The sequence below is a fragment of the Lachnotalea sp. AF33-28 genome, assembly GCF_003477885.1.
Classification (GTDB): domain Bacteria; phylum Bacillota; class Clostridia; order Lachnospirales; family Lachnospiraceae; genus AF33-28.
The window spans coordinates 57,672-173,014 of the sequence record NZ_QUEE01000003.1 but is presented as its reverse complement, the minus strand read 5'-3'; the positions used below and the strand labels follow the sequence as shown (position 1 = coordinate 173,014).

Below are 115,343 nucleotides of genomic sequence, written 5' to 3'. Positions count from 1 at the left end.
GGGGTGTACTATTATGGGAGACTGTTGTTTACCAGTGCGTGGTATATGTAAAAAAGAAAGAGTGGAGCCAAGAGCAGAGTATGAAAATGATATCAAAGAGATTTTCTTTCAGTAAAGCGGTTGTCGCATTATTCTTTATAGTATTTTTTGTGTATGGTTGTCTGGTTATGAAGGATTACGGGATTTCAGTGGATGAGATACCTGAAAGAAACAGCAGTCTTGTAGTATACAAATATCTTGTTCCAGCTGTAGCTGATATTAAAACTGACACGGTGGATTTCCCAAATGTTGCCCCGCTGCATGAGTGGAAAGACCGCTATTATGGTGTTGCAATGCAATTACCTATGGTTGCGGTAGAGCATTTGTTTGGTTTTCGGCTTCCCATGAGACAAGTATTGCTGATCAGACATATATATATTTATTTACTTTTTTTTATTGCATCGATTTTTTTCTACAAGATGACAAAACGCTTCACAGGCCGCATTGGGTTAGCACTAGCCGGCACATTGATCTTCATTTTATGCCCCAGGATACTTGCGGACTCCTTTCACAATATAAAAGATTCATTGTTTTTATCAGTTTTTACGGTAAATTTATACAGTGCAGTGTTGTTTTTGGATGAACAAAACTGGAAACGGACACTGGCGCTGGCAATTACAACCGCATTATGCGTGAATACGAGAATAGTTGGAGCGGTAATAATTTCGGTATGTCTTGTATTGGTTGTCATTAGAGGAATTCGATCCCGAAATGCAAAATGCAGTATTGTGATTTCGATGGCAGCAGGTTTAGGCAGTATCCTTTTTTATATATTTATATCACCGGTAACCTGGCATAACCCGGTAGTTGAAATTATTAATACTTATAAGACTTTCTCCGACTATACAGTTTGGGAGATAAGAGATCTGTACATGGGCATTAGTTATGATGCGAAAAGTCTGCCATGGCATTATTTGTTCGGCTGGATTCTGATTACGGTCCCTGGAGTCTATTTGTTTTTAGCTGCAACGGGTACAGTTTGCAGTATTATAAGAAAAAATTGGAAAGCGGAACGCTTTCTTGTAGTATTCAGTCTGTTGATTCCGCTACTGTACGTTATGGTAAGACGGCCGGTTTTGTATAACGGTTGGAGACATTTTTATTTTATTTATCCGTTGATTGCATTGCTTGCTGTATGGGGATTTGAATGTTTTTTGAAACTGGCTGAAAAGAGATGCATTCAGTGGCTTCCGATAGCACTTCTAGCTGTTGCATTTATATATATCGGTGTGAGAATTGGCATATATCATCCATATGAATATGCATACTTTAATTCTTTTGCTGAAAAATATGCTAATAATAAGTTCGAAAAAGATTATTGGGGGATTACAACTGCAGATCTGTTACAATATATTCTGGATAATGATCCAAGAAATGAAAATATTCGTACTCATATGAGAATAGATTGGGCGGAAAATGGACTGACAGAAGAAGATAAGCGGAGGTTTAAATTTGTTTCAATAGAAGAACCAGCAGATTATATAACCTGGCAGCCAACGGAATCAGTAGATGACCCAAAAGGACAGTATTATTTTTATAATAAAGAGCATGAGATTCGGGTAAATGGAATCGTATTGGGCGTTATATGTAATGGACGTTGGGATTGGTATTCCACATCGGTGTTGCAGGAAAATAATGAGGCACGCAGCCTGAAGTACAATATCAACGGTATTAATTGGACGCGCGATAGCAGCGACCGGACGGAATTGACCGGTATTCTGAATGAACCAATTACTACAGGAAAGATATCCCTGCAGACCATGGAAGACTCTCTGGCAGGAAATATTGATATTTTGGTTACTTTGGATGGACAAAACTGGATGGCGGCAAACGAACTGGGCGATGTGGATTGGGATGACCGGATACTGCATGTGACATTATTGCAGCCTGCTAAGATCTATGGCGTGAAAATATGTCATGAAGATACGGTGAAGCCGGTGCGGCTGATGCTGAATCTTTATCGTCGCTTTTACGAAGAGTATAATACAGCAGATTTTACTGTAAATTCACCCTTTGAGGTGGTGGCTGCGAGTCATCAGCATGAATTGCAGTCGGCAGAATATGCAGTAGATAATGACAGTTTTACTGGATGGTCTGGAGGGTATCAGGAAGAAGGGATGGTCTTTGCTTTTACGATGAAGGATGTACACCGTTTGAGCGGTATAGCGCTGACAGAAGAAACGGAGTGGTATAATTATCCTCAAAATTTGCGTATTTTTGTATCAAATGATGAATTAAACTGGAGTGAATTAGAATATACCCTGGGTGGTACATCTGTCTTTTCCTTTCCTCCAGTAGAGTGTAGATATGTGAGGATGGTGATTGGACCTCAATCATCACCAGTGGAGAATCACTGGACAATTCGTGAAATTTTGCTTTTTGAAGAAAAGTAATGTTATGAAAACTTGTGGTTGGCAACAATCTGTATTATAATGGGCCATATCTGGCAGAATGATCCGGCCAGGGAGATAATGGATGGTTTAGCCTATGACGAAAATAACATATAAAAAGAAAATTATTCTGCTGGCGTGCTGCGTTTTTGCGGTAGGCCTGTATATACTGGCCGCCAGAGCGTTTATGCCGTTTGTTTACGGTGTAAACGACGACCGTTTTGTAAGGGATATCGTTTCCGGAGCATATCTGGGCTATCCGGATGCGCATATGATATTTATAAAATATCCGTTCAGCTATCTTCTGAAGATTTTATATCAGATCTATAACGGCACGGACTGGTACGGTCTGACGATGGTTGCCTGTCACTCCCTGTGTCTGGCGCTTGTGATGTACCGCATCCTGTCCTGGATGGACACCGTAAAAAAGCGCGTGTGGACAGGCTTGCTCATTCTTGCGGTATTTACCGCCGTATGGTTGTCAAAAACAGTGATCTTTACGTACACAACAGCAGCGGCTGCGCTGGGGATTACAGGCCTTTTCTGGTATATGGTCTCTGAGGAAAAATTGAGTACTTATCTGCTTTCCGGTATTCTGATGCTTGTTACTTACGAGATACGGGAGCATGTATTTCTCATGATGATTCCGATTGCCGGCATGATCTTTCTATGGAAGCATTATCCGTTCCGGAAAAAACTGAAATGGAAGTCATTCCTGTTTCCGGCCGCTTTTTTTGCTGTCCTGGGTCTGAATTATGTGGGGAATGAGCTGTGTTACCGGGGGGATGTATGGGATGATTTCTTCGAATACACCGATTATCGCATCGATATCTATGATTATTATAAATATCCGCCGTATGAGGAAAACCGTGATTTTTATGAGAGCATCGGTGTCAGTGAGGAGACCAGGGAGGCGCTTGTCCGGTACGCGGTGGGATTGGATGACTCGCTCACGACGGATACTTTTCGGAAGATCGCAGAAAAGAGCAAAGAACTGAAAGAAAATGAATTTACGTTTACAGATAGGGTATGGGATGGTGTAAAAGAGGCGCGCCATCAGTTCTTTTACCATGTTTATGCTCCGCTCAGCTACATCGCGATGCTTTTGTGGGTGGTGCTGTTTCTGCTTCTGGTCTGCAAAAAGGACTGGACAAACCTGATATGGGGACTGCTGTTTATTGCTGTACAGATTTTGATGTGGCTGTATTTGGGATATCGCAGGTATTTTCCCTGGAGAATCGGGGAAACAATGCATTTGCTGCTATTCATGTCTGCGCTGGGATTTTACAGCCGTCTGCGGGGATCGTTGGGAGTATGGGTGAACGGTCATATAAAACGGGGCATAAAAAGGATAGCTGCTGCTGCGGCAGGCCTGATTATAGCGGGATCGGCGGTATACAGCGTATATGAACTGTATAAACTGGCAGTTGATACCGCCTGGTTTAATACCGACTACCAGAAAATGGTTGATTATGTAACGGATCACAGCGACAATTTTTATCTTATGGATGTGGATTCAATCTCTAATTTTACAGGAATACTGTATCATAACAAAGAGGTAGGATATATCAATTCCATGTCTATGGGAGACTGGATTGCCTTTTCGGATATTTATTACAGGAAACTGGAGAAGGCCGGTATAACGGATCTGAAAGATGCGATTGCATACCGGGATGATATCTATGTTATATGCAAAGATTATTTTGATTTGGATTATATACAGGCGATGTATAAGGAGGATAATGTCGTTGGAGAGATTGTGGATGTTATTCCCTGCCGGGGATACGAACTGCAGGTATATAAGTTTAGGGTGATAGAAGGGAATAAATGATGGAGAGGAAAACTACTGGATATTTTCATTGGATGAAAGTCATCGGTATCTGTGCACTGCTTGCTGTGGTATTGGAGGTATTTGTTTTTAATTTTCGTTTTTTTCAGTCCATGTTTTTTGAAGACGTTGAAGGAGTACAGGTAAACTATGTCGGTCTGACGGACCGGGGGAACGGTGTTTATAATGTAACAGCCGAAAGTGATGCGTATATAGAGCTCGCATTCCCATATCAGAATATTAAGAATATTCATATTGATATGAAACAGGAAGTGGTCAGCGAATTGTATGCAAATGGCGTTAAGATTACTTTATCCGCAACGGATGAAGGTAATGCTTATTATTATGATATGCCTTCACAGATCATAGTGCCGGATAATAAAGCCAGTCAGTATCTGACACTTCATACTGCGGGAAAAGCCGATAAAATCAAAATATTGATACAGGATGTTCCCGGCAAAAACATTGTGATTAATGACATTTCACTGAATGCGGAACGCCCGGTGCTTTTTTCCGTTTTTCGTGTGGGCACGGTATTTATGCTGTGCCTGTTGATCTATATTTTCCGTCCAAAATCGGGATTCTATGCCTGCGAATATAATCCTAAAAAGAAAATGCAGAGATTGATTATTATTGGCTTTGCGTTAGTGCAGATGGGTATGTTTGCTATACTGACATATAAAGTGAATTATTCGGTGGATCCTGCCGACACGCCTTATCCGGCATTGGCTGAAGTATTGGCAAAGGGCCAGGTATACCTGGATATTGAGCCTTCTGATGAGCTGAAAGCTCTGTCCAACCCCTATGACAACAGTTTGAGGCAGGCTGACGGAGGTGTCGCATTTCTGTGGGATTACGCCTACTATAACGGAAAATATTATGTCTATTTTGGTGTGATACCGGCACTGCTGTTTTACCTGCCATTTTATCTGCTGACCGGGCACAGTTTTCCGATACATCTGGATATCATGATCTGCAGTGCGGCTTTTGTGGCAGGAGTGCTGCTGCTCATGCATCAGTTGGTGAAAAAGTATTTTAGAAAGACCCCGTTCATTTTATATATGTTGTTCAGCGCTGTGATTATCAATGGTGCCGGCGTATTATACCTGGCCCTTCACCCGGATTTTTACAGTGTGCCAAAAATCATGTCCATAACGGTCACCGTGCTGGGACTCTATTTCTGGATGTCTGCAAAGAAAGATGATTCGGACGATCTGATTCCCTGGCGTTTGGCTCTCGGCTCTCTCTTTATCGCCTTTTGCGGCGGCAGCAGGCCGCAGATGCTGCTGGCAGGATTCTTCGCGTTTCCGCTGTTTTGGAATGCAATGATACGCAGACCGATGAAGGAGGGATTTAAGAAAAAGAATGCGGTCTGGATAGCCTGTTTTGCTGCGCCTTTAATATTGGTGGGGGCAGGTCTCATGTATTATAATTATGTGCGTTTCGGATCAGTATTTGATTTTGGGGCGAACTATAATTTAACCACAAATGATATGACGCGCAGAGGGTTTGTATGGGACCGTATCGGATTAGGGCTTTTCAGCTTCTTGTTTCAGCTTCCGGCGACCGTATCACAGTTTCCTTTTATATCTTCCTCCACATTTTTGACCAATTATATGGGTGTGACTATTCACGATACCCCTTACGGAGGTTTGATAGCTTGCAATATTGTTCTCGTGGCAGGATTCTTTCTGTTTAAATTTAAAGAGGCGCTTAAGGAGAAAAAAATATATCTCTTTATGCTGATGTCACTGGTTTTCGGTTTTGTAATCACTGTGGCTGATACACAGATGGCGGGAATACTGATCGGCTATGCGGGGGATTTTGCGATCTTTTTCTTCCTGCCTGCGGTCACGGTTCTCTTATCTCTGGCAGAGAGGACCCGGGAGAGTGAGTACCGGGACAGCTGGTACAGGATCATTGTGGTATTATGCGCATTAAGCCTGCTGTATAATTTCCTCATGATATTTGTCAATTCTAATATTGGAATCAATCACAACTGGTACTACAAAGTTGCCAATGCCATTCAATTCTGGAGATAAGGCGGAATAAAATGAGGTGGAGCATGGTAAAACAGGAAAAAAGCAAGGTGTGGATTTTGTTTGGGGCAGCGCTTATACTGTCCTGTTTTCCACTGTTCACGGCGGACATAAAAGATGCTCATGATATCAGCTTTCATATTAACAGAATCATCGGACTTTGTGAGGCTGTCAGGAACGGACAATTTCCGGCTCTGATTCAGCCTGATCTGAACAATGGATATGGGTATGCTGCCTTGGCGCTATATCCGGGGCTTTTCTTGTATATTCCTGCAGTAATGGTATTGCTGGGGATGCCGGCGGTGTTTGCTTATAAAATTTTTCTGGTCTTTATTAATGCGGGCACATTTCTGATCATGTACGGTTCCATGCGCACTTTGGCATGCGGGCGCAAAAACTCGGCGCTGTGTTCCTTTATATATACCCTTTCTGTCTATCGGCTGGGATGTATCTTTATCCGCGGTGCGCTGGGTGAGGTCCTGGGCATGTGTTTCTTTCCACTGATTGTAGCCGGAGGGTATGAACTGCTGTCCGGAAACAGAAAGCGCTGGCCGTTGCTGGTGATCGGAGTCACCGGCATCCTTCAGTCACATATCATATCCACATTTCTTGCTCTTTGTGTGGGCATAGTTATGATATGGATGTATCGGAGGAATGTTGTCAAAGAAAAAAGGTGGAAGGAACTGCTGCTGTTTTGCGCTTGTACCTTCATACTTAATCTGTGGTTTCTGGTGCCTTTTCTGGATTTTTACAGACAGCCTCTGAATCTGAATATACAGGGGAGCGGGAAAGGAATTTATTATCTGAATACGATTATTCCTGCGCAGCTGTTCAATTTATTAGGGGACAATTTCGGCATAGCATATACACCGGAACATGGAATACTAGGAGAAATGTCAATGACTCCCGGTATGAGCGTGTTTTTAGGTCTGGCGCTGCTGACCGCATTTATAGCTGCCAGGCCGAAATCAGAGAATAACCGTTTTATCGGGAGATGCTGGTGTACCGCATTGGCGCTGCTGCTGCTTTCCACATCGATACTGCCCTGGGAGAAACTGCAGAATATAGGTATTATCAATAAAGCTGCTGGCTGGATTCAATTTCCCATGCGCCTTCTGGGTCCGGCATCGGTTTTGATACTGACCGGGACCGCCCTGGTGTTGGAGAGTTGGGAGGTTTTGTCGGTAAAAGTCAGACGGGCCGTTTCATATGCGCTGATTATATCCGCTCTGATTCCGGCGATTATGATCGGCACTAAGGTTTTTCGGCAAAATACCTTTATGAATGCATTGGAAGCGGTTCCGCAGGTAAATGCGATGGGCCTGGGCAAGGAGTATCTGATGCAGGGGACGGATGATGCACTGCTGTATCAAGAGGGAATATCGGCAGACCGGTCTGTGGTTACGATAGAGAATTATCATAAAACAGGTACTCATATAACGTTTTCCTATGTGAATGAAGGGGAAAATCAGAGAGCAGAACTGCCGCTGCTATGGTATCCCGGTTATACTGTGAAAGATGAGAATGGGGAAGTGCTTAAGACTGCGGCAGGAGAAAATAACGTTCTGTGCGTGTTGCTTAAGGATTACTCCGAAGGGGCAGTCAGGGTATACTATGGAGGAAAAACCGCTTATCGTCTTGCGGCATTTGGTTCGGCTGCCGGAGCATTGGTAATGACAGTTTGGTGGATCGGGCGGAAAAAGAGAAAGGCATCGGATGAAACGGATTGAAAAAAGAATGTTGGCAATTTTTCTGTGTATTGCGCTGCTTCTTGCCAGTTATCCGGCGTTTACAGGATATCTGACCTTTGGCAGTGAGCTGCCGGGGTATCTGGCCCTGCTGCAAAAGCTGCATTTCAGTACCGGGATGCAGATATGGGTCATACATGGCATACAGCTGATTCTAAATATTTGCTGTGTCTGTTCAGCTTTCTGGTTTTTTGGCCTGCTGACAGGGGAACATGTATTGGCCGCATGGCTGACCTTTTTCTATATGATCTGCTGGTTTAGGCTGGGAGTGCTGATGGAGCGGTATTCATTGATAGAAGGCCTGGAGGTTTGTGTACTGCCTGCGGTCTGCGGCACAGTGCTGCAATGTATCAGAGCGAAGAGGACGTGGTTCAGCGGGGCTGCGGCACTGGTATGTTTAGGCTGGATCTTATTGTCGCGTATGCTGCGTTATGGGGTGACACCTGCGGATATACCGGTATTAGGAATAACTGGCTATTTGAAAACGGTCTTCAGCACACAGTGGTTATACAGTATTCTATTTTTTATGTTTTGCTGCCTGGGAGGCGCAGCGCTTCGGCAATGGGCCTTGAATTTGAGCCAGGAGAATAAAATCATAGTATCTGTTTTTATTCTGACGGCTGGCGCTTTTGTGGCAGTAGTTTTCGGGGCACGGATCACGGATGTGCCTGTATACCTGATGTGATTTCAGATATAGATGCTTTTGAAGCGGAAAGGAATTATGATTAAAAACAGAAAGGATGCATGCCGTCAGTTAATCAAGGGCTTGCTGTCTGGCATTTTTATCGCGGTTTTATTGGAAATAACCCTGTTTAATTTCCGGCATTACGAATCGCTGTTTTATGAGCCCGCAAGAGATGTTAAAGTAACGTATCAGGGTCTGACTCTGGTTGACGATAATATTTACCATGTGGATGAAGAAGGAGAGAGTTTCATTGAGCTGAATTTTCCTTATCAGAAGATAGACAGTATTCATCTGGATATGCAGCAGCAGGCGGACAGTGATTTATATACAAACGGAATCAGGGCAACGATCTATGTTTCGGATGAAGGAAACCAGGATTATTACCAGCTTCCGGATCAGATCCTTCTGCACGACAGTCTGCCGAGCCAGTATATAAACCTGCATCTGTATGGAGATAGTTTTCGAATTAAAGTTGTGATTAACGAAATGGCAGGAAAGAACGTAATTATTCATGACCTGTCTTTAAATCCGCAGCGTCCCATGAGCATTTCCTGGAGCAGGGTTGTGATAGTTGCAATGATACTGTGGCTTGGGTGGCTGCTTCGTCCGAATTCACAGTTTTACAAATACAGATATAATCCGCGTAAAATCTGGCAGCGGGCTGTGATTATAGCGGCCGCCTGCGTACAGATAGCATTTTTGTGGTTTATGATTTATCAGGCGGATTATTCGGACAATCCGGATCTTTCGCCATATCCTGCGCTAGCTGAGGTGCTGGCAAAGGGACAGCTATATCTGGATGACCAGCCGGATCCCAGGCTGGCCGCATTGGATAACCCCTATGATCCCGGACTTCGTGGGGCAGAGGGTGTGGAGTATTTGTGGGACTATGCTTATTATAATGGCAGATATTATGTGTACTTTGGTGTGATTCCGGCACTGATTTTTTATCTGCCCTACTACCTCATAACCGGCGGGCCGCTGCGGATGCATTTGGATTTTTATATCTGTGGAGCCGCCTTTGTGGTAGGAATTATGCTGTTAGTGCATCAGCTGATCAAAAAGTATTTCAGGAAAACGCCGTTTTTATTTTATCTGCTGTTCAGCAGTCTCATGATCATGGGATCAGGGGTGCTGTATTCTGTCGTTCATTCGGATTTTTACAATGTTCCCAGGATAACGGCGATCACTTCGGCTGTCCTTGGATTGTATTTCTGGCTTTCAGCTGAAAAAGAGGGGAACAGCGGACTTACATGCTCCCGCCTCGCGCTGGGATCTCTTTTCATAGCGCTTATAGCCGGATGCAGACCGCAGATGCTGTTGATCGGTTTTACAGCGGTGCCGCTGTTTTGGAAGTATTTTGTAAAGGTCACTCCACAGCAGAGAAGAGAGCACAGATATGCGGCGCAGATAGCAGCCTTTGCGCTGCCGTTGATTGCGGTAGGTGCTGCATTGATGGTTTATAATACCCTGCGGTTCGGATCGCCGGTGGATTTCGGCGCGAATTACAACCTCACTACGAATGATATGACACGAAGAGGGTTTGTTTTGGATCGGATTGGCTTGGGGATATTTTCATATTTATTTCAGACGCCGAACATGATTTCACAGTTCCCATTTTTTGCGGGTACGGCAATGGAAACTTCTTATATGGGGACTACTGTCAGCGATACGATGTATGGCGGGTTGTTCACCAGCAATATTATACTGCTTGCCGGGTGCTTTTTTTACAGATTCAGAAGCGCCTTAAAGGATAAGAAAATATATTTGCTGACAATACTGCTTTTAGGATCCGGTTTTGCTGTCATGGTGGCGGATACACAGATGGCTGGCATATTGTTTGGATATATAGGAGATTTTGCCGTGTTTTTCTTTTTGGCTGCAGTTATAGTCCTGCTGGCAATGGTTGAATGGATGGATGACAGAGCGGGTAAAGGTGAGATTTATGCACTGACCGCCTTTTTGTGTTTTCTAAGCTACGGCTACAATATATTTATTTTGTTTACAAACTCAATTATTGATTTAAAGCGGAGCCTATATCAGGCTTTGGCGAACGGTATTCAGTTCTGGCAGTGAATTAATTGAAAGACAATTGTAAACGCAGGGGGACTTGGCACTTCCTGCGTTTTGTGCTAATATGGTAAAAAGATCCGTTTAAAATCCAGAGAGGGATGAAAACAAATGAGTGAAACAATTTCCATAATTGTACCAAGTTATAATGAAGAAAAGAGCCTGCCCTTTTTTTATGATGAAATCTGCAAAATCAAGCCGGAGTTTGAGAAAAAAGACGTGAAATTTGAATTGATATTTGTGGATGATGGATCAAAAGATACCACATTACAGGTTATTAAAGGGCTGAAATCCAAAGATGACTGCGTGCATTACATCTCTTTTTCCAGAAATTTCGGAAAAGAAGCGGCGATCTATGCCGGACTTGAAAATTGTACCGGGGATTATGCGGTTTTGATGGATGCGGACCTTCAGGATCCGCCGGCTTATCTTATGGAGATGTATCTGGCGATCAAAGAAGAGGGTTATGACTCGGTAGCTACCAGACGTGTCAGCAGGAAGGGCGAGCCTGTGATCCGGTCCTTTTTTGCGCGCATGTTTTATCGGTTAATGAATAAGATTTCAAATACGGAAATTGTGGACGGCGCCCGGGATTACCGCCTGATGACCAGGCAGATGGTGGACGCGATTCTCTCCATGTCGGAGTACAACCGCTTTACGAAGGGAATCTTCGGGTGGGTTGGATTCCGCACCAAATGGTTAGAATATGAAAATGTGGAGAGAGTGGCCGGAGAAACAAAATGGTCTTTCTGGAAGCTGTTTAAATACTCTCTGGAAGGAATTATGGCATTTTCTACAGCGCCGCTGGCGCTGGCCTCCTATTTTGGAATTTTACTCTGTATTGTGGCTGTGATTGCGATTTTATTTATTGTGATCCGGGCGCTCTGCTTTGGAGACCCGACGGCAGGCTGGCCGTCACTGGCATGCATCATTATTTTTATCGGCGGTATTCAGCTGTTCTGTATAGGCGTGCTGGGACAGTATCTGGCCAAAACCTATCTGGAGACCAAGAGAAGGCCGATCTATATCAGCAGGGAAAAGGCATAATCGCAGGATGGGGATGGCTTCTGGAACTTCGGTTCCGGTTTCGAAGACTTCCCCATATGTTTTGATGCGGATATTTACTGACGGATATGCGGTCGGCAATGGACGAGAGGTAATCCATGAATGTAATTTATAAAATATTGAAAAACCACAGGGAAACAATAGTCTATGCTGCTTTCGGTTTCATTCTCTGTATCATTTTTTCTTTTCAGCTCTGGCTGGACCGCACCAGTGTTCTCAGTGCGGAAAGCACAGTGGATGAAAGCGGAACTGTTGAAGTGCTTCCCGGCTTATCTCTTGGAAGGGGAACCTACAGGGTTGATTTAGGAACGCTGGTTGCAGGGACTACGGACGATGCGGCGGTGGAGTTCTATTCCCTGGAGCACGGGGTGCTGATGCGGGATAAGATATCCAACGGCATCAGCGTCAACAGCTATACATTGGAACTGGAGAGACCGGTAAATATTATCTATGTAAGGACGGTCAGTGAGCCGGGCATCCCCGTGGAGATTCATTCCGTTACGGTGATGGCGGACAGGCCTCTCTATACGGATACGGTGGTTAACATCGTATTATTTGCCGCAGTATATATACTCTTTGGCTTTTACTATTTCCGGCGGCGCATGCCGGATGCAAAGCTGAAGATTCTGCTGATTCTGGCTTTCGGAGTGCTGCTTTCCAGTTATCCGCTTTTTACAGATTATCTGACACAGGGCCATGACATGAATTTTCAGCTGTATCGCATAGAAGGCATTAAGGACGGGCTGCTAAGCGGCCAGTTTCCTGTGCGCATACATCCCACCCATGCGAACGGATATGGCTATGCCACTCCGGTTCTGTATCCGGAACTGTTCCTGTATATACCTGCTGTTTTCCGGCTCATGGGGATGTCCGTTGTGGGATCCTTTCAGCTGTTCTTATTGCTGATCAATACAGCCACGGCCTTCATTATGTATTATGCCATGAAGGACATGACAAAATCCAGGTATACGGCGGCTCTTGCATCCTTTATATATACGGTATCCAGTTACCGCGTGGCATGTGTGATTCAGAGGTCCGCATTGGGTGAAATCCTGGCGCTCTGTTTCCTTCCGCTTGTGGTGGCGGGGATCTATAACCTGTTTCTGGGAGATAAGAAAAAGTGGTATCAGCTGGTGATCGGAGCCAGCGCGATACTGCAGTCCCATATGATAACCACCCTGCTGACCCTGATGTTTGCGGTGACGATGGGGGTGATCTATCTGCCAAAGCTTTTAAAAGAAAAAAGGTGGCTTGGGCTGGTTAAAACCGTGGCGCTCATTTTGCTTTTGAACCTGTGGTACATTGTGCCGTTTTTTGACTTTTACAGGCTTGACCTGAAGCTGAAACATACTTCGGACGGCTTAAGTATTTTTTTCAATAATGCGGTGATTCCGGCGCAGCTCTTTAATCTGTTTTCGGACCGCTACGGCTATTCTCACAATCTGGACGGGGGGATCGGCGGCGAGATGTCTATGACGCCGGGGCTTTTGGCTGCGCTGTGCATTCTGGTTTGCGGGATTGTGTATTTTATCTATAAGAAAGAAAAAGGAAGCTACGGTAAAAGGCTGTATATTTATGGGCTGCTGATGCTGCTGGGATCTACAAGCCTGATACCGTGGCAGAAACTGCAGGGAATAGGCCCGGTTAACAGCCTGGCCGCTATGATCCAGTTCCCATGGAGACTGCTGGGATTTTCCAGTCTACTGGTAATCGCAGCTTCTGCTCTGCTGCTTCAGAAGGCTGAGATAAAATGGAACATGCGTCAGAAGACTGCTCTGATGGCCGCAGTGCTCTTGACCGGAATGCTGGGAGCGGTTGCGTTCGGAACCGTGGCTACGGATCAGCCGGTTTTCCTAAGAAAGGCGCAGGCCGTGGATTTAACCAGCACGATCGGAATGAATCAGGAATATCTTCTGGAAGGCACGCAGTCTGAACTGTTAGTGGGCAATGCTTATACAGTGTCGGATGAGGCCGTGTCAGTAACCGGCTATTCAAAGAACGGAACGACGGACACCGTTTCCTATCAGGACAACAGCGCATCGAACGAAAGTTTCATTGAGATCCCTCTTCTCTGGTATCCGGGCTACAGCGCTGTGGACAGCAGCGGTGAAAGGCTGACATTGACAGCCGGAGATAACAATGTGATCCGGGTATATCTGCCCGGCCGGACAGAGGGGAGCTTTACGGTCAGATACACGGGAAAGACGATCTATCATGCGGCGGAGGCGCTCTCCTTTCTGACACTGGCGGGCTGCGCCATCTGTGGCGTGATCATGCTCCGGCAGAAACATATGGGTGAACGGTAAAGGAGAAAATGTGAAAAGAGTTATTGCATGGGCAAAAGACAACAAATTTCTGCTGCTGATATCAGCCCTGGCGATCGGTTATGTCTGCCTACCGCTAGCGACTCACATGATGCATAGCGGTGAAGATCTGGGTTATCATCTGCTGCGCATCGAGAATATCAGTGAAGGGTTGAAAGACGGGCAGTTTCCGGTGAAAATAGGGCCGATATTCCTGAATGGCTACGGATATGCATCATCACTGTGCTATCCGGAACTGTTCCTTTATATACCGGCTGTTTTACGTATACTCGGTGTGGGGATCGAGCCGAGCTATAAAGTATTTGCGTTTTTATGTATCGCCGGAAGTTATCTCACCATGTTGTATGCGGCATACCGTATCAGCGGGAAGGAGAAAACCGCGGCATCGGTGGCGGCCATTGTGTATACAATGTCCCAATACCATCTGGCGAATCTGTATACCAGGGGATCACTGGGGGAAACGCAGGCTTTTGTATTCTTTCCGCTCGTCATATACGGTCTTTATAATCTGATATTTGAAGAGTATGAGAGGCCCTGGGTATTGGGGATCGGATTTTGGGGGCTGATGTATTCTCACACGATTTCCCTGGTCAGCGCTTTATGTGTGGCATTTGTGCTCTGTCTGATCTATTTTAAGCGTGTGGTACTCAATGGCAGAAAATTTGTGAAGTTATGTTTGACTGCGGTGATTGTTCTGATGGCAACTGCGGCATATTGGTTGCCGTTTTTGGAACAGCTGCTAAGCCTCGAGATGCGTTTTGGACAGCCCTGGACGCTGGTCAGCGACAATGCAGCGCTGCTTCCGCAGATCTTCAGCATTAATTTCCTGGACTATACCTATAATTTTGACATCGCGATACTTCTGATGTGCCTGCTCGCTCTGGTGCTGCCAAAGTGTGAGGAGAATAAACGACAGCGCAGGACGATCAGATGGTTTCTCATTATGGGTTTTGCGACACTGTGGGTAACGTCTGACTATTTCCCCTGGAAACTGGTTCAGCCGCTGCTCAATAACATACAGTTTCCCTGGCGTTTTTATGCCATCGCTTCCCTGTTTCTTGCCGTTGCAATCGGGTTGATGGCAGTTCTCAAGTTTGGAGGCAGGTATCGGAGGGAGATCATGACCGGTGTCCTGGCTTGCATGGTATTAAGCGGGACTTTGTATTATGAGCATTATAAGATCGATTACTATGATATTAAGAATGACTTCTATACCTATGGGGAAAACACTTTTAATCTCGTGCAGGGGGAATGGCTTCCCAAGAGTGCGGAAGAGAAATACTTTCAGCCTATACGGGATCCAAAAACCGATCCGGAGGTGAAGGAGATAGTAATCCAGGACCGTCTTGTCCGCACGGATGATGGGAGGGAACTGGAATTTTCGGATATCCGCGGTCAGGGACTGCAGTTTGATTTTGAGGGTGCCTGCAGATGGTTGGATGTGCCCCTCGTCTGGTACAAAGGATATGCCGCGTGGCTGACGGATGAAAGCGGAAAACGGACTCCCTGCGCATTGGACGGAAACGGTTTTAACGGAACCGTTCGCCTGTACCCTGAAAGTACTGTGAACGGCGGAACGATGACTGTAAAGTATACCGGGACGGCGGTTCAGCATCTTGCGCTGCTACTTAATACAGTGACACTGGCCGTGCTGGCAGTATGGTGGATGTTCAGGCGCAGAAAGGAAAAAAGCAGCAATGTTTCGGGACAATAAAAAAATGTTTTGGCTGGCGGCAGCAGGGATCGCGCTGCTGTTTGCCGTAACCAGACTGTGGATGCTTGCGGATATTCCCAGAGGCCTGCATGTGGATGAGGCGGGCATGGCTTATGATGCCTACTGCCTTGCGAATTTCGGAACGGACCGGTATCTGAAGCATTTTCCGGTGTATTTAATCAATTATGGGGACGGCCAGAGCGCAATGTACGCGTATCTGGCAGCAATCTGCGTGAAGCTTATGGGATTTTCTGTATTTGCGGTACGGCTGCCAGGTGTGATAGTTAACGGAATCGCCGTGCTGTTCGGGAGTCTGCTGGTGAAGGAAGCTTATGGGCGCAGGGCAGCTCTGACAGCGGCCGGACTGCTTACTGTATGCCCTTATTTCATCATGGCCTCCAGATTCGGATTGGACTGCAACCTTTTTCTGGGATTTTTTACACTGTCGGTCTATTGGCTGTGGAAGGCTGTGAAAGTGCGGCGCTGCCGGCTGTTTGCTGCGGCGGGGTGCTTTTTTGGCCTGACGCTCTACACCTACAGCTTATCCTGGATCACGCTGCCGGTGTTTCTGCTGTTTGTTTTAATCTGCCTGATCCGCAGCCGGAGTATCATCTGGAAGCAGTTCTGGGCATTTTGCATTCCATTAGGGCTGTTGGCATCTCCGCTGTTATTATTTCTGGCAGTCAATATGCTGGGACGCGGCGAAATCAGCACGCCGTTTTTTACTATTCCCAAGCTCTTCGCTTACCGCGGCGCAGAAATATCCCTTGCCAATTTGAAAAACGGCCTTCAGATGCTGAAAAGCATCCTCTTTTTCGGCCCGCTGGAATACAACGCTTTTCCGGAGTTCGGCACACTTTATTATATTTCTGTTCCACTGGTGATTGCCGGCGCATGCCTGTGCGGCAGGAGCGCATTAAGGGCCGTCAGGGATAGAAAGATCACAATTGATACCTTTGTGTTTATCATGTTCTTCAGCGTGCTCTGCTGCGGACTGGTGACGGCCGATGCCAGGGTGGTAAATAAGTCAAATGCGGTATTCTTTTCACTGGTTTTCTTCATCGTTCTGTTTCTTCGCTGGCTGTACCGCCGTTACAGAAAGAGCATAGCAGCCGCCGGAATCTGTTATCTGGTGTTGTTTGTATGTTTTTCCGGGTATTATTATTTCCGATACCCTGCGGACCGCTATCCGCAGGAATATTTCAATGATACGGTGATGAAGGTTGTTGCACATGTATCCGAGGAATATCCGGATCGCACGGTTTATCTGGATACCGGCGGGGTGATGCAGGCGGATATCTATCTGCTGCTGCAGAACCGGACTTCTCCCTATGTATTTATGAGGGAAGCGGAGAGCGGACAGCCGAGGAACTATGACGGGTATTGCACCTTCTTCCCGGAGGAGACGAATAGGAGCGGTGTGTATATTATTAACACGAATGAGGAAATGGCGGATAAACTTGTGGATAACGGATTTACAGAAGAAGAATATTGTGGATACCGGCTCTATACTGTGGATGGTATCCGCTGACATTGATCTAAGGAAGGAGCATGCTGTGGAGACAGGTAAAGTTATGAGATGGATAAAACAGCACAGAGCATCCCTGGCGTTAGCCGTGATAACCATCCTGTTTGCGGTGACCCGGCTCTGGCAGTTCGGAGTGAACCCTGCCGGTATGCATGTGGATGAGGCTGGGATGGCTTATGACGCCTATAATCTGGCACGTTTTGGCACGGACAGATATCAGAATCCCTTTCCGGTGTATCTGATCAACTTTGATGCCGGACAGAGCGCTCTTTATGCGTATCTGGCAGCTTTATTTATTAAAATATTCGGCTTTAGCATGACGGCGGTGCGTCTGCCTGCACTTTTGTCAGGCGTGCTCGTCTATGTGTTTGGATATCTGATTGTGAAAGAAATGTGGAACAGGCGCACGGCTGTGCTGACAGCCCTTTTTATTACCATATGTCCGTATTTTATCATGGCTTCCCGCTGGGGGCTGGACTGCAATCTGCTGCTGGGATTTTTTACAATGTCCGTGTATTGGCTGATGCTGGCGGTAAAAAAGGAGAAGACAAGCCTGTTTATAGCTGCCGGAATCTCGCTTGGCCTCACGCTGTATACCTATGCTTTGACTTTTTTGATTCTGCCCCTATTTCTGCTTTTTACGCTGATTTACCTTTTCAGCATCCGCAGATTAAAGGTGAAAAATCTGTTTGCTTTGGGAGTACCTGTATTTTTTCTGGCTTTGCCGCTGATGCTGATGCTGGCGGTTAATAATGGGTTGCTGCCGGAGATAAAGACCGGATTTTTTACGATCCCCAAGCTGCTTTACTACAGGGGCGCGGAATTTTCACCGGCCAATATCCCGAAAAACCTGAAACTGTTCTGGACCCTGCTGACCCATGACCATCTGGACTATAATGCGGATCCTCAGTTTGGAACGCTGTATTATATCTCACTTCCGCTGGTAGCGACAGGTGCGGTACTGTATATGTTAAGGTCCTGGAAGGATCTGAAGAATCATAAGGAATACTCGCCGCGGCTGATTCCGCTTTTTATGTTTTTCAGCGCTCTGATCTGTGCGCTGGTTGTATTTGACGGCTATATCATCAATAAGTCCAATGCTGTTTATCTGATGCTTGCGGTATTCATTGCGCTGGGAATACAGCATATATCAAACTGGCACAGGGCGCTGGGGCCTGTAATGACGGTGCTGTATGGAGTGCTGTTTCTGTTTTTTGGAAAATACTATTATGTGAATCATGCCGAGGATCTGCGCACGTACTTTTACCGGGACCTGACCGAAGCTGTCCGATATGTGGATGATACTGTGGCGGATCAAGAGCAGAGAAGGATTTATGTGGATGCAGGAGAGGAACAGCAGCCATATATCTTTATTTGTCTGGAAGAGAAGATCACGCCGGAAGAGTTTACGGGTTCGCGGCAGGATTCAGTAAATCATTATCGGAATTATTATTTTGAATTGCCTTCAATTCCGGAGGAGGACGCGGTTTATATTATAGCTTCGGACAAAGTACAGATGGAATTGCTGGATGAAGCAGGATTTAGCTATACGCAATGCGGAAAATACCGTATTTATACTAAAAATTAAATTGAAATCCTGTAAAAGGACCGCTATAATAGATTTCAAAGCAAACTGGAGGAACCTATGAATAAAATTGCCATCTTGATACCCTGCTATAATGAAAGCCTGACGATCAAAAAGGTGATCGAAGATTACAGGGAAGCTCTGCCTGAAGCGGAGATATATGTCTATGATAATAACTCATCTGACCATACGGATGAAATTGCCCGGGAGGCCGGGGCGACCGTGCGCTATGAGCACCGTCAGGGAAAAGGAAACGTGATCCGCACCATGTTTCGGGAAATCGACGCGGACTGCTATCTGATGATCGACGGGGATGACACATATCCGGCTGAAAATGCCAGACAGATGTGTGATCTTGTGCTGGAAGGCGGGGTGGATATGGTGATTGGGGACAGGCTGTCCTCCACCTATTTCACAGAAAATAAGAGACCGTTCCACAATACCGGCAATCGTGTGGTGCGCGGTCTGATCAACCATTTGTTTAAGAGTGATGTCCGCGATATCATGACCGGGTACCGGGCATTCAGCCGCCTGTTTGTAAAGTCCTTCCCAGTGCTGTCAAAAGGGTTTGAAATTGAGACGGAGATGACGATACACGCGCTGGACAAGAACTTTTATCTGAAAGAGATCCCGGTAACCTACCGTGACCGTCCGGAAGGCAGTGTTTCCAAGCTGAATACGGTCAGTGACGGAGTTAAAGTGTTAAAGACCATCGCGACTCTCTTCCGCGACTATAAGCCTTATAGCTTTTTTACCGTCATCATGCTTCTGTGCGAGCTGATTGCCTTGATCTTTTTCCTGCCGGTATTGGCCGAATATATTAAGACCGGCCTGGTGCTCCGTTTTCCCACATTGATCGTGGCTTGCATCGTAGCTGTGATCGGCATCCTGATGTGGGTATGCGGAATTATCTTAAGTGTGCTTGTAAAAAAGCATAGGCAGTTGTTTGAATTGTACTTAAACAGCATAAAACGATAAAGATAAATGCAGGTTAGACGTTTAACTCTATCCTGCATTTTCTGGCTGCGGACAGCTGTGCCTGTCCAGCATAAACCAGATCATAATAGGAAGCGCGGCGGCTAAAGGATATGAGTAGCGCATCAGAGCGATTGGCGCCAGCAGCAGTGTCAGCCACAGGCCCGTCAGCGGCATCAGCGCGAGGAAACCTGGACGGTTCTTCACATGGACACAGTAGGCCGCCGCAAACAGCAGAAACCATGAAAAAAAGGCGGGTTGAAACAGCATGGAAACAATCGGATATCCTTGGTGGGGCGTATCATAAGCCAGTTTTCCGTAGAGCTCCTCCAGCCATGGAAGTTTGCTCTGGCGTTCAAATGGCAGATCCAGATAGACATCCTTAACGGACGTCTCCATGTAAGGATGCATATTGGGATAATTCATATTCGGATACCAGTTGCCCAGGCTGCAGGTCAGAAACGCATCCGCGTAGGTCCCAGGGTATTTGAGCCCCAGCCGTACCCATAACTTTACAAATCCTTTTGTATTTTCATAAAATGCTTCCTGATTAAATCCATCCTTTACAGGATCTGCGAGGTAGGCATTATATAGCGTCAGTTTTTCCTCATCAATATAGCCATAGAGAGCCTGCAGGTCTTCATCAGCCAGTTCCTCCTGATGAAGCGCAGTAACCCGAGCGAATTGCTGTATGGGTATGCTGAGCATTTCGGCAATACTGCCGGAGGATACGTGCAGACCGCGATGAAGGATGTTTATAAAAAGCAGATAAGCCAGCGCTGCAGCCGCGCAGATAAGCGTCAGACGCAGCCGGCGCTTTTTCTGTAACATGAGTATAAAAGGGATACACAGCAGAAACGCATACAAACCATTGTTGCGGAAACTGGCCATTAATATCACCGTAACAAGAAAACGTGCCTGAAGAAAAATTGAATGTACAAAAATATCAGGCTCTCTAAACATTTCATATAGAAAAATAATCAGCAACAGCAGAAAACCGGTGAACAGCACATCCTTTGTAGTGCTGACTGCAAACATGGAGTTTAACGGATGCAGCGCGAAATATAGTATGGATAATACCCAGACCCATACAGGGGCTCCCCAGCGGTTCAGTTTGCTGCATGTATACGCAAATATGGCAGACATGACGGCCATCTGTGACAGCGTGTAGATCGCAACTCCCAGATTGTATGAATGAAACTGTTTTCCGATTCCGATGCAAATGCCAAGATATAATGTATGGAGAACAGGATGATGTGAGGTGAATTCTCTAAAATGCAGCTGGCTCACCTGGTTGGGCACATCATAGGCGAATATGCCGGGATAAAAGGCCAGAAATACCGGAAGCCAGCACAGAAATATAAATGCCCAGATGACAAATACAGAGCTTCTCAGACCCGCAAGTATTTGCAGACGGCTGCCCGGACCGATATTTTTCACCTTGCCGGCAGCGGAGGACAGGAAGTTTAGCATAATCAGCAGCACCGCAGCAAACAGTATGCCTAGGGAACAGATCAGGAATGCTTTATGGAACATCCCTTTTGCCGAATAGTCAATACCTGAATGAACGTATATTTCTCTGCCGATAATAAGAAAGGATGAGAAAATCAATCCCATTATAGTACAAAAGCGTAGGTTGCACTTATTGGCTGCCAGAATGCCTTTGCTTATGATTAGATAAAAACAAAGCAGAAAAATGAGTGAAAATACACTGTTGCTGATGACCAGGCTGCCGTTTTCCAGATTAATCGCGAAGGATATGCTGTATATGGCCATACAGGCAAATATAAAGCTGTATAATTTAACGTGTTTTTTCAGGTGATTCATGGGAGACCTCCAGCGAGTAAAACTTTAGAAGACTTTCATTTGGATATAATTATAATACATTCCCGCAGGGATAACAACAATGAAACAGGATATTACAGCCAATGCAGACATCGTAAGAAAAATTTAACACGTCCATAACGGCCGCAAGGTTGTAAATTCCCGGAAGACAGGTTATAATGAACCCCATGGAACCATCAGCCTGTCCGGGCCAGACAGGTGGGAAAATACGTGCCCATACAGCACAGAGCGGAGGAATTATGCTTTTTAACTCGATATCATTTTTGATCTTTTTCCCGGTGGTAACACTGGTTTATTTTCTGATACCCCATAAGATACGCTATCTGTGGCTGTTGGGAGCCAGCTACTATTTCTATATGTGCTGGAACCCGCAGTATGCGCTGCTGATGGCGACCTCCACGCTGCTGACATATCTAAGCGGCCTGCTGATCGATCAGGCCAATAAGATGGAGGATCAGAGAAAAAGAAATTTCTGGCGGAAATTCTGGGTGGCGGTCAGCCTCATTCTGAATCTGTCCATACTGTTTTTCTTCAAGTATTTTGATTTTGCGGTGGATAATTTAAACCGGGTGCTGGGTGCTCTCAATATAACGCTGGTACAGCCCGAGTTCGATGTGATCCTGCCGGTGGGCATATCCTTCTATACCTTCCAGGCTCTAAGCTATACCATGGATGTATACAGGGGGGATATCTATGTCGAGAGGAATGTGGCGAAATACGCGCTGTTTGTGTCCTTCTTCCCGCAGCTGGTGGCAGGGCCCATTGAACGATCCAAAAACCTGCTCACCCAGATCGGTCAGAGACATACATTCAGCTTTACGAGGGCCAGAGACGGGCTTTTACTGATGCTTTGGGGATATTTCCAGAAACTTGTCATAGCCGACAGGGTGGCGATTCTGGTAAACTCTGTATATGGCACCTGGCAGCATCAGACAGGAGTTCCGCTGCTGGTGGCGACCCTCTTTTTTGCCATACAGATTTACTGTGATTTCGCGAGCTATTCCAATATCGCCATAGGCGCGGCACAGGTCATGGGCTTTAAGCTGATGGATAACTTTGATACGCCTTATTTTGCCACATCCGTGGCCGGCTTCTGGCGCCGCTGGCATATCTCGCTGACCACCTGGTTCAGGGATTACCTGTATATTCCTCTGGGTGGAAACCGGTGCGGCAAAGTGCGGCATTATCTCAACATAATGATTGTTTTTCTGGCCAGCGGCCTGTGGCACGGGGCCAGCTGGACATTCGTGCTGTGGGGCTTTTTTAACGGCGCATTTCAGGTGGTCGGTTCTCTCTTAAAACCTGTCCGCGACCGGCTGGTCCGTATTTTCCGTATCGACCGTTCCTCGTTCAGCCATAAACTTCTGAAGGCTGCGGTGACCTTCGGACTGATTAATTTCACATGGGTGTTTTTCCGGGCCGACAGCATATACGCGGCCATTGAGATATTTAAACGGTTCAAGAATTACTTTTATCCCTGGATGCTGGTGGACGGCTCTCTGTTTACTCTGGGGCTGAAGGAGCCGGAATTTTACCTGACGCTTATCTGTATCGGAGTGCTGTTTGTGGTGAGCCTTCTTAAGTACAAAGGCATGCACATCAGAGAGACACTGGCGAAGCAGGGACTGTGGTTTCGCTGGCTGATTTATATATTGGCGATACTGGCCATTTTGAATCTGGGCGTCTACGGACCTGGATTTGATGCCAGCCAGTTCATCTATTTTCAGTTTTAGGAGAGGTGCCCATGAAAAAAATAAGAAGATTAGCCGCTTTTGCCGGATTTTTGGCGGTGCTCATAGCGGTTTTGTCCGTAAACAGCGCCTTGCTGGAACAGAAATATTCCAAGGCTGTTATGGGCGGGTTTTATGAGTTGGAAGAGGACAGTGTGGATGTGATCTTTGCGGGTTCCAGCCATATGCTCAACGGAGTGCTCCCCATGAAGCTCTGGGAAAATTACGGGTTTACCTCCTACAACATCGGCCAGCACGGTCAGCGCCTGAACATGACGTATTATTACATCAAAGAGGCGATCAAAAAGCAGCATCCCAAAGTCGTTGTGGTGGATCTGTATTATGCATTTGAGTCGCAGATCAACGATGATGCAGCTAACCTGCACAAAAGTGTGGACAACCTGCAGTGGGGGGCCAGCAAAATCGGTGCGATTATGAATGCCGCTCCCAAATCGCTGCGGCTGGAACTTTTTTATAATATGTTCCTATATCACACTAGATGGAATGAACTGGAGAAGGAGGACTTTCTCTATCTGACAGAACGGCCCTATAATAATACCGGAGGGACGGAGCTTCGCTGGGGCAATGTGGAGTTTACCAGCCCCAATGTAATACCTGCGGATCAGACAAAGGAGCTGACGGAGGATACGGTAGAGGCGCTGGAGAAAATAGTGAATCTGGCGGCGAAGAATAACGTAGAACTGGTATTCACGGTATTTCCCTATATAGCTGCGGACGACTACCAGGCGTGCTATAATAAGGCCGGCCAGATCCTGCAGGCGGCCGGACAGCATTATATAAATCTGATGTACCATATGGACGAACTTGGTATCGATTTCAGCAAAGATTTTTATGACTCGGAGCATCTGAATCCTGCGGGTGCGGCAAAAGTGACCGATTATTTCGGGCGATATTTAAAAGATCATTTCCAACTGGAGGATAACCGCCAGAATACGGACTACGCTGGATGGAACACGATGCTGGAGCGTTACGAGCGCGAAGTAATCGCCGGCAAGACAGGAGCGGAAGGAGACCCTGTCACCTATTTAAGCTACCTATCCGATCCGGAATACGCGGTGGGCATTGTGATCAAGCCGGATCAGATGGCCATCGGCGAAGAGGTGATGGGAGCTCTGGGGGATCTTGGAATCGATACGGAGGAGCTGGTCCACCGTGACAATAATTATGTGTGCATGATTGACGGCGGTAAGATTCTGGTGGATGATTCCACAGAAGCGCCTCAAGCCGCTTACACACAGGAGCTGGGCGGAATCGCATGGGAAATCACCTGCGGCTCGGATATCGCCTCCGTCATGATCGATCTGCGGGAGTGGGCGCTGAACAAAGAGAGCATCAATATCGTGGTTTACGACAAGGTGCTGCAGAAAGTGGTGGACAGCGTCTGCATCACAAATGACGGGCAGCAACTCATAAGAAAGTAGTATTGGAATACAATAAACCATAAACTTCTTACAGGAGGATGAAAGGATCCTATGAAAACTTACATTCACAAGAGAGGCCCGGCTCTGCTGGCCATGCTTCTGACTGCTGCGCTGCTTTTAAGCGGCTGCAGCTTCAGGGCGAATCAGGAACAGACATCGGAACCGACTGAAACACAGAAAGAGCTTCAGACAAGCGAAGCAAATACCACACAGGAGCAGACGGCAGAGCCTGCAACGGAGGAAACCACGGAGGAGACAACCGAAGAGGCGACCACAGAAGAACCCACAGAGGAGACTACGGAGAAAGAAACATTTGCTCCGGTAGATATCAAAACCGTGGAGGAAACCGTCTGGGCGACCACATCTGTAAATGTGCGTGAGTTCTGGAGCGCGAAGGCGGATAAGGTCGGCGGACTGGCCAAAGGACAGAAGGTGACGAGGACCGGCATCTGCGACAACGGGTGGAGCCAGGTGAGCTATAAGGGCAAAGAGGCCTATGTAAACAGCAAATACCTCACCACGGAGGAACCGGTTCCGGAGACGACTACAATAGCGGAAACCAATGCGCCCAATCCGGGCGGGGATCCGGGAAACGGCGAGCAGGCGCCTCCGCCGGAACAGCCGACCTCTCCTCCGAGCCCGAGCAATGCGGGGAACGGCAAGAAATGGTGCAGTTTCGGGGACAGCATTACCGCCCAGGGCGGATGGCAGGATACGGTCACAAATTATTTCGGCTTCTCAGGTTTTGACAATGCCGGAAAAGCCGGCGCCTATCTGGCGGATGACGGAAGCGATAAGTGGCTGGGAGCAAGGATCCAGACCATACCGACGGACGCGAATGTGATTACCATATTTGCCGGTGTCAATGACCTGATCTTTGATCACGCCATTGGTGAGATTACGGATACCTCAACGGTAAAGGGGGGGCTTTCCCACATCATCGACGAAGTGAGAAAACGCGTTCCCGGAGCCCAGATTATCGTGGTGACACCGTACAATACCTATGATTCGGGCAATACGCTTGGCCTGACTCTCAATTCCTATGCCGATGCGATTAAAGAGGTGGCCTCGGCGCAGAGCGTGCCGGTCATCGATCTGTACTACGGTTCAGATTTCAGCCCGTCCAACCAGGCCGATTACACGGTGGACAGGATACATTTAAACAGCGCAGGCAAGGCGCATCTGGGTGATGTGATGGTGGAATTTTTAAAATCCATATTATAAAAATAATTTACAGGCAGTTATATAATTGCATTGTAAAGAGCCTGTACGGCATTATGAGAAGTCTATTGCCGTATTGGAATCGGATGCCCCGCTGCCTGCCAGCGGGGCATTTAGTCATTCGCTTTGAAAGTACCATTTACAAATTACAAAAGCCATGTATTAAATTGATGCACAGATCGACAAAATACGACAAAATTCATCAAAACGCGCCGAACTGCGCAGCCATTACAGAAAGCAGGAAAACAGTTGAATAAAAAAAGAATTGCACATACGGCCGCCATGCTGGCCGCAGTCCTCCTCATAGCGGCTGCAGGTCTGCTGGCATATAAATTTAACCAGAAGATCAATGTTCTGGGCGCACAGCTGGACGGGATATCAGCCCGCCTGTCCCAGGCGGAAGATTCGGCAGCGGGCGCAGACTATTATAATATTGGCTTTGATAACCAGGAAGCGGCCCGTATAACCGTCCATTCCGGCCAGGAGAAGGGTACTTACCGTTTCTGGCAGCTGCCACTCCAGACGGGCAATCAGGGCGCGTCCTATGTGATAGAGCTGCCCGGAGGTGAACTCATAGTCATAGACGGCGGCTTTAAGGGAGACGGAGATTATCTCCACGATTTTCTGATGGAACGTGGAGGCGTGGTAAAGGGCTGGTTTCTGACTCATCCCCATGTGGACCATATAGGCGCCTTTTTATACAATGTCAATAAGGAAGGGCACAACGGGCTGACGATTCAAAATGTGTATTATTCCCCGTTTACCCCGGAGTACTTCACTGAGGAGGCAGAGGGCAAGGATTTAAAGGCGCTCAATGAATATCTGCTGTTCGATGAGTTTGAAGCTGCAAGAAACAGCATAGCAGACATCCCGTTTATCCCTATGCTGGCGGATGACAGGCTTGAGATCGGCGGAATAACGGTGGACTGCCTGCACAGCTTTGACGGGACAATCTATCATGTGAACAGCAACTCGCTGGTGCTGAACTTTGATTTCGGCGGTTATCGCATTATGATTACCGGAGATATCACGGACGGGTCGCTTTCCAAGATGCTGGAGCGGATTCCACAAGGGGATGACAGATGGAAGACGGACTGTGTGCAGATCCCGCACCATGGATTCGGCGGTTTTACAGACCAGCTGCTTCGCCTGACCCAACCCGGGCTGGCTTTTATAGACTGCACGCTGCCGCAGTATTATGACAGGGATGAAGAGGGGAACCTGGGAGATGGCAGGTTCGGCACACAGGAAACGGCCGCTATATTAAAGAACAGAAATCTTCCGTCCTTGAAGGCATTTAATGGGCCAAATGAGATCGTTATAGACTAATCTATTAGAAACGCAGCAGACCTTAAAATATTACACTAAAAATTATACAAACTTTCATGGAATATTTTGTAATATATACCAATGCATGGAAAGGAAAAATGTAGTAGAATATAAAAGAAATCTTCAGAGGTTTCATGTCATAAAAGTGGACATGCGTCAGGAGGTCCGCGGCTGAATAGGAAATCCCCCCTTAGTCCTAGTTGATAATATCAATAGGCGTTTCCAAAAGGCCGCATACGGATGCCTGCCGCACGTCCACATGGCATTAAAATTTTCTTTCACATGCAAAAGAAGCTGTTTGGATCCGGTATGCCCTGGAGCCGCACAGCTTCTTTTATTTTGAGAATTCGAGGCGGTTTAAGACAGAGCATCTTCTAATTGCCATTTGAAATCATGCGCATCTTTGGTATAATGAAAAATGTCATAGTTATAACGAAAAAGCACTTTCAAACACGCTCTTATATCCGGGGGGAAAACATTGAAAAATCGTAAGCGTAAATATCTTGCCAGGATCAGCTACAAACGGCTCATCGTGCTGATCAGCCTCAGTCTGATCTGTATCATGCTGGTCCTTTTTTCCGTCTACAAATATTCCGAATACAAATATCAGAGAAACTTAAACGCCAGAAAAGAAGCATCCGAAAGAATCCTGCAGATTATCAAGAATTTTAATGACAGGACGGAAGCGCTTCAGAACCACTATCTGATCGCCATAGAGAGCGAAAGCGTCAATTGGCTGATTGAGAATGAGATGTCCTATTCTGACTACAGCAGATATACCCAGGCATTCAACGTCCTGAATAAGAATACCACGGATGTCTCCGGTTTTGCTCTGATTAATTATAAAACTGGATGGGTGCTGAGCAATAAGGGGCTTTTTTCCGTGCCAGAGATTGTGAATGCGGATGCGCTTGAGAAGTATTTAAACTGGGAAAGCGGCGAAGCGCCTAAAAATTACTGGGCTTATGCGGATGCTGCGGATGCGGTGAAACAGGGGGATAAGAACTACCGTTTCAGCATTGATACGGAAGGGCTGAATCTGGTCATAGGGCTGCCGTTTAACAGCTTCAATGAGTATGCGCGGCTGATCGTCAATGTCTCTCCGAAGCAGTATGACGCCTGGATCACTCCCTGGCTGAATGAATGTGAGGAGATCATCGTGCTGGACGATGACGGGAACGCGGTTTACGTTTCCGACAGCCGAATGATTGATGAGTGCGTCCGCATGAAGGAAGAAGGTCTGCAGGTTTCGGAACCTATAAATAAAAAGGATGATGCGGGCAGCAATACATACGTGATATCATCGGCCAGGTCGGGCTTTCTTGGCTGGACCTTCTTTATGGTTTACGATGTGAACAAAGGCTTTCTGGCGGGCAGCGGATTATCCGGAGGCTGGTTTCTGGCCAATATCATACTTATGTTTCTCTCCTTTATTCTGGCGGTCCTGGCCATTTACTATCCCGTAGGAGCGCTGATCAGGGACATGGCAGGGAAGGAAGAACGCAATAAAATACAGGGAAATGAGATCTACTATCTATCGGATCAGTTCCAGCATTTGAGAAAGGATAAGACCGCTCTGGAGGAGACCGTAACCCAGCAGCAGGCGCACCTGGAGGAACTGTTTGAACTGAGGCTGATCCGAGGGGAAATCTCGGAAGCAGAGTGGAGGGATTACACAGAAGAATTTTGCAGAGCGCCGCGGAAGTATTTTGTCTCTGCGGTACTGGTTCTGGATTCACGGGGCGATGCGGAGGAACAGAGCAATCTGAATGAGGATGCGATCAGCCTCAAAATCCTGCAGAATATGCCGGATAAAGTCAGACAGATCCCCTGGATGCCTGCGGTATATCATGCCGGTACAATCTGCGCCTTGCTGGCTGCGGAATCGGAGGAGGAGCTTCAGAACGAGATCGGAAGCTATTATGCCGCTGTCAGTGAGTACATAGGGACCGCATTCGGAAGCCACATACGCATGGGTGTGAGTTCTGTTCATTCCAATTACGGCCATGTACACAATTCATACAGGGAGAGCGTCAACGCCCTGCTCACGCAGAATATTGCCGGCGTAAATGAAACCGGCCTCTTTTACTATATATCCGATCTGACCGTTGATAAGGATTATGGGGGTAAAAAATACGATCTTTCTTATGAAAAGGCGGTCCAGAGGAGTATCCGTTCCATGGACGAACAGGAAAGCCATAGGATTACGGAGGAGTTTTTTGAGTATCTGGGCAACAGCGCCGGGTCTGTTGAAGAGATCCGGGCATGTATATTGAGCTATGTCAATGCGATTCTGCTGGTAGCATTTCAGATACAGGTGGATATTGAGAAAATTAATCCCAACGGGATCGGCAGAATCTATCAGGATATACTGGACGGCATGGAGCTGTCCGGGATCAGCAGCTATGTTCGGCACACGCTGATTGACGCTGTATTTAAGGAACGGCTTTCCCTGATCAACGATAAATCCGGCAGCATTGCCGAGAGCGTGTACCGTCTCATCGACCAGCATAAAGGAAATCTGACCCTTTATGAGTGTGCGGATATACTCGGGGTTGATTCCGCCTATGTCTGGAAGGCGCTGAAGCTGGTGAGCAATAAATCATACAGCGATATTGCCGAGGAATATAAACTGGAAGAGGCCAAGCGCATGCTCCTCCAGACAGATATGAAAGTAAATGAGATCGCCGCCGCGCTGAACTACTCAAATACCCAGAATTTTATCCGTTTTTTCAGCAAATGCACAGGCCTGACACCGGGAAAATTCCGGAGGCTTCACTAGAGCGTGCAGTTGCGGAAATGAATTTTCAAACACGCTCTAGCACATCAGTGCGCCACTTCCCCTCAAAACATGCGAAAAACAATCACTTCATATCTCTCCGGGAATGAAGTGATTGTTTTTGTGCATTACTAACTAAAAACAAATGGAAAAACTATATAATTTGACCGATTAATCAAATGATTATTTCAATCATCTCTGCCCGGTGATAGGATGAGTTCAACAGGTTTCCGGAAAATCCTGAAAGCGGTAAAAATATTTAAATCTGCAGATTTAGATCTATGTAAATCTGCGCATTCAAACCAACACATTAAACCAGCGAGGAGGATATCTTTATGAAGAGAAGAATATTCAGAAAGACAATGAGGAGAACCGCGGCGGTCATGCTGGCGCTCTCCGTTATACTGTCCCTTGGCGCCTGCAAATCCGGCGGCAGCGGAACATCCAAAGAGACCCCGATGCAGAGCGAGCAGATGCCGCAGAGCGGCGCGGCAAAGGATAATGAAACGCAGCCGGCCGGAGGAAAGGAGCCGGTGGAAGTTTCCATAGCCGCCATCGATATCTACGCAGGCATGAGCAATTCCGGCGAATACGGAGAGGAAATCCGCTCCAGGCTGGAGGAGATCTGCGGCGTGAAGATGTCAATAGACTGGATGCAGGATGCGGACAATCAGATTCCCCTCATGCTTGCCAAGCCAGAGTCCATGCCTATGGTGATCGTGCACTGGAATCTGAAAGGGAATATCGTATCCGCCGCCCAGAACGGCGCTTTTGTAAATCTCAACGACTATATATGGGATTCACAGAAGTATCCGTACCTGTCCCAGATGAATGAGAATGTTGCGGATGCACTGTCGGTGGGCGGACAGCTGATCGGCATTCCGCGCACCAGGATCATCGGCAGAAACGGCCTTTCCTACAGAAAAGACTGGGCTTTGAAGGTGGGGATTACCGAAGATCCCCAGACCGTTGAGGATGTATATGACATGCTCTGGAAATTTACCTATGAGGATCCGGACGGGAACGGAAAGGATGACACCTATGGCCTTGAGATGACGAATTATACCGGCGATTTCGATATCATGCAGTCCTGGTTTGGCGTGGGCAATGGCTGGGCTGAAGAGGAAGGACGGCTGGTGCCGGTTCATATGCAGGATGAATATATGGATGCCCTCAACTGGTTCAGAAAGATATATGAAGACGGCCTGATGCCTTCCGATTGGGCGGTGCGTGAAGGAACAACCATCATGGAGGCGACCAAGACCGGAGAATGCGGCGTTTTCGTGGATGTGATGGACAATGCCCGCAAGATCTGGGACTACTTTGTGGCGGAAGACAGCTTTACTCCTTCGGTAATGAACCCTGATGAACCGGCGGCCATGCAGCTTGTAGGGCCGATCAACAAAAAGACCACAGCGACGGCCGGTTATAACGGTTTCCTTACAATCAGCGCCACTACCTGCGATACGCCGGAGAAGATTGAGGCGGCGCTGACCATGATCGACCGTTTCAGCACCAATGAAGCCAGGCTTCTGATGGAGTACGGCCTGGAAGGGATCCACTGGGAAACCGATGCTGAGGGAAACCTGGTGGATCTGGATATCGAAAACAGCGAACTTTCCGTAGGCTATAAAGGGCTGGAAACGATGGAACCGAGGCTTCCCGATTATGGCGTTCTCACCGATCCGATGCCCGTCATGACGGAGCGCGAGGTGAAACAGTCGGAGGTCTATAAAAAGAATGAGGAGTGCGCGGTGTTTAACCCTGCCACCTCCTATCTGCTCAATTCCACCACCTATTCCGATGTGGGAGCCATGCTGGACGAGTGGATTACGCAGGCCAGAAGCCAGTATATCTGCGGCGAAATCGATGAAGCGGGCCTGCGGGCCGTATGGGATAAATGGTACCAGAACGGCGGCGGACAGATCATCGAAGAGGTAAATGAACAGTACCTCGCAAACAAATAGCAAAAAGGCGCATTGAAAGAGGATGTAAGAGTGAAAAATAAGGACGGAATGCAGGAAATCGAGGAGGAACTGAAAAGGAGAAATCTGCCCGATTTCATGCTCCTTGACGGAAAGAAGATCACGGATGCAGAACAGTGGGAACAGAAGCGGACACAGATGCGGGAGGCAATCTTACGGGAACTGTACGGATTCATGTCATTCCGTGAGTGCAGTGTATCCGCAGAAACCGTAAAGCTTGACCCGGACGCCTACGGCGGCAAGGCAGTCATAGAAACGGTCCTGATTCGGGTGAGCACGGTGAGAGGCGTATGCTGTTACCCTGTCCGGCTGGCTATACCCAAAGAGGTCCAAAAGCCTGCGGTGTTTCTGTATATGACGGGCTTTCCGGGCACGGAGATTGTGGAAGAGCTGATCGACTGCCATTATGCGGCGGTCACAGTATACTATCAGGATATCATGCCGGACCGGCCGGAGGCGGAGCTGGAAGGCGTGGGCGGTCTCTGTGAAAAGACTCCTTACATAGGATGGGGTAAGATCGCCATGTGGGCATACGGAATCAGCCGGGTGACCGATTATCTGATGACAAGGCAGGATATAGATACCGGCAGGATCGCCGTTGTGGGGCATTCCAGACTCGGTAAGGCGGCGCTGCTTAGCGCCGCCCTGGATCAGCGCTGTTCTCTGGTGATCAGCGCCGGATCCGGCGCCGGGGGCGCCGCCCTGTTCCGTGGCAAAACCGGTGAACGGATTGAGAATTTAAGCAGACACTGGTTTTGCGGCAATCTGCAGAAATATGCGTATCACCCGGAACTGCTGCCCTTTGACCAGCACTTCCTGCTGGCCCTTACGGCGCCGCGGCGGGTGTATATATCCAGCGCATCCAAAGACAGCTGGGCGGATCCAAAGTCAGAGTTCTTAAGCTGCGCGGCGGCATCGCCGGCCTATGAGTTTCTGGGGCTGGACGGCCTGGTCTGCCGGGGATATCCTAAGGCCGGAGATATGCTGCAGGAGGGGCACATCGCGTATCACATCAGGAGAGGGACACATGCGCTGACCAGGGAGGACTGGCACTGCTATATGAGATACAGGCAGCGCCATCATGTGTAGTGAGCGGATAGAAGAAAGAAAGGCGGTCCTTATATGGCTGGCAAGAATAAAAACAGGTCCGTTAAGACCAATGAGATGAGCAACTGGCAATATTTTTTAAGACATAAGGGATTGTATTTCATGGTTCTGCCGGGCGTCATTTATTTTCTTATGTTCCGGTATGTGCCCATGGGGGGCCTTGTAATCGCATTTAAGGATTACAGCCCGTTTAAGGGGATCTGGGGAAGCGCCTGGGTGGGGCTTCTGCAGTTTAAAAAGTTTTTCGACACGCCGGATTTTTTCCGGCTGCTGCGCAATACTCTGGGAATCAGCATACTGCAGCTGATCGCATTTTTCCCCATGCCGATCATATTATCGCTGTTTCTGAATGAGATCAGGCACAGCGCCTATAAAAGAACCATACAGACCCTGGTGTATATCCCGCATTTCGTATCCTGGGTGATCATAGCAAGCCTGACCTATCAGCTGTTTAATGTGAAGGACGGCGCGGTCAATCTGATATTTCAGAACATTACAGGGCATTCTTTTGATATCCTGTCCAAAAGCTCGTCCTTCTGGGGGATGATTGTGGGTCAGGATATCTGGCGGGAGACCGGATACGGCACGATCATATTCCTGGCCGCTCTGGCCGGCGTGGATCAGGAGATGTATGAGGCGGCGCGCATGGACGGCGCGGGACGTTTCAAGCTGATGTGGCATATCACGCTGCCGTCCATCAAATCCACTGTGATCATGATGCTGATCCTGCGCGTGGGCGGACTTTTAAATACCGGCTATGAGCAGATCTTTCTGATGAGGAACGATTTGAACATGTCGATGGCGGATGTATTTGATACTTACATTTTTACCAGGGGCATTACAAACGGCCAGTATTCCTTCTCGGCAGCGGCGGGAATGTTTAAGTCCGTGGTGGGCATGATTCTCGTGCTCGGATCGGACCGGATCGCCAAGAGATTCGGAGAAAGCGGATTATATTAAAGAGAGGGGAATAGTATGGCTGTCTTACATAAAAAGAAGGATATTAAGATCAGAAAAAGCCCGGGAGACCGGATCGTGGACGTGATGATATATACGATGCTGGGGCTTGTGGCGGTCTCGGCGATACTGCCGTTTCTCTATATCCTGGGCGGCTCCTTCGCCACCAATAAAGAATTGACGGAAAAAGCTTTTTTCATCATACCCGAGGTATGGTCGCTGAATGCGTATAAATATGCCGTGAGGACGGCCAACATCCTGCGGGGGCTGAAAAATTCAATCATTTTAACCGTGCTTGGTACCGCGCTGTGCATGGTGTTTACTATACTGTTTGCCTACCCTCTTTCTAAACCGCATTTCAGAGGGCGGAATCTGATCATGAACATGGTCATAATCACGATGCTCTTTGGAGGCGGCATGATCCCGTCCTATATTGTCTACTGCGCGTATGGGCTGTACGACACTTACTGGGCGCTGATCCTTCCGGCGCTGATCAGCCCGTTTAATATGATCATCATCAAGAAGTTCTTTCAGGAGCTGCCAGGTGAGCTGGAGGATGCGGCCTATGTGGACGGCTGCGGGGATACAGGCACCTTTGTGAAGATCATGCTGCCGTTATCCAAGCCTGTAATCGCATCGATTTCACTGTTTTACGGCGTGGGATTCTGGAATGATTATTTCAACTCCATGATCTATTTAAAGACCGCGGAAAAATTCCCGATCCAGATTCAGCTGCGTTCGATCATACAGCTGACGTCTCAGGTTTCGGAGATCGCCATGGACTATTATGACACCGGCGGCGCCCCGCCGGATAAGGCGGTAAAAATGGCATGTACGGTAATCGCCACGGTACCCATACTGATGGTATATCCATTCATACAGAAATACTTTACCAAAGGGGTGATGGTGGGAGCGGTCAAAGGCTGAAAAACGACACCAAAGAAAAGATCTGCCGGTCATCAGTTTGGCCGGCAGTAATATCGCGGGCAGCCCTGATGAAGTGAATGAGAAAGATAAGGGCAGAAATCCGCGGGATGTGATTTATTATAATAGCGAAGATTAATATGCGCTATTAGTAATTAGAAAATGCGGCAGGCGCTTGCCTGTGCAGCAGAACTCTGATAATATATGATAGTATTGCAAGAAAAGCAGAAACGGGGCTGGAAGAAGCAGATCATGCCCCTAAGAATACGTAACAATAGTTGAAAAAGACAGCCTGCCGGCACAATGCGCTGGGCAGACTGCCTTTTTCAGGAACGGAAACGAGATTATAGCGTCTAAAGGGCGTTAGACATATTTGATGGTGTACGGTTTGTTGGGGGGGATAATCTCATTTCCGATTCCGCTAATAGTAACGCAGAATACGACAAATTATAACACAAAATAGTAAACAAATAATGAATCAAATTATTGTAAATATCATACAAAAATAATATGAAAATGAATATTTTGCCATATAATACAGGATACAGAACAATGAAACTGTGAAATATATCCAATCAGACAATCGAAAGGCGGGAGGAAACATGGATAACGGGAAATGCACTGCTTTCAAATACGGATTTGGCAGATCAAAAAAGAGAAACAAAGTCAAGCTGACCCGCCGGCGCAGGATCCTGCGCTGGACCGGGATACTATTAGCGCTGTTTTGGATGATCCTGATCTTTCGGTTTTCCGCTGAGAACGGCCAACAGTCCGGAGCGCTAAGCGATTCGGTCCTGCAGACGGCGGTCGATCTGTTCGACCGGATCACAGGACAGGACCTGAACGGAGCTATGACGCCTAAGCTCACCCAAATACTCGGCTTCTGTGTCCGCAAGGCCGCCCATATGACCGTCTATTGCATGCTGGGTATCAGCGTGATGTTAACAATGTTCACCTTCCCGCCGGCAATATGGAAAAAGGCCGGCCTCACACTTCTCATCTGCGCGGCCTACGCGGGGAGCGATGAATTCCATCAAAGCTTTGTAGCAGGCAGGGGCCCCAGCCTGCAGGACGTGTGCATTGACAGCCTGGGCGCCGCCGCGGGCATTCTCATCGCCCTGCTGGCATACTGCGTTTTTGATACCGTGCGCCGCAAAACTTAAAGCCAGAACTGTACCAGCCTTGCGATTCTCTCATACAGCAGAGGATTTGCGGTCTGCCAGGAGTAGGAGCATTTTGCGAGTATCAGCAGCGCATGATACCCCAGGCTGCAAAAGCCGGCCCAGAAGAGCACCTGATGAAACGCGCCCATCCACCGTTTGCCCGCGTGGGCTTCCATCAGCGAAAACAGGATCAGCAGCGCCGGAAGAAAGAAAAACAGACCGAAATCACTTTTGTATCGTGTAAGGATGCCGGCCATCTCGGTATCCGCGACGACGATTAAGAACGCGCCCGCCGTGCAGAGCATACAGAACGCGAACAGCTTCTTTTTTCTAAGCCATCCTGCGGCATATCTGACGGCAAACAGGGCCATCAGGATCAGATTAGTGGTGAACAGGCCGCCAAAGGCGGCTTCCTGGATAGTTTTCCCCGGGTAGGTGGTCAGTATGTCCGCCGTATAAAGGAACGGAAAGCGGGCATTGATCTTCGGAGGCTGCAAAAGATAGGTGAAGATGCCCAGCGGGATACGCCCCGGCACGAATCCGCGGCGGGTCATATCGTTGGTGGTCAGGTTATAGTTGGCTCCGAAATCCAGCGCTGACCCAAAACGCGCATAGTTATAGTACATCAGAAAAGCAGCGATGCCCAGATAAGGAAGGGCCAGCGCCAGCAGTTTCCACAGCTCTCTGCGGTTCTCTTTTTTGAGAATCCCCATAAACAGCGGCAGTGCCAGCAGACTTCCCACAAGGAGCTGCGGGCGGCTTCCGGCCACGGCTGCCATGCAGCAGGATCCTGCCAGCATGCGCGGCCAGCTGTACCGGCCCCGGGGGAGCCTGGCCTTTAAGGACGTTTCCTTCCTTCCGTCTGCCGCATCCGGCCGGACGGCCGAAATCCAGAGTGTCAGCCCCCAGGCGGTCAGCGCCAGCGCTGTGATGATCGGAACGTGATACAGATCCGGTCTTTTCGCGATATAGACGGCGCCGCTGCCGATTATGGCGGTCACGGTGAGCAGAAGAAAGCTGAAAAACGGAATCCGGCTGAAATACTTTTTGATAAATTCCCGCATCAGCGCCAGCATGCCGAAGACATAAGCGGTCTGAGCGATGATGACCACAGTGTGATTGGGCAGGTCGTTGCCGGTGACCAGATAATAGGGCAGATAAAACAGCAGTTCCGGCGTCACGCCGAAATAAACGTAGTACCTGCCGTTATAATAGGCCGTATCCCACTGATAGCTCACGTCCATTTCCTTTCTTAGGGCAGGATCGTACGGATTTTCCAGTTCCGTCAGCTCTTTGGAGGGCTCCTCATCCAGATAATAATGCCCGTCCGCCATGGAGTGAGCCAGCTCCTGGTATTGCTGATGATGCTCCCAGGCAGGGGCGGTAAACAGCGGGTTAGCACGGGACAGGGAAGCCAGAAATACGGACAGCACGATGCCCGTCAGGAAAATCAGCGCCGTCTGCACCCCGTTGGACGGATCGAAAATGTGCCGGTAAATGCCTGATTCAGGTCTTGCATAATAGATGAACAGGATCAGGAAAAAGCAGACAAAGAGCCGAATGGCGGAAAAGTGCAGCGGCACGCGGACATTGAAGCTGATGTCATGTACGCGGACCGTTTGTCCCTCCAGACCCGAAAAACGGATGGCAAGCTTGTCCGATTTCCCGGAAAGGCTTAAATGAAAATACTGGCTTTCCTTCAGCGAATGGGAGCTCACATGCTCCGGCAGCTCAAAATAATCGGTGTTGGCTTCATCCTGTGCCAGTATGACGAAGGAAAACGTGCGCACCTTCTTCGAAGGCGCGGTTATGCCCTCCTTATCTTCCTGCAGCACCTCCGCATCCAGATGGATATTGTCCAGTTTATGGCCGATGCCGGTAAATTCCAGTATAGGTTCGCCTCTGCTGCGGACTGTATATGTGCCGTCCCCGTTGTCGGTCATGCCGCTGCCCGCTGCGGGAACCAGGCCCTTTAGAGGCTGATTGGACAAAGACCCCAGCCATCGGAAATTAAAAAGAAGCAGTTCCAAAAGGAGTGCCAGCAGAAAAGCCGCGCCGGCAGCCGCCAAAAATGCGGGAAACGGCCGTTTGACCGTCCAAGCGGCGTCCGTTTGGCCTTGGCGTCCGTCTGTCCTATTGTGCCGGAGGAATACGGTATGGTTCGTTACAGAGTTAGTTTTCATTTGTGTCCTTTCTTTTGCGTTACCACTTTCTGCGGTATTCACTGGCAGTCATTCCCTCAGATTTACGGAATACCTTGTTAAAATAGCTGGTATCGGGAATCCCGCAGGCCCCGGCGATGGATTCGATGGACTGGCCGGTAAAACGGAGCATTTCTTTGGCCAGCGTGATCCGCCGGGCCAGGATATAGCTGCCCACCGTGATGCCGTACATGCGCTTGAATTCCCTGGAGAGATGGTATTTGCTGACAAAGCAGGTTTCCGCCAGCTCATCCAGGGATATTTTATTTTGGAAATGTTCGTCAATGTATTCGCGGACCAGCTTGAGCTTCTGGACGATGCCGCTGTCTAAAATCAGCTCCTGCTGTTTCGGCACGGACACGCACATGGTCAGAATATCGGTGATATACTTGGAGGCCATGATTTCATCCCAGGTGCTTTTCCCGGCATGCATATCGATCAGATGCTGAATCGGAGCGGTAAACTCTGCCGGAGCGGCGGTATGGAATAAATTCCCTCCCAGGGTGGCATGATAGTACTGGTAATAGTTTTGCGCCATCGGCCCGTTAAAATGCACCCACATCAGCTCCCAGGGATTTTTTTCACTGCTCTGGTGGGAATAGCCCGGTTTGCAGTCGATGAACACGCAGTCGCCGGCCCTTAGATGATACCGCCTGTCCCTGTAGGTCACGGCCCCTTCCCCTGACAGCACGATCAGAAACAGGAAGGAATCCAGATGCTCACGCCTGCTGACATGGGACTTCAGACTGCGCAGCCGGCCGGCCTCCTGGACATAGAAAAGCGTGGATTTAGCGAAGTCGCTGGGGGTATGCAGTATTCGTTTGGTTTCGATAACCTGTGATTTGGCCATAGCAATATTTTACCTTTTTTAAGCAATTTTTAATGTTGATTATATGATTATACTATACTATACTTTCAAAGAAAAGTGAAAAGATAATACTATGTGAAATTATATTTGGAGGAATAACATGAAAAAAACAGCGCTTATCACCGGTATTACCGGACAGGACGGTTCTTATCTGGCAGAGCTACTGCTGGAAAAAGGTTATGAGGTACACGGCATCATCCGCAGGCATTCCAGCATCGCCACGGACAGAATTGATCATCTGTATGAAAATGAGGAGCTGCGCAATCAGACCTTTTTCCTGCACCACGGGGATCTGACCGATTCCAGCAATTTAAACCGACTGATTGAACAGATTCAGCCTGACGAAATCTATAACCTGGCGGCGCAGTCCCATGTGGCGGTATCGTTCGAGGTTCCCGAATATACCGCAGAGACCACCGGCATCGGCACGTTAAGACTGCTGGACGCCATCAAAAAGAGCGGCGTGGACTGCAAGTTTTACCAGGCTTCCACTTCCGAACTCTTCGGCGGGCTGCCCGAGACTGCTCCGCAGAGCGAAAAGACACCGTTTTATCCCAAGAGCCCCTATGGCGCGGCCAAGCTGTACTCCTACTGGATCACGGTGAATTACAGGGAATCCTATAACCTGTTCGCCTGCAACGGCATTCTGTTCAACCACGAATCCCCCAGACGGGGAGAGACCTTCGTAACCCGCAAGATCACCAGGGCGGTGGCTTCCATCATGGCCGGCAAGCAGGAGAAGCTTTCTCTGGGCAATATGGACGCGAAACGTGACTGGGGATTTGCCGGAGATTATGTGGAAGGCATGTGGCGCATCCTTCAGCAGGATAAGCCCGGCGACTATGTGCTGGCCACCAATGAGACCCATACGGTGCGGGAGTTTGTGGAACTGGCTTTCCGTGAAGTGGGCGTAGAGGTGGAATGGAAGGGCGCCGGCGTGGACGAAAAAGGCTACTGCAGAAAGACCGGCAAGCTTTTGGTTGAGGTGAATCCAAGGTACTTCCGTCCCGCGGAAGTGGAGTTCCTCTGGGGAGACGCCTCAAAGGCTGAGCGTGAACTGGGCTGGAAGCGCAAGGTGGATTTTAAAGGCCTGGTGAGCATGATGGTGGACAGCGACATGCGCGAGATCGCGAACATGAGCGCAGAGGAATGCAGGGCGGCTAACGCGTCTTGCGAAGCATAACTTGCAAAATGGACTGATTGGGTTTATATTATAAAGGACATTGCTGCAGAGCATATGCATTCTGCACGGAAACGGAGTTTGAAATGGAAAAAGACAGTAAAATCTATGTCGCCGGCCATCGCGGTATGGTAGGCTCGGCAATTGTCAGAAAGCTGGAACAGGAAGGGTATCACAATATTGTGACCAGAACTTCCAAAGAGCTGGATCTGCGCAGACAGGATGCGGTGGAGCAGTTCTTTGCAAAAGAGAAGCCGGACTATGTGTTTCTGGCTGCGGCCAAGGTGGGCGGTATCATGGCCAACAACACATATCCCGCCGATTTTATGTATGACAATATGATCCTGGAGATGAATGTGATCAAAAGCGCCTTTGACAATAAGGTGAAAAAGCTGATGTTTCTGGGTTCTTCCTGCATCTATCCGCGCATGGCGCCCCAGCCCATGCCGGAGAGCTGCCTGCTGACCAGCGAACTGGAGCAGACCAATGAGGCATACGCTCTGGCGAAAATATCCGGACTTAAATACTGCACTTATTTAAACCGGCAGTACGGCACGGATTATATCAGCGTGATGCCGACAAATCTCTACGGCCCGAACGATAACTATCACCCTAAGAATTCCCATGTGCTTCCCGCCATGATCCGCAGATTTCACGAGGCGAAAGTGAGCGGTGCGCCGACGGTGACCGTATGGGGAACCGGCACGCCTCTGCGTGAATTCCTCTATGTGGACGATCTGGCGGACGCCTGCCTGTACCTGATGAATACCTACAGCGGCGATGAAACGGTGAATCTGGGTACCGGCAAAGAGGTGACAATCGCCGAATTGGCACGGATTGTGAAAAAGGTAATCGGCTATGAGGGCGAGATCGTATTTGATACCACCAAACCGGACGGCACTCCCAGGAAGCTTCTGGATGTGTCAAAGCTTTGCGGGCTGGGCTGGACCTACAGGACAGAGCTGGAAGAAGGCATCGCTCTGGCATACGATGATTTCCTGCACAGTGAGATGCGGGCAGAAAGATAACGGTTGTCTGGGGATATTAGAAGGAGGATTTTTTTTATGAAAAAGATACTTGCGCTGTTAATGGCGATGGCAATGCTTGTCAGTGCCGCAGGCTGCCAGTCCAAGGGAAGCGGTAAGGAAATGAGCGCTGAGGAAGTATACAAGAGCGCCATGGAGAAGACGAATGCGCTTCAGGATACGGATATGACAATGAATATGGACATGAACATGGCTGTCGGCGGTGAGGAACTGACGATCAGTTCCGACATCGCACTGAAGGCCGCGGGCCTGACGACCGAAGAAATGCAGATGAACATGTCCATGGGCATGGAACTGATGGGCCAGGCCGTGGATATGAACATGTACTATAAGGACGGTTACTTCTATACTGAGATGGCAGGCCAGAAGGCAAAGCAGGCCATGGATGTGGAAGCTGCTGTGGATCAGGTGGAAGACAGCACCGCCATGGGCGGCATCGGCGCGGAAGCGATGAAGGAACTCAAAATGGAAGCCAAAGACAACGGCGAATATGAAATCAGCTTTGTGGCTGACGGCTCCAAGCTGACCGATTATGTGGACAGCGTGATGGGACAGCTGTCGGATGTTCTGGGTCCTGATGCGGATGCCAATATGACTGTGGGCGACGTTACCGGAACTGCTCTGGTAAATAAAGACGGTTACATAGCACAAGAAAGCATGACTATGGTTATGACGATGACTGTGGAAGGTCAGGAGATCACCCTGACTCTGAATATGGATGCTGTTTACAACAATCCGGGTCAGGCAGTGACGGTAGAATTCCCGGATCTGTCCGATTTTGTGGAAGCATAGAGTAAAAGTGTGTTAATAAAGGCGTTCCGTACTGCAGATCAATCTGCGGCACGGAACGCCTTTTTACTATCATAGGATTCATGTGTCTTTAACACCCTAATCTCAATAGGAAAATGCGCCCTATTGAATAAAAAAACGCTCCGCTTAGGATCGCACTGCGGCGGAAAGGTATTATGCCGCTAAAGCACCCGCCGCAGGCGGAGGATTCCGCCTGCTGAATTTGGTTACATTAATGTCTGTTACAGGGGCATTCGCTTTCCGGAGGCCTGTTAGAGTCAGGCCCCATAGGAGGTCTGCCAGGCCCAGGCCCCATAGGAGGTCTGCCGGGTCCGGGCCCCATGGGAGGTCTGCCGGGTCCAGGTCCCATGGGAGGTCTGCCGGGTCCGGGCCCCATGGGAGGTCTGCCGGGTCCAGGCCCCATAGGAGGTCTGCCGGGTCCAGGTCCCATAGGAGGTCTGCCGGGTCCAGGTCCCATAGGAGGTCTGCCGGGTCCAGGCCCCATAGGAGGTCTGCCGGGTCCGGGTCCCATAGGAGGTCTGCCGGGTCCGGGTCCCATAGGGGGTCTGCCGGGCCATGGCCCCATAGGGGGTCTGCCGGGTCCAGGCCCCATGGGAGGCCTGCCGGGCGGAGGCCCCCAGGGAGGCGGCCCTGCAGGAGGACGGCCCGGATTATTGGAACAGTTTGGGCAATTGGAAGGATTATTTGAACGGATCATGATATCAGAGGTCCTTTCGTGTTTTATATATACTATGCATACGAACCGTTTTGGTTGATGTATGGAGCCCGAAATGTCTGCGTTCCGGAAAACGTTAATCTCTGATCTGTTTTCCTGTGTGGTCCAGATGATAGCTTCCGCGTATGAGCAGCTGTGAGATCGGGACGATTTCATATCCCTGGCTCTCCAGCCCTTCAATGATCAGAGACAGCGCCTGGGGCGTATATTTGGCTCCGTTGTGAAGGAGAATAATTGCGCCGTTTCCCAGATATCTGTTGTTGCAGACCATTTTAACGATAGACTTAACGCCGTAGTCTTTCCAGTCCAGGCTGTCCACCGACCACTGGACAGGGATATAACCGCATTCCCTGGCGGCTTTCACCACGCTGTCATTATAACTGCCGTAAGGCGGACGAAACAGCTCCATTTCCACACCGGTCAGTTCGCGGACCATGCTGTGGGCTGCCTCTATCTCCGCTTTGATCTCCGCCATATCCATGAGGCTTAAGTTCGGATGGCTTTCACTGTGGTTGCCCAAATCGTGTCCGGCTGCCGCGATGGCCTTCACATCATCCGGATATTTCCCGGCCCAATCCCCGGTGATGAAAAAAGTTGCCCTGACATCGTACTCCTTCAGCACAGCCAGCAGTTCTTCCGTATATTCATTGCTCCAGGCGGCATCAAAGGACAGTGCAACCTGTTTCTGTTCTGTTTCAACGCTGTAAACCGGGAGCTCCTTTGCCTGTATCTTCCCGCTTACGGAAGCCACTGCCGGCGCATACATAACTGCGCCAAAACAGAGCGCCAGCGCTGCCAGGCAGATCGTAAGCCTCTCTGCCAGACGCTTTTTCACATGATCTAATTCCGTTTCCATAGGATAATGCTCCGGTAGGTATTTACTACAATATATCGCCGGGACAGAAAGGATATTCCTTGACAACTGTTTCATCCTATGCTATAGTTAGCACAATTTCCTCTATGCTTCCGCGCATAGATCGGCTGTGTCTGTCTGACACAGTGTTCGCAGGTTTCCTGCAAGTAATCCCTATAGGTCATTGTTTAACTAAATTAAGCAGCAAAATAAGCGAGGATGCTTCTGCTTTTGCGGGCGGAGGGACGAATCGCCGACAGCAAATTGAACGCCGCTGCACAAAGGCTGGGTATGGCTGCTGAAGCCGCCCTGGTTCTGTTTGTGTACGGGAAAAGAGGTTTTATGAAAAAAATTCACAAAAATATAGTGAGCAGAGTTTTGATGATCTGTACGGCAGCGCTGTTAACGTTGTCTGCAGCGCTTGATCCGGCTCTTAGGACAGATGCGGCCGGACAGGATGACGGAGGACTGCCAGTAAAAAAACAACCGGAGGCTGTGTCCGGCAGCGGCTTGGTGCCGTCCGTTTCGGATAACGCTTCAGTGGACGAACCGCCTGCGCTGGACGAAGCGCCCACGCCGGACGAACCGCCCGTGCCAGGCACGGTCCGCATCCGCCTTTTTACGGATGGGGGAAGTTATCAGGGCACAGAGGATGCGGTGCTGGAAGCGGAGGCTTTCGGCGAGGTGGCGCTGGAGAGTCCGGTAAAAGAGGGCTGCGGATTTTTGGGCTGGACCGTCACCGGAGACGCAAAGCTTGATGAAAAGACGGGCATCCTCCATACAGCCGGCGAGGATTTGATCCTGACGGCGAATTATGCCCCGCTGCTGACTGCGGGCAGCCTGCGCGCGGCCACAGGAGAGGATAACATCTCATTCACACAGCAGGATGACGGTGCGGCATATTCGCTGATCGGGGAGTGGGAAGGCAGCGGCAAAGCCCCGGTGGAGGGCGAATTCACGCTGACTGCGGGAGCGGATTACCGGATAGAACTGGCCGGGGGAGAGGGCGGAGGCGACACCTTCAAAGGCGGCAAGGGCGGTTTGCTGCGGCTGAAAATCCATGCGGCTGAAAATGTGACGCTGCGCCTCCGGCCTGGCGGGGGAGGTGCATGGACCGTACCGGGATATCCTGACGGACAGGCAGGACCCAGCAGCGGCGGGGGCGGAGGGAGTTCATCCGTATGGTGCGGGGAGATTCTGCTTGCCGCCGCCGGCGGAGGAGGCGGAGGAGGAAAACACAGCACCGGCGGAGACGGGACTGCCTTGGGCGGGACTGCCGGTTTTGCGGCAGTATACGGCGGCATGAACGGACAGCAGTATTTTACGGAAGAGGATATATGGGCGGAAGTCAGAAAGCGCCAGTCCGAAGATTTCCTGCTCTATGCCGACCCGTGGATGCCGGACGGCGGAGGCGGCGGGGGAGGTTTTCCGGCCGGTTCCAATACATATTTCTGCTACGCCGGCTGGGACCCGTATTGGACGGAAGCGCTGGACGGAGATCTGGGGGGAAGCGGAGGCATGGGATACCTTTCGGCGGATACCGTACAGGGCATTGCTGTGCTGGAGGCGGAATCCGCCGACGGAGCCAACGGCCATGACAGCTATGCGATGGACGGAAGCAGCGGCTATATCAGGATTTATGCGGTTTCCAGCACCCTGACCATAGATCCCGCCGGAGGAAGTTATGAAGGCGAATGCAGGGTAAAAGATGTCAGGGGCGCCGTATATGTTCCAGCGGTTCCCTGTCGGGAGGGGTACCGTTTTGAGGGATGGAAGCCGGACGGAGGGGGGAGCATAGAAGGAAACCGCTATATATTCGGTGAAACGGACGGCACTCTGACCGCCTTGTGGACTCCCGAGGTTTATAAGATTCTTCTCCACCTGCAAGGCGGAGAGGTGAAGGGGGACAATCCTTCCACATATACTGTGGAGACAGAGACATTCACACTCTGTAACCCGGTGAAAGAAGGCTGTCATTTCGGCGGATGGTCCGGTGCCGGGGCGGATCACAGCATGACGGTGACCGTCGATCAGGGTTCCTTGGGGGACCGCGAATATACGGCGGTCTGGCAGGAAGCGGCGCCACTGCTCTTGGACTCATCCACCGATTTATCCATGGCGCCCTTTACGGCAGCAGATGCCGACGGAAATCCCGTGGAATACCGGAAGGGAGGGATCTGTCTGGACTGGACCCGGTATGTGGGGGATGCCTCGGGGTATAACCTGTACCGTATGGGGGAAGGGGATCAGGAGTTCGTCAAAATATCGGAGCTGCAGACGGATAAGTCCTACCGGGACCCTTTGGCCAATGACCGCGGGCTCCCGGGCATGCCTGCCGGATGCCGGGCTGTCTCGACGGACCCTAAGACGGCAAAGCTTTCCTGGAGCGAACCGGAGGATACGGGAAGTGTTTACCGGTACCGTGCGGAGGCTGCGGAGGACATCATGAGCGGCGGTTCCGTTACATTTTCTTATACCGGCGGCATTCGCAGCTTTACGGCGCCGATAGAAGGCACTTACGGGCTTGAGGTATGGGGCGCATCCGGTGGCGGCAACACGCCGGGAAACAATAGTCCCAGAGGCTCCTACGGCGGCTTGGGCGGTTTCGCAGCGGGTGAGGTCTGGCTGAAGGAAGGAGATACCGTTTATGTGACGGTGGGCGGAGCCGGAAGGATCAACGCTGTGGATCCTGACGGAGGCTATAACGGCGGAGGCGGCCAGGATACCGGTTCCGGAGGAGGGGGAAGCGGAGGCGGCGCGACTCATATCGCCAGGCGAAGCGGGCTGTTGGCTGACCTGTCGGACCAGCGCGAATCCGTATTGATCGTCGCGGGAGGCGGAGGCGGATCGGATGATATCGGAGATCCGCCGGATGTGGAAAAGTCCTATGCTTCCGGCTGGAATGACGGCAGAGGAGGGGCCGGCGGCGGTATCTGCGGAGGAAACGCATGGTACTGCAGCCAATGGATTCTGACAGAAATGGCAGGGACCGGCGGAACCCAGACCTCCGGCTGGGCGTTCGGCAAAGGGGAGCCGGTATTAGGAAGCGGCTGGGACCCCGGCGCCGGAGGGGGTGGATGGTATGGCGGCCGAAGCAGCTTAAAGGGAACCGGAGGGGGCGGCGGAGGGTCGGGTTACTTAAGCCCGGAGCTCAAGAACGGCTCATTCGGTGAAGCGGACCGGTGGGGCAGCGGCATGGCCGTCATCACTTTGCCGTCTGCCTATACGAAAACAGCGGTCTCCAATATCAGGGAGGAGACAGTCACTTCCGGAATACAGGGTTATCTCGTGCTGCCGGATGATGAGCCGGACACCGAGGTGACCATGGAAAACGGTGTTTATACGGCACAGCCCTTTATAACGGTTGAGAAAAGCACAGCGGGATATGTCCATATTGCCGCTGTGGATAAAGCGGGAAATGTAGGGCCGTCGGCTCATCAAAAACTCGATCTTTTATCTCTTGAGACAAAGGCAGATGTATCTTTGGCCGGCATGAAGGGCGGGGCGGTTCTGGAATGGAACTATGAGAATCCCGAAGCAAACTATCTGGCCTGGCGCAGCCTGGCGGGAGAAGCGCGCTGGGAGAAGATATACGGGGAGCCGGCAGCGCTGAAATCCTGCAAGGATGAGCAGGCCAACGATCTGGCGGCCCCGGAAAAGGTGCGGTTCCTATCCGTTCTGCCGGAGACAGCAGGGTGCAGGATACAGGCCGTCGTATGGGAGGAACCGGAGGATAACGGTACATCCTACGATTTTAAAACAGAGGCATATGCGCCCGGCAGTTCGGACTGCCTTGATATTTCAAATATCTGTACGGAAACGCTGCTATCCGGAGTCATGGGATATCTGTGGAAGCTGGATAGCAGTCCCCGGGCAGAATTAACGCCCGGAGCCGATGAAGTGCATCTGACGGCAAAACGGCGGCTCGATTTTTGTGTGAAGGAGGCGGCAAACCGTTATGTCCATATTGCTGCCATCGACAGGGCAGGTAATATCGGGCCGGTTTCCGATTTCCTGCTGGCTACGGATGCGGTGTTCAGCGATCTGCGGATACGGGTGCTGGATCAGATAACCGAAGAGCCGCTTGAAAACGTGGAATTAAGTGTGTATGCCGCTCGGAAAATTCTCAATCCGGATACAGGCGCGGTTTTATATGAAAAGGACGAACTGGTGGAACAGGCCGTTACGGATGCGGGGGGAGAGGCTCTCATCAGGGAACTGTATGGCGGGGATTACTATATACGGGAGACACGGCCAAGAATGCAGCAATATGACAGCTATGCATCGGCATATGAGCTGCCAAAGGAGGTGTATCCGGTCCATCTTCGGACCGCATCAGAAGAGTCTGCCGGCGAAATCGAGGAAGAAATTATACAAACTATCTATAATCTGCCGCTGACAGGCACTCTTAAGGTAGAAAAGACCGATGAGGAAAACGGGAACCCTGTGGCGGCGGCCTTTGAGATCACCGCAGCTGAAGATATCCTGCATCCGGACGGCAAGAGCGGAATTGTCCATGAAAAGGGCTCTCACGCAGGCAGTATCCGCACCGGCGCATCGGGATCGGGGGAGTTTGCGGGTCTCTTTCCCGGTAAATACTGCCTGACAGAAAAGGAGGCGCCGGGTTATCTGCCGGATCAGGAGATTCATGAGTTTACAGTGACCGCTTCAGAAGAGAGCGGCCTGAATCCCGCATTAAAGCTGACCAATTTAAGCATAAAGGGTAAAATTATATATTCGGCTGCCGACAGCCGCACCGGCTATCCACTGGAAGGCGTACAGGCCGGTCTTTATGCCGCGGAAGACATCCGCCATCCGGACGCCAGCGGCACGGTATGGCATCAAAGCGGCAGGCTGGTGGCGGAAATTACCACCGGACCGGACGGTACGGCGGAGGTGACCGCTGACCTGGACGGACGCCCTGTTTTTCCGGGCAGGTACTATTTTCTGGAATCCGCTCCCCGGGCGGGATATGAGAAAACCGTGCGGCGTCAGGAACTGATCCTGAAGCCGATGGCGGAGGACGGACCTTATGCAGTTGCTAAAGCGCTCTGCCTTAGCTCTCCCCTTTCAGCCGAAGCGGCCCTGCTGGTCAGGGATATTGAAAACCGTAACCCTCTCCGGGATGTGCGGGCCGCGCTGTATGCGGCAGAGGATCTGATTTATCCGGATGGCTCCGGGACTGTTATCTATGAGGCGGATGAGCGTGTGGCGGAAGTGGTTACGGATGAGGATGGCAGAGGATTTATTGACCAAGATAAAGACGGAGCCTGCCTGCTTCCGGGAACCTATTATTTTAAACAGACAGAGGCCAGAACAGAGAGAATGGATACTTATACCACCGGATATCTGCGCTCTGATGAAAAGGCCATCCTTACGCTGGACGCAAAAGATGCGCAGAATAAAGAACCGGACAGGGCATTGCTTGAATGCACGCCGGTTAAAGGCGCGATCGAACTGTATGTCAAAGCGGAGGAAGAAGATGCGGGAGAAGGCGCGCAGGAGATGAAAAAATCTGTGTTCGCAGGCAGCCGCTACAGCGTCTATGCGGCCGGGAATATCCTGCATCCGGACGGAAGAACAGGCGCGGTCTATGAGGCGGACGATTTGATCGGCTTGATAGAAATAGGAGAAGACGGCAGCGGCGTGCTGGAGGGTCTTTATCTGGGGTGCTACCGTGTGGTTGAAAGCAGCACGGTTCCCGGATATGAAGCGGACAGCGGCAGCCATCTCCTGACAATTTCTTATTTATCACCGGAAACGGCCTGTGTGACTGCACGGCTTGATATCACGAAAAAAAGGGAAAAACCTTCTGACGGGGAAACGGCAGCAGACGGACATGAGACGGCAGAATATGAAAAAACAGGTGATTCCGGTTTGGCGGATTGGAAGAGGGCGGACCGGTCCGAAGGCAGGGACAGAAATAATAGCAGGAATGAGAGGCGTTACGGCAGAATAGCGCAGGCCCCCGCATCGGGGGATACTGCGCCGCTGACCGTATCGGCGATGCTCCTTTTGACAGCCCTCATACTGATACTGCGGCTGAAAGCCTTAAAACGAGGCGCTGACCGCTGATAGAAGAGAGGAGGCAAAAGGTATGAGCCTCTTGCCTCCGGTATCCCGATAAATCGGTCCTAAATACTCTCGCAGGGCGAATGTTTCAATTTGCCCTAAGCTTCAGTTCCATGCCGGACAGCTTAGCCATCTCTTCCAGATGTGCCATTCCCATTCCGCTGCGGTTGTCCACCACGCTGAAGTTTTTGGCCATGGCATCCGGCAGCATATCCGCAAACAGCATATTGGCGCCGGCCTTAAGCGCCTCAAGGTTACCCTCTGTAGAAGCCAGGCCCTGGGCCAGATTGCGGCCGGGCTGCTGCGCCGTGATATCCAGAGAATGCATCATGATGCGCAGGATGGAGATTTCCTTGAGATTGGTTTCAATGCTTCCGGGGCCTCCCTCTTTGGCAAGAGGCGTGTTTAATGCCGGCATATAGGGAATTACCGGCGCCCAGCTGATTTCAAGTTCCTTCATAAGGAGGATATCGTCGGCGGCCTTGCTGTCATTATGGCCGGGATAGCCCACGATATTGCCGGAGGCCAGCTTGAGGCCGCACTGTTTGATATACCCGATGTTCTTTATACGTTTCTCAAAGCTGGTGGACGGATTTAAACGGTCAAAGTCTTCACGGTCGGACATCTCAAATTTCATCACGTATTCGTCGGCTCCGGCATTTTTTAGCTCACGGTACTGCTCCAGAGAGAACTCACCGCAGGCCAGGCTGACATGCATGCCGGCATGTTTGGCCGCATGGACAATGGCAAGCAGATGATCGAATCCGTATTTGGGATCTTCCCCGGAGACCAGAAAGAGACGGCCGAAGCCTTTGGCCTGCGCTACGCCGATCCAGCGGATGACTTCCTCCTGATCCAGGCGATAGCGTTTCACCGCGCTGTTTCCAGCCCTCATGCCGCAGTAGAGGCATTGGTTTTTACAGATGTTGTCATAGCCCAGCATGGCGGTTGCCGTGAGGATATTCCCGTTTTCCTCTCTGTGGATGCGGGCTGCCTCCGCCATGACCGTATGCCGGTATTCCTCAAAGGGCATGCGCAGCACTTCTAATATTTCCTGTTTTGTTTCAATCTTCATGACTTTTCGCTCCTTTTTATGTCGCGTAAATAGCATGCGCTATGTGTATTTGCAGCGGCCGGAGATGAGGCAGGGAGATCCATGTAAAATATTTGGCCGCCCATCAAATCTGTCTCTTCCCTGCTGTGGGTCACCATGAGAACCGTACGGTCCCTTCTGTGCCGCTTCACATATTCCGCGGTGACAGCTTTTGTTTTATCGTCCAGCCCCTTAAACGGTTCGTCCATAAATATCATATCCCCATCAGCCAGCACGGCGCGGACTATGGATACGCGGCGCTTCATGCCGCCGCTCAATATCCTGACCGGTTCATCAAGGCTGTCCTTAAGTCCGACTTCAATCAGGTGCTTCCGGATATCGGCAGAAGAGACGCTCTTTTTGCAGGCCATACGGATATTTGAGTAAGCGGTAAAACTGTCGCAGAGCCGGTTTTCCTGAAAAACTGCGCTAAAGAGCGGGGGGATTCCCTCAACACTGCCGGAATCGGCGGGCAGCAGCCCCATCAGAATATTGAGAAGAGTGGTCTTTCCGTAGCCGGATTTTCCCATGATGCAGGTGATCTTATGTTCCGGGAAACGGGCGGAGAAGCCTTTGAGCACCTGGTTATCTCCAAAAGCCTTATTCAGATCTTTTATCACTGTATCCATCAGGAGGCCTCCAGTCTGCGGTAAATTCTTCGTATGATCATCAGAAACAGCTTTTCTACCACGATGCTGACTACGACTATGGCAACGGTCCAGGCAAACAGATCTGTGGAATTCAGATACAGCTTTGCCTTATACAGCTTTTCGCCGATGGAGCCGTCCGGTATGCCGATGACTTCCGCCGCGATGCCGGACTTCCAGGCCAGACCCAGAGAAACGCTGCATGCTGCCAGAAAATAGGGCATGAGCTGCGGCAGGTAGATATAATGAATTCTGCGAAACAGGCCGATGTGAAACACATCGGCCATCTCCAGCAATTTTTTATCCGTATTGGTGATGCCCTCCAGCATGTTGGTATAGATGATCGGCAGCACCATCAGAAATGCAATAAATACAGACAAGCTGGCTGAATTCAGCCAGACCAGGCATAAAATGATAAAGGAAGCCACGGGGGTGGCTTTTATGGCTGCCATAAACGGCCATAAAAGCACATCCACCAGATGAAAACGGCCCGCGGCTACAGCGAGAACGGTCCCTGCCAAAAGGGCTGTAAAAAATCCCTCCATGATGCGCACGAAGGAGAAGCCTATGGAATCCCAGAAATCCGGAACCGCACAGAGCGATAACAGCCGCTGCACCACCTTTATCGGGGATACCAGCAGCAGCTCCTGTCCGAGCATCAGGGAAGCGATCTGCCATACGATCAGAGCGAACAGGACTGCTCCGGCCTTTTCGAGCCTTTGCCGATTTTTATCTCTCATAGTAGAAAGCATCGTCCGGCATCGCTCCGCCTATTGCGGCAGGTGCCTGGTCATAGAGCGTCTGCAGATAGCCGTTCATTGCCGCCTTCATTTCTTCCCCTTCCATGAAGGTGATATTACAGTAGGGCAGAGCCTTCTTGGCAATGGCCGCTTTCACAATGTCATATTTTTCAATCAGAGCTGCCGCATCGTCCACATTGCTGTTGGCGTATTCCGCGGAAGCCTTGTACTCATCGAGGAAAGTGGAGATCTGGTCAGCATGCTCTTTGGCAAATTCCGTGCGGACTACCAGTACGCCGGTGATCAGCGTGCTTCCGTTCTCCAGCGCATCCCATTCCTTGGTCAGATCCAGCGCGATCCGCAGACCCTCAATGGAAGTCTGCGCTACAGTAACGAAAGGCTGCGGCAGCATGGCGATGCCGTCCTCGGTCTGCTGCAGCGCAGCGACCACCTCGGTGGCTTCCGTTTTCCACTCGACGGTCAGATCCGACGCGGGATCCAGGCCATTTTGCTGAAGAATGTAATTAAGTGCGAATTCCGGCGTAGAGCCCTTGCCTGTGGCATAGATTGTCTTGCCCTTCAGATCCGCCACGGAATTTACACTGTCGCCCCGGTCAACGATATAGATCACGCCCAGGGTGTTGACGGCCAGCAGAGAAACACCGCCTTTTGTATTGTTGTACAGAACAGAAGCCAGATTTGCGGGAAGCGCCGCCATATCCAGCTCGCCCTGAATCAGCTTAGCGGTCATCTCATCCACCAGCGCGGTAATGGTGAATTCATAATTGTTGGCGGTGGTTCCGTCTTCCGCATCCTGCATCAGCTTCACCATACCCATGGATGTGGGGCCCTTCAGGCCGCCGATGCGGATTGCATCGCCTGTATCACCGGCCGGCGCTGTCTGCGTCTCGCTCTCCGAAGGCTTTTCGGTGGAAGGCGGGACGGATTCCGTCTCTGTTGCCGCGGGAGTTGCTGCCGCTTGTGTGGTCTCCTGGCTGTTATTGGAAGAACAGCCTGTGATGACAGCCATGCATAATACGGCTGCCAGCAGAACAGATACTAGTTTTTTCATGTTGTTTTCTCTCCTTTTTTCTGAAAAATAGGTCTGCAGTACTTTACCTTTCCTCAGTCATGCGGTGCGGCAGGCCCCTGCCGGACGCCAGCATCAGTCTTTCAGCTTTGCAGTCAGTGTTTTGGTTGTCACGCCTTTTATCATGCCCAGCTTTCCCGACAGGGCGCTGGTCACGGCGCCCGGCGCGTCCATCACCACGCTGATGATGGATACTCCTCTTTCTTTATATGGGATGCCCATTCTTCCTATTACATAGTTGCGGTTCTCATGCAGCAGGTCGTTGACTCTGGGGGCTGCATCGGCGTCTTCTATGATAATGCTGATAACGGATACTCTGTTTTCCATAATTCTCCTCTTCTCTGCATCCATGGAATATGAGCGTTTTTATTCAATAGGTCGTATTTTACGATTGAATAAAAAATCCGCGTCAAAGACGCGGATCATATCCATGAGCTAACCGTTATATGTTCCATCGCCTTCCTGCCCGGGCATACCCGAAACTGTCAGTACGAATCTTGAATTGGGCTCCTGACCGCAAGAAATCCTTTTGGCTTCGGATACTTCTATTTTACACGATCCGCACTTGAAATACAAGCAGTTCTGCTTGTGTTTTCGAAACGTATATCATATAATAAAAAATAATGAGCGGTATACCGCTGAATGTATTTCAGCTGACTTGGATTACGACAGTGCTTGTACCCCACAAGGCTGGCCATGCGCTGAATATTTATGGAACAGGAAAGGGGAAAAAAGATGTTTTGTGTGAAATGTGGTAAGGAACTGGAAGACGGAACCAAGGTTTGTCCTGAATGCGGCACTGTGCTGGACAGCTATGCAAGCGGAGACAGTACGGGAGACAGCTATAATTATACCTACAGCGATCAGGGACAGAACGGATCGCAGTACAGCTACAACGGCGGACAGGAACCGTATCAGCAGCCTGCGAAGGGCAACGGAAACGGATTTGCAATTGCGGGGTTTGTGCTTTCATTAGTCAGCATACTGGCCTGCTGTCTGTATTATGTAGCGATTCCCTGCGCGGTGCTCGCGATTATATTCAGCGTGCTGGGCAGAAAATCCGCTTATCGCGGCCTGGCGATCGCTGGTATTGTGATCGGCATTGTCGGACTGGCAATCACGCTCATGCTGCTGGCATTTGCTGCCTCTTTAGTGAACTCCGGCGATTATTACGAATATATGAAATGGCTTGAGGAATATATGGAATAGGAGGAAGCCTTATGGCAAAGACAGGTGATGGGGCTGTCCATGAGACGGTCTGGAAGGACAGAAAGCATTTCATGTGGTTTCCATTCAGCTTTACAAAATATGAAGTGAGTAATGACCGGCTGTATCAGCAGACGGGACTGTTTAATACCGTATTTGATGAAGTTCTCCTGTACCGCATCGTGGATCTGACGCTGCAGCAGTCGCTTGGGCAAAAGATATTCGGCACCGGCACCATCGTGCTGTCCTGCAAAGTGGACCGGGAAAAGGAAATACTGCTGAAAAATATTAAAAAGCCCAGAGAGGTGAAGAGTATGCTGTCCGATCTGGTGGAAGAGGCAAGAGACAGGAAACGGGTTGTGGGCAAGGAATTTTATGGACGTGACGGCGGGGACTGCAGCTGCGATCATGATGATGACGGTATGGATGAGGAAGACGAGTTATTTCATTAAAAAACAGAACGGCCTGTGTTTCGGATTAACGGAACACAGGCCGTCTTTATTATTCAATAGGAAAATACGACCTATTGAACAAAAGCGCTCCGCTTAGGATCGCACTGCGGCGGGAAAGTATTATGTTGCTAAAGCGACCTGCCGCAGGCGGAGAATCCTGTGAGCGGGATTTATTCTGATCCTCGGGTTGCCAGCGGTGGCGTTTCACAGGCAAAGCAAATACGCGATACGCGAATTATAATTGATAAATATATGAAAAGAAGTCATCCTATTATAATAGGGAAAAGAGTGGCATATCCGTGAGTTGAGATTTCATGAATAATTCACAAATGTCTATTGACAAACAGAAAAACTCTGTTATAGTAGTTATAGAACAGACAAACAAGAGCGGGGTGTAAATGAGAAAAACCGATGCCCGGCGGGGATCTGTTCAGACTTTCGTAAAGGAAATACAGCACTTATATAGAAGGAGGCAGCTGTTTATGAACATCAACAAATTTACACAGAACTCACTGCAGGCGGTACAAAACTGTGAAAAACTTGCTTATGAATACGGCAACCAGGAGATTGATCAGGAGCACCTGCTGGCCAGCCTGATACAGCTGGAGGACAGTCTGATCCTGAAGCTGATAGAAAAGATGGACATCAATCTGGAGCATTTCCAGGGAAAGGTGGCTGAGCTTCTCGCCAAAAAGGTAAAAGTGTCCGGCGGCGGAAAACTCTATATCAGCAACGCGTTAAACCAGGTACTCATTAACGCTGAGGATGAGGCGAAGGCGATGGGGGATGAATATGTCTCCGTAGAGCATTTATTTCTGGCTCTGCTGAAGTATCCCAATGCCGGAATGAATTCCATCATCAAGGAATACGGCATCACCAGAGAACGCTTCCTGCAGGCGCTGCAGTCCGTCAGAGGCAATCAGAGGGTGACTTCGGATAACCCGGAGGCCACTTATGATACACTGAATAAATACGGCACAAACCTGGTGGAGCGGGCGTCCAAACAGGAACTCGATCCTGTGATCGGACGGGACGCTGAGATCCGCAATGTGGTCCGCATCCTTTCCAGAAAGACCAAAAACAACCCGGTGCTGATCGGTGAACCCGGTGTCGGAAAAACCGCGGTGGTAGAGGGTTTGGCGCAGAGAATTGTGCGTGGAGACGTGCCGGAAGGGCTGAAGGATAAGACGATATTTGCGCTGGATATGGGCGCGCTGGTAGCGGGAGCGAAATACCGCGGTGAATTCGAGGAGAGGCTGAAAGCCGTTCTGGAAGAGGTTAAAAAGAGCGAAGGTAAGATCATACTGTTCATCGATGAACTGCATACGATTGTCGGCGCAGGAAAGACAGAGGGTGCTATGGATGCGGGCAACATGTTAAAGCCCATGCTGGCCAGAGGCGAGCTGCACTGCATCGGTGCCACCACATTGGATGAATACAGGAAATATATCGAAAAGGACCCGGCCCTGGAACGAAGATTCCAGCCCGTTCTGGTGGATGAACCCACGGTGGAGGATACGATATCAATCCTACGCGGTATCAAGGACCGCTATGAGGTTTATCATGGCGTTAAGATTACGGACTCCGCGCTGGTGACGGCGGCAGTTTTATCCCACCGTTATATCTCGGACCGTTTCCTGCCGGATAAAGCGATAGACCTGGTGGATGAAGCCTGTGCGCTGATCAAGACCGAACTGGACTCCATGCCCACGGAACTGGATGAACTGTCCAGGAAGATCATGCAGATGGAAATCGAAGAGGCGGCGCTTAAAAAAGAGACGGACCGTTTAAGCAAAGAACGCCTGGAAAACCTGCAGAAGGAGCTGGCGGACCAGAGGGAAGAATTCGCAAATCGCAAAGCACAGTGGGACAACGAAAAGAACTCTGTGGAGAAACTGCGGAAACTGCGCGAGGAAATAGACAGCATCAACAGCCAGATCCAGGCGGCTCAGCAGAACTATGACCTGAATAAGGCGGCGGAGCTGATGTATGGCCGCCTGCCGCAGCTGGAAAAGCAGCTGGAGATAGAGGAGGCCCAGGTGAACGCTAAGGACCTGGCGCTGGTACATGAAAGCGTGACGGATGAGGAGATCTCCAAGATCGTATCCCGCTGGACCGGCATCCCTGTATCCAAGCTGACGGAGAGCGAGCGCAACAAAACTCTGCATCTGGATGAAGAGCTGCACAAACGCGTGATCGGTCAGGATGAAGGCGTGGAAAAGGTGACGGAGGCCATTATCCGTTCGAAAGCCGGCATCAAGGACCCCAGTAAGCCCATTGGTTCCTTCCTGTTCTTAGGCCCTACCGGCGTCGGCAAAACTGAACTGGCCAAAGCCCTGGCCGAGAGCCTGTTTGACGATGAACAGAATATGGTCCGCATCGATATGAGCGAATACATGGAGAAACATTCCGTATCCAGGCTGATTGGAGCGCCTCCGGGATATGTGGGCTATGATGAGGGCGGCCAGCTGACCGAAGCCGTGCGCCGCAAACCTTATTCAGTAGTGCTGTTTGATGAAATTGAAAAGGCCCATCCTGATGTGTTCAACGTGCTGCTTCAGGTGCTGGATGACGGGCGTATTACGGATTCACAGGGGCGTACCGTGGATTTTAAAAATACGATCCTGATCATGACCTCTAATATCGGGTCCGGCTATCTGCTGGATGGCATTGATGAGGACGGCAATATCCGCCCTGAGAACGAGGAAATGGTGATGCAGGAGCTTCAGGGACATTTCCGCCCCGAATTTTTAAACCGGCTGGATGAGATCATCATGTTTAAACCTCTGACCAGAGATAACATCGGCGGCATCATCAATTTGCTGCTGGACGACGTAAATAAACGTTTGGATGAAAGAGAAATAAAAATAACGTTGACAGATGAGGCGAAAGCATTTATTGTAGAGAATGGATATGATCCCGTGTATGGAGCGAGGCCTCTGAAACGTTATCTGCAGAAACATGTGGAAACTCTGGCTGCGAAACTTATGCTGAGCGACAATGTCGAGCCGGGCTCAGAGATTCAAATAGATGTTTCCGAAGGCAAATTAATACCAATTGTTACAAAAATGTGACATAAATATTAAAAATATTAATTTCGCCGATGCAGTGTTATAATTTCAAGTCAGCTGCGTTTCTATATGCGGAATAAATATGGAGGAGAGACTATGGCACTGTTAACTACCAATGATAAAGAGTTACTGGAGAACCTGTATGACAGATATTCAGGTTTAGTATGGCATGTAGCGATGGAGATTGTGGAGGATGATCGGGCGGCGGAAGACCTGACGCAGGACACATTTCTCAAGGTAGCTGAACAAATTGAGAAAATAGGTATCGTGGATGCGCTGCAGACAAAATGTTTTCTGATGACAATTATCAGAAGAAAATGTCTGGATTTTTTCAGAAGGAAAAAGAGTAAAGGAGCGGACTGTATCGATACTCTGGATACTTTTGTGGATGAATCCCCGGAACCGCTTGACCGAATCATTGAAGCAGAAGAATGCAGCACACTGCGCAGGGCTTTCAGAAAACTGGATGAGGATACCCGACAGATACTGTACCTGCGCTTTGTGGCAGAACTCACCAATCCTGAGATCGCTAAGGCTTTGAACATCTCAACACAGTATGTGGCCGTGAAGGTGTTACGGGCGAAAAAAGCCTTGAAGAAAGCGATGGAAATGGAGGAGGGAAAGTATGGCGAAAGACAAACGTTCTGATGAGGTTTTTGATGCAATGCTGCGTAAGGCACTGAAAGAAGAATTCATGAGTTCAATGGATCATCTCCCTTCTGAAGAGTCCATGAAGCATAAATTTTCCGAACGGCATCAAAAGAACATGAAGGACTTATTCGCCAGCGATCTCCAAAAGGACGACCATAAGGCCGATCCGCGAAAGACAGAGACTGATAATGTCGTAAGGCTCTACCAGGAACTCGAAGTTGAGCAAGGCAAAAATAATGAAAAGAGGAGGTGGAAAAAGTCACGTCTGTGGCAGAACGCTGGGATCGGAATAGCCGCAGCTGCCATCGTGGCTGGAGTATTTGTACTTAGACCACAGTCGGTCCAAGCTAACTTGGGCGAGGGTGTGGAAAAGGATTATGGGATTTATAAGGTTGAGCAAAATGGTGATGCGAATATCAATATTGACCAGATGAATACGCCTACCTATATACCAGAAGGGTATAAATTGATAAGTGAGGATTCAGGCGCATCAAATAAAACCCTTTATTATACCGATGAAAACGGAGTAATGTTGGAAATTTATTATTGGACCAAATCCTATAGTTCTCAGAATGGTTATGATGCAGAGTATCATGATTATAATTCTGAAGAGGTATGGATACGAGATCTGTATAGAGCAGATTATCTGACACCTAAAAGTGGTAATAAAGATACTATACTTTATTGGGATAACGGTATTATTCGCTATAGTATTACTAGCGAAGGTAGGTTAAGTAAAGAAGAACTTGTTAATATTGGTAACAGTATAATGGAATAGTTTAATAAAGGAGTACATATGTATAGGAAAATAGCAGCTGTTTTAGTGTTGGCATTATTGTTAACAAGTTGTTTTGCGACAGTATCATTAGCAGATGAAAGCAATGATAATAGAGTCGTTTACTTGGATGAAGATGGAAATGAAATAATGCCTTGCTGGGAGTATGTATCTACGACGGGTATTGCACTAAGTTTTAATAATGGAAGAGTATATATGGATGCTAATATTAATGGGGATTCCACTTGCTCTTACATTACTGCACGGGCCCAATTAGAAATGAAGGATGCAAATGGAAAATACCAAGTTGTTATTACTTATTTGGACCTGACTACACAAAATACAGATTTACCACGGGATTTTAATTTCCATAGAAATAGGCTTGCAAATGTTAATGAAAGCTACCGTTTTACAGTATATGCTACGGTATATGGAAAAAATGGAGGATCTGAACCAATCACTTTACAAACAACGGGTACATATTATCCGTCATAATCTTAGAAATTTTTGGATATGAGTATATATGAGGGGACTATTTTAAAATAAAAGGACTGTAAAAATGGACTATACAATGATAATAATTCTTTGTATAGTCCATTTTTCATTAGCTTCGTTACCACTTATCGAGCCCAAGTTATTGCGTTAAAAAATGTTTGTGTATATTGATTTACATATTTGAACAGAACCGAAGCGTCGTCAGCGAAAATTGAGTTATGACTATTATTAACAGAATTAGCATTGAGAACGAACCATTCAAAGCGGTATCGCATACGTTGTCTTAGCCTTTAGCATGTTAGTTTTATGGTCAATAAAGTCAAAGAAATTATAATATATAAAACAGAGGTCGCTGTTATAATAAACTCAGTTAAAGAGCATAAGAATACAGCAGTTAACAGTACACAAGAAGATCACATCTTAATTAATTAAGTAAAAAAATATTCGTTTGTTTGCCGCTCTATATATGCTATAATGGTGGTGCGTAAGCATAAGAATCGATTTCTATATACGAAATGTGTTGTGAGCTAATAGATTTCTCGTTTATGACATGGGAAGAACATCTATTGTAACCGGATGGCTGTACTGCAGAATACTTGATTTAATTAATCAGCTGTATATAAATTTAAAGGAATTAGTCAGATGGAATTGAGATAACAAATATTTAATGCTTTCCGCTGCTGTTCATAGTTGCCGATAAATCAGCGCATGCCAGGGCAGGATATGGTCCTCATAGGGATCCCTTGAAGCCCGCCGGTTCTTTCGCTGCGTAGTTTGCAGCGTTAGAACCGTTGCGCGCTTCACGGAGCGAGAGCGTGTCCCGCCGAGGACCATATCCTGCCCTGGCATGCGCGGAAAATTTACGATAACTGCGAACAGCAATCTCTCTTTTTCGTGCACCAAAAGAGAGGACTTTTCCCTTTCAAACATCTATAATACCCCCATAACCAAAGGAGCTGAATCACATGGAATGGATCGAGCGTTTAAACAAAGCCATCAATTATATCGAAGAACATCTCACCCGGGATGTGGATTATGCGGAGGCCGCCAAGGCGGCCTGCTGTTCCACCTATCATTTTCAACGCATGTTTGCTTATATGGCGGGTATTCCGCTGTCAGAGTATATCAGGCGCAGGAAGATGTCACTGGCCGCGGTGGATCTGCAAAGCGGAGATGAGAAGATTATTGATATAGCGCTGAAATATGGCTATGCGTCACCCACGGCATTTAACCGTGCGTTTCAAAGCGTGCAGGGGATCTCACCATCTGCAGCTAGAAAAGAAGGCGCAGCGCTTAGAACCTATCCTCCGATCAGCTTTAAGATAACCGTGAAAGGGGTAGAAGAAATGAATTATCGGGTGGTAGAGAAAGAGGGTTTTCGAATTATTGGAGTATCACAGCCATTGCATAAAGAATTGGAACAGAACTTTATGACGGTACCTAAGATGTGGCAGCAGGCTGCTGCAGACGGGACTATAGGCAGGCTGGCGGCCATGATGAACGGTCAGCCGATGGGGCTTCTGGGTGTGAGTGCCTGCAATGATGAAGAGGAATGGCGCTATTATATAGCAGTGGCCAGCAGCATGCCGGCCGGTCAGGGACTGGAAGAGTATTATGTGCCCGCTTCGACATGGGCGGTATTTCCGGGTTCCGGAACCAATATATCTTTACAGGAACTGGAGCAGCGCGTTATCAGGGAATGGCTTCCGACATCAGGCTATGAATATGCAGATGCACCGGATATCGAGGTGTATCTGAATGCGGACCCTGCCAATGCCCAGTATGAGGTGTGGGTGCCGGTAGTGAAGAAGGAAGATAATGGGGCCGGGGACTGAATATAGTCCCCAGCCCGGGGTTTTATGCTGACAGCGGTCATTTAAACTGATTGGCATCCGCATCATATGCATAATCTATCTGCTTTAACTTCATCTCAAGTTCATCTCTGCTTATATTTAAGTCTTCGCATAATTCATCCAGACTCTTATAGTAATCCCTTAACTTTAAGTTAATTGCACTGAGCAGCATGACAGGGTCTTTAGGTAAATCTTGCACGGTTAACACCTCCTTTACATTAGTGCTGCAGCCAGCCTCATCCAGAGCTTAACGTTAACCTATTAAGGGTGAATGGGATCAGGGTTACATTAACGTTAAGTTAAAATCATATCATGCCGGAGCAGGATATGACTGTATGCATCGGATTCATGTTAAGCTATAAAGCAATAAGGCTGATGTTAGGAACAAATATGGGGTAAAACAGAAATACGTATATTACTATAGCAAAAAAAGGGCGCGGATACAACTTTGGTCTTGCAGTACAATCCGACACGATCCGGCAATTGAGTCGATTGCGCCTGTTTCCGAATGCTTCTTTGGGCCGCCGAACAGGAGCGAGAGAGTGTCCCAATGTAGACCGTGCTCTGCCCTGCCATATGCGGGAGGGCTGCGGCGCTGTAAACAGTAAAGAAAAGTATGTAAGCATTTACAAAAAATATGGAAATCCTCTTGTATTGTAAGTGAAAGTATTGTATAGTAAAGGAGAATTGAAAAGGATTAGGTGTTTAGAAGGATGTAAGCACTTACATATTTATGGAGGATTAGAAAATGAGCAGTCAAGTAAAAGAAACAGTGATGCAGTTCGGTGAGGGCGGTTTCCTGCGTGCGTTCATAGATTATTTTTTCCACAAGATGAACGTACAGGGCGTATATGACGGCAAAGTTGTGATTATACAACCGATTGAAAAAGGTATGGTGGACATGTTGAATGCGCAGGACTGCAAGTATAACCTGTTCCTTCGCGGTGTGGATAACGGCCAGGTGGTGAATGAGCGCACTTATATTGAGTCCGTTTCCAGAGCGATCAACCCCTATACGGATTTTGACAGTTATATGGCGTTGGCTGAAAATCCGGATTTAAGGGTGATCATCTCCAACACCACAGAGGCAGGAATCGAGTATCTGGGTACTGAGAAACTGACCGACCGTCCTGCTAAGTCTTACCCTGCGAAGCTGACTCAGTTCTTATATAAGAGATTCCAGACGGGCCTTAATGGTTTTATCCTGCTTCCCTGCGAGCTGACGGATCACAATGCGGATCTTCTGCGCGAATGTGTGAACAAATACGCGAAGCTGTGGGAACTGGGTGAGGATTTCGAGAAATGGCTGAAGAAAGAGAATACCTTCTGCAACACTCTGGTGGACCGCATTGTAACCGGATATCCCAGGGATGAAGTCGAGGAGCTCACCAAGCAGATCGGCTATAAGGACAATATGATTGATACCGGTGAAATCTTCCATCTGTGGGTGATTGAAGGTCATTTTGAAGAGGAACTTCCCTTTAACAAAGCCGGCATCAATGTGGTATGGACCGATAATGTGGACCCTTACAAGAAGAGAAAGGTGCGTATCTTAAACGGTGCCCACACGTCCATGGTATTGGGCGCATATCTGTACGGACTGGAAACTGTGGGTGAGTGTCTGAAGGATGAGACTGTGTGTGCATTCCTTAAGAAGTGTATCTTTGAAGAAATCGTGCCCACCTTGGGGAATACCGAGACCGATATCAAATTCGGCGAGGCGGTGCTGGAGAGATTCTCCAATCCGTTCATCAAACATATGCTTTTGTCCATAGCGCTTAATTCCGTGAGCAAATTCCAGGTGCGCGTGCTGCCTACCATTCTGGAGTATAAGGAGCAAAACGGCGTCTATCCGCCGGCTCTGACATTCTCCATGGCTGCTCTGATCGCATTTTACCGCACTGATAAGTCGAATGATGTGCCTGAGGTGATGGAATTTATGAAAGGCGCCAGCGTGGAGGAGATCCTGAAAAAGGAAGAGTATTGGCAGTCTGATCTGACAGATATGATCCCTGATGTACAAAAGTACTATGATTTGATTGAAGATCAGGGAATGAAAGCGGCATATGCGGAGATTTTGAAGAAATAAATAAAGTGTTGACTGGCCGTTCTCTCCCGGTATAAAAACCGGGAGGGCACGGCCTTTGTTTTCGTATATAGGAATTATATTGCTGAATTATATTAACTTTCTTAGGATTGATTTTTAACATGGCTTATGGTAAAGTTATAAGCACCGATAGATCTATTTATCATTCTTTTCAGGAGTTTATCCTGATTCGTGCGACAGTTTCGCCGCCTGTTTCCCACTTGAGTAAGCAGAAATTATGGGAACCTGCTCTGTTTTTGGGCGTTTCCTGATTTTTGCGTCCTAAAATTATACAGAGGAGAGTTTAAAGATGACGAGGAAAAAAAGACAAAAGAGACAGATTATTCCCGGATTAGCTTTCTCAAATGAAACGGTTCTACGGCCTGCCGATGAAAGAGACCGGATGATCCGGGAACTGGCGGACAGCGATGCAACACTGAATATCTGTCTGACGAATGATTTCGCATTTAAGACGGCGTCCCCCAATAAAAAACCCCTGACAGGACTCTTAAGCGCCCTGCTTGACATGGATCCGCAGCAGATTGCCGACCTGGAGTTTCCCGATACCTTTGTGCGAGGAGACTACCCGGAGGATCGGGAAGGAATTCTGGATATTAAAGTGCATTTGAACAGTCAGAAAAAAATCAATCTGGAAATGCAGCTTCTATCGTTCCCCTATTGGGAAGAACGCTCTCTGTTTTATTTGTGCAGGATGTTTTTGGAGGATATAAAAAAGGGAGAAGGCTATAGGATGCTGGAGGAATGCATCCATATCAGCATACTGGGGTTTCATCTGGAACAGGCAGACCGTTTTTACGAAAGAGTGCGGTTGATGAAGGAGAGCGGTAAGGTATATAGTGACAAGCTGGGGCTGCGCATGTTATACTTAAATCAGTTGGAAAAGGTATCGGAAGAGGAAAAAGACTCTGACGTATACCATTGGGCAAAGCTGATATCGTCTAAAGATTGGGGGGTACTGACCAATATGGCAAAGACAAACGAGTATATGCAGGCAGCGGTAGATGAATTGGAAAAAATAAACCTGGACAAGGCATTGCGCTATGAATATTTGAGACGTGAGATGCAGGCGTCGGATGAAACGACGATCCGAGAGTATTACACAGAGCTTGGAGAGAAAAAGGGACGGGAGGCTGGACGATCAGAAGGGCGGGAGGCTGGACGAACAGAAGGTGAAGAGTTATTTGCTGATTTGACGTCCAGACTTATACGCGATTCCCGAACAGATGATTTACTTCGGGCGGCCAATGATAAGGCATTTCGCAGCAGCTTATATTTGGAATATGGCATAAAAGCAGAGGACGAAATCTGATTCGCGTCTTTACATTGGATCATAAGGATACATACATCTGATATCGTCAATTGGGTAGCACAGCCAATAAAGTTCGAACTGCGTTCGATGGACTGTGCGCGGGCAATGCTTCCTTCATTAGGACACATGCTATGATGAGGGATATCGGCCGGTTGCCGTGCAGATTTGTATTGGTACCCGGCTTTTTTTGATACTCGGCGGGCGTACGTTCTAATGGGTGAAAGTTCCGAATTCATCCATATTAACCTTCTTATAAGATTGATGTTTAACAGAGCTTATGGTAAAGTTATAAGCACCGATCGATCTATTTACTATTCTTTTCAGGAGTTTATCCTGATTCATGCGGCAGTTTCGCCGCCTGTTTCTCACTTGAGTATGCATAAATTACGGGAACCTGCTCTGTTTTTTGGGCGTTTCCTGATTTTTGCGCACTAAAATTATACAGAGGAGAGTTTAAAGATGACGAGGAAAAAAAGACAAAAGAGACAGATTATTCCCGGATTAGCTTTCTCAAACGAAACGGTTCTACGGCCTGCCGATGAAAGAGACCGGATGATTCGGGAACTGGCGGACAGCGATGCGACACTGAATATCTGTCTGACAAATGATTTCGCATTTAAGACGGCGTTCCGGAATAAAAAAGCCCTGACAGGACTCTTAAGCGCCCTGCTTGACATGGATCCGCAGCAGATTGCCGACCTGGAGTTTCCCGATACCTTTGTGCGAGGAGACTACCCGGAGGATCGGGAAGGAATTCTGGATATTAAAGTGCATTTGAACAGTCAGAAAAAAATCAATCTGGAAATGCAGCTTCTATCGTTCCCCTATTGGGAAGAACGCTCTCTGTTTTATTTGTGCAGGATGTTTTTGGAGGATATAAAAAAGGGAGAAGGCTACAGGATGCTGGAGGAATGCATCCATATCAGCATACTGGGGTTTCAGCTGGAACAGGCAGAGCGTTTTTACGAAAGAGTGCGATTGATGAAGGAGAGCGGTGAGGTATATAGTGACAAGCTGGGGCTGCGCATGTTATACTTAAATCAGTTGGAAAAGGTATCGGAAGAGGAAAAAGACTCTGACGTATACCGATGGGCAAAGCTGATATCGTCTAAAGATTGGGAGGTACTGACCAATATGGCAAAGACAAATGAGTATATGCAGGCAGCGGTGGATGAATTGGAAAAAATAAATATGGACAAGGCATTACGTTACGAATATTTGAGACGTGAGATGCAGGCGTCGGATGAAACGACGATCCGAGAGTATTACACAGAGCTTGGAGAGAAAAAGGGACGGGAGGCTGGACGAATAGAAGGACGGGAGGCTGGACGAGAAGCTGGACGAATAGAAGGGCGAAAAGCTGGACGAACAGAAGGTGAAGAGTTATTTGCTGATTTGACGTCCAGACTTATACGCGATTCCCGAACAGATGATTTACTTCGGGCGGTCAATGATAAGGCATTCCGCAGCAGCTTATATCTGGAATACGGTATAAAAGCAGAGGACGATATCTGATCTATGTCCTCACATTATATCATAGACACATCCTGTAATCGAAGATATCGGCCGGATACCGTGCAGATTTGCACTGGTGTCCGGCTGCTTTTGTTTCGACAGGCTGTCCTGAACACGTTTGAAATACAGCCGATCCTTCAGGATTGTGAAAAGATTTCAGGGTGATAGAGACGGTACATACGGTCTATCCGTTCGGCAAGATGCTCCCTGATTTTGGCCGGTTCCAGCACCTGCACCTTATCCCCAAAGCTTAACAGGTATCCGTACAGCCACTCATCCACGGGAAAACGGGCCTGTACGGTGATCGTCCCATCTTCGTTATGTGTCATATCGCTGTCGGTGAAATTATCGTAGAGACGGTACAGGGTGTCGGGATGAAAATGAAGGATCAGCAGGGGCGCAGAACAGGAAGTGACATCGGATGCCGACTTTTCGTTTTGTTCCTGATGGGGAGTTTCAAAGTGGTCTTCGCATATCTGGAAATTTTTCATTCTGGTCAGTTTATAGGTGCGGAAAGCCCGCTTGTCGGTATCCCACCCCTTCAGATACCAGGCTGCCCCTTTGAAGATCAGCTGATGTGGCTCGATCTTCACCTGTTTTTGCTCGTTGCTGGAGTTGGTGTAATGAAATTCTACATAACGCCTGTCCAAAATGGAGGAGCGGATCTGGTCAAATTCCCGGAAATTATGGGGCTGACTGCCCCACGGCACATAATCTACAGTGATCCACGGCTCTTTGGGGACGCTGCGAAAGAGAGAGGCCATGCGCTTCAGAGCCCGGTCGGCGTCTGGAAAATCGGTGACGTTTAAAGTCTGTAAGGCCAGCAGGATGTTGTCTTTTTCTGCGTCGCTGAAATAGGTGCGGGATAGTGTATAATCATCCAGCAGCTGTATGCCTCCGTTGTGCCCTGGAGTCATGGTCACGGGGATGCCGCAGACGGACAGGGTCTCAATGTCACGGTAGATGGTTCGGGCGGTTACACCGAAATGTTTGGCCAACTGGCTGGCGGTGAGGGTGCCTTTGTTTAGTAAGAGGATTACGATTTGGAATAAGCGGTCTATTTTCATGATTGTGTGTGGGCCTGGCGTGGAGGCGGAGGGAAGGGTTGGCGGGAAGATGAATATAGTATAGCATGGGGGAGGGCGTGGTGTAAATGGGGGGATGAGACGAGCTGCTGCTGCGCAGGACGCTTGGGGGGAGGGGGGATCGTCGGTTTGGGTCTGCAGTGCGCTCGATTCCGCTGCGCTCCATCTCGCTCACGGGCTTCGCCCTATGGGAATATGCGAACACGGAGCGCCTTATGTGCGAGCACAACGGAGCTCCGTGTTCACATATTCCCGCACTGCTCATTGCCTGCGTGCAAAAAACAACTTGTAACATTGAGCGTACAAGTTTTATAATGTAGGGGAGGGATGTGAGCGGATGAAGAGTGGGACGTGTAAGTATTTGGTTCTGATGGAACAACTTAAGGAGGATATGCTTGCGGGGAGGATCCGGCCGGGGGATAAACTGCCTTCTGAGAATGCCCTGGCGGATATTTATAATATAAGCCGCCATACCGTGAGAAAGGCGCTGGGGATTCTGGAAAATGAAGGATATATCGCCGCGGAACATGGAAGGGGAACTTTCTGCTGTGATCGGACCAGGGGCAGCAGGCCTACAAAGACGGTTGCGGTAATTACAACCTATATATCGGATTACATATTTCCAAGGCTGATCCAGGGGATTTACCGGGTTATGACTGAGAACGGCTACAGTATCTTGCTTAAAAATACCGGCAACAGCCGCAGCAATGAGGCCAAATGCCTGGAAGACGTGATGGATAAAGGGATTGACGGGCTCATAATCGAACCCAGCAAAAGCCAGATCTTCTGCAGGCATACCCACCTCTATGAACGTCTTGAGGCATCCGGAATTCCTTATGTATTTATCCAGGGATGCTATCCCAGAATGCTGGATAAGCCCCATATACTGATGGATGACTGCCGCGGAGGATATCTGCTGACCAGTCATCTGACCGGTACAGGACACAGGCATATAGCGGGCATATTTAAGGCCGATGACAGCCAGGGAAGGGAACGGCATAAGGGTTATGCAATGGCCCTGCAGGAAGCCGGGCTCTATTACGATCCTGATTATGTGATCTGGTTTCATACGGAGGACAGAAAAGTAAAGCCGGCCGCAATGATCCGCACAATGCTGCGCACCATGCCTGTGGACGGCGTGGTTTGTTATAACGATCAGATTGCGCTGGATGTGATTCGAGCGCTGACAGAAGACGGGATTCGGGTGCCGGAGGATATTTCCGTAACCGGTTATGACAATTCCGCCGGAGCCCACTATGGGGGTGTGAGCTTGACCACCATCGCTCATCCGCAGGAGAAACTGGGGGAGATGGCCGCGGAACTTTTGCTGGAGAAACTGGGGGGCATCGCTGACACTGACAGCCGTGTGACGCGGCTGATCGATCCGGAACTGATTGTACAGAACTCTACCGCGGCGAAATGAAACAGTGTTTGTCCGCATCCCAAGGCTTAAGATGTTTTGAGAGATTTTAACAATAAAAAAGGAAACACACTGAAGTGCGCACAGGTCATCCCCCTTCGGTTGGTGACAATAAAAAGGAGGACAAAAAATGCCGTCTAAAAATTACAAATTCTGGTTTGCCACAGGTTCACAGGATCTCTATGGAGAGGAGTGCTTAAGGGAAGTAGCGCAGCATTCCAAAATTATGGTGGAAGGGATGAATCAGTCAGGCCTTCTGCCCTTTGAACTGGTCTGGAAGGATACTCTGATCGACAATGCCAGCATACGCAGGCTTTTTAATGAGGCTAATGCCGATGAGGAGTGCGCGGGTGTGATCACCTGGATGCACACCTTTTCTCCTGCCAAATCCTGGATATTAGGGCTTCAGGAATACCGTAAGCCTCTGATGCACCTGCATACGCAGTTCAATCAGGAGATACCCTATGACACCATTGACATGGATTTTATGAATACCAATCAGTCCGCCCACGGTGACCGCGAATACGGCCATATTGTGACCCGTATGGGAATCGAGCGCAAGGTAGTGGTGGGCCATTGGAGCGATGCGCGTGTGCTTAATAAAATAGCCGGCTGGATGCGCACGGCTATCGGCATCATGGAGAGCAGCCATATCCGTGTGGTGCGCGTCGGTGATAATATGAGAAACGTGGCTGTAACCGAAGGCGATAAGGTGGAAGCGCATATCAAATTTGGCTGGGAAATCGATGCATACAGCATCACCGATGTGGCAGAATACGTGGATGCGGTGCCGCAGCAGGATGTGAATGCGCTGGTTGAGGAATACTATGATACTTATGATATACTGACAGAAGAGCGCGATGAAAAAGAATTCCGCGAGCATGTGGCGGTTCAGGCGGCCATGGAGCTGGGATTTGAAAAATTTCTGACAGAAAAGAATTATCATGCGGTGGTGACTAATTTTGAGATGCTCCATGGCATGAAACAGCTGCCAGGCCTTGCTATGCAGAGACTGATGGAAAAAGGATACGGCTTCGGAGCCGAGGGTGACTGGAAAACAGCTGCCATGGTGCGGCTGATGAAGCTGATGGCGGCAAATACACCGGATGCAAAAGGAACCTCCTTCATGGAAGACTACACCTATAACCTGGTTCCCGGCAAAGAAGGCATCCTGCAGTCCCATATGCTTGAGGTATGCCCCAGCATTGCAGAAGGAAAGCCGGCGATAAAAGTGAGTCCTCTGACCATGGGCAACAGAGAGGATCCGGCCCGCCTGGTATTTACATCCAAGCCGGGCAAGGCTGTGGCTGTTTCCCTCATTGACCTGGGCACACGTTTCCGCCTGCTGATCAATGATGTGGAATGCCTGAAGCAGGAGATACCGATGCCGAAGCTGCCGGTAGCCAGCGCGTTCTGGAGGCCGGAACCGGATCTCTATATAGGCGCGGAAAGCTGGATTCTTGCCGGCGGAGCGCATCATACCGCATTTTCCTATGATCTCACCGCAGAGCAGATGGGAGACTGGGCCGCAGCTATGGGCATTGAGGCTGTATTCATAGATAAAGACACCACGATTCGCAGCCTGAAAAATGAGCTGCGCTGGAATTCCGTATATTACCGCGCGTAACACATATATTTAGGTTCGACATATATCTGCCTGAACCACACGGACTGCCTGAAGGAACGCATCGACAATTGCATTTCTTCAGGCATTTATAATTAGATAAAAAAGAATATATTGATAAAAAAATAGATACAATTTGGACAATTAAAATAGAATCAGATAAAATAAATAAAATATCAAAATAGTATTGACAAAACGAAACGCCTCATATATAATAAAAACAACAAAACAAAGCAGTACAAAATCTAAGAAAGAGAGGTACAGACCACCGGAAACTTAAGCTTCGTTTAGTATCATAATACTAAACACAGGAAAAAGAAAAACTTAAAAGGAGAAGTCCAATGGACGAGATAGTGTAGGAACGAGTGTCGAAGTAATACGATTCGATGCTCGTTTCTCATTTTATAACCCACTTGTGCCCTGCGATTTGTCCGTTCCGTATTCTATACAAATTTCTGTCCGCTTTTCATTTCTTTCCTGCGCGGTTGCATCCGGTCTGACACCGGTGTATGCAGGCTGTGCGTTCCGAATCTAATTCCCCTGCGTTTTAAAAATTAATGAGTTTGCCATGATCAAAGTTACAGCGCATCCCGATGAGGAGCATACTCTGTCCTGTCATACGCGGGAAATTTACGGCAGATGTGACCGTTTTTTTCGGTCAAGAAGATGCGCCATCTGAACTGTTACAAGCTGCTGAAAAATCCGCTGAAAAATTCTGAAATATTTTAACAATAATGATTGACAAATGTAGTTTAAAGAGGTAGACTATAAATATGATAAACTACAAATATAGTTTAAAGATCGGATCAACAGCATAGAAACAGGAGGAAACGGTTATGGGACACAGAGAAGATTTGAAATCCGTATCGGAAGCGGAATGGCAGGTGATGAAAGTGCTCTGGCAGGAAGCGCCGCTGGCGCTGCCGCAGATACTGGAACGGCTTAAAGATACGGGCTGGAGCCAGACAACGATACAGACTTATCTGTCGCGGTTGGTGAAGAAAGGCGTGCTGACAACACAGAAAAAGAGCAAGGGCTACCTATATTCCCCGCAGGTTGCGGAGCGGGACTGCCAGATCATGGAAAGCCGCAGCTTTATTAAAAAGGTGTTCGATGGCAATGTCAAGCAGCTTTTCTGCGCTTTTCTCGGTGATGAGGAGCTGGCAGGCAGATTAAGCCAGGAAGATATACAGGAGCTTTTGGATCTTTTGGGCGATATGGATGCGCCGAACGGGAAAGAGACAGGGCACTGAAGCTGTGCGAGATAAAAAGAAACCCTCTCACCGATGATACAGAAAGGAAAGAAGACGATGAACTCATTAATGACTGATATACTCCTGGTCTCTGCCATGTGTGCGGCAGCCTCGGGAATCTTATTTCTGATTTCCAGAATCGGCAGAAAAAAGATACCGCCCATTTTTCTGTATGCTGCCTGGACGCTGCTGCTTATAAGGATGCTGATTCCTTCCACTCTGCCTGCCGGGTTCAGTATATACAGATGGGTGGCGCCTGTGCAGACACAGAGCCGGACAGATGCTTTGACAGGTATTGCGGCCGCGCAGTTAAAGGGAATATATGCGGATGCCGGTGCCGATGCATTTACAAAGGATGGACAGCTTTCAGATCCGGGCCAGTCAGCGTTTGCCGGGGAGATGAAAGAAAATTCGCAGTCTGCGGCGCCGGAAGGGCACACAAGCCTGTCGGAGAGGATCGGCCTTGTTCTGCTAAAGATGCTGCCCGTACTTTATGTGGTAGGAGCGGATGCGGTATTTCTTATCTATGTGATCACGGTGGTACACATGCGCGTGAGGATCGGCAGAAAATCTGTCCGGGCCGCCGTCAGCCATGAGATACGCCGTGTCTCGGACAGATACGGAATGCCGGCGCCGGAGCAGATCATTGCGACCGACAGGGTATCGGTGGCTGCCGTATACGGTATACAGAAAGTTTTACTGATCAACGAGGATGTATACCTGAAACTGTCAGAGACAGAACGGGAATATATCCTGCTGCATGAACTGGCACATCTGAAGCATAGGGATGGGATCTGGAAGACAGCCGCCCTGCTTGCCTGCTGCTTCCATTGGTTTAATCCGATGGTATGGATAGCGGCCCGCCAGCAGAGAAAGGCGGCAGAGATGTGCGCTGATGCCGGCGTGCTAAAGCTGATAGGAGAGGAAAAACGCAGAGATTACGGCATGACGCTGATACATCTGGCGGGAAAACATAATGTTGGCTGCAGGCAGTCCCCGTCCCTGCTTTCCGTGGAGGACAGCAAGGAGAATCTGAAGGAACGAATCCAGGCAGTGTGCCGTTACCGCAGGCTTACCTTAGCCGCCGGACTGTGCATGGCAGTTCTGTTGGCAGCAGCAGCTCTTTTTCTGCTGACAGGCTGTCCCTCATCGGGGACGGGAAGTCCCGCTGAGCCGCCGGCTGCCGGGACATCTGCGGATCCCTCTAAGGAGAGCGAAGAACGGACGGAGAGTTCTGAAACGGAGAATTCGGAAACGAATGCGCCTTCGGAACCCACCGTGCCATATACAGATCCTTTTGCCGGCAAGACCCTGGAAGAGACGCTTATTCTGCTGTCCGCCGAAACAGGCACAGAAGGCTATCCGGCTTACCCGCAATGGTCAAGCTTTTCCCTTGGAAACGGATGCATGGCAGAAGCTCCTGCCGGCTGGACGGAAACGGAGTCCGGTGTCGTTGATCCTGCAAATAATTTCTGGCAGTGCGATTTTCCGGCAACGTATCTTTCCATGTATTCGGACGAAACGGTGACGGAAGAAGACGGAGAGGAGATTCTGCCCTACCGTCACAGAAATCATACCGTTGAGGTCAGTAAGCCTGTCACGGTAGATAAAGCGGAATTTGCCTGGCCCTCAGTGGTTTTAGATAAGATAAAGGAGATTCAGACCCTGTATCTGGGCATCGACGGTCCGTATGATACAAGCGAAACACCCAAAGTATCCAACGGTATCACCCTGGTACGTGTCTACTACATCGTTTTGGAAGGCGGCAGACTGCTTGAAATCAGAATCCCCAAGGCAATTTACTATACGCTGTCCGAAGAACAGGACTTGTGGTACACCGACCGTCTGCTGTGTGACGATGATATAGACAGAGTGATCGGCTCTCTGGATTTATCCGGCTTTCTGACCGGCAGAGTGTGGAAGAGCTATATTATGGAGGGAGCGTTCGGCGAGCTGTACGCCCTGTCCAACGCGATGGGCAGTAAAGAGCGTGGGGCATATGGCCTTGAGGAACTGGAATATGAGAATTATGTCAGGCTGTATGATGCGGATACAGAAGGACTGACACCTGTAAAATTCGATCCTAAGGCGTATGGGTATGCCGCGGATTATGATCCTGCGGATGTATGCAGCTGCCTGCTCATGCCGCTGACAGGCTCCAAAAGCGACAGGATCTGGCAGATCGTCTATAATGTAACAACCGGTGCCGCTGTCAGCGTGCAGCCTTATGAAAACACACTGATTTCCGGCACTCCGCAGCAGCCCCCGAAGATCGGGCCGGCTATGCTCCCTGATCAGATCGCCGATCTACCGGCCGGTTATTACAGCAGAGGCAGCTCCTATGAGGTGCTGTATGGGGAAGAACATCCTGCAGTGGGAAGCATCAACTGGCTGGCGGTTCCCGACAGTGCGAGCAATCCTGCAAAAATAGTCCTGTATTTTGATGTGTATAACAAGGAATCCGCATCCTGTTCCATCGTATACACGCTGGCAGAGCGGACAAACGGGGGCTGGCAGATGGACCGTTCCTTCGCACAGGCGGTTGAGGATCTGAAAAATACAGACTGGGATGCTGTTTTGTGGACTCCGGCGATTAAATAAGCGCGGGTGCACAGACTTCATCTAATAAAATATTGCCCGCCGGACAGTTTAATACTGTCCGCGGGCAATGTTTAGTTTACTCCGTCCCTCTTTCACACGGAGTATTAATGATACATCTCCATATAGCTTCCGTGCGCTTCAATCAGATCGTCGCACATCCTGACGATCTCATCAAGAGACAGCTCCGCAGCAGTATGGGGATCCAGCATGGCGGCACGGTAGATATCCTCCTTGCGTCTGGTCCTTGCGGCTTCAATGGTCATCAGCTGCGCGTTGATGTTGGTCATGTTCATGGCCGCCAGCTGTACCGGCAGTCTGCCCACATAACAGGGATGAATGCCCATACCGTCCACCAGACAGGGCACTTCCACACAAGCGTCATTCGGCAGGTTAGAGATCAGGCCGTTATTCACGACATTTCCGCCGATCTTTAACGGCTGGTTGGTGAGCACGGCTTCCATGATATGGGAAGCATATTCCCTGGATCTGTCATGGCTGATGATGCCGTCCTTCAGGATCCTGTTCTTCTCGTCCTCCCAGTCCGCAATCTGCTTAATACACCGCCTTGGATATTCATCCAGGGGGATATTGAACTGATCCACCAGTTCCGGGTGATCCGCCTTCAGGAAAAACGGGTTGTATTCCGCATTGTGCTCGCTGGACTCGGTGCAGTAATAGCCCAGATGGCGGATGTATTCATAGCGGACCATATCGTGATGTTTGCCCGCCGCGTTTTTCTCAAGAGCCCTCTTGCGCACTTCGGGATACAGGTCGTTTCCGTCCCTATCACGCAATTCCAGCAGCCATCCCATATGGTTGATGCCCGCGATCAGTTCTTTGCGGCCCTCCAGCTTATCCTCCATGCCCAGATCCTTCAGCAGGTTTTCGGAGCATACCTGCACGCTGTGGCACAGGCCGACGGTTTTAACCTTCGTATAGCGCTGCATATAACCGGTCAGTATGGCCATGGGATTTGTATAATTGAGGAACAGGGCGTTGGGGCATACTTCTTCCATATCCGCCGCAAATTCTTCCAGAACGGGAATGGTGCGCAGTCCCCTCATGATTCCGCCGATCCCAAGCGTATCTGCGATGGTCTGCCGCAGGCCGTATTTTTTCGGAACCTCAAAGTCGATGATTGTACAGGGATCGTAAAATCCTACCTGTATCGCATTTACTACGAAATCCGCATCTCTAAGCGCTTCCTTCCGGTTGTCCGGTCCCAAATATGTGCGGATGGCTGATCGTCCCTCATTAATATTTTTGTTCAGGGCTTTCAACATGATCTCTGATTCCGCAAGCCTCTTAGAATCGATGTCATAGAGCGCAATTTCCGCATCCTGCAATGCCGGAGCACACATGCAGTCACCGATTACGTTTCTGACAAAGACTGTGCTGCCTGCGCCCATAAATGTAATTTTTGCCATTTTACTGTTACCTGCCTTCCCAATTAATTATTCTGATTTTACATGCGGTAACTGACCGGAAACCGGCACCCCGCAGAGCCTGCCTGATGCATTGCAAGTGGGGCCGGGTTGCCAAAAAACCGCAGTTGTTATACAATGCTGATTATAGAGCAGGCAATCATGAAAAGCATTGTTTTATGTTACGTATATTTGTCATTATGTTGCATTTATGAGTACGGGAGAGTAAAGCAGATCCAAAGCTCAAGCGGAAGCTGGAGCATTCTGCACGAAATTTGCGTCCCGTATTTATAAAAGCATATTTTTTGGGGGAAAATACGGCTATGGATAAAAAAGATGTGGAGATAACGGCGGGAGTCCGGTATTCGGATCCTCTGATTCTTTATTTTACCGGTTATGAAAAGTGCGATCCGTCCCACTCCTTCGGACCCGCAATCCGCACCCATTATCTGATCCACTATGTGGTGAAGGGGAGCGGCCGTTTCCATGAAAACGGCAGAGTGCATTCGCTTCACGCCGGAGACCTTTTCCTGATCCTTCCGGGACAGATCACTTATTATGAAGCGGACAGAGAAACCCCATGGGAATACTGCTGGGTCGGTTTCGACGGCTATGAGGCTGCCAGCATATTGAAAAGCTGCGGACTTTGGGAAGAACAGCCGGTGAGAAATAACGCAGGCCTAAACCTTGAAGCCGTCCTTTTTGAGCTTCATCGCAGAAACCAGGCCGGAGAGGGAAACAGCTACGCCTATACCGGCCTGCTGTATGAGCTCTTTTCCCATCTGCTGGCAGAAGGCGGTGCCGAAAAAAAACCTGCTTCCAGGGAATACCTAAAGAAAGCCCTGGAATATATCCACCATAACTACGTGTATGACATCCATATCACAGATATTGCGGAACATGTGGGGGTAGACCGCACCTACCTGTACCGCCTCTTCTGCGCCGAGAAAAATCTGTCTCCCAAACAGTACCTGATCAGATATCGGCTCCATATAGCCGCCCGGCTCCTAAAAGAAACTGATTATACCGTAACGGAAATCGCATATTCCTGCGGCTTTGGAGACGCACCGTCCTTCAGCAGGCATTTTCATTCCCGCTTTCGCATGACGCCCACCGCATACCGTAAGCAAAAGGAGGATCCCATGTTACTGCCTGCAAACCGGTGAGGCAGCCGGACACAAACGGAACGGTACAGTCACTATTGCGTTACTATTCACGGCTGCCGACATGCGCGGGAAGTTTACGGCAACTGTGAATAGTAACCTATCGCTGTTTCTGGCGGAATCTGGTTAGCAAAATATATTGTGATTTTTGACAAAAAATGCTACAATATGATGCATATGAGAGTATGAGAGGAGAACCGACAGTGAGATCAGAAAAAATGAGTCAGAAAGCAAAAGGGCTGATCGGCCTGATCCTGATGATCGTGCTGGGGGCAGTCTGTGTGTTCGGCACAGATTACATCGATAAAATGTTTATTCAGAAAGAGGCGGCTAAGCCGTCCGTTGGCCTGAAAGACGGGACATACACCCAGGAGAGCCCGGAATATCATAATGGTTATAAAGGCATGGTGACGATGACGGTGTCAGGCGGCAAGATCACAGCGCTGACCTACGACTGCACGGATGAGTCTGGCGCGACTAAGAGCCAGCTGTCCATGGACGGCCAGTATGTGATGACGGAGAACGGCCCGAAGTGGCATGAGCAGGCACAGGCGCTTGCGGACTATGTGATTGCGAACCAGTCTGTGGACGGGGTCACGATGGATGAGGAAGGAAAAACCGACGCGGTGGCTTCCGTCAGCATCAGCGTGGGTGAATTCGTGAATCTGGTGAAGGACTGCCTGTCTAAGGCTTCCGGCGCCGGATCAGAGACAGCTTACAAAGACGGCACTTACACTGCGCAGGACAGTGAATTTATCGATGGTTACAAGGGTATTGTGACCATGACGGTATCCGGCGGCGCGGTGACCGCCCTAAGCTATGACTGTGTGGATGAATCGGGCGTGACCAAGAGCCAGCTGTCCATGGACGGCAAATATGTGATGACGGAAAGCGGGCCGAAGTGGCATGAGCAGTCAAAGGCGCTTGCGGATTATGTGATCGCCAACCAGTCCGTGGATGGGATTGCGATGGACGAAGCCGGCAAGACGGATGCGGTCGCATCGGTGAGCATCAGCGTCGGTGGATTTGTAAACCTCGTTGAGGACTGTTTCAGACAGGCGCAGCAGTGAGCCGGTTAAGATCCGGATTAGGCGGACAGGGAGACTGATATCAGACAGAATAAGGCCTCCGGTATATTGCAAGACAGTCAGTACTGGTATACTGGCCGAAGCAGATATGCCGGAGGCGTTTTTGCAGACTTAGGAGGTGTATGTGAAAAAAGGAGATTTCATCCTGATCGGTTCCATACTGGCCGTTGCAGCGGTATCGCTGCTGGTTTACCGCTATATGGGCAGCGTCGCTGCACAGTGGGCGGTCGTGACGGTGGATGGGCAGGAATACGGCAGATATCCTCTGGACGAGGATCAGGAGATTTTGATTCAGGGCGCCGCAGGGGGAACCAACCTGCTCGTGATAAAAGACGGATATGCGGATGTTACGGACGCGAGCTGCCCCGATAAGCTCTGCGTGCATCAGCATAAAATCAGGGATAACGGGGAGACGATTGTCTGCCTTCCCAATAAGGTTGTGGTGACGGCGGTCAATTCCGGCCGCCCGGCGCTAGACGGGGTGGTGAGATGAACGGAAAGGTTGCAAAATATGGGATGCTGGTTGCCCTGGCATTTATATTAAGCTGGGTGGAGGCGTTGATTCCCTTTGGCAATCTGGGCATACCGGGCATAAAGATCGGATTGGCGAATCTGGTGGTTTTTGCGGCAATCTATCTATGCGGGCCATGGGGCGCCCTTCTCATATCATTGGTCCGTATTGTGCTTTCCGGACTGGCTTTTAATGGCATGTTTTATATGATTTACAGCCTGGCCGGAGGGATGCTAAGCCTGGGTGTAATGCTGCTTTGCAGAAAATGCCGGTACTTCAGTAAAATTGGCGTGAGTGTTGCAGGAGGCATATCCCATAATATCGGCCAGATCTGTGTGGCGGCTCTGACACTGGGGTCATCCAGCGTATTTTATTATTTTCCGGTTCTGCTGATTGCGGGGACCGTATCCGGCGCGGTGATCGGCTGTGTGGGTGGCATCGTACTGGAAAAGCTGCCGCGCGGGATCATCGGTGGTTGAAGCATGCGGACATTGGAGGAATCTAAGGTGAGGAGCGACAACAAGAGCAATAAAAAGAGCGTGATTCTGTTTGCCGCCGGCATAATGCTGTTCAGTATAACAACCTGTCTTGCATTTGTCGGCTTTCGGCTGCGCCTGAACCATGTGTTTGACTCCCTTGTGGAGGAGAACCTGATGGCTTACACGGAGAGCCAGAACAGGGAGATGCAGGCGGTTATCGAAGATATCACCGGCACTTTGGAAGCGATTGCAGCAATATTTGAAACATCGGATGCTTCGGTGGACAGCGGATGGCTGATGGAGTATCTGGAAGCCATCAGCGAGAACAAGGAAAGATACGACGTGGAATATCAGTCCATGGAGGATCTGCGTGTGTCCATGAAGGAGGTCGGAGAAAACGAAAGTTATAGGGAGACATACAACCGGTTGATGAACCGGGAAAACGTGATCAGCGATGTACGGTTTTCGCGCCGCCGGGGAGGACGTTACTACTTCAGCGTTGCGGTACCGGTGATACAGCATGGTGAGGTGGTGGGCGTACTGCGCAGTGTGCTGGACGGAGAACTGCTGGTGCAGAGCGTAATCACCAATTCCCTGCATGACCATGCGGTAAGCTGTCTGGTCAAGGAAAACGGGGACCTGATACCGGTAGGGGAGCAATTCAACCCCGAAGACGGTGAGCCTGCCCCTCGGAATCTGATCGAGGAGACCCGGGGGATCGGCAGGAATGATGAGCTGTCTTTAGCGATCGCGCGCATGGCCGGACACAACGGCGAAACTGAAAAGCTGGGCTTAATCGACGGGCATATGGTATTTATCTCCGTAACGGATCTCGGGTACAATGGCTGGCATATAGTGAACCTGCTGAACGCGGATAATGTATCGGAGTATTCCGGCCGTATCCTGCAGGATATGGTGGCCATAAGCCTGCTGCTGATCCTGCTGATTGCAGTGCTGGGAGTGATCCTGTTTACGGTGCTGATGCGCCAGGAACGAAGGCTGCGCCTGCAGGAATCAGGGTATGCCATATTGGCTAAATTTTCAGATACGGTTCTGTGCAGCTATAACTACCGGACGGATACATTAAGCTTTACGCCCAATGCCGTCGAACTGCTTCCGTTAAAGGAACTCACGATACACCCGGCAAATCAAGGTACGCAGGCGGATCGGCTGATACATCCGGATGACCGGCCGGCGGTAAAGCGGATATTTGAGTATCCTGATATTGAGACGGAAGAACCCATGGAGCAGGAGGTGCGCCTGCTTGGGCTGGACGGAGAATATATCTGGTGCGGCTTACGCTATCAGGTGGTGAGAGATGACAAGGGAATGCCCGTCCAGCTTTTGGCAAAGCTGATGGACGTGAGTGAACGCAAAATCAAAGAGCAGGAGCTGCTGGAAAAGTCCACCGTAGACGCGACCACGGGACTTCTTAATAAATATGCGGCGGAGACGGGCATAGAGACCAGGATCGCGGCCGGGGTGCACGGCTTCCTGTTTATGATTGATATCGATAATTTCAAGCTGGTCAACGACCGGCTGGGACACATGACTGGGGACCGTCTCCTTGCACAGGTGGGAACAGTGATACGAAGAGTATTCCGGCAAACAGACCTGGCAGGCAGAGCGGGCGGCGACGAATTCGTGGTGTTTATGGCGGATACAGACAGCGTCCCGGCAGCCGCAGAAAAGGCCGGCCGGCTCTTGGAGCATTTAAGGGATATCAGCATCGGAGGCGAAGCCCTGAAAATTACGGCCAGCATCGGCATAGCAGCCATCCCGGCGCACGGCGGAAACTATCAGGAAGTATACAGACTGGCGGATCAGGCCATGTATCAGGCAAAACAGAACGGCAAAAACAGGTTTTTTATCATAGGTTCCGACGATTCTGTTGACAACCTGCCTTTTCATCGGGTATAATTCAGGGGAATGCGGATATGGCGGAATTGGCAGACGCGCTGGATTTAGGTTCCAGTGGGAGACCGTGCAGGTTCGACTCCTGTTATCCGCATGCGGGCCCCCAGGGAAACTTAGGGGGCTGTTTTTGTTCATTTCACAGACCGACCGGAACTCACAGTCAGGAGAAAATGATATGTTAAAAATAGGATGTCACCTTTCCATCTCCAAAGGCTATCTGGCCATGGGGGAAGAAGCGGTCCGGATCGGGGCCAATACGTTTCAGTTCTTTTCGCGCAATCCCAGGGGAGGCAATGTGCGGGCTTTGGACATAGAAGATATACGACGGTATTTGGATTACGCCAAAGAGCATGAGATCAGCGTGATCCTTGCCCATGCCCCCTACACGTTAAACGGCTGTTCTGCTGAAGAAAAGACCAGGGGGTTTGCGGTCAGAGCCATGAAAGAGGACCTGGAACGGATGGAGTATCTGCCAGGAAATCTCTATAATTTCCACCCGGGAAGCCATGTGAAGCAGGGCACTGAGACCGGCATCCAGTATATCGTTGAAATGCTGAATACGGTGCTGTGGCCGGACATGCATACGACGGTTCTGCTGGAGACGATGGCAGGCAAGGGCAGCGAGGTGGGCGGACGTTTTGAAGAGCTTAGGGCCATACTGGACGGTGTAAAGCTTTCGGAGAAGATGGGCGTGTGTCTGGATACCTGTCATGTGTTTGACGGGGGTTATGATATCGCACATTCGCTGGATGCGGTGCTGGACGAATTTGACCGCATAATAGGGATGGACAGGCTGAAGGCTGTGCATTTAAATGACAGTAAAAATGTGCTGGGCAGCCGTAAGGACAGGCATGCCAAAATCGGAGAGGGAAATATAGGAGCGGAGGCTCTGGTGCGTATGATGAATCATCCGGATCTTAAAAAACTGCCGTTCTATCTGGAGACGCCCAATGATCTGGACGGCTATGCTGCGGAAATCAAAATGCTGTGCGGACACTATCAAGAAGAGATGTGAGGCGGGACCGGGATATGGAAAGACTGGAAAAAAAGAAACGGCATACGTTCCTTGCCATGATACTGGCAGGCGTTCTCTTTATTCTGTGTATCGGTGTGTTCCTGTTTCAGATACTCATTTTAAACGAGCAGGACAATGAGAGCAAACTGCAGGATGCAGTGATCCAGAATAAGACTGCGATAGAAAAACAGATAGACGGAGATATCCAGACTCTGCTGGGGATTTCCTACAGCATTGCGGATCGGATAGATTCTGCGTTTGAGGACATGGAGCATATCTTAAGGAAGATCAACGATAATAACTCGTTTCTGCAGATGGGGATCATCAACAGCCGCGGAGTCGGAGAGCTGGTGGAGCTGGAGGGAAACTATTATGAGAAAGTCGACTTCTCACAGGAGCCGATCTTTATAGATGCGCTTGAAGGCAGGCCCGCGATGGACACCATAGACGCCGCCTATATGGGTGAGGAACAGCTGATCGGCGTGGCTGTGCCGCTTCAGGCGGAAGAAGGGCCCGAAGGAGTCCTGTTTGCCGCCAACCGGCCTGAAATCTATGCCAATATATTAAATACCCCGATTTTTGACGGCTATGGACTCTCCTGCATCGTAAATAGAGCAGGACAGGTGGTGATTCATTCCGAGCATTCCGCACAGCTGGCCGAGAGCCTGGCCAGGCTGGCAGGAGAGCTTGAGGAGGCATTTCTGGCCGCTTCAGAGGCTTCAAAAAAGCAAACACCGGCAAGTACGGTGTGCACGATAGGCGACGGGCAATATTATCTGGCCTTTGAGCCTCTGGACGCCGGCGGCTGGTTTGTGGTAGGAGCGGTGCCGAAGTCTCTGGTGCACCAGACTTACGGAAAGCTGGTGGCTTACTCGCTGACTTTTGTGGTGGTAATGCTGCTGTTTTTTCTGGTGATCTACTATCGGATGAATACACAGGAGCAGAAGCACAGGAACCGGCTGGAAGAGCTGGCTTATACGGATCCCCTGACGGGCAATTGGAATCTGAATAAATTCAGGACGGTTGTGCAGGATTACATCAGAAAGCGCCATGACCGTGACTTTGTAGTGTGGTACTGTGATATCAAAAAATTTAAGTACTTTAATGATATGTTCGGATATCACGAAGGAGACAGGATTCTAAAGTGTCTGTCATCGGTTTTTCTGGACAGTGTGAACGAAGACGAATACTTTTGCCGCACATCGGCGGATAATTTTGTCGGGATCATCGGCCAGATCAGCCGTGCAGAATTTACGGACTGGTTTGACAGGCTGGCCGCTGCGGTCAACTATTGGGGAGAAACGGATGCGAGAGGATTCTGCCTGGAGATCGTGATAGGGGCGTACTGTGCGGGAGAATTTGTAGAGCATCTGTCCTTAAACGATATGATAGACCGAGCGAAGATAGCTCAGGAATCGGTGAAGGAAATGGGCGGCAGCAGGGTGGCTTTTTATTCGGAAGAAATGCGCGGTCTGGTCTACAGGGAGACGGAGCTGGAGTCCCGGATGAGGGCGGCGCTTAAGAACAGGGAATTTGTGCTCTATTTTCAACCTAAGGTGAATATACAGCAGCAGGACCGGATTGCCGGAGCGGAGGTGCTGGCGCGCTGGCAGACCGATCAGGAGCTGATATCGCCCGGGGTCTTCATACCGGTGTTTGAGAAAAACGGATTTATTGTTTCATTAGACCGATATATGTTTGAAAATGCCTGCATCTGGCTTGCAGACCATCTTAAAAACGGTGGGCAAGAGCTGAACATTGCGGTGAATGTATCCCGCCTGGGACTTCTGCAGCCGGATTTTGTGGACTATTATGTGAGCGTGAAAAACAGATACGGAATTCCGGACGGACTGCTGGAGCTTGAATTTACGGAAAGCATCATCCTGGAAGACATCGATATATTCTGCTCTGCGGTTCTGGAGCTTAAAAAACAGGGCTTTCTCTGCTCGCTGGATGATTTTGGGGCGGGCTACAGCTCCTTAAACATCCTGAAAAACCTGCCTCTTGACATCCTCAAGCTGGATGTGCTCTTTTTCAGGGAGGGCGTGGATATTAAGCGGGAGAGGATCGTCATCTCGCATGTCGTTTCCATGGCGCGGGAGCTCCGGATGCGGACGATCGCAGAAGGGGTGGAAAGCGTGGAACAGGTGGATTTTCTAAGAAATATCGGGTGTGATGTGGTCCAGGGCTATGTATTTGCAAAGCCGATGCCGGTGGAAAAATTCCGGCCGATGCTGGAGAGATGCAGAGACGGATACATATTAAAAGATGCCGGAGGAATAAAATGACGGAATTACTGGTTAGAAAATTTGTTAAGGATTATCGGAATACAGGCAGCATCAAGGTGCGGACGGCTTATGGGATGCTCTCAAGCGTGGTGGGAATTGCCTGCAATGTGCTGCTGTTTGCGGTAAAACTGGTAACAGGCATGCTGATCCGCAGTGTTTCCGTCATGTCGGACGCGTTTAACAACCTGTCGGATGCCGCGTCATCTGTCATCAGCTTTGTGGGAATACGGATGGCGGAGAAGCCGGCGGATGCGGATCATCCCTTCGGCCATGGCAGGATAGAGTATATTACCACATTGATTGTGTCCTTTCTGGTGCTGGAGGTGGGCTGGACGTTTCTAAAGAGCTCCTTTCAGAAGATCCTTCATCCGGAGGAGTTGATCTTCGGCGGCCTTTCACTTTGCATCCTGCTGCTTTCCATCGGGGTGAAACTGTGGCTGTCATTTTTTAACAGGCGGCTGTCCAAGCGTGTGAATTCTTCCGTGCTGAAGGCGACGGCCGTGGATTCCATGAACGATGTGCTGGTGACTGCGGCCACGGTGGGATCTATCCTGATTTACAGGTTTCTGCATTGGAATATCGACGGCTATGTGGGCGTGGTGGTATCCGGCATGATCATGTATGCGGGGTTTAACATCGCTAAAGAGACCGTCAATTCGCTGATCGGGGAGGCCGGGGATCCGGAGTTATACAAAAGCATTACGGAGTTTGTTGAGGGTTATGACGGGATTGTGGGAAGCCATGACCTGATTGTGCACAATTACGGTCCTTCACGCAGCATGGCATCGATCCACGCTGAAGTGCCCTGTGACGCGGATATAGAGGCGTCCCATGAGATCGTGGACCGGATAGAGCGGGATGCCATGCGGACTCTGGGGATCTTTCTTGTGATACATATGGATCCCATAGATACGCGCAGCGAAGAGGTGCAGCAGTTCCGGGCGATGCTGGAAGAAGTGGTGAAGGAAGAATGCGAAGAATTAAGCTTTCACGATTTTCGTCTCGTGCACGGCAGGGACAGCATAAACCTCATATTCGACCTGGTGCTGCCGCGCAGCATGCGGTCGGAGGACATGGACGCTATGAAAAAGCGCATTACGGCAAGGGTGGCAGAGCGCGATCAGAGATGCCACTGTGTGATAACAGCGGAAAAAAGTTATATGGGTGGAACCTGCTGAAAACGGGTCAGAGTGTTGTCCTCCGAGGTATTTGCAAACTTCATGCGCGTGCAGGGCGGGGTACGGTCCTTATTGGTATATGCCCCTGCCGTGTGCTCTTAAAAACACAGAATAAAAAACACAAAAAATATAAAAAAATAAAAATTAGGGCTTGTCAAAATAGAAATTATCGTATATAATACCATTTGTTCGTTACAGATTGGGCTATCGCCAAACGGTAAGGCACTGGACTCTGACTCCAGCATTTCCAGGTTCGAATCCTGGTAGCCCAGCTTTTTAGAATGCCGCAGCACATCAGGTGCTGCGGTTTTTTTCGTTCTTGTCCCAGTGATTTTTTATTGATTTTAACAGGAAAGTGTTTACAGTGAAAAGCTTGCGCAGCCGGCGCCGGCAGGTTATAATAAAACCGTGTCATTTGTTTGGACACAGATGCAGAAATGAGGCGAACTATGTACATAATAGAAAACAGAATCAGATACAGCGAGGTGGACCAGGACCGGCAGCTCAAGCTGGGGAACATATTAAACTATTTTCAGGACTGCAGCACATTTCAGTCGGAGGATTTAAATCTTGGCCTTGAGATGCTTAAGGGCAGGCACCGCGCCTGGCTGCTCAATTCCTGGCAGCTTGAGATCCTGCGCCGGCCAAAGCTTGGAGAGACGGTGCAGACAGGCACTTATCCGTATGATTTTAAAGCGTTTTACGGATACCGTAACTTCTTTATGCGCGATATGGCCGGGAAGTATCTGGTCAAGGCGAATTCCGTCTGGTTTTATGTGGATACCGACAGCGGCAGGCCCGTTAAGGCCTCGGAGGATGAGATACGCGGTTATGAGAGAGAACCGCGTCTGGATATGGGATACTCCGGCCGCAAGCTTCAGCCCGTAAAAGAAGGGGAAAAGGGCGTTCCCATCACGATCGGCAGAAATCAGATCGATACAAACCACCATGTAAACAACGCCCAGTATGTATTTATGGCTCAGGAAACGCTGCCGGCCGGCTTTATGCCCTCCAGGCTGCGCGTGGAGTATAAGAAGGCCGCTGTGCTGGGAGATGTGCTGCATCCCGTGACCGCGCATCTTCAGGACGGCTATGCCGTCACACTGTATGACGAGGGCGGACTGCCCTGCACGGCCATGGAATTTTTGGCTTAAACCAGGATAGAAGGAAAAGAGGTAATCCATGATAGAATTGGGTAAGAAGCAGGTTCTGACCGTATGCAGAACCACGGACCACGGCGTTTATGTGGGGGAGAAAGAGGAGAAAGGTCAGGCTGTGCTGCTGCCCCGCAAGCTGGTGCCGGAGGGCACGGCGGTTGGGGACAGCCTGGAGGTGTTTATTTACCGTGACTCAGAGGACAGGCTGGTGGCCACCACCCAGGAACCCGCAGTGGTTTTCGGGCATCCGGCAGTGATGAAAGTGGTATCCGTGAGCCGGATCGGCGCATTTTTGGACTGGGGACTGGACAAGGATCTGTTTCTTCCCTTTAAGGAACAGACTTACAAGGTAAAAGAAGGGGATGAGTGCCTTGCAGCGCTCTATATCGACAAAAGCAGCCGTCTCTGCGCCACGATGAAAGTGTACGATTATCTGGAAGAGGGCTCTCCCTACAAAACGGACGATCAGGTGGAAGGCATTGTATATGAAGTGAATGAGCGTCTGGGAGCCTTTGTGGCTGTGGACTGCCGCTATCACGGCCGCATTCCGGCCGGAGAGACGGCGAAGCCCTTACGGTGCGGCGACCGTGTCCGCGCCAGGGTGGCCCGGGTTCGGGAGGACGGGCGGCTGGATCTGTCTGTCAGGGAGAAAGCCTATCTGCAGATCGAAGATGATGCCGAACAGATCATGAAGGTCATAGATGAATATGCAGGCGTGCTGCCGTTTACCGACAAAGCGTCCCCGGAAGTGATTAAACGAGAGCTGGGCATCAGTAAAAATGCGTTTAAACGGGCGGTTGGCCATTTGCTCAAGGAAGGCCGCATAGCTATGGGAGAGAAATCTATCCGAAAAATATAACTGGCATTAAGAAAAGAGGAAGAAAATGAAGACGATAAGAGGTGCGAACATACTGTTTCCGGTGACCGTGCTGTCCTATCTGGCAGTCAGTTTCTTCACCGGTTTCCTTGCCCGATATATCCCCGTTCCGGTGCCGGTGCTGCTGGTGGCAGGAGAGATTGGGATCATGCTTCCCACGGCCATTTACTGCCTGGTGACCCGGAACAATCCGTTTCGATGGATACAAAGGAAACGTCTGGATCTGCTGACCGTGCTTTTAGTGGTCCTGTTCACATACTGCATGTATCCGCTGATCATGGTAATCAACATGTTCTCCATGTTCTTTGCGGACAATGCGGCCGCCGGAGTGCTGGACATACTGTCGGGACTGCCCATGCCGGCAGCCCTGCTGGTAATCGCGGTTGTGCCCGCGGTATTTGAAGAATTTTTCTGCCGGGGTATGCTCTATCACACCTACCGCCGCAGAGGCATCTGGACCGGCGCCTTCATAAGCGCCCTGATGTTTGGGCTGCTGCACATGAACTTAAACCAGTTCTGCTATGCATTCTTTATGGGTATCATGTTCGTGCTGCTGATCGAAGCTACCGGAAGCATTTATGCGTCTATGCTTGCGCATTTTCTGTACAACGGAACCAGCGTGGTCCTGACCTATCTGACAGCGCCCTCAGACGGCGGCGCTGCCTCCGGAGATTTGTCGGCAGCCCTGGAAGAGTCAGGCTTAAGTGCGCTCTACCCCGGCATGTCCGCCGAGGCTCTGCAGAATCTGTTTCTGGCTTCCGGCATCCTTGTCATGGGGTTCATTGCCATAGCAACCACAGCCCTGGCGGTTTTGCTGCTGATCGCCATTGCTAAAAGAAACGGACGTTTCGGACACCTCCGTGTTCTCTTCTCGTCTAAAAAGCGAAAAGCTGCTGAAAGCGTCCGATCTATACAGGATAAGGACTTAAAGCCCAGGCATGTGGTGGATATATGGGCCATTCTGGGCATAATACTCTGTATCGCTATGTTTTTCATTTTATAACTGATGCGGAATTTTGCGCCGTGCGCCGTCTTACGCTTACATGCATAAAAAAGCTTATTTACTGCAAAATAGGAGTAAGGTATTGTGTGAGGTGATGGCATGATTGTGGATTCCGATATTCTGTATGAGAATGGGGATTATTTTTACACAGGTCTGGAGATCAATGCGCCGTATAGCGGCCGGCCTTTCCGCAGCAGCAGCGGCGACTCCATGAAGGTTTTTGGAAAGCGTAAGGAAGGACAGGCGGAAGCATCAGCGGCATACGTGCTGGGGCGTCAGGGAGAAAAGGCGTATTTCGATGCCCAGACGACAGAATTCTTAAGCAGAAAAGAGCGAAAACATATCTATTATGACTGCTACTACGCCGGCATGGATCACGACGAGGTGAAGGTCTTAATGTGCAGGCGGGACGGCAATGTACAGGCAGAGGACCTGCTTGGGAAATGGGAGGCTCAATGAACCAGAAGCTGAAGAAAAATGCTGCTGCGGATTATGTCCGCATACTGGTGGGGACGTTTATCATGGCGTTTGCCATTAACGCCCTGTTTGAGCCGATGAACCTGGTAACCGGCGGAGTCTCCGGCATCGCTATCATTGTAAAAAAACTGACGGGCCTGCCGCTGTGGCTCACGACGGTGGTGCTGAATATCCCCCTCTTTTTCTTCGCGGTTAAGATAAAGGGCGCCAGATTCTTAGCCAGGACGCTGGCGGCTACACTGGCCCTGTCTGCTTTCCTGGGCGTGATTCCCGGCATGGTGCTGCTTAAGGACGATCTGTTTCTGACCGCCATCTTCGGCGGCGTGCTGACGGGCGTAGGGCTGGGCCTTGTGCTGTCCTCCATGGCCACCACCGGAGGAACGGATCTGCTGGCGGTGCTCATACAGCGCTATTTAAAGCATTATTCGGTGGCGGAGATCCTCCAGGTGCTGGACGGGACCATCGTGCTGGCAGGCGCCTTTATCTTCGGCATACAGTATGCGCTGTATGCGGTGCTGGCCGTATTCATCATCAGCAAGGTCTCCGACAGCATCATAGAGGGAACGAAATTCGCCAAGCAGGCCTATGTCATATCGGGCTGCTGTGAGGAGATTGCAGAGCAGATCATGCAGAGGCTTGACCGCGGCGTGACGGGCCTTAGAGCCACAGGAATGTACTCAAATGAGGACAAGACAGTGCTTTACTGCGTGGTTTCCAAGAAGGAAATCGTGCAGTTAAAGGACATTGTGGAGCAGATTGATCCGAACGCATTCGTCATAGTGAGTGATGCCAGGGAAGTTCTGGGAGAAGGGTTTAGAGAATTTAGACAGTAAAAAATAGGATTTTGGACAATTATTTGTAATTAAACTCACTTTTTTTTTGCCGTATACAAAATAGACAAATCCCCAAAAAACTTTTTGGTAAATTAAAATATGGCATTAAAATAGCGGTTGGTGTATGATAAAACCATGATTCAATAACACCATAATAGTCAGTTTGAAAATGGAGGATGAAAAATGGCTAGTTTATCATTAAGAAATGTATGTAAGGTTTACCCGAATGGATTCGTTGCGGTAAAAGATTTCAATCTTGAGATCGCTGACAAAGAATTCATCATCTTCGTTGGACCTTCAGGTTGTGGTAAATCTACAACACTTCGTATGATCGCAGGACTGGAAGAGATCAGCTCCGGTGAATTATACATTGGAGACAAGCTTGTAAATGACGTAGAGCCTAAGGACAGAGATATCGCGATGGTTTTCCAGAACTATGCTCTGTATCCGCATATGACCGTGTATGATAACATGGCATTCGGCTTAAAATTAAGAAAAACACCTAAGGCAGAAATCGAGAGACAGGTGAATGAAGCTGCAAGAATCCTGGGTATCGAGATGCTGTTAGACCGTAAACCGAAGGCTCTGTCCGGTGGTCAGAGACAGCGTGTTGCTATGGGACGTGCTATCGTTCGTAATCCTAAGGTATTCCTTATGGATGAGCCGCTGTCCAACCTGGATGCAAAACTCCGTGTACAGATGCGTATCGAGATTTCCAAACTGCATCAGAGACTGGAAACTACGATCATCTATGTAACCCATGACCAGACAGAAGCTATGACACTGGGTACCAGAATCGTAGTTCTGAAAGACGGTATCATTCAGCAGGTAGATACTCCTCAGAACCTGTATGATAAGCCTTGCAATAAGTTCGTTGCCGGATTCATCGGATCTCCTCAGATGAACATGATCGAAGCTACCGTTAGCAAGAAGGGCAGCGAAGCCACACTGACTTTTGGTGAGCACACCATTATCCTTCCTGAAGCGAAATCCAAGATCCTGCTGGATGGCGGTTATGACGGAAAGACGGTTGTTCTCGGTATCCGTCCTGAGGATATCCATGATGAGGAAGCGTTCCTTGCGAACTCTCCCGGAAGTATCTTTGAAGCTGTGATCAGAGTTTACGAGATGTTAGGTGCGGAAGTTTATCTGTACTTTGATATCGAAGAAGTGAACTTCACAGCCAGAGTTCATCCCCGTACAACAGCCAGACCTGGTGACACGGTGAAATTTGCTATGGATCTGACAAAGATACATATCTTTGATAAGGATACCGAATTAGTGATTTTAAACTAATAAATTCTCCTTTGTAATCGGAAAATTTTAAAAATTTGAGGAAATGTATAAAATATGTACATTTCCTCTTTTTTTTTTTCTACTTATGCATTAAAATAAAGAAAGGTGTACATAGAAGTAAATTTGAAAACAGATATGGAGCAGAGCATCCGGCAATTCCGATGGGATTTCCGGCAAATAGAAGAGAATAAGGAGTGTGCGAAATGATTTCAAACCAGATACTTCAGAATACGATTGAGGGGTTAAAAGGAATTACCAGAACAGATCTGTGTGTCTGTGATACCGAAGGCAAGGTGCTGGCGACCACGTTTCCGGATGCGGAACAGTATGAGGTCTCCGTAGTCGCGTTTGTGGATTCTCCCGCGGACAGCCAGGTGATCCAGGGCTATCAGTTCTTCAAGGTGTTTGACGAGCATCAGCTGGAATACATCCTGCTCGCCAAGGGCGGCGGGGATGATGTATACATGGTGGGAAAGGTAGTAGCATTCCAGATCCAGAACCTGCTTGTGGCTTATAAGGAACGCTTTGACAAGGACAACTTTATCAAGAATCTGCTGCTGGACAACCTGCTGCTGGTAGATATTTACAATCGTGCCAAGAAACTTCATATTGACATCAATGTGAAACGTGTGGTATTTGTTATAGAAACAAAGAATGAAAATGATACCAACGCCCTGGAGACGGTGAAGAGCCTGTTCTCCGCCAAGACCAAGGATTTCATCACCGCAGTGGATGAGAAAAATATCATCCTGGTGAAGGAGCTGAAGCCGGGCGAGACCTATGACGATATGGAAAAGACCGCCAAGGTGATCCTGGATATGCTCAATACCGAGGCGATGACCAAGGTGCACGTGGCATATGGCACCATTGTGCATGAGATCAAAGAGGTTTCAAGATCCTATAAGGAAGCTAAGATGGCGCTGGATGTGGGCAAGATTTTCTACAGCGATAAAAATGTGGTGGCTTACAACAACTTAGGCATCGGCCGTCTGATCTATCAGCTGCCCATGTCTCTCTGCCGCATGTTTATCAAGGAGATCTTTGACGGGAAATCACCGGATGACCTGGATGAGGAGACGCTGACCACAATCAATAAATTCTTTGAGAACAACCTGAATGTCTCCGAGACATCCAGACAGCTGTATATACACAGAAATACTCTGGTATACCGTTTGGATAAGCTGCAGAAGAGCACTGGGCTGGACCTGCGTGTGTTTGAAGATGCGATCACGTTTAAGATCGCGCTCATGGTAGTGAAATATATGAATTACATGGAGACATTAAACAACTAGAGAAAGAGCGGGCCTTCGGGCCCGCCCTTCAAAATGGCCGCTATGCCGGGGCACCAATGAACTATCTACAGAGGGTAAATAATGATTGTACTAAAAGATGTATGTAAGAGTTACAAAAGCGGAACAAAAGCGATTCGCGGGATAAACCTGACCATTGAGGACGGTGAGTTTGTATTTATCGTCGGCAGCAGCGGTTCCGGCAAGTCCACGCTGATCAAGCTGCTCATGAAGGAACTGGAGCCGGACTCCGGTTCTATTACTGTGGATGGCGTCAACATCAATAAGATGAAGAAACGCTACATACCGAAATACCGCCGCAGGATCGGCGTGGTATTTCAGGATTTCCGCCTTCTAAAAGATCGGAACGCCTATGATAACATAGCCTTTGCGCAGAGAGTGATCTCCGCCTCCGGAAAGGAGATTCGCCGCCGGGTGCCTGAGATGCTGAATATGGTAGGTCTGTCCGCCAAATATAAGAGCTATCCGAGACAGCTCTCCGGCGGTGAACAGCAGCGCGTGGCCATCGCGCGGGCGCTGGTGAATAAGCCGGAGTATCTGTTTGCGGACGAGCCCACCGGTAACCTGGATCCTGAGAATTCCAGGGAGATTATGCGCATTCTGGATCAGGTCAATCAGAATGGAACCACGGTAGTGGTGGTAACCCATAACCGGGAGATCGTGGATGAGATGCAGAAACGTGTTCTCACCATGCAGAGAGGCGTCATAGTCAGTGATGATAAAGGTGGATATGTACAATGAAGATAAGCACATTTTGGTACTGTCTCAGGCAGGGCATAAAAAACATTTGGAAGAATAAGCTGTTTTCGCTGGCCTCGGTGGGAACCATTGCGGCCTGCGTTTTTCTGCTGTGTGTGTTCTATTCCATCACATCCAATTTTCAGAATATGGTAAAGACCATGGAGAGCTCTGTGGGAATCACAGTTTTCTTCAATGAGGGCATGGCGATGGAGGCAATCCAGGCGATCGGCGAGGAGATCGCCCTTAGGCCCGAGGTGGAGAGGATGCGTTTTATATCCTCGGACGAGGCATGGGAAGAATTCAGACAGGACTATTTTAAAGATGCTCCGAATCTGGCGGACGGTTATGTGAAGGACAATCCGCTGGCGGAATGCGATTCCTATGAAATATTTCTGAAAGATGTGGAGAATCAGGACGAATTTGTGGAATACTTAAAAGGTCTCAACGGTGTGAGAAAGGTGAATTATTCTGCGCTGGTGGCGGATGCCCTGGTGAGCGTGAACCGACTGATCACACTGGTTTCGGCGGGAATACTGATCATACTGCTGGCGGTTGCCATTTTTTTGATCGCCAACAAAATTTCCCTGTCGATCGCTGTACGTAAAGAAGAAATCCGTATTATGAAACTGATCGGCGCCACCAATTTCTTTATCCGGGAACCTTTCGTTGTGGAAGGCCTTCTGATCGGACTGGTGGGAGCAAGCCTGCCCCTGGTAGTGGTATACCAGATTTATGAAAAGGTGGTTGGTTTCGCAATGGAGAAATTCAGTATATTGTCTGGTGTGCTGGTATTTTTGCCGGTGAACCAGGTGTTTGGCATATTGACTCCGGTTGCGTTGATCCTGGGTGCTGGTATCGGTTTCTTCGGAAGTATCTTTTCCATACGCAGGCACCTGCGGGTATAGTGATTGCGCTGACCGGGTGAGGAGGTAAGGCTTGAAATTAGCGCATAAAAAGTATATCTGCATGCTGCTGGCGTTTTTGACAGCATTTATGATAGGAGGCTTTTCCCTTGCGAGCAGCAGCGCATCCGGTGTGGATGACGCCAAGGGGGAGATCGACCGCCTGGAACAGGAGAAAAAGGAAACAGAAAAGCGCCTGAAGGAGTTGGAGGCGCTGAAAGGTGACCTTGAAAAGTATATAGAAGAGCTGGATAAGGACCTGAATGCGACCTACGCCGAGCTGGAAAAGATCGCCGGGCAGATGGAGGAGAAGCAGGCCGAGATCGACCGCACAAAGGAGGAGTTAGCCGGGGCCAAAGCGGATGAGGAAGAGCAGTATGAAGCGATGAAGCTGCGCATCCGCTATATGTATGAAAACAGTCCGGTGTCTTATCTGGAACTGCTGCTTTCTGCCGAATCCTTTGCGGAAGTGTTAAACAGAGCGGAGTATATTTCCCAGATTTCTGAATATGATAGAAAGATGCTGGGGGTGTATGAAGATACGGTGGAGGGAATCAGCCAGAAGGAGAGCGCGCTTGAGACCGAGCTGGCGGAACTGGCTGACCTGAAGGAACAGAACGAAGCCAAGCAGAACTCTCTGGAGACAATGGTAGAGGCCAAGACGCTGGAAGTGGAGAAGACCGAGGCCAAGATCGATCACGCCGCCGGGCAGGTACTGGACTTCGAGGATGAGATCGGGGAACAGAAGGAGATCATCAAGCGCATCGAGGAATCGGTGGAAGCCTCCATTCAGGCATCTAAGGAAGAGGCCAGCCGTAAGGCGGAGGAGGAGAGCCGCAGGGCGGAGGAAAACGGCGAGACCGTACCTGAGACTCCGGCAGAGGGCGGCAATACGAATACAGGGTTTATCTGGCCGCTTCCCGACAGCAAGAGAATCACCTCCTATTACGGAAGCCGGGTGGATCCGGTCACCGGGGAGAAGGGCGCCTTTCACAGCGGTCTGGATGTGGGCGCGCCCACTGGCACGGATATTGTGGCAGCCGCGGAAGGAACGGTGACGGTAGCGGGATATACGTCCATTAACGGCAATTATATAAAGATTTATCACGGAAACGGAATTACGACTGCCTACTGTCACTGCTCTGTACTGGAAGTGGAGGCAGGGGAAAAGGTCTCCCAAGGCCAGGTGATCGCGAAAGTGGGTTCTACAGGTAAATCCACAGGGCCTCACCTGCATTTTGGAGTGGCCAAAGACGGGACTTATGTGGATCCCCTGGGGTATGTGAGCCCGTAACGGTTCGCTGGCGGGATTCTTTTTCAAATATTATAAAAAACAGGGGAAGGAAGCCCCTGTTTTTCTGCAAGTGCAGTGCTGTAACTTCCCGCCATGCGCTGTTTTATCAACCGTGAATAATATTGCAAGTGTGCGCGGCGGCGCACGCTTATAAGAATATGTCATTGACAACCCGGTAAAGCGGCGTTATATTGGGAAAAACAGGATCAGGAAGGATGCGGACGAATGGAAAATAAACAGGACAATAAATTCGGCAGGGGGATGCTGCTTGGCATAGTAACAGGCACGCTGCTGACCGCGGTGGTGTGTGTCATCACATTTTACTTTCATGCGGCAGACCTGAAAAACGCGAACAGAATACCGGTGGAAAACTATGGGAGCGGTTCCTCGCAGCAGGATACAAACTCTCTGCTCCAGCAGAAGGATGTGCAGGATAAGGTGGACCTGCTGGAGAAATATATCGACGGATACTATCTGTATGACTATGATGAGGAGGATCTGAAAAACGGTATATATAAAGGCCTGATGGCCGGACTGGCGGATCCGTATTCAACCTATTACACGGCGGATGAATATACGTCCATGATGGAGTCTTCCACAGGGCGTTATTACGGCATAGGTGTTCAGGTTTCCCAGAATATCAATACAGGCATCATCACAATTTCCAAAGTGTTTAAAAACAGCCCGGCCATGGAGAGCGGCCTGCAGGCCGGCGATATGGTAATGAAGGTGGCCGGTACGGAAGTGACCGGCATGGATCTGAACTTGGTAGTCACAAAGATTAAGGGTGAAGAAGGCGAAGCGGTCAATATAGAGGTGTTCCGCGAAGGCACGGGGGAAACCTTAAGCCTGGATGTGGAGCGCCGTCAGGTGGAGATCACCACGATTGAATACGAGATGAAAGAGGACCGGATCGGATACATTGCTTTCTCTGATTTTGAGGATGTCAGCTACGATCAGATGATGGCGGCAATCTCTACGCTGGAGGGCATGGGGATGCAGGGGCTGATTCTGGATCTGCGCGGAAATCCCGGCGGCCTGCTCACCAGCGCGGTGGATATTGCCGATGCGTTCCTGCCGGAAGGCTTGATCGTCTATACGGAAGACAAATACGGAAACCGGGATGAATATACCTCTGATGAGGAGCATCAGTTCAACAAGCCGCTGGTGGTGCTGATCGACGGCAATTCAGCCAGCGCATCCGAAGTTCTGGCCGGAGCGATCAAGGACTACGGCGCGGGCACGCTGGTCGGCACCACCTCCTACGGCAAGGGAATTGTGCAGTCGCTGATACCGTTAAAAGACAAAACTGCGCTAAAGATCACAGTAGCGGACTACTATACTCCTAACGGCAACAATATACACGGCATCGGCATTGAACCGGATGTGGTGGTGGAACGCGGGGAAGGCGATACGGATGCTCAGCTTGACAAGGCGTTAGAAGTTATGAGAGAAAAACTTCAGTAAGGAGGTTTCACTTGAGGACGTTGATCGATTTCTATGACAGGAACGTCACCGCCAATATGATGGCGGTATTATCCTATCAGCCGGAAAAAGTGATCTACCTCTATGATAAACAGTTTGAGAAAAAGGCGGATGTGCATCACCTGTTTAAAGGGTGCCAGGCACATCTGCCCCAGCTGGTCATGGAAAAATATCCGGTAGATGCCGGCAATATGGAAGAGATAAGCCAGGTTCTAAGTAAGATCCTGGAAGGGTCCGATGAGTTCGCATTCGATCTGACAGGAGGGCCTGAGCTGATGCTGATCTGCGGCTACAGTCAGGGCGTGGAGCGGGGCCTTCCGATGTATCATCTGAACATGGGAAGCGGAAGCATGGCGGAGATCAATCATCCGGAGGACTCGTATCCGCTGCACAGCCTTAACCTGGATGATTATATATTTGTATCGGGCGCATACCTGATGGGCTATTCCAAGCAGGCTCCAGAACCTGCCTGGTACCGCCAGACAATGGGGATGTGCCGGACGGTTCTGCGCAACAGCGCGGAATGGAAAAAAACCTGTCTCTATCTGCAGGCCGGTATGGGCAGACAGGGCGGGCTGCAGTTCGACGCGCCATATCCGCTTATAAACAAAAATAAACAGACATTGGAGCCATCCGAAAAGCTGTTAAGGGATGCTGCGAGGTTTGGGTTTATCAGGGATCTTACATTCGGAAGGAAGAGCGTTTCCTTCCGTTTTCCGTCGCAGAGCGCCAGACAGACGCTGCTGACATTCGGCTCCTGGCTGGAGCTGTTCGTCTATATACATGCAAGCCAGATCCCGGTTTTTGAAGATGTGCGGTGCGGCGCCATCCTGGATTGGAACGCCTATGACGGAGTGGAGATACTGGGAAATGAAATCGATGTGGTGCTGATGAAATCCTCAATTCCGGTCTTTATTTCCTGCAAACAGGCCGAACCGGATGCGGACGCTGTGAATGAACTGATGGTGATACAGTCAAGGCTTGGCGGCAGCTATGGCAAGTCCATCCTGATCACACTGGCTGATACGAAGAAATTGAATACGCCCATGAACCGCAGGGCGAAAGAGCTGGGAATTATGGTGATGGATAAGACGGATATACTGGCGGCGGATTTCCGCAACCGTCTGAAAAATCTGATTATGGAAGCGGTGCCCTTTTGAGAGACGGCGGCCGGTCACAGTTACTGGTGATTTCCGCACATGACAGGACAGGGTATGGTCCTCATAGGGACGCGCTCTCGCTCCGTGAAGCGCGCAACGGTACTAAGGTTGTAAAATACACAACCAAAGTACCGGCGGGCTTCAAGGGACCCCCATGAGGACCATACCCTGTCCTGTCATGTGCTGCTTTATCGGCAGCCTTGACTGCTGACGGTTTACGGTTCGTGTATATACAGGCGTGTGTATATAGCGCGGACAAAAGTGGTTGCACGGAGGGCGTCTATTTGGTATAATGGCGGCAGACATTATACCAGCGCTGATTTTCGTCTGCGAAGCAGACAATTTCCGCTGAAAATCATGCGCATCTCCCGGAGGGACATATCAGCTTGCTGATATGGTATAATGGCGGCAGACATTATACCAGCGCTGATTTTCGTCTGCGAAGCAGACGTATCGCTAATCAATATACAGGGGGTTTTTGAGACATGAATAAGGAACGCAGCAGTTTTACCGGTAAGATCGGATTTGTGCTGGCAGCAGCCGGATCGGCGGTGGGTTTGGGAAATATATGGAGATTTCCCTATCTGGCGGCGAAGTATGGCGGAGGTATATTCCTGCTGGTGTATCTGGTGCTTGCGGTCACATTTGGTTTTGTGCTGATGATCGGCGAGATCGCTCTGGGACGCAAGACAGGGCAGAGCGCGATTGAGGCGTTCAGCAGTTTGAGCAAGAAATGGAAATTCCTCGGGGTGCTCACTTCCTGCGTGCCCATGCTCATTTTCCCATATTACTGCGTGATCGGCGGATGGGTTGTGAAATATCTGGTGACGTTTATCGGGGCCCAGGGCGCTGCCGCCGCAGAGAACGGATATTTTGAGGCGTTTATAGGGCAGACCGGAGAACCGGTTTTGTGGCTCGCCTTATTTATCGTAGCTACGGCAGTCATTGTACTGTTTGGTGTGGAGAAGGGCGTGGAAAAGGCCAGCAAGGTGATGATGCCCATACTTGTGGTGCTGTCGGTGATTGTGGCCGGCTATGTTGTATTGATGCCGGGCGCGGGAGAAGGCGTTCTCTATTATCTGAAACCGGATTTCAGCAAGTTTTCCACCATGACGGTGCTCTCGGCCATGGGACAGCTGTTTTATTCCATGTCGCTTGCCATGGGTATCATGATTACATACGGTTCCTATATGAAGAAAGAAGTGAAGTTGGAGTCCAGTGTAAAGCAGATCGAGGTGTTTGACTTCGGCATCGCTTTTATCGCTGGCCTGATGATCATCCCGGCCGTATTTGCCTTTAACGGCGGTGAAAATCTCAATGCAGGCCCCGGACTGATGTTCATCATGCTGCCCAAGGTGTTCGGAGCGATGAAGTTTGGGAGCGCGGTGGGCGCGCTGTTCTTTTTGCTGGTGCTCTTTGCAGCGCTTACTTCCGCCATTTCCCTGATGGAAACCATTGTATCCATAATCCAGGATCAGTTTCACTGGAACCGCAGGCTCACCTGCATAATCGTTATGCTGGCGGCGATCGCCGTAGGAATCCCTTCCTCTCTGGGATTCGGCGCGTGGGGGAATGTCAAGCCGCTGGGTATGAGCATACTGGATTTCTTCGACTTCTTAAGCAATAGCGTGCTGATGCCGATTGTCGCGTTCCTGTTCTGTATCTTTGTAGGATATGTGATTAAGCCGGAGACGATTGTGGAAGAGGTGGAGATTAACGGACCGTTCCGCAGAAAGCGCCTGTTCGAGGTGTTTATGAAATATGTGGCGCCGATATTTATCATTCTGATCCTGATCAGCTCCATTGCAAACTCTCTGGGCTGGATCGTGATCTGATGAACGGAAAAATATAAAAGCTGCCGGGCTCTTGCGGGACTGTGACTTGTCCTATGAGACCGGCAGCTTTATTCATTTAAAATGCACCCTGCTGAGCATTATCCTTTTTTACTGTTTCTCAGCGATTGATTCCGCAATCGCCTGTGCGAGCGCTTTCATATCGTCTGCCTGGGACTCCTTCATGGAGGAGCGGATGGTCAGGCTGGGTTCCAGCACAGCCATGCCCTTCATCCCGCCCAGATGCTCCCGCATGATCTTACCGGCCTGCGGAGCCCAGGTGCCGTTTTCAATGATAGCAGCTGTGCGGTTCTGCAGATTCAGGGCTTTCATATCCAGCAGGAAAGACTCCATGGCCGGATACAGTCCGTTGTTGTAAGTAGGAGCGGCAAATACCAGATGGCTGCAGCGGAATGCTTCGGAAATCAAATAGGACATGTGAGTTTTCGATACATCATACACCCTGCTCTTTACGCCGGCCTCCGCTAACAGCGCGGCGAGATGGTCTGCAGCATTTTCGGTGTCCCCGTACATGGAGCCGTAAAAAATGGCGGCGCAGATATCTTCCGGTTCATAGCGGCTCCATTTGTCATACTTGCCGATCAGATATTCTAAATCGGTTCTCCAGATCGGTCCGTGGAGAGGGCAGATGATACGGATGTCAAGAGAGGAAGCCTTCTTAAGGACAGCCTGTACCTGTGGGCCGTATTTTCCGACAATGTTGCTGTAATATCTTCTGGCGTCCTCCAGCCAGTCGCGGTCAAAGTCAATTTCGTCATTGAAAACAGTGCCGCCGGGAGCGCCGAAAGTTCCGAATGCGTCGGCGGAGAACAATACCTTTTCCGATTCCTCATAGGAGATCATGACCTCGGGCCAGTGCACCATGGGAGCCATCAGAAAGCGGAGCGTATGAGCGCCCAGATTCAGAGTGTCATTTTCCTTGACGATAACCGTACGCCCTTCCAGATCCATATGATAGAACTGATTAAAAAATTGGAGGGTTTTTGCGTTGCCAACCACCTTCATATCCGGGTAACGGCGGACCAGTTCATCGATGTTTGCGCAGTGGTCCGGCTCCATATGGTTTACGATCAGGTAATCCAGCGTGCGGCCGTTTAACACGTGATCGACATTTTCAAAGAACAGCCGGCTGATGGAAGCGTCCACCGTATCCATCAGAGCAGTCTTTTCATCCATGATCAGATAGGAGTTATAGGATACGCCGTTGGGAATGGGAAACAGATTTTCAAACAGGGCAAGCCGGCGGTCATTGCCGCCGATCCAATGAATATGTTCGCTGATATTTCGTGTGCAGTACATCGGGTATACCACCTTTCTTATTTATCTATAGTATGGCACAAAAATGAAGATTGTTTCAGTCATATATTAAACGTATTTTTTAAATTCGTCAATCCCGGTATTTTCACCACAGGAGAAATGCTGGAAAGTCTGGATTCCTGTTCCGTTATATCGTATAATAGGAGAAGCGGGAAACATCCCGTTCACCTGATATAAAGAAAGAATAACTGCAGAAATGGAGTACAGAATATGAATACGAATACATTAATTGGGATACTGATTCCTTTTATCGGAACCACAGCAGGTGCCGCCTGCGTGATTTTTATGAAAAATGACATAAAGCCGCTGTTGCAGAAAATTTTGCTGGGATTTGCTTCCGGCGTCATGGTGGCGGCATCGGTGTGGTCGCTTTTGATACCGGCTATGGAGATGTCGGAACCCATGGGGAAGCTGGCATTTGTTCCTGCGGCGGTGGGATTTGCGGCCGGAATAGGCTTTTTGCTGCTGATGGACAGAATAATTCCGCATCTGCATATAGATAACGGTGCACCGGAGGGAGTGAAGAGTTCTCTGTCTCGAACTACGATGCTGGTTCTGGCTGTGACACTGCATAATATACCGGAGGGCATGGCCGTAGGCGTCGTGTTCGCCGGGGCCATGTCGGGCAACAGCAATATCACGCTGGCCGGAGCGCTGGCTCTGTCCATCGGCATAGCGATACAGAATTTCCCGGAGGGGGCAATTATCTCCATGCCGCTGAAAAGCGAGGGCAAAAGCCGTGGAAGATCTTTCATTCTGGGTATGCTTTCAGGTATAGTGGAGCCCATCGGGGCGCTTCTCACGATCCTGCTGGCATCCCTGATCGTGCCGGTTCTTCCTTATCTGCTGGCATTTGCCGCTGGGGCCATGATATATGTGGTGGTGGAAGAACTGATACCGGAAGCCTCACAGGGAGAGCATTCCAACATCGCTACCATCGGCTTTGCGGCCGGATTTATAGTGATGATGATTCTTGATGTGGCGCTGGGCTGATTTCGTACGTCTGAAGCACCATATCGGCATTTTCCCTGATTTGAAAGGCCTGAAAATATGAGTTTTCCATAGGAATCCAGCGGCGGATGAAATTCTGCAGCGCCTCTTCCCCGTCCCTTTGGCGAATGCGTTTCAGCTGTTCTGCAGGACCCACATGGAAGAACAGGCGCAGATCCATATATTCTCCCAGCAGAGGATGACAGGCATATGCGCCCTCCGCAACCCTCCAGGCAGAGGCACGTACAGGTATATCTTGTGTATAATCAAGGGCTTGACAGTCGAAACGGCGGTAGGTAAATACGGCCGGCGAAGCGATATTCGGCAGTACTTCATCTATGAAGCGTTCGTAATGGATGTTGCCACCGGGCGCTGCGAGGCGTTTCTCCGTACGCAGGTTAAGTGGCAGGAAAAAGTCATCCATATGGATGAGGCCTGCACCGAGCACGTCCGCCAGTTCCAGAGAGCAGGTAGTTTTTCCAGAGGCGCAGCAGCCGTCGACGGCAATCACATGGGCGTCTGCAAAACGGGGCAGAGCGGCAAGCTGTTCAAGTACAGGAAGCATCCAGAGATAACGTGTGGAAACGACCCGGTATGCCGGGTGTTCCCGCGTACGGTATATTTCGCTGTGATGCACTGGCAGAGCATTTTCTGGATGGTATCCGCCGAGAAAGGAGTGCCATTGCTGACTGGAAACAGGCAGGAGGCCGGCGCATATGAGCGTTTCGGCCTCCTTTAGGTAATCAGTAAAACGGCCGGCACTGCCGTGAGGCTGTCCGGCGGTCAGAACAAACAGCCGAAGCAGCCATTCGGGCGGCAGATGGCGCGCCTTCCATGCTCCGAGATTTATCCGGCAATAGTTGCTGGAGATCCGTTCAAACAGGTTTTCGCCGGCGCCGGCGGGAACCTGTTTGAACTCTTCCATAAGCCGGATGCCGGCCGCGGCTTCGTCCGTTCCCCGAAGGAGATGCTCCGCGCCGAAGGCGGCCTGGAAACAAAGTTTCACAATATCCTGCGCCTGCATGGAAGGATGCTTGGCAGCGCTGTTTCTTAAATAATATTCAAAGGTATGATTTAGGCTGATCTCATTCATAGCCGCTTTTAACCCTCTTCAACCGGATAGCGCACAGGGATCAGTCTTGCTTTTTCCAGTGCGAATACGATGGTGGGAACCAGGGCCAGCTGGATGACCAGGCCGGGAAGACAGGTGATGAAATAGCCGGTTGCCCATGCCGATATTGAATAGCTGCCCGGAGCGAATATCAGGGCTCTGGCAATGCCGGCCAGCACGCGTCCGGCGAGTAGGCTTATGACCAGGCTGATATAGAGATCCACATAAATTTTCCTGGTATGTATGAGCTGCATAAAGAGGCCTGTGAGCAGGCCGTACAGAGCCAGTTCCATCATCATTATAGGCAGATATGCCGTGGCGGGCATGCCGGTCAGCAGGCTGGAGAGCAACGGGCCAGCCAGTCCGCAGAGAAGTCCGAATGGCCAGCCGGCGATCAGCCCGCAGAGCAGAACCGGGATGTGCATAGGGCAGTAGATGCTGCCCGCATTGGGAATCGCATGGAATGCCATGGGCAGCACGACGCACAGCGCAATGCATACGGCGGTGAGAATGGAACGTTTTACATAGGACATTTGATTCATGATTTTTTCCTCCATAGAATTTAGTTGTTAAAAAATAAATACCGAAGCGGCGCAGATCATCATGCTTGCGGTCAGCGCCAGGTAATCCGGCAGATGAAGCGCATGACGGTCTTTTTTGGTCCGGGAGCCGGCATTGCGGTATCCGCGGGCCTCCATGGCCATGGACAGTTCATCCGCCCTGCGGAATGCGGACAGAAAGATGGGAACCACCAGAGGAGCGACGCTGGCTGCTTTATCTGTCAGCCGTCTGCTTTCGAAGCGTGCGCCCCGGGCTGTCTGCGCTTTCTTGATCATATCAGCTTCTTCGGACAGGGTGGGTATGAACTGGATCGCTACGCTAAGGATCATGGCGATATCCTCCACCGGTATACGAAACAGCTTCAGCGGTTTCAGAAGGCTTTCTAAGGCACCTGTCAGCTCCATGGGCCGTGTGGTGCAGGTGAGTATATTGCTTAAAAGTACCACCAGAAGGACACGCAGAACCACCTGCGCCCCTTGTGAGAGTCCTGCCGCTGTGATATGAAAAATCCACCAGGAGCATAAGGGAGCGTTTCCGTCAAAAAACAGAGCGTTCATTAAAAAGATGACGGTGAAAAACAGCCACAGCCGTCTTAAGGGTGTAAAAAGGGCGGCAGCGGGCAGTGCGGAAAACAGCATGAGAGCCGCTGTCACCGCGATGATGAATATATATCCCCACAGTGTGGATGTCAGGATTACCGCGGTAAGCAACACGAACATACAGATTAGTTTCCCTCTGGCATCGAGGCGATGGAGCATAGAAGTGCCTGTGATATATTGTCCGGAAGGCATCGTATTCATAACAAGTTTCCTCCATGTAACCGGCCGCAGGCTGACGACATTGCACGCATCAGCCCGTTTTCAGCGTGCTTTCAGATTCATCCGAAGTTCCAGGAGCAGTTCCTCATACCGGATGATGTCCGGAGCGATCGGAATCCCCCGTTTAGCCAGCATATCCGCAATTGCCCGCGGAGTGCTGACGCCCAGATGCAGTTCCTGCATCCGTACCGGATCGGCGAACACAGAGTTGGGCGTACCGTCCATTACTGTCCGTCCGCGGTCCATCACGATCAGTCTGCATACCGATTCGGCCAGCGCATCTGCATTATGGGACACGATGATGACGGTAGTTCCCTGTCTGTTCAGCTGTGCGGCCAGTTCAAGAAACGCCGTGCGGTTTTGGGGGTCGAGTCCCGCAATCGGCTCATCAAACATTAGTATGTCCGGTTTTACGGCCAGCACGCCGGCGATGGCCACCCGGCGCTTTTCACCGCCGGAGAGTGTGAGAGGTGAACGAGTGCGGATATTTTCATATGAGAATCCCATCAGCGTAAGCGCCCATATCACCCTTTCACGCACCTCCGCGCGGCTAAGCCCGCTGTGTTTTAAACCAAAGGCCACATCTTTTTCCACCGTGGTCTCAAAAAGCTGGTATTCCGGATACTGAAAGACTATGCCCACGCTTCGCCGCAGGATGCTCCTGTCATATCCGGCTTTATTAATATCCTCTCCATTGATCAGGACTTCTCCCCCGGACGGCGCGATGAGTCCGGCCATCAGCTGCAGCAGTGTTGTCTTGCCGCATCCGGTATGTCCCATTATCCCGATGAACTCGCCGTCAGCAATATGCAGGCTGAAATCGTCGAACACGGTGACGGATTCCTGAGCACCTCCAGGATAGGAACAGGATATGTGATTCAGTTCAATTGACATAATTCTTCCACCAGCTCCTCATTGGTCAGAGGAATCCGGTCCAGGCGGATTCCCGTTTTGTATAAATCGTAATAGATCTTTACGGGAAGAGGGGGCGTGAGCCCCGCCTTATCCAAAAGCTGCGGATCTGTCAGTATTTCGCGCGGCGTGCCGCATGCCTGCAGGACGCCGTCTCCCAGGAGGAAGACCCGGTCCGCGAGGACCGCTTCCTCTATATAATGCGTGATCATGACAACTGTTTTCTTCTCTTGCTCATGCAGCCTGCGGACCGATTCCAGAACTTCCTGCCTGCCTTGCGGATCGAGCATGGCGGTAACTTCATCCAGTATCACGATATCCGGTTCCAACGCAAGGACTCCTGCCAGCGCGACGCGCTGTTTCTGTCCCCCTGACAGGGAGTGGGGCGACCGATTTTCATAGCCTTCCATACCTACCAGACGCAGAGCTTTCCGTACCCTGTCCGGAATCTGTTCCCGCGGCACCTCATAATTTTCCAGTCCGAAAGCCACGTCCTCCTCCACTACGGATGAGACAAACTGGTTGTCGGGATTCTGAAAGACCATCCCGCAGACCCTGCGCAGCCTCCAGATATCCGACCGGCCCGCTGCATTGATGCCTGCGACAGTCAGCTCCCCCTTCTGAAGCGGCAGCAGGGCGTTAAAATGTTTAACAAGTGTGGATTTGCCGCTCCCGTTGGCCCCCAGCACGACGGCAAATTCACCCCGTTGAATCTGGATGTCCAGATCGCGGAGCACGCGTTTGAGACGGCCGTCCGCTTCATATGCGAAACGGATGCCTGTACCGCTTATCATACACACGGAAATCACCGCCTTTCATAGAATGGAATTATGTCTGCAGTACTGAACAGGGGTGCGCCCCCTGTTGAACAAAAAAACGCCATGAAGACTGGTTCTCCCTCCGGAGAATATCACCTTCATGGCGAAGATTGGACAAACATAACGGTACTGCAATATGAGATCCCTCATTGAAAGGTCCCGCTTCTGCGGGCACAGGTTTCTTCTGAAACCGGTTATATTATATCATTCACTTTGAAGATATGCAATGGCTTACAGCTCTAAATTATTGTGCACAGTTACCGTAAACCTCCCGCGCATAGCGGGGCAGAGTATGGTCCTCATTGGGACGCGCTCTCGCTCCGTGAAGCGCGCAGCGGTTCTAACGCTGCTAAACTACGCAGCGAAAGAACCGGCGGGCTTCAAGGGATCCCAATGAGGACCATACTCTGCCCCGCCATGCGCTGCTTTATCGGTAGCCGTGAATAGTAACATCATAGATGTCCGCATCCAGTTCCCGGAACAGGCTGCTTTCTATATCACAGATCTGCTTGATAGGGATTGCTGTTTTGTCCGCCATAATCACTGTGCCTTCATATACATCAATCTTCTTCACAAACCCGGTACAGGTCAGGTAAGCTCCGCCGGATTTTTTATCATCCGGTTTAAAAAAAGTGATGGTGACCTCGTTTTCGGAATGGAGATGATCCGCGATGATCTGCAGTTTGCTGTCCAGCATTGCTTTCATATATTCATCGGGATCCCATCTTTCGTCGGTGAGGCGGGCGGTTTCCCTGATCGCAGCGCCGTATCCGGTCAAAGCTGCAAATGGGCAAAACTGTGCGGCACGGTCGTGATTTGACATATGCGGGTGCGACTTGGACTGATAGTGCGGCATGTTTATGATATCATCGTATTTTTGTGGATTCTTGTGTTCCGGCATATCGCTATCCTCTTCTGCTGGATTCAGGCCTTATGGCCGCCGATCTGTTCATTGCGTTTCCTGGCGGTAGCCCCTTCCTCCAGGTTTATACCTTTTAATATGGCATTTTTGCCAAATTTCTTTTTAATGTCCAGCATAGCCTTCTGCATGTTTTTTTCACGCTCTAAGGCGGCGTTCTCTTTTTCCTGTTTCTTTTGCAGTTCGCCGTAATCCGTAAACAGATCCAGCTGTTCAAATTGATCTGTCTCTGCGGCGGCGTTTTCTTCTATGACGTGATTCGCCGCAAGGGTAATTCTCCTGATAAGCAGATCCCTGTCCACGATCCGGTCGTAGAGCTGTGTCACCGCATTGGTCATCAGCATGGCGGAAGAAGTTTTTCTGCCGAGGCCAGCCGTGCCATGGGCGTGTTTCGGAACTTTTCTTCCGTAATGGTCAGCGGTGACCGGACCTTTATAGCGATTCCTTCTGTCCGGATCGGTCAGATTTTCGATATCATATCCAACGGTCAGAACGATCTGGTCGGCCACAAGCCCTTTATCCACCAGTTCCAGTGCCAGCGACTCTGTCATTTCCCTGACAACCAGTTCTGCTTTCTCAAAGGTGTAAGGGCAGTGCAGGACCTGCCCGGAGCTTAAACTGCTTTCCGCAGGTTTATAGGCTTTGATATCTGCAATGGTGCAGGGCTCCCATCCCCAGGCGTGGTCGATCAGCAGCTCGGCGTTGATGCCGAATATCCGATAGAGCAGCTCTTCATTGTGATAATCGTCCGGACTGCCGACCGAACATCTCGCTATATCGCCCATCGTATATAACCCTACATCCCGTAATTTCTTTGCGTAACCCTGGCCGACACGCCAGAAATCCGTAATCGGCTGATGGCTCCAAAGCAGCCGCCGGTAAGATATCTCGTTAAGCTCCGCTATCCGGACCCCGCCTTCATCGGGTTCGGTTCGCTTTGCGACTATGTCCATGGCCGTCTTACAGAGGTAAAGATTTGTCCCAATGCCCGCTGTAGCGGTGATTCCGACGGATTCCTGCACATCTTGTATGATCATTCTTGTAAATTCCCGCGCGGTCATCCGATTGGGTTTCAGATATGCGGTGACATCCAGAAAAACCTCGTCTATGGAGTAGACGTGGATGTCCTCCGGAGCCGCATATTTCAGATATATCTCATAGATTCTTGTGCTGTATTCCATATAGTAAGCCATGCGCGGCTCGGCAACGATGTAGTCCAGCGCCAGCGCCGGATTGGCTTTGAGCTCGGTCTCGCTGCAGGAGGAACCTTCAAACCTGTGATTCGGAGCATTCCTCTGCCGTTCAGCATTCACCTGCTTTACCCTCTGTACCACCTCAAACAGTCTCGGCCTGCCGGAAATGCCGCAGGACTTCAGGGAGGGGGAGACTGCGAGGCAGATGGTCTTTTCTGTTCTGCTCTGATCCGCAACCACAAGGTTTGTGGTCAGAGGGTCAAGATTCCGCTCCCGGCACTCTACGGAAGCGTAAAAGGATTTTAGGTCAATGGCTGCATATATTCGGTTGTCGGACATGGTGTACGCTCCTTTCTCAAGCTTCGGGCGGAGGCTGGTAATGCTCGTTATTTCTACTACAATAGTATAACACAAAAAAGTTACGATGATCGTGAATTATAATATTATAAATCGTCTACAGGAATGCCTTGACGGAAAGAATTCATTTCGATATGATCATTTATAAAGTAATCTGTATTTCAGGGGGGAAATCGGATGATGTCGGGAAAAATGAAGCAGTCTGTGCTTGTCAGAGTGAATGTGAGCATCGCCGTTATCATCATCTGCGTGATAGCTATGCTGGCGTACAGCAATATCAAAGCGATAAGGACGATCCGGGACAAGGCGGAAAAAACCTATCAGTCCATGGGAGAATATTACGCCAATGACCTGAAAGCAAATCTGAACAGTATCGCGGAGTATCTGCTGCGCATCAGTGATACTTCAGAATATTACAATGTGGCATATTCGGGAAAAAACAGCGAGCTGATCAATGCGCTGGCAAAGCAGAAGCTGTATAATAGGCTGAATGACGATATACTTGTCTATCGTCCGGCCGATTACTTTTTTACCTATCGGAAAGCGGACAGCACCATTATGCTGGTTGCATCGGCACAAAAAAGCGCGAAAACGCCCAACTGGGAAATAAAGGATCAGCTTGCGCTTCTGATGATAGATGGGTTTGGAGCAAAGGATTTGTGGAAGCTTATAGAAATTGACGGTAACCAGTACCTGATAAAAACGTTTGAATCGGACGCCATGGCCATTGGATGCGTGATAAGCCTGGGAAGACTGATTGAAACGATTCAGGCAGTGAATTTAAGCGAATATTATGTTTATTATACTGCTGGGGATTCTGCGGAAGACAGAGGCGGGAGCAGGACGGATCTGGTGGTCAGCATTCCTGTAAGCGGCACGGATTCTCAGGTTAATATAACGATCCCGGTAAGAACTCTATATGAGGAGATCCGCTCATTTACCAGGATCAGCATGATATTCGGTGCCGTGCTGCTGATACTTCTGCCGATTCTGTGCATTGCGATGTACCGCTGGTTTATTCAGCCAATCCGTTTGATTGTAGGGATAATGAAAAGGGTGGACGAGGAAGGGATGGAACTTCGAATGCCCAATATGGATAATATGGGGGAGTACCATATTGTCGGCAGTGCCTTTAACAGCATGATGGAGAAGATATCCAGGCTTAAAATCGATGTATACGAGAAAGAGAAAAAGAAGCAGGAGCTCTATGAACAGTGTTCCCGTCTGCAGATCAATCCCCATTTTTTTTTAAATGCGTTAAATACCGTTTACCTGTTGAATAAGAAAAAGGACAGCGGCCATGTGCAGATGATGCTCACCTGGCTGATCAATTATTTTAAACATGTATTTTCCGGCAGCGGGGATATGGTGTTGTTAAGGGACGAGGTGGATTTCACTTTGAATTATATGGCCATTCAGAGGCAACGTTATGCCGGCAGCATACATTTCAGGTATGAGATTGATGAGGATGCCGAGCTTTGCCGTGTTCCGTCCATGTGCATCCTGACGTTTGTGGAAAATTCCATAAAATACGCTGCAGATTTTTCCAGAGAACTGCTGATATCGGTAACTGCAAAGCTGAAGGACCATAAGCTGTGTATTACAGTTGAAGATGACGGTGCCGGAATGCCGGAAGATATTCTGCATAAGCTTGAGAGGCATGAAAAGATCGTTCGGGAAGGCAGAGAGCATATCGGCATTCAAAATATCAGGGACAGGCTCTGGATCCACTACCAGGACTGCGCCGCATTGGCCATCAGCAATAAGGAGACCGGAGGAGCGATGATAAAGATGGAACTGCCGGAGGAGAGGAGAACGGATGAATCTGCTGATTGTTGACGATGAGTATTTGATCATAGAAGACCTGCTTAGCATTACGGATTGGGAAATGACAGGTGTAACGGAGATTTACACTGCTATGAATGCTGCCCGGGCCAAACAGCTGCTGCTGGAAAAACAGGTGGATCTGATGCTCTGCGATATAGAGATGCCGCAGACGGACGGTCTTGAACTGCTGAAATGGGCAAAGGAGAATTGTCCAAGCCTGGAAGTGATTATGCTCACCTGTCACGCTCAGTTTGATTACGCGCGTACTGCTTTAAGATATGGTAGTTTTGACTATCTGTTAAAACCGGTAACGGAGGAGGATATCGATAAAATAATAAGAAAGGCCGCTGTTAAACTGGAGACAGACAGGGCGCGGCGCAAGCTGCAGGCGGGCGGAGAACTGTGGAATCGGTTCAAGTCCTCCTGGGAGGAGCATTTCTGGGAGGATTGCCTGCGGGGGCTTCTAGGAAGTGAAGAAGAGGTACGACAGGCAGCTGAGGCCAGAAACTGTGAGGCGGAATGGAGCAGGACACTGATTCCGATCCTGTTTCACAGCTATTCAGACACGGTGCCTGCAGAGGAAATCACCTGTCTGAAAGCCGCCGTGGCAGATATCCTTAAGCGGCTTCACTGTGAATACCGGGTTCCTGCTCTTTCACCCCATGCGATGGCGGCGCTTTGCTTTACGGATGCAGACGGAGCCGATACCCTGAAAGCAGCGGCCGCAGATATGTTCGGCAACAGCGGGCTGGCGGACCGTATGGGCATATATATGGGAAAATATTGCAGAGCCTGGGAAACAGAAGAGGAGGTAAACAGGCTGCGCCAGACTGCTATGAATAATGTTTGCTGCATACACGGCGTTTTTGACGGTGAGGAATTGGAGACAAAAGCAGCTAAGGTCTGCCTTCCGGAGATGTCTTCCTGGCCGGCCTTAATTGACTGCGGAAGAACAAAGGAACTGTCGGAACGGATCACAATCTGGCTTAACTTGAATAAAGAAACTGGCCGGCTTAACCGCAGCGCTCTGCAGATGCTGCAATATGATTTGGAACAGGTGCTGTATGCAGGGCTTCAGGAAAACGGAATACATGCCCATCAGTTTCTTTACTATAGGGACAACGGTTATAACAGGATAGGAGCCATTGGCTCAGTAAGGGCCATGCAGGCCTGGGTGGAGAGAATCCTTAACGATGTGGCAGAGGCGCTTCGGGAGGTTCGGGAGCCTCTGACACTGGTGGAGAAAGTGAAAAAATATGTAAAGGAACATCTGGAGGAGGATCTGAACCGGATAAAAATAGCAGAGGCTATGTTTTTAAACCCGGATTATTTGGACCGGCGTTTTAAGAAAGACACTGGCTGCTCCGTTAACAGATATATATTAAAAGAACAGCTGGAAATGGCAAAAAAGCTGCTGTTATACCCGGATATCACGGTGAGCGAGATTGCGGTGAGGTGCGGGTATGCCAATATGTCCAATTTTTCCGCAATGTTTAAAAGGGAAACAGGCGTAAGTCCTGTTGAATACAGAAAGAACAGCGACGGTTCATCCTGCCCGCAGTAATCACGCCGGGGCGTACTAAAAACTGAAACCGCCCGGCTGCACACGTTTTACCCCGCACATCCTGCGGGGTTTTTATTGTTCAACGGGAAAATACGACCTATTGGACAAAAAACACTCCGCTTAGGATCGCACTGCGGCGGGAAGGTAGTATGTCGCCAGGGCGACCCGCCGCAGGCGGAGAATCCCGCGAGCGGGATCCATTTTCATAATGGACTAAGATTCATAAATGGAAGTCGAAAATCGGGTAGAGAAGGGCCTTATGATAAGGGTATACTTATAACCGTAAAGAGGTTTCGGCAGTAAACTGTTAAATTCAGAGGAGGTAAGACATGGAAAGAAAAGCTATGCAAAGATTAATCGCAGCGTTGTTGATCTGCGGCCTGTTCCTTTGCGGGTGCGGCAGGGGAAATACTCCTGGATCGTCTCCAGGGAGTGCGGATCACACGAAAGAGGCCGCGACGCAGGAGGCTGCTGGAGGAGAACCGTATACGATCACATATGCGTTTGATGTGTGGGTGCAGCAGGCGGATTGGGATCTGGTTGAACAGAATTTAAGCGACATCGTTGAGAAGAAAATCGGCGCCAGAGTGAAGCTGATGCCGATGACAGGCGCCAATTACCAGCAGCAGATTAACCTGATGGTGACAAGCAAAGAGAAGCTGGATCTGTATAATGCTTCTGCGAAAACGACTTTCAGCACGGACGTGGCTGCCAATAAGATACTGGGGCTTGATATGGCAACAATCGAGAAATATGCACCGGAGGCAATGGCTGCGGCAGGAGATTTCCTGAAGGCTTCTACAGTCAATGGTAAAGTCTACGGTTTTCCGACTCTTCGGGATATGGCCAATGCCTATGGGATAATTATACGCAAAGATATTGCGGAGAAATATGGCGTGGATACCGGGAAAGGCCTGACGGTGGAGGAACTGGACGATCTGTTCATGCGGATGAAGGAAGGTGAAACAGATCGGTATGTAACACAGCCCCAGGCACAGGGCACGAGCGTGCTGGACAGCATATTTAAGACCTACGACAGTTTGGGCGATGATATGGGTGTGCTGATGGACCATGGACAGGGAGAGCTTAAGGCGGTTAATCTCTTTGACACGGATTACTATGAAGAGTGTGTTAACAAAGCCAGGGAGTGGAATCAGAAAGGATATATCCTTCCGGATGCCTCAACGAACCCAGATACCGGAGTCGCGTATTTTAAGACCGGAAAGGTCTGTACCACCATGTCCCTGCTTCATCCGGGGGTTCCGACGGACAGCAGCAATATGACGGGAATACCCTGCGATGCGGTAACTGTGAATCCTGCATTTACCAACACCCAGCAGGTGGGCGCCATCATCCAGGCGATTCCGGTAACTTGTGAAAATCCGGAGAAGGTGCTGGAATTTATCAATCTGCTCTACAGTGATGAGGAGGTTTACAATGCCTTGACCTGGGGAATCGAGGGAAAGCATTATCAGCATGTACAGGACAGCGACAGATGGATTACCTATCCGGAAGGCGTAACGGCGGACACATCAGGCTATACATTAAGCGCGACTTATGCTTTCGGTAACAGATATCTAAGCTATATATGGAATACAGATCCGGAAAATCTGAACGAACGTTTTAAAGAGTTTAATGATACGGCAGTCAAATCGAAAGCGCTGGGATTTGTATTCGATCCCACTTCGGTCAAGACGGAGGCCGCGGCCGTACAGGCAGTATTTGACGAGTACCGTCTGTCTCTGGAAAACGGTGTCATTGATCCCGCAGAAAATCTGCCGAAGTTCCGGCAGGCGCTGAAAGACGCCGGCATAGATACGGTGATCGAAGAAAAACAGAGACAGCTGGATGAATGGGCGGCGGCGCAATAAGCCGCCTGCCCCGGCAAAGGAGGGCAGGATGAAAAGAAAGGGAAGAACAATAAAAAAGCTGCTGCCGCTTTATATTATGGCGCTGCCGGGACTGCTGTATCTTTTTATCAATAATTACCTGCCGCTTAGCGGACTTGTAGTTGCCTTTAAAAATTTTGATTACGCAAAAGGGATCTATCACAGCGACTGGATCGGATTTAAGAATTTTGAGTTCTTATTTAAAAATTCTGCGGCTGTCGTTATTACCAGAAATACGATTCTGTATAATCTGGCCTTTATTGCTATAAATACTGTGACCGGCATTGTGGTAGCTATATTGCTCAATGAGGTAACGAGTAGGAAAGCACTGAAATTTTATCAGACTGTGATCTTGCTTCCGTATCTGTTTTCGATGATTATAATCAGCTACCTGGTGTTCTCGTTTTTAAGT

At 49.6% G+C, this 115,343-nt stretch carries 88 protein-coding genes and 2 tRNA genes (2 of these 90 cut by a window edge); 69 read left to right on the top strand and 21 right to left on the bottom strand.

What is annotated here, in order from left to right; genetic code table 11:
* The 13 genes from DWZ56_RS05400 to DWZ56_RS05340 form a co-directional block, all read left to right on the top strand.
* A protein-coding gene (locus DWZ56_RS05400; RefSeq protein ID WP_118555370.1) for a hypothetical protein crosses the window boundary here: on the top strand, window positions 1-51 show its final stretch. 1,149 nt of this gene lie to the left of the window's left edge; 51 of the gene's 1,200 nt are visible here — the last part of the coding sequence; the start codon falls outside the window, past its left edge; it ends in the stop codon at window positions 49-51.
* 29 nt (window positions 52-80) lie between these two features.
* Window positions 81-2,432 carry a discoidin domain-containing protein gene (locus DWZ56_RS05395; RefSeq protein WP_158584459.1) on the top strand — a complete coding sequence of 784 codons (2,352 nt, stop codon included), beginning with the start codon at window positions 81-83 and terminating at the stop codon, window positions 2,430-2,432.
* Window positions 2,433-2,526: 94 nt separating this feature from the next.
* Window positions 2,527-4,260, top strand: coding sequence for a hypothetical protein (locus tag DWZ56_RS05390; protein ID WP_118555368.1), 1,734 nt, complete (start codon window positions 2,527-2,529; stop codon window positions 4,258-4,260).
* On the top strand, window positions 4,257-6,299 hold the full coding sequence (locus DWZ56_RS05385; protein ID WP_118555367.1) for a hypothetical protein: 2,043 nt from the start codon (window positions 4,257-4,259) through the stop codon (window positions 6,297-6,299). Before DWZ56_RS05390 ends, DWZ56_RS05385 begins: the two co-directional genes overlap by 4 nt.
* A gap of 23 nt (window positions 6,300-6,322) precedes the next feature.
* A complete protein-coding gene (locus DWZ56_RS05380) occupies window positions 6,323-8,026 on the top strand; it encodes a hypothetical protein (RefSeq protein WP_118555366.1) in 1,704 nt (567 codons plus the stop codon).
* Window positions 8,013-8,729: a hypothetical protein gene (locus DWZ56_RS05375; protein WP_118555365.1), complete on the top strand. Its 717-nt coding sequence runs from the start codon at window positions 8,013-8,015 to the stop codon at window positions 8,727-8,729. Before DWZ56_RS05380 ends, DWZ56_RS05375 begins: the two co-directional genes overlap by 14 nt.
* A 36-nt stretch (window positions 8,730-8,765) precedes the next feature.
* Complete coding sequence (locus DWZ56_RS05370; RefSeq protein ID WP_118555364.1) at window positions 8,766-10,805, top strand: hypothetical protein; 2,040 nt, start codon at window positions 8,766-8,768, stop codon at window positions 10,803-10,805.
* Window positions 10,806-10,910: 105 nt separating this feature from the next.
* Window positions 10,911-11,846 carry a glycosyltransferase family 2 protein gene (locus DWZ56_RS05365; protein WP_118555363.1) on the top strand — a complete coding sequence of 312 codons (936 nt, stop codon included), beginning with the start codon at window positions 10,911-10,913 and terminating at the stop codon, window positions 11,844-11,846.
* Between the two features lie 116 nt (window positions 11,847-11,962).
* A complete protein-coding gene (locus DWZ56_RS05360; protein ID WP_118555362.1) occupies window positions 11,963-14,170 on the top strand; it encodes a hypothetical protein in 2,208 nt (735 codons plus the stop codon).
* Window positions 14,171-14,180: 10 nt separating this feature from the next.
* Window positions 14,181-15,902 carry a hypothetical protein gene (locus DWZ56_RS05355; RefSeq protein ID WP_147369385.1) on the top strand — a complete coding sequence of 574 codons (1,722 nt, stop codon included), beginning with the start codon at window positions 14,181-14,183 and terminating at the stop codon, window positions 15,900-15,902.
* Window positions 15,886-17,433, top strand: coding sequence for an ArnT family glycosyltransferase (locus DWZ56_RS05350; protein WP_118555360.1), 1,548 nt, complete (start codon window positions 15,886-15,888; stop codon window positions 17,431-17,433). The genes DWZ56_RS05355 and DWZ56_RS05350 overlap by 17 nt, the downstream gene beginning before the upstream one ends.
* Before the next feature lie 43 nt (window positions 17,434-17,476).
* Entirely contained in the window at window positions 17,477-19,018 is a 1,542-nt protein-coding gene (locus DWZ56_RS05345) for an ArnT family glycosyltransferase (RefSeq protein ID WP_158584458.1), read from the top strand.
* 57 nt (window positions 19,019-19,075) lie between these two features.
* Window positions 19,076-19,993 carry a glycosyltransferase family 2 protein gene (locus DWZ56_RS05340; RefSeq protein ID WP_118555358.1) on the top strand — a complete coding sequence of 306 codons (918 nt, stop codon included), beginning with the start codon at window positions 19,076-19,078 and terminating at the stop codon, window positions 19,991-19,993.
* Between the two features lie 27 nt (window positions 19,994-20,020).
* On the opposite strand, the gene DWZ56_RS05335 is transcribed toward DWZ56_RS05340, so the two are convergent.
* Entirely contained in the window at window positions 20,021-21,817 is a 1,797-nt protein-coding gene (locus DWZ56_RS05335; RefSeq protein WP_118555357.1) for a DUF6020 family protein, read from the bottom strand.
* Window positions 21,818-22,074: 257 nt separating this feature from the next.
* On the opposite strand from DWZ56_RS05335, the gene DWZ56_RS05330 reads away from it, so the two are divergent.
* From DWZ56_RS05330 to DWZ56_RS05285, 10 genes are all read left to right on the top strand, one after another.
* A complete protein-coding gene (locus DWZ56_RS05330) occupies window positions 22,075-23,568 on the top strand; it encodes an MBOAT family O-acyltransferase (RefSeq protein WP_118555356.1) in 1,494 nt (497 codons plus the stop codon).
* A gap of 11 nt (window positions 23,569-23,579) precedes the next feature.
* Window positions 23,580-25,007, top strand: coding sequence for a hypothetical protein (locus tag DWZ56_RS05325; RefSeq protein ID WP_118555355.1), 1,428 nt, complete (start codon window positions 23,580-23,582; stop codon window positions 25,005-25,007).
* Between the two features lie 51 nt (window positions 25,008-25,058).
* Window positions 25,059-26,231, top strand: a complete 1,173-nt coding sequence (locus DWZ56_RS05320) for an SGNH/GDSL hydrolase family protein (RefSeq protein WP_118555354.1) — start codon at window positions 25,059-25,061, stop codon at window positions 26,229-26,231.
* A gap of 246 nt (window positions 26,232-26,477) precedes the next feature.
* Window positions 26,478-27,557, top strand: a complete 1,080-nt coding sequence (locus tag DWZ56_RS05315) for a ComEC/Rec2 family competence protein (RefSeq protein ID WP_118555353.1) — start codon at window positions 26,478-26,480, stop codon at window positions 27,555-27,557.
* Between the two features lie 478 nt (window positions 27,558-28,035).
* The gene (locus tag DWZ56_RS05310; protein ID WP_118555352.1) at window positions 28,036-30,339 is read left to right on the top strand and encodes a helix-turn-helix domain-containing protein; all 2,304 of its coding nucleotides are present in this window, start codon (window positions 28,036-28,038) and stop codon (window positions 30,337-30,339) included.
* 332 nt (window positions 30,340-30,671) lie between these two features.
* Window positions 30,672-32,303: an extracellular solute-binding protein gene (locus DWZ56_RS05305; RefSeq protein ID WP_118555351.1), complete on the top strand. Its 1,632-nt coding sequence runs from the start codon at window positions 30,672-30,674 to the stop codon at window positions 32,301-32,303.
* A gap of 30 nt (window positions 32,304-32,333) precedes the next feature.
* Complete coding sequence (locus tag DWZ56_RS05300) at window positions 32,334-33,410, top strand: glucuronyl esterase domain-containing protein (RefSeq protein ID WP_118555350.1); 1,077 nt, start codon at window positions 32,334-32,336, stop codon at window positions 33,408-33,410.
* A 33-nt stretch (window positions 33,411-33,443) separates the two neighbouring features.
* Window positions 33,444-34,388, top strand: a complete 945-nt coding sequence (locus DWZ56_RS05295) for an ABC transporter permease (protein WP_118555349.1) — start codon at window positions 33,444-33,446, stop codon at window positions 34,386-34,388.
* A 15-nt stretch (window positions 34,389-34,403) separates the two neighbouring features.
* Entirely contained in the window at window positions 34,404-35,312 is a 909-nt protein-coding gene (locus DWZ56_RS05290) for a carbohydrate ABC transporter permease (protein WP_118555348.1), read from the top strand.
* A 599-nt stretch (window positions 35,313-35,911) separates the two neighbouring features.
* A complete protein-coding gene (locus DWZ56_RS05285; protein ID WP_118555347.1) occupies window positions 35,912-36,472 on the top strand; it encodes a VanZ family protein in 561 nt (186 codons plus the stop codon).
* Here DWZ56_RS05285 and DWZ56_RS05280 read toward each other — a convergent pair.
* Window positions 36,469-38,655 carry a hypothetical protein gene (locus tag DWZ56_RS05280; protein ID WP_118555346.1) on the bottom strand — a complete coding sequence of 729 codons (2,187 nt, stop codon included), beginning with the start codon at window positions 38,653-38,655 and terminating at the stop codon, window positions 36,469-36,471. The two genes, DWZ56_RS05285 and DWZ56_RS05280, sit on opposite strands and share 4 nt — an antisense overlap.
* 19 nt (window positions 38,656-38,674) lie before the next feature.
* Window positions 38,675-39,523, bottom strand: coding sequence for a helix-turn-helix transcriptional regulator (locus DWZ56_RS05275; protein WP_118555345.1), 849 nt, complete (start codon window positions 39,521-39,523; stop codon window positions 38,675-38,677).
* A 118-nt stretch (window positions 39,524-39,641) separates the two neighbouring features.
* Between DWZ56_RS05275 and gmd the strand changes: the two genes are divergently transcribed.
* The 3 genes from gmd to DWZ56_RS05260 all read left to right on the top strand — a co-directional run bounded on the left by gmd (window position 39,642) and on the right by DWZ56_RS05260 (window position 42,559).
* Window positions 39,642-40,724 (top strand): GDP-mannose 4,6-dehydratase, encoded by a 1,083-nt coding sequence (gmd, locus tag DWZ56_RS05270; RefSeq protein WP_118555344.1) that lies wholly within the window; start codon window positions 39,642-39,644, stop codon window positions 40,722-40,724.
* A gap of 83 nt (window positions 40,725-40,807) precedes the next feature.
* Window positions 40,808-41,749, top strand: coding sequence for a GDP-L-fucose synthase (gene fcl, locus DWZ56_RS05265; RefSeq protein ID WP_118555585.1), 942 nt, complete (start codon window positions 40,808-40,810; stop codon window positions 41,747-41,749).
* Window positions 41,750-41,785: 36 nt separating this feature from the next.
* The gene (locus tag DWZ56_RS05260) at window positions 41,786-42,559 is read left to right on the top strand and encodes a DUF6612 family protein (protein WP_118555343.1); all 774 of its coding nucleotides are present in this window, start codon (window positions 41,786-41,788) and stop codon (window positions 42,557-42,559) included.
* Window positions 42,560-42,834: 275 nt separating this feature from the next.
* Here the strand turns inward: DWZ56_RS05260 and DWZ56_RS05255 are convergent, their stop codons facing one another.
* Both DWZ56_RS05255 and DWZ56_RS05250 read right to left on the bottom strand, forming a co-directional pair.
* Window positions 42,835-43,134: a hypothetical protein gene (locus DWZ56_RS05255; protein ID WP_158584457.1), complete on the bottom strand. Its 300-nt coding sequence runs from the start codon at window positions 43,132-43,134 to the stop codon at window positions 42,835-42,837.
* A 234-nt stretch (window positions 43,135-43,368) separates the two neighbouring features.
* Window positions 43,369-44,148 carry a polysaccharide deacetylase family protein gene (locus DWZ56_RS05250; protein WP_118555342.1) on the bottom strand — a complete coding sequence of 260 codons (780 nt, stop codon included), beginning with the start codon at window positions 44,146-44,148 and terminating at the stop codon, window positions 43,369-43,371.
* Window positions 44,149-44,487: 339 nt separating this feature from the next.
* On the opposite strand from DWZ56_RS05250, the gene DWZ56_RS05245 reads away from it, so the two are divergent.
* Window positions 44,488-50,220 carry a glycine-rich protein gene (locus DWZ56_RS05245; RefSeq protein WP_158584456.1) on the top strand — a complete coding sequence of 1,911 codons (5,733 nt, stop codon included), beginning with the start codon at window positions 44,488-44,490 and terminating at the stop codon, window positions 50,218-50,220.
* A gap of 85 nt (window positions 50,221-50,305) precedes the next feature.
* Here the strand turns inward: DWZ56_RS05245 and DWZ56_RS05240 are convergent, their stop codons facing one another.
* The 5 genes from DWZ56_RS05240 to DWZ56_RS05220 form a co-directional block, all read right to left on the bottom strand.
* On the bottom strand, window positions 50,306-51,292 hold the full coding sequence (locus tag DWZ56_RS05240; protein ID WP_158584455.1) for a biotin synthase BioB: 987 nt from the start codon (window positions 51,290-51,292) through the stop codon (window positions 50,306-50,308).
* A complete protein-coding gene (locus tag DWZ56_RS05235; RefSeq protein WP_118555339.1) occupies window positions 51,289-51,939 on the bottom strand; it encodes an ATP-binding cassette domain-containing protein in 651 nt (216 codons plus the stop codon). The genes DWZ56_RS05240 and DWZ56_RS05235 overlap by 4 nt, the downstream gene beginning before the upstream one ends.
* Window positions 51,939-52,697, bottom strand: a complete 759-nt coding sequence (locus DWZ56_RS05230; RefSeq protein WP_243095082.1) for an ABC transporter permease — start codon at window positions 52,695-52,697, stop codon at window positions 51,939-51,941. The genes DWZ56_RS05235 and DWZ56_RS05230 overlap by 1 nt, the downstream gene beginning before the upstream one ends.
* Window positions 52,687-53,769 (bottom strand): ABC transporter substrate-binding protein, encoded by a 1,083-nt coding sequence (locus DWZ56_RS05225; RefSeq protein ID WP_118555337.1) that lies wholly within the window; start codon window positions 53,767-53,769, stop codon window positions 52,687-52,689. The genes DWZ56_RS05230 and DWZ56_RS05225 overlap by 11 nt, the downstream gene beginning before the upstream one ends.
* Window positions 53,770-53,862: 93 nt before the next feature.
* Window positions 53,863-54,114, bottom strand: coding sequence for a TM1266 family iron-only hydrogenase system putative regulator (locus DWZ56_RS05220; RefSeq protein WP_118555336.1), 252 nt, complete (start codon window positions 54,112-54,114; stop codon window positions 53,863-53,865).
* Between the two features lie 408 nt (window positions 54,115-54,522).
* Between DWZ56_RS05220 and DWZ56_RS05215 the strand changes: the two genes are divergently transcribed.
* The 7 genes from DWZ56_RS05215 to DWZ56_RS05180 all read left to right on the top strand — a co-directional run bounded on the left by DWZ56_RS05215 (window position 54,523) and on the right by DWZ56_RS05180 (window position 62,272).
* A complete protein-coding gene (locus tag DWZ56_RS05215) occupies window positions 54,523-54,996 on the top strand; it encodes a zinc-ribbon domain-containing protein (protein ID WP_158584454.1) in 474 nt (157 codons plus the stop codon).
* 11 nt (window positions 54,997-55,007) lie between these two features.
* Window positions 55,008-55,445, top strand: a complete 438-nt coding sequence (locus DWZ56_RS05210) for a PH domain-containing protein (protein WP_118555334.1) — start codon at window positions 55,008-55,010, stop codon at window positions 55,443-55,445.
* A 482-nt stretch (window positions 55,446-55,927) separates the two neighbouring features.
* Entirely contained in the window at window positions 55,928-58,519 is a 2,592-nt protein-coding gene (gene clpB, locus DWZ56_RS05205) for an ATP-dependent chaperone ClpB (protein WP_118555333.1), read from the top strand.
* A gap of 93 nt (window positions 58,520-58,612) precedes the next feature.
* Window positions 58,613-59,164, top strand: coding sequence for an RNA polymerase sigma factor (locus tag DWZ56_RS05200; RefSeq protein WP_158584453.1), 552 nt, complete (start codon window positions 58,613-58,615; stop codon window positions 59,162-59,164).
* Complete coding sequence (locus DWZ56_RS05195) at window positions 59,142-59,945, top strand: DUF4367 domain-containing protein (RefSeq protein WP_118555331.1); 804 nt, start codon at window positions 59,142-59,144, stop codon at window positions 59,943-59,945. Before DWZ56_RS05200 ends, DWZ56_RS05195 begins: the two co-directional genes overlap by 23 nt.
* Window positions 59,946-59,963: 18 nt before the next feature.
* Entirely contained in the window at window positions 59,964-60,437 is a 474-nt protein-coding gene (locus DWZ56_RS05190) for a hypothetical protein (protein ID WP_118555330.1), read from the top strand.
* 965 nt (window positions 60,438-61,402) lie between these two features.
* Entirely contained in the window at window positions 61,403-62,272 is an 870-nt protein-coding gene (locus tag DWZ56_RS05180) for an AraC family transcriptional regulator (protein ID WP_118555328.1), read from the top strand.
* 37 nt (window positions 62,273-62,309) lie between these two features.
* Here DWZ56_RS05180 and DWZ56_RS05175 read toward each other — a convergent pair whose 3' ends face one another.
* A complete protein-coding gene (locus DWZ56_RS05175; RefSeq protein WP_279220276.1) occupies window positions 62,310-62,489 on the bottom strand; it encodes a DUF4250 domain-containing protein in 180 nt (59 codons plus the stop codon).
* A gap of 549 nt (window positions 62,490-63,038) precedes the next feature.
* On the opposite strand from DWZ56_RS05175, the gene DWZ56_RS05170 reads away from it, so the two are divergent.
* From DWZ56_RS05170 to DWZ56_RS05160, 3 genes are all read left to right on the top strand, one after another.
* Window positions 63,039-64,379, top strand: a complete 1,341-nt coding sequence (locus DWZ56_RS05170; protein ID WP_118555327.1) for a tagaturonate reductase — start codon at window positions 63,039-63,041, stop codon at window positions 64,377-64,379.
* 307 nt (window positions 64,380-64,686) lie between these two features.
* Window positions 64,687-65,706: an Rpn family recombination-promoting nuclease/putative transposase gene (locus DWZ56_RS05165; protein ID WP_118555326.1), complete on the top strand. Its 1,020-nt coding sequence runs from the start codon at window positions 64,687-64,689 to the stop codon at window positions 65,704-65,706.
* Window positions 65,707-66,165: 459 nt separating this feature from the next.
* Entirely contained in the window at window positions 66,166-67,221 is a 1,056-nt protein-coding gene (locus DWZ56_RS05160) for an Rpn family recombination-promoting nuclease/putative transposase (protein WP_118555325.1), read from the top strand.
* Between the two features lie 137 nt (window positions 67,222-67,358).
* Here the strand turns inward: DWZ56_RS05160 and DWZ56_RS05155 are convergent, their stop codons facing one another.
* Window positions 67,359-68,288: a helix-turn-helix transcriptional regulator gene (locus DWZ56_RS05155; protein ID WP_118555324.1), complete on the bottom strand. Its 930-nt coding sequence runs from the start codon at window positions 68,286-68,288 to the stop codon at window positions 67,359-67,361.
* A gap of 355 nt (window positions 68,289-68,643) precedes the next feature.
* Here DWZ56_RS05155 and DWZ56_RS05150 point away from each other — a divergent pair, with 355 nt between their 5' ends.
* The 4 genes from DWZ56_RS05150 to DWZ56_RS05135 all read left to right on the top strand — a co-directional run bounded on the left by DWZ56_RS05150 (window position 68,644) and on the right by DWZ56_RS05135 (window position 75,204).
* A complete protein-coding gene (locus tag DWZ56_RS05150; protein ID WP_118555323.1) occupies window positions 68,644-69,729 on the top strand; it encodes a GntR family transcriptional regulator in 1,086 nt (361 codons plus the stop codon).
* Between the two features lie 127 nt (window positions 69,730-69,856).
* Complete coding sequence (gene araA, locus DWZ56_RS05145; protein WP_118555322.1) at window positions 69,857-71,353, top strand: L-arabinose isomerase; 1,497 nt, start codon at window positions 69,857-69,859, stop codon at window positions 71,351-71,353.
* A gap of 833 nt (window positions 71,354-72,186) precedes the next feature.
* Window positions 72,187-72,603, top strand: a complete 417-nt coding sequence (locus DWZ56_RS05140; protein ID WP_118555321.1) for a BlaI/MecI/CopY family transcriptional regulator — start codon at window positions 72,187-72,189, stop codon at window positions 72,601-72,603.
* A gap of 57 nt (window positions 72,604-72,660) precedes the next feature.
* Window positions 72,661-75,204 carry a M56 family metallopeptidase gene (locus DWZ56_RS05135; protein WP_158584452.1) on the top strand — a complete coding sequence of 848 codons (2,544 nt, stop codon included), beginning with the start codon at window positions 72,661-72,663 and terminating at the stop codon, window positions 75,202-75,204.
* 104 nt (window positions 75,205-75,308) lie between these two features.
* Here the strand turns inward: DWZ56_RS05135 and DWZ56_RS05130 are convergent, their stop codons facing one another.
* Window positions 75,309-76,631 (bottom strand): alpha-glucosidase/alpha-galactosidase, encoded by a 1,323-nt coding sequence (locus tag DWZ56_RS05130; protein ID WP_118555319.1) that lies wholly within the window; start codon window positions 76,629-76,631, stop codon window positions 75,309-75,311.
* 320 nt (window positions 76,632-76,951) lie between these two features.
* Here DWZ56_RS05130 and DWZ56_RS05125 point away from each other — a divergent pair, with 320 nt between their 5' ends.
* From DWZ56_RS05125 to DWZ56_RS05015, 23 genes are all read left to right on the top strand, one after another.
* Window positions 76,952-77,794: an AraC family transcriptional regulator gene (locus DWZ56_RS05125; protein WP_147369384.1), complete on the top strand. Its 843-nt coding sequence runs from the start codon at window positions 76,952-76,954 to the stop codon at window positions 77,792-77,794.
* A 200-nt stretch (window positions 77,795-77,994) separates the two neighbouring features.
* Window positions 77,995-78,861: a hypothetical protein gene (locus DWZ56_RS05120; protein ID WP_118555317.1), complete on the top strand. Its 867-nt coding sequence runs from the start codon at window positions 77,995-77,997 to the stop codon at window positions 78,859-78,861.
* A 142-nt stretch (window positions 78,862-79,003) separates the two neighbouring features.
* Window positions 79,004-79,372: a NusG domain II-containing protein gene (locus tag DWZ56_RS05115; RefSeq protein ID WP_118555316.1), complete on the top strand. Its 369-nt coding sequence runs from the start codon at window positions 79,004-79,006 to the stop codon at window positions 79,370-79,372.
* A complete protein-coding gene (locus DWZ56_RS05110) occupies window positions 79,369-79,869 on the top strand; it encodes a Gx transporter family protein (RefSeq protein WP_118555315.1) in 501 nt (166 codons plus the stop codon). The genes DWZ56_RS05115 and DWZ56_RS05110 overlap by 4 nt, the downstream gene beginning before the upstream one ends.
* A 27-nt stretch (window positions 79,870-79,896) precedes the next feature.
* Window positions 79,897-81,789 (top strand): diguanylate cyclase domain-containing protein, encoded by a 1,893-nt coding sequence (locus tag DWZ56_RS05105; RefSeq protein ID WP_158584451.1) that lies wholly within the window; start codon window positions 79,897-79,899, stop codon window positions 81,787-81,789.
* 11 nt (window positions 81,790-81,800) lie between these two features.
* Window positions 81,801-81,880: transfer RNA gene (locus DWZ56_RS05100), tRNA-Leu, on the top strand.
* Between the two features lie 81 nt (window positions 81,881-81,961).
* Entirely contained in the window at window positions 81,962-82,801 is an 840-nt protein-coding gene (locus tag DWZ56_RS05095) for a deoxyribonuclease IV (protein ID WP_118555313.1), read from the top strand.
* 14 nt (window positions 82,802-82,815) lie between these two features.
* Window positions 82,816-85,089 (top strand): bifunctional diguanylate cyclase/phosphodiesterase, encoded by a 2,274-nt coding sequence (locus DWZ56_RS05090; protein ID WP_118555312.1) that lies wholly within the window; start codon window positions 82,816-82,818, stop codon window positions 85,087-85,089.
* The gene (locus tag DWZ56_RS05085) at window positions 85,086-86,267 is read left to right on the top strand and encodes a cation diffusion facilitator family transporter (RefSeq protein WP_118555311.1); all 1,182 of its coding nucleotides are present in this window, start codon (window positions 85,086-85,088) and stop codon (window positions 86,265-86,267) included. Before DWZ56_RS05090 ends, DWZ56_RS05085 begins: the two co-directional genes overlap by 4 nt.
* Window positions 86,268-86,467: 200 nt before the next feature.
* Window positions 86,468-86,539: transfer RNA gene (locus tag DWZ56_RS05080), tRNA-Gln, on the top strand.
* A gap of 177 nt (window positions 86,540-86,716) precedes the next feature.
* Window positions 86,717-87,421, top strand: coding sequence for an acyl-[acyl-carrier-protein] thioesterase (locus DWZ56_RS05075; protein WP_118555310.1), 705 nt, complete (start codon window positions 86,717-86,719; stop codon window positions 87,419-87,421).
* Between the two features lie 28 nt (window positions 87,422-87,449).
* Complete coding sequence (locus DWZ56_RS05070; RefSeq protein ID WP_118555309.1) at window positions 87,450-88,283, top strand: CvfB family protein; 834 nt, start codon at window positions 87,450-87,452, stop codon at window positions 88,281-88,283.
* 25 nt (window positions 88,284-88,308) lie between these two features.
* Window positions 88,309-89,304 carry a CPBP family intramembrane glutamic endopeptidase gene (locus DWZ56_RS05065; RefSeq protein ID WP_118555308.1) on the top strand — a complete coding sequence of 332 codons (996 nt, stop codon included), beginning with the start codon at window positions 88,309-88,311 and terminating at the stop codon, window positions 89,302-89,304.
* 99 nt (window positions 89,305-89,403) lie between these two features.
* Window positions 89,404-89,763 carry a hypothetical protein gene (locus tag DWZ56_RS05060; protein ID WP_118555307.1) on the top strand — a complete coding sequence of 120 codons (360 nt, stop codon included), beginning with the start codon at window positions 89,404-89,406 and terminating at the stop codon, window positions 89,761-89,763.
* Window positions 89,760-90,614: a YitT family protein gene (locus tag DWZ56_RS05055; RefSeq protein ID WP_118555306.1), complete on the top strand. Its 855-nt coding sequence runs from the start codon at window positions 89,760-89,762 to the stop codon at window positions 90,612-90,614. Before DWZ56_RS05060 ends, DWZ56_RS05055 begins: the two co-directional genes overlap by 4 nt.
* Window positions 90,615-90,797: 183 nt before the next feature.
* Window positions 90,798-91,910 (top strand): ABC transporter ATP-binding protein, encoded by a 1,113-nt coding sequence (locus DWZ56_RS05050; RefSeq protein WP_118555305.1) that lies wholly within the window; start codon window positions 90,798-90,800, stop codon window positions 91,908-91,910.
* A 203-nt stretch (window positions 91,911-92,113) separates the two neighbouring features.
* Window positions 92,114-93,202, top strand: coding sequence for a PucR family transcriptional regulator (locus DWZ56_RS05045; protein ID WP_118555304.1), 1,089 nt, complete (start codon window positions 92,114-92,116; stop codon window positions 93,200-93,202).
* A gap of 81 nt (window positions 93,203-93,283) precedes the next feature.
* The gene (gene ftsE / locus DWZ56_RS05040; RefSeq protein WP_118555303.1) at window positions 93,284-93,961 is read left to right on the top strand and encodes a cell division ATP-binding protein FtsE; all 678 of its coding nucleotides are present in this window, start codon (window positions 93,284-93,286) and stop codon (window positions 93,959-93,961) included.
* Window positions 93,958-94,866 carry a permease-like cell division protein FtsX gene (gene ftsX, locus DWZ56_RS05035; RefSeq protein ID WP_118555302.1) on the top strand — a complete coding sequence of 303 codons (909 nt, stop codon included), beginning with the start codon at window positions 93,958-93,960 and terminating at the stop codon, window positions 94,864-94,866. Before ftsE ends, ftsX begins: the two co-directional genes overlap by 4 nt.
* 31 nt (window positions 94,867-94,897) lie before the next feature.
* Window positions 94,898-96,157, top strand: a complete 1,260-nt coding sequence (locus DWZ56_RS05030; RefSeq protein ID WP_118555301.1) for a murein hydrolase activator EnvC family protein — start codon at window positions 94,898-94,900, stop codon at window positions 96,155-96,157.
* A 225-nt stretch (window positions 96,158-96,382) separates the two neighbouring features.
* A complete protein-coding gene (locus DWZ56_RS05025) occupies window positions 96,383-97,624 on the top strand; it encodes a S41 family peptidase (RefSeq protein ID WP_118555300.1) in 1,242 nt (413 codons plus the stop codon).
* 11 nt (window positions 97,625-97,635) lie between these two features.
* Window positions 97,636-98,802 (top strand): Card1-like endonuclease domain-containing protein, encoded by a 1,167-nt coding sequence (locus DWZ56_RS05020; RefSeq protein ID WP_118555299.1) that lies wholly within the window; start codon window positions 97,636-97,638, stop codon window positions 98,800-98,802.
* A gap of 485 nt (window positions 98,803-99,287) precedes the next feature.
* Window positions 99,288-100,637, top strand: coding sequence for a sodium-dependent transporter (locus DWZ56_RS05015; RefSeq protein WP_118555298.1), 1,350 nt, complete (start codon window positions 99,288-99,290; stop codon window positions 100,635-100,637).
* Between the two features lie 108 nt (window positions 100,638-100,745).
* Here the strand turns inward: DWZ56_RS05015 and DWZ56_RS05010 are convergent, their stop codons facing one another.
* Complete coding sequence (locus DWZ56_RS05010; RefSeq protein ID WP_118555297.1) at window positions 100,746-101,954, bottom strand: FprA family A-type flavoprotein; 1,209 nt, start codon at window positions 101,952-101,954, stop codon at window positions 100,746-100,748.
* A 228-nt stretch (window positions 101,955-102,182) separates the two neighbouring features.
* Between DWZ56_RS05010 and DWZ56_RS05005 the strand changes: the two genes are divergently transcribed.
* A complete protein-coding gene (locus tag DWZ56_RS05005) occupies window positions 102,183-102,965 on the top strand; it encodes a ZIP family metal transporter (protein WP_118555296.1) in 783 nt (260 codons plus the stop codon).
* Here DWZ56_RS05005 and DWZ56_RS05000 read toward each other — a convergent pair.
* The 7 genes from DWZ56_RS05000 to DWZ56_RS04970 all read right to left on the bottom strand — a co-directional run bounded on the left by DWZ56_RS05000 (window position 102,928) and on the right by DWZ56_RS04970 (window position 109,633).
* Window positions 102,928-104,055, bottom strand: a complete 1,128-nt coding sequence (locus tag DWZ56_RS05000; protein WP_118555295.1) for a hypothetical protein — start codon at window positions 104,053-104,055, stop codon at window positions 102,928-102,930. The two genes, DWZ56_RS05005 and DWZ56_RS05000, sit on opposite strands and share 38 nt — an antisense overlap.
* 8 nt (window positions 104,056-104,063) lie before the next feature.
* Window positions 104,064-104,615, bottom strand: coding sequence for an ECF transporter S component (locus DWZ56_RS04995; RefSeq protein WP_118555294.1), 552 nt, complete (start codon window positions 104,613-104,615; stop codon window positions 104,064-104,066).
* Window positions 104,616-104,642: 27 nt separating this feature from the next.
* Window positions 104,643-105,434: an energy-coupling factor transporter transmembrane component T family protein gene (locus DWZ56_RS04990; protein WP_118555293.1), complete on the bottom strand. Its 792-nt coding sequence runs from the start codon at window positions 105,432-105,434 to the stop codon at window positions 104,643-104,645.
* Between the two features lie 60 nt (window positions 105,435-105,494).
* Window positions 105,495-106,346: an ATP-binding cassette domain-containing protein gene (locus DWZ56_RS04985; RefSeq protein WP_118555292.1), complete on the bottom strand. Its 852-nt coding sequence runs from the start codon at window positions 106,344-106,346 to the stop codon at window positions 105,495-105,497.
* Complete coding sequence (locus tag DWZ56_RS04980) at window positions 106,331-107,158, bottom strand: energy-coupling factor transporter ATPase (protein ID WP_118555291.1); 828 nt, start codon at window positions 107,156-107,158, stop codon at window positions 106,331-106,333. The genes DWZ56_RS04985 and DWZ56_RS04980 overlap by 16 nt, the downstream gene beginning before the upstream one ends.
* A gap of 451 nt (window positions 107,159-107,609) precedes the next feature.
* Window positions 107,610-108,083, bottom strand: coding sequence for a hypothetical protein (locus DWZ56_RS04975; protein WP_118555290.1), 474 nt, complete (start codon window positions 108,081-108,083; stop codon window positions 107,610-107,612).
* A gap of 23 nt (window positions 108,084-108,106) precedes the next feature.
* Window positions 108,107-109,633, bottom strand: a complete 1,527-nt coding sequence (locus DWZ56_RS04970) for a Y-family DNA polymerase (RefSeq protein ID WP_118555289.1) — start codon at window positions 109,631-109,633, stop codon at window positions 108,107-108,109.
* 195 nt (window positions 109,634-109,828) lie between these two features.
* On the opposite strand from DWZ56_RS04970, the gene DWZ56_RS04965 reads away from it, so the two are divergent.
* From DWZ56_RS04965 to DWZ56_RS04945, 4 genes are all read left to right on the top strand, one after another.
* Window positions 109,829-111,490 carry a sensor histidine kinase gene (locus tag DWZ56_RS04965; RefSeq protein WP_118555288.1) on the top strand — a complete coding sequence of 554 codons (1,662 nt, stop codon included), beginning with the start codon at window positions 109,829-109,831 and terminating at the stop codon, window positions 111,488-111,490.
* Complete coding sequence (locus DWZ56_RS04960) at window positions 111,471-113,042, top strand: response regulator transcription factor (protein WP_118555287.1); 1,572 nt, start codon at window positions 111,471-111,473, stop codon at window positions 113,040-113,042. The genes DWZ56_RS04965 and DWZ56_RS04960 overlap by 20 nt, the downstream gene beginning before the upstream one ends.
* A 329-nt stretch (window positions 113,043-113,371) precedes the next feature.
* Window positions 113,372-114,913 carry an ABC transporter substrate-binding protein gene (locus tag DWZ56_RS04950; protein ID WP_118555285.1) on the top strand — a complete coding sequence of 514 codons (1,542 nt, stop codon included), beginning with the start codon at window positions 113,372-113,374 and terminating at the stop codon, window positions 114,911-114,913.
* 28 nt (window positions 114,914-114,941) lie between these two features.
* Window positions 114,942-115,343, top strand: the 5' portion of a protein-coding gene (locus DWZ56_RS04945; RefSeq protein WP_118555284.1) for an ABC transporter permease. The gene runs 516 nt beyond the window's last position; only the first 402 of its 918 coding nucleotides appear in the window; the start codon lies at window positions 114,942-114,944; its stop codon lies off the right edge, out of view.

Coding starts and splice junctions, on each gene's coding strand:
- DWZ56_RS05090 (WP_118555312.1), top strand. CDS start 82,816: ATGGAAAGACTGGAAAAAAAGAAACGGCATACGTTCCTTGCCATGATA.
- DWZ56_RS04975 (WP_118555290.1), bottom strand. CDS start 108,083: ATGCCGGAACACAAGAATCCACAAAAATACGATGATATCATAAACATG.
- DWZ56_RS05395 (WP_158584459.1), top strand. CDS start 81: ATGAAAATGATATCAAAGAGATTTTCTTTCAGTAAAGCGGTTGTCGCA.
- DWZ56_RS05370 (WP_118555364.1), top strand. CDS start 8,766: ATGATTAAAAACAGAAAGGATGCATGCCGTCAGTTAATCAAGGGCTTG.
- DWZ56_RS05365 (WP_118555363.1), top strand. CDS start 10,911: ATGAGTGAAACAATTTCCATAATTGTACCAAGTTATAATGAAGAAAAG.
- DWZ56_RS05260 (WP_118555343.1), top strand. CDS start 41,786: ATGAAAAAGATACTTGCGCTGTTAATGGCGATGGCAATGCTTGTCAGT.
- DWZ56_RS04995 (WP_118555294.1), bottom strand. CDS start 104,615: ATGAATCAAATGTCCTATGTAAAACGTTCCATTCTCACCGCCGTATGC.
- DWZ56_RS05110 (WP_118555315.1), top strand. CDS start 79,369: ATGAACGGAAAGGTTGCAAAATATGGGATGCTGGTTGCCCTGGCATTT.
- DWZ56_RS05340 (WP_118555358.1), top strand. CDS start 19,076: ATGAATAAAATTGCCATCTTGATACCCTGCTATAATGAAAGCCTGACG.
- DWZ56_RS05360 (WP_118555362.1), top strand. CDS start 11,963: ATGAATGTAATTTATAAAATATTGAAAAACCACAGGGAAACAATAGTC.
- DWZ56_RS05070 (WP_118555309.1), top strand. CDS start 87,450: ATGATAGAATTGGGTAAGAAGCAGGTTCTGACCGTATGCAGAACCACG.
- gmd (WP_118555344.1), top strand. CDS start 39,642: ATGAAAAAAACAGCGCTTATCACCGGTATTACCGGACAGGACGGTTCT.
- DWZ56_RS05170 (WP_118555327.1), top strand. CDS start 63,039: ATGAGCAGTCAAGTAAAAGAAACAGTGATGCAGTTCGGTGAGGGCGGT.
- DWZ56_RS05050 (WP_118555305.1), top strand. CDS start 90,798: ATGGCTAGTTTATCATTAAGAAATGTATGTAAGGTTTACCCGAATGGA.
- DWZ56_RS05255 (WP_158584457.1), bottom strand. CDS start 43,134: ATGGCCCGGCAGACCCCCTATGGGACCCGGACCCGGCAGACCTCCTAT.
- ftsX (WP_118555302.1), top strand. CDS start 93,958: ATGAAGATAAGCACATTTTGGTACTGTCTCAGGCAGGGCATAAAAAAC.
- DWZ56_RS05055 (WP_118555306.1), top strand. CDS start 89,760: ATGAACCAGAAGCTGAAGAAAAATGCTGCTGCGGATTATGTCCGCATA.
- DWZ56_RS04965 (WP_118555288.1), top strand. CDS start 109,829: ATGATGTCGGGAAAAATGAAGCAGTCTGTGCTTGTCAGAGTGAATGTG.
- DWZ56_RS05220 (WP_118555336.1), bottom strand. CDS start 54,114: ATGGAAAACAGAGTATCCGTTATCAGCATTATCATAGAAGACGCCGAT.
- DWZ56_RS04970 (WP_118555289.1), bottom strand. CDS start 109,633: ATGTCCGACAACCGAATATATGCAGCCATTGACCTAAAATCCTTTTAC.
- DWZ56_RS05385 (WP_118555367.1), top strand. CDS start 4,257: ATGATGGAGAGGAAAACTACTGGATATTTTCATTGGATGAAAGTCATC.
- DWZ56_RS05195 (WP_118555331.1), top strand. CDS start 59,142: ATGGCGAAAGACAAACGTTCTGATGAGGTTTTTGATGCAATGCTGCGT.
- DWZ56_RS05295 (WP_118555349.1), top strand. CDS start 33,444: ATGGCTGGCAAGAATAAAAACAGGTCCGTTAAGACCAATGAGATGAGC.
- DWZ56_RS05210 (WP_118555334.1), top strand. CDS start 55,008: ATGGCAAAGACAGGTGATGGGGCTGTCCATGAGACGGTCTGGAAGGAC.
- DWZ56_RS05130 (WP_118555319.1), bottom strand. CDS start 76,631: ATGGCAAAAATTACATTTATGGGCGCAGGCAGCACAGTCTTTGTCAGA.
- DWZ56_RS05245 (WP_158584456.1), top strand. CDS start 44,488: ATGAAAAAAATTCACAAAAATATAGTGAGCAGAGTTTTGATGATCTGT.
- DWZ56_RS05290 (WP_118555348.1), top strand. CDS start 34,404: ATGGCTGTCTTACATAAAAAGAAGGATATTAAGATCAGAAAAAGCCCG.
- DWZ56_RS05065 (WP_118555308.1), top strand. CDS start 88,309: ATGAAGACGATAAGAGGTGCGAACATACTGTTTCCGGTGACCGTGCTG.
- DWZ56_RS05350 (WP_118555360.1), top strand. CDS start 15,886: ATGTTTCGGGACAATAAAAAAATGTTTTGGCTGGCGGCAGCAGGGATC.
- DWZ56_RS04985 (WP_118555292.1), bottom strand. CDS start 106,346: ATGTCAATTGAACTGAATCACATATCCTGTTCCTATCCTGGAGGTGCT.
- DWZ56_RS05085 (WP_118555311.1), top strand. CDS start 85,086: ATGACGGAATTACTGGTTAGAAAATTTGTTAAGGATTATCGGAATACA.
- DWZ56_RS05000 (WP_118555295.1), bottom strand. CDS start 104,055: ATGAATGAGATCAGCCTAAATCATACCTTTGAATATTATTTAAGAAAC.
- DWZ56_RS05075 (WP_118555310.1), top strand. CDS start 86,717: ATGTACATAATAGAAAACAGAATCAGATACAGCGAGGTGGACCAGGAC.
- DWZ56_RS04980 (WP_118555291.1), bottom strand. CDS start 107,158: ATGATAAGCGGTACAGGCATCCGTTTCGCATATGAAGCGGACGGCCGT.
- DWZ56_RS05200 (WP_158584453.1), top strand. CDS start 58,613: ATGGCACTGTTAACTACCAATGATAAAGAGTTACTGGAGAACCTGTAT.
- DWZ56_RS05230 (WP_243095082.1), bottom strand. CDS start 52,697: ATGAGAGATAAAAATCGGCAAAGGCTCGAAAAGGCCGGAGCAGTCCTG.
- DWZ56_RS05160 (WP_118555325.1), top strand. CDS start 66,166: ATGACGAGGAAAAAAAGACAAAAGAGACAGATTATTCCCGGATTAGCT.
- clpB (WP_118555333.1), top strand. CDS start 55,928: ATGAACATCAACAAATTTACACAGAACTCACTGCAGGCGGTACAAAAC.
- DWZ56_RS05025 (WP_118555300.1), top strand. CDS start 96,383: ATGGAAAATAAACAGGACAATAAATTCGGCAGGGGGATGCTGCTTGGC.
- DWZ56_RS05135 (WP_158584452.1), top strand. CDS start 72,661: ATGAACTCATTAATGACTGATATACTCCTGGTCTCTGCCATGTGTGCG.
- DWZ56_RS05320 (WP_118555354.1), top strand. CDS start 25,059: ATGAAAACTTACATTCACAAGAGAGGCCCGGCTCTGCTGGCCATGCTT.
- DWZ56_RS05380 (WP_118555366.1), top strand. CDS start 6,323: ATGGTAAAACAGGAAAAAAGCAAGGTGTGGATTTTGTTTGGGGCAGCG.
- DWZ56_RS05015 (WP_118555298.1), top strand. CDS start 99,288: ATGAATAAGGAACGCAGCAGTTTTACCGGTAAGATCGGATTTGTGCTG.
- DWZ56_RS05250 (WP_118555342.1), bottom strand. CDS start 44,148: ATGGAAACGGAATTAGATCATGTGAAAAAGCGTCTGGCAGAGAGGCTT.
- DWZ56_RS05240 (WP_158584455.1), bottom strand. CDS start 51,292: ATGAAGATTGAAACAAAACAGGAAATATTAGAAGTGCTGCGCATGCCC.
- DWZ56_RS05345 (WP_158584458.1), top strand. CDS start 17,477: ATGAGATGGATAAAACAGCACAGAGCATCCCTGGCGTTAGCCGTGATA.
- DWZ56_RS05215 (WP_158584454.1), top strand. CDS start 54,523: ATGTTTTGTGTGAAATGTGGTAAGGAACTGGAAGACGGAACCAAGGTT.
- DWZ56_RS05330 (WP_118555356.1), top strand. CDS start 22,075: ATGCTTTTTAACTCGATATCATTTTTGATCTTTTTCCCGGTGGTAACA.
- DWZ56_RS05140 (WP_118555321.1), top strand. CDS start 72,187: ATGGGACACAGAGAAGATTTGAAATCCGTATCGGAAGCGGAATGGCAG.
- DWZ56_RS04950 (WP_118555285.1), top strand. CDS start 113,372: ATGGAAAGAAAAGCTATGCAAAGATTAATCGCAGCGTTGTTGATCTGC.
- DWZ56_RS05095 (WP_118555313.1), top strand. CDS start 81,962: ATGTTAAAAATAGGATGTCACCTTTCCATCTCCAAAGGCTATCTGGCC.
- DWZ56_RS04990 (WP_118555293.1), bottom strand. CDS start 105,434: ATGAATACGATGCCTTCCGGACAATATATCACAGGCACTTCTATGCTC.
- DWZ56_RS05325 (WP_118555355.1), top strand. CDS start 23,580: ATGAAAAAAATAAGAAGATTAGCCGCTTTTGCCGGATTTTTGGCGGTG.
- DWZ56_RS05010 (WP_118555297.1), bottom strand. CDS start 101,954: ATGTACTGCACACGAAATATCAGCGAACATATTCATTGGATCGGCGGC.
- DWZ56_RS05335 (WP_118555357.1), bottom strand. CDS start 21,817: ATGAATCACCTGAAAAAACACGTTAAATTATACAGCTTTATATTTGCC.
- DWZ56_RS04960 (WP_118555287.1), top strand. CDS start 111,471: ATGAATCTGCTGATTGTTGACGATGAGTATTTGATCATAGAAGACCTG.
- DWZ56_RS05005 (WP_118555296.1), top strand. CDS start 102,183: ATGAATACGAATACATTAATTGGGATACTGATTCCTTTTATCGGAACC.
- DWZ56_RS05125 (WP_147369384.1), top strand. CDS start 76,952: ATGGATAAAAAAGATGTGGAGATAACGGCGGGAGTCCGGTATTCGGAT.
- DWZ56_RS05235 (WP_118555339.1), bottom strand. CDS start 51,939: ATGGATACAGTGATAAAAGATCTGAATAAGGCTTTTGGAGATAACCAG.
- DWZ56_RS05275 (WP_118555345.1), bottom strand. CDS start 39,523: ATGGCCAAATCACAGGTTATCGAAACCAAACGAATACTGCATACCCCC.
- araA (WP_118555322.1), top strand. CDS start 69,857: ATGCCGTCTAAAAATTACAAATTCTGGTTTGCCACAGGTTCACAGGAT.
- DWZ56_RS05150 (WP_118555323.1), top strand. CDS start 68,644: ATGAAGAGTGGGACGTGTAAGTATTTGGTTCTGATGGAACAACTTAAG.
- DWZ56_RS05390 (WP_118555368.1), top strand. CDS start 2,527: ATGACGAAAATAACATATAAAAAGAAAATTATTCTGCTGGCGTGCTGC.
- DWZ56_RS05060 (WP_118555307.1), top strand. CDS start 89,404: ATGATTGTGGATTCCGATATTCTGTATGAGAATGGGGATTATTTTTAC.
- DWZ56_RS05155 (WP_118555324.1), bottom strand. CDS start 68,288: ATGAAAATAGACCGCTTATTCCAAATCGTAATCCTCTTACTAAACAAA.
- DWZ56_RS05375 (WP_118555365.1), top strand. CDS start 8,013: ATGAAACGGATTGAAAAAAGAATGTTGGCAATTTTTCTGTGTATTGCG.
- DWZ56_RS05280 (WP_118555346.1), bottom strand. CDS start 38,655: ATGAAAACTAACTCTGTAACGAACCATACCGTATTCCTCCGGCACAAT.
- DWZ56_RS05045 (WP_118555304.1), top strand. CDS start 92,114: ATGATTTCAAACCAGATACTTCAGAATACGATTGAGGGGTTAAAAGGA.
- DWZ56_RS05190 (WP_118555330.1), top strand. CDS start 59,964: ATGTATAGGAAAATAGCAGCTGTTTTAGTGTTGGCATTATTGTTAACA.
- DWZ56_RS05225 (WP_118555337.1), bottom strand. CDS start 53,769: ATGAAAAAACTAGTATCTGTTCTGCTGGCAGCCGTATTATGCATGGCT.
- DWZ56_RS05180 (WP_118555328.1), top strand. CDS start 61,403: ATGGAATGGATCGAGCGTTTAAACAAAGCCATCAATTATATCGAAGAA.
- DWZ56_RS05165 (WP_118555326.1), top strand. CDS start 64,687: ATGACGAGGAAAAAAAGACAAAAGAGACAGATTATTCCCGGATTAGCT.
- ftsE (WP_118555303.1), top strand. CDS start 93,284: ATGATTGTACTAAAAGATGTATGTAAGAGTTACAAAAGCGGAACAAAA.
- DWZ56_RS05285 (WP_118555347.1), top strand. CDS start 35,912: ATGGATAACGGGAAATGCACTGCTTTCAAATACGGATTTGGCAGATCA.
- fcl (WP_118555585.1), top strand. CDS start 40,808: ATGGAAAAAGACAGTAAAATCTATGTCGCCGGCCATCGCGGTATGGTA.
- DWZ56_RS05305 (WP_118555351.1), top strand. CDS start 30,672: ATGAAGAGAAGAATATTCAGAAAGACAATGAGGAGAACCGCGGCGGTC.